This window comes from Neobacillus sp. DFD-2R, from assembly GCF_057747865.1.
Window position 1 is genome coordinate 2,303,163 of sequence record NZ_CM173228.1, and the last position, 115,343, is coordinate 2,418,505.

At 37.0% G+C, this 115,343-nt stretch carries 100 protein-coding genes and 4 pseudogenes (1 of these 104 only partly in view); 72 read left to right on the plus strand and 32 right to left on the minus strand.

Annotation, left to right across the window (positions count from 1 at the left end):
• Positions 1–863: 863 nt before the first annotated feature.
• The 5 genes from AC3ANV_RS11570 (at position 864) to AC3ANV_RS11590 (ending at position 11,278) form a co-directional block, all read left to right on the plus strand.
• Positions 864–2,660, plus strand: a complete 1,797-nt coding sequence (locus AC3ANV_RS11570) for a cache domain-containing sensor histidine kinase (RefSeq protein WP_488313730.1) — start codon at positions 864–866, stop codon at positions 2,658–2,660.
• Positions 2,635–4,224, plus strand: a complete 1,590-nt coding sequence (locus AC3ANV_RS11575; protein WP_488313731.1) for a response regulator transcription factor — start codon at positions 2,635–2,637, stop codon at positions 4,222–4,224. Before AC3ANV_RS11570 ends, AC3ANV_RS11575 begins: the two co-directional genes overlap by 26 nt.
• Before the next feature lie 37 nt (positions 4,225–4,261).
• Positions 4,262–5,596, plus strand: a complete 1,335-nt coding sequence (locus AC3ANV_RS11580) for an ABC transporter substrate-binding protein (protein ID WP_488313732.1) — start codon at positions 4,262–4,264, stop codon at positions 5,594–5,596.
• Between the two features lie 528 nt (positions 5,597–6,124).
• The gene (locus AC3ANV_RS11585) at positions 6,125–9,931 is read left to right on the plus strand and encodes a GH32 C-terminal domain-containing protein (RefSeq protein WP_488313733.1); all 3,807 of its coding nucleotides are present in this window, start codon (positions 6,125–6,127) and stop codon (positions 9,929–9,931) included.
• Positions 9,932–10,435: 504 nt separating this feature from the next.
• A complete protein-coding gene (locus AC3ANV_RS11590; RefSeq protein WP_488313734.1) occupies positions 10,436–11,278 on the plus strand; it encodes an aldo/keto reductase in 843 nt (280 codons plus the stop codon).
• A gap of 321 nt (positions 11,279–11,599) precedes the next feature.
• Here AC3ANV_RS11590 and AC3ANV_RS11595 read toward each other — a convergent pair whose 3' ends face one another.
• Both AC3ANV_RS11595 and AC3ANV_RS11600 read right to left on the minus strand, forming a co-directional pair.
• On the minus strand, positions 11,600–11,794 hold the full coding sequence (locus tag AC3ANV_RS11595) for an IDEAL domain-containing protein (protein WP_488313735.1): 195 nt from the start codon (positions 11,792–11,794) through the stop codon (positions 11,600–11,602).
• Positions 11,795–12,482: 688 nt separating this feature from the next.
• On the minus strand, positions 12,483–13,106 hold the full coding sequence (locus AC3ANV_RS11600; RefSeq protein ID WP_488313736.1) for a GerAB/ArcD/ProY family transporter: 624 nt from the start codon (positions 13,104–13,106) through the stop codon (positions 12,483–12,485).
• Between AC3ANV_RS11600 and AC3ANV_RS11605 the strand changes: the two genes are divergently transcribed.
• From AC3ANV_RS11605 to AC3ANV_RS11695, 19 genes and pseudogenes are all read left to right on the plus strand, one after another.
• Complete coding sequence (locus AC3ANV_RS11605) at positions 13,106–13,519, plus strand: glycoside hydrolase family 32 C-terminal domain-containing protein (protein ID WP_488313737.1); 414 nt, start codon at positions 13,106–13,108, stop codon at positions 13,517–13,519. The two genes, AC3ANV_RS11600 and AC3ANV_RS11605, sit on opposite strands and share 1 nt — an antisense overlap.
• A gap of 711 nt (positions 13,520–14,230) precedes the next feature.
• A complete protein-coding gene (locus tag AC3ANV_RS11610; protein ID WP_488314191.1) occupies positions 14,231–15,145 on the plus strand; it encodes an ABC transporter permease in 915 nt (304 codons plus the stop codon).
• Positions 15,146–15,168: 23 nt separating this feature from the next.
• The gene (locus AC3ANV_RS11615; protein ID WP_488313738.1) at positions 15,169–16,053 is read left to right on the plus strand and encodes a carbohydrate ABC transporter permease; all 885 of its coding nucleotides are present in this window, start codon (positions 15,169–15,171) and stop codon (positions 16,051–16,053) included.
• Between the two features lie 38 nt (positions 16,054–16,091).
• Positions 16,092–17,726: an ABC transporter substrate-binding protein gene (locus AC3ANV_RS11620; RefSeq protein WP_488313739.1), complete on the plus strand. Its 1,635-nt coding sequence runs from the start codon at positions 16,092–16,094 to the stop codon at positions 17,724–17,726.
• A 95-nt stretch (positions 17,727–17,821) separates the two neighbouring features.
• On the plus strand, positions 17,822–18,784 hold the full coding sequence (locus tag AC3ANV_RS11625) for a carbohydrate kinase family protein (RefSeq protein WP_488313740.1): 963 nt from the start codon (positions 17,822–17,824) through the stop codon (positions 18,782–18,784).
• Between the two features lie 25 nt (positions 18,785–18,809).
• Complete coding sequence (locus tag AC3ANV_RS11630) at positions 18,810–20,285, plus strand: glycoside hydrolase family 32 protein (RefSeq protein ID WP_488313741.1); 1,476 nt, start codon at positions 18,810–18,812, stop codon at positions 20,283–20,285.
• A 437-nt stretch (positions 20,286–20,722) separates the two neighbouring features.
• Positions 20,723–21,331, plus strand: coding sequence for a hypothetical protein (locus AC3ANV_RS11635; protein WP_488313742.1), 609 nt, complete (start codon positions 20,723–20,725; stop codon positions 21,329–21,331).
• A 291-nt stretch (positions 21,332–21,622) separates the two neighbouring features.
• A pseudogene (locus AC3ANV_RS11640) lies at positions 21,623–21,893 on the plus strand (HU family DNA-binding protein).
• A 275-nt stretch (positions 21,894–22,168) separates the two neighbouring features.
• Entirely contained in the window at positions 22,169–22,597 is a 429-nt protein-coding gene (locus AC3ANV_RS11645; RefSeq protein WP_488313743.1) for a MarR family winged helix-turn-helix transcriptional regulator, read from the plus strand.
• Positions 22,598–22,831: 234 nt separating this feature from the next.
• The gene (locus tag AC3ANV_RS11650) at positions 22,832–24,448 is read left to right on the plus strand and encodes an MFS transporter (RefSeq protein ID WP_488313744.1); all 1,617 of its coding nucleotides are present in this window, start codon (positions 22,832–22,834) and stop codon (positions 24,446–24,448) included.
• Positions 24,449–24,507: 59 nt separating this feature from the next.
• On the plus strand, positions 24,508–25,143 hold the full coding sequence (locus AC3ANV_RS11655; protein ID WP_488313745.1) for a biotin/lipoyl-containing protein: 636 nt from the start codon (positions 24,508–24,510) through the stop codon (positions 25,141–25,143).
• 133 nt (positions 25,144–25,276) lie between these two features.
• Positions 25,277–25,816 carry an NAD(P)H-dependent oxidoreductase gene (locus AC3ANV_RS11660; RefSeq protein ID WP_488313746.1) on the plus strand — a complete coding sequence of 180 codons (540 nt, stop codon included), beginning with the start codon at positions 25,277–25,279 and terminating at the stop codon, positions 25,814–25,816.
• Positions 25,816–26,199 carry a hypothetical protein gene (locus AC3ANV_RS11665; protein ID WP_488313747.1) on the plus strand — a complete coding sequence of 128 codons (384 nt, stop codon included), beginning with the start codon at positions 25,816–25,818 and terminating at the stop codon, positions 26,197–26,199. Before AC3ANV_RS11660 ends, AC3ANV_RS11665 begins: the two co-directional genes overlap by 1 nt.
• Positions 26,200–26,353: 154 nt before the next feature.
• A complete protein-coding gene (locus AC3ANV_RS11670) occupies positions 26,354–26,641 on the plus strand; it encodes a hypothetical protein (RefSeq protein ID WP_488313748.1) in 288 nt (95 codons plus the stop codon).
• Positions 26,642–26,799: 158 nt separating this feature from the next.
• Positions 26,800–27,360: a glycoside hydrolase family 3 C-terminal domain-containing protein gene (locus tag AC3ANV_RS11675; RefSeq protein WP_488313749.1), complete on the plus strand. Its 561-nt coding sequence runs from the start codon at positions 26,800–26,802 to the stop codon at positions 27,358–27,360.
• Between the two features lie 442 nt (positions 27,361–27,802).
• Positions 27,803–28,288, plus strand: coding sequence for a PaaI family thioesterase (locus tag AC3ANV_RS11680; protein ID WP_488313750.1), 486 nt, complete (start codon positions 27,803–27,805; stop codon positions 28,286–28,288).
• Positions 28,289–28,500: 212 nt separating this feature from the next.
• On the plus strand, positions 28,501–28,881 hold the full coding sequence (locus AC3ANV_RS11685) for a CidA/LrgA family protein (RefSeq protein ID WP_488313751.1): 381 nt from the start codon (positions 28,501–28,503) through the stop codon (positions 28,879–28,881).
• The gene (locus AC3ANV_RS11690) at positions 28,862–29,542 is read left to right on the plus strand and encodes an LrgB family protein (RefSeq protein WP_488313752.1); all 681 of its coding nucleotides are present in this window, start codon (positions 28,862–28,864) and stop codon (positions 29,540–29,542) included. The genes AC3ANV_RS11685 and AC3ANV_RS11690 overlap by 20 nt, the downstream gene beginning before the upstream one ends.
• A gap of 327 nt (positions 29,543–29,869) precedes the next feature.
• Positions 29,870–30,010 carry a hypothetical protein gene (locus tag AC3ANV_RS11695; RefSeq protein ID WP_488313753.1) on the plus strand — a complete coding sequence of 47 codons (141 nt, stop codon included), beginning with the start codon at positions 29,870–29,872 and terminating at the stop codon, positions 30,008–30,010.
• A gap of 151 nt (positions 30,011–30,161) precedes the next feature.
• Here the strand turns inward: AC3ANV_RS11695 and AC3ANV_RS11700 are convergent, their stop codons facing one another.
• The 4 genes from AC3ANV_RS11700 to AC3ANV_RS11715 form a co-directional block, all read right to left on the minus strand.
• On the minus strand, positions 30,162–31,205 hold the full coding sequence (locus tag AC3ANV_RS11700; protein ID WP_488313754.1) for a glycosyltransferase: 1,044 nt from the start codon (positions 31,203–31,205) through the stop codon (positions 30,162–30,164).
• 139 nt (positions 31,206–31,344) lie between these two features.
• Positions 31,345–31,968: a GTP cyclohydrolase I FolE gene (gene folE, locus AC3ANV_RS11705; RefSeq protein ID WP_488313755.1), complete on the minus strand. Its 624-nt coding sequence runs from the start codon at positions 31,966–31,968 to the stop codon at positions 31,345–31,347.
• A gap of 59 nt (positions 31,969–32,027) precedes the next feature.
• Positions 32,028–32,762 (minus strand): helix-turn-helix transcriptional regulator, encoded by a 735-nt coding sequence (locus AC3ANV_RS11710; protein ID WP_488313756.1) that lies wholly within the window; start codon positions 32,760–32,762, stop codon positions 32,028–32,030.
• Positions 32,763–32,955: 193 nt separating this feature from the next.
• The gene (locus tag AC3ANV_RS11715) at positions 32,956–33,192 is read right to left on the minus strand and encodes a hypothetical protein (protein WP_488313757.1); all 237 of its coding nucleotides are present in this window, start codon (positions 33,190–33,192) and stop codon (positions 32,956–32,958) included.
• A 242-nt stretch (positions 33,193–33,434) separates the two neighbouring features.
• On the opposite strand from AC3ANV_RS11715, the gene AC3ANV_RS11720 reads away from it, so the two are divergent.
• Positions 33,435–34,937, plus strand: coding sequence for a malate:quinone oxidoreductase (locus AC3ANV_RS11720; protein ID WP_488313758.1), 1,503 nt, complete (start codon positions 33,435–33,437; stop codon positions 34,935–34,937).
• 171 nt (positions 34,938–35,108) lie between these two features.
• On the opposite strand, the gene AC3ANV_RS11725 is transcribed toward AC3ANV_RS11720, so the two are convergent.
• The gene (locus tag AC3ANV_RS11725) at positions 35,109–36,011 is read right to left on the minus strand and encodes a TetR/AcrR family transcriptional regulator (RefSeq protein WP_488313759.1); all 903 of its coding nucleotides are present in this window, start codon (positions 36,009–36,011) and stop codon (positions 35,109–35,111) included.
• A 187-nt stretch (positions 36,012–36,198) separates the two neighbouring features.
• Here AC3ANV_RS11725 and AC3ANV_RS11730 point away from each other — a divergent pair, with 187 nt between their 5' ends.
• From AC3ANV_RS11730 to AC3ANV_RS11740, 3 genes are all read left to right on the plus strand, one after another.
• A complete protein-coding gene (locus AC3ANV_RS11730; protein WP_488313760.1) occupies positions 36,199–37,725 on the plus strand; it encodes a DHA2 family efflux MFS transporter permease subunit in 1,527 nt (508 codons plus the stop codon).
• Positions 37,726–37,837: 112 nt separating this feature from the next.
• Complete coding sequence (locus tag AC3ANV_RS11735; RefSeq protein ID WP_488313761.1) at positions 37,838–38,431, plus strand: branched-chain amino acid aminotransferase; 594 nt, start codon at positions 37,838–37,840, stop codon at positions 38,429–38,431.
• A 27-nt stretch (positions 38,432–38,458) separates the two neighbouring features.
• Positions 38,459–39,238 (plus strand): cobalamin-binding protein, encoded by a 780-nt coding sequence (locus AC3ANV_RS11740; protein ID WP_488313762.1) that lies wholly within the window; start codon positions 38,459–38,461, stop codon positions 39,236–39,238.
• 32 nt (positions 39,239–39,270) lie between these two features.
• Here the strand turns inward: AC3ANV_RS11740 and AC3ANV_RS11745 are convergent, their stop codons facing one another.
• Positions 39,271–39,570, minus strand: coding sequence for a hypothetical protein (locus tag AC3ANV_RS11745; RefSeq protein WP_488313763.1), 300 nt, complete (start codon positions 39,568–39,570; stop codon positions 39,271–39,273).
• A 251-nt stretch (positions 39,571–39,821) separates the two neighbouring features.
• On the opposite strand from AC3ANV_RS11745, the gene AC3ANV_RS11750 reads away from it, so the two are divergent.
• The 9 genes from AC3ANV_RS11750 to AC3ANV_RS11790 all read left to right on the plus strand — a co-directional run bounded on the left by AC3ANV_RS11750 (position 39,822) and on the right by AC3ANV_RS11790 (position 50,848).
• Positions 39,822–40,625, plus strand: coding sequence for a uroporphyrinogen-III synthase (locus AC3ANV_RS11750; RefSeq protein ID WP_488313764.1), 804 nt, complete (start codon positions 39,822–39,824; stop codon positions 40,623–40,625).
• A 667-nt stretch (positions 40,626–41,292) separates the two neighbouring features.
• Entirely contained in the window at positions 41,293–42,645 is a 1,353-nt protein-coding gene (locus AC3ANV_RS11755) for an NAD(P)-dependent oxidoreductase (protein WP_488314192.1), read from the plus strand.
• 37 nt (positions 42,646–42,682) lie between these two features.
• Entirely contained in the window at positions 42,683–43,969 is a 1,287-nt protein-coding gene (gene preA / locus AC3ANV_RS11760) for an NAD-dependent dihydropyrimidine dehydrogenase subunit PreA (protein WP_488313765.1), read from the plus strand.
• A gap of 19 nt (positions 43,970–43,988) precedes the next feature.
• Positions 43,989–45,407 carry a dihydropyrimidinase gene (gene hydA / locus AC3ANV_RS11765; RefSeq protein ID WP_488313766.1) on the plus strand — a complete coding sequence of 473 codons (1,419 nt, stop codon included), beginning with the start codon at positions 43,989–43,991 and terminating at the stop codon, positions 45,405–45,407.
• 175 nt (positions 45,408–45,582) lie between these two features.
• Positions 45,583–45,801, plus strand: coding sequence for a hypothetical protein (locus tag AC3ANV_RS11770; RefSeq protein WP_488313767.1), 219 nt, complete (start codon positions 45,583–45,585; stop codon positions 45,799–45,801).
• Between the two features lie 35 nt (positions 45,802–45,836).
• Positions 45,837–46,070: a hypothetical protein gene (locus AC3ANV_RS11775; protein WP_488313768.1), complete on the plus strand. Its 234-nt coding sequence runs from the start codon at positions 45,837–45,839 to the stop codon at positions 46,068–46,070.
• Positions 46,071–46,162: 92 nt separating this feature from the next.
• On the plus strand, positions 46,163–47,773 hold the full coding sequence (locus AC3ANV_RS11780; protein WP_488313769.1) for a PucR family transcriptional regulator: 1,611 nt from the start codon (positions 46,163–46,165) through the stop codon (positions 47,771–47,773).
• A 185-nt stretch (positions 47,774–47,958) separates the two neighbouring features.
• Positions 47,959–49,419 carry a CoA-acylating methylmalonate-semialdehyde dehydrogenase gene (locus tag AC3ANV_RS11785; protein WP_488313770.1) on the plus strand — a complete coding sequence of 487 codons (1,461 nt, stop codon included), beginning with the start codon at positions 47,959–47,961 and terminating at the stop codon, positions 49,417–49,419.
• A 73-nt stretch (positions 49,420–49,492) separates the two neighbouring features.
• Positions 49,493–50,848 (plus strand): aminotransferase, encoded by a 1,356-nt coding sequence (locus tag AC3ANV_RS11790; protein WP_488313771.1) that lies wholly within the window; start codon positions 49,493–49,495, stop codon positions 50,846–50,848.
• A gap of 182 nt (positions 50,849–51,030) precedes the next feature.
• Here AC3ANV_RS11790 and AC3ANV_RS11795 read toward each other — a convergent pair whose 3' ends face one another.
• Entirely contained in the window at positions 51,031–51,978 is a 948-nt protein-coding gene (locus tag AC3ANV_RS11795; RefSeq protein ID WP_488313772.1) for a hypothetical protein, read from the minus strand.
• 113 nt (positions 51,979–52,091) lie between these two features.
• On the opposite strand from AC3ANV_RS11795, the gene AC3ANV_RS11800 reads away from it, so the two are divergent.
• The 12 genes and pseudogenes from AC3ANV_RS11800 to AC3ANV_RS11855 all read left to right on the plus strand — a co-directional run bounded on the left by AC3ANV_RS11800 (position 52,092) and on the right by AC3ANV_RS11855 (position 66,790).
• Positions 52,092–54,335 (plus strand): AAA domain-containing protein, encoded by a 2,244-nt coding sequence (locus tag AC3ANV_RS11800; RefSeq protein WP_488313773.1) that lies wholly within the window; start codon positions 52,092–52,094, stop codon positions 54,333–54,335.
• A gap of 339 nt (positions 54,336–54,674) precedes the next feature.
• A complete protein-coding gene (locus tag AC3ANV_RS11805; protein WP_488313774.1) occupies positions 54,675–55,073 on the plus strand; it encodes a DoxX family protein in 399 nt (132 codons plus the stop codon).
• A 123-nt stretch (positions 55,074–55,196) separates the two neighbouring features.
• Entirely contained in the window at positions 55,197–56,132 is a 936-nt protein-coding gene (locus tag AC3ANV_RS11810) for a ring-cleaving dioxygenase (RefSeq protein WP_488313775.1), read from the plus strand.
• A gap of 24 nt (positions 56,133–56,156) precedes the next feature.
• Positions 56,157–56,771 (plus strand): alpha/beta hydrolase, encoded by a 615-nt coding sequence (locus AC3ANV_RS11815; protein ID WP_488313776.1) that lies wholly within the window; start codon positions 56,157–56,159, stop codon positions 56,769–56,771.
• Positions 56,772–57,163: 392 nt separating this feature from the next.
• Positions 57,164–58,276: a glutamate 5-kinase gene (gene proB / locus AC3ANV_RS11820; RefSeq protein WP_488313777.1), complete on the plus strand. Its 1,113-nt coding sequence runs from the start codon at positions 57,164–57,166 to the stop codon at positions 58,274–58,276.
• Positions 58,277–58,281: 5 nt separating this feature from the next.
• Positions 58,282–59,523, plus strand: coding sequence for a glutamate-5-semialdehyde dehydrogenase (locus tag AC3ANV_RS11825; RefSeq protein WP_488313778.1), 1,242 nt, complete (start codon positions 58,282–58,284; stop codon positions 59,521–59,523).
• A gap of 335 nt (positions 59,524–59,858) precedes the next feature.
• Positions 59,859–60,287: a MarR family winged helix-turn-helix transcriptional regulator gene (locus AC3ANV_RS11830; RefSeq protein WP_488313779.1), complete on the plus strand. Its 429-nt coding sequence runs from the start codon at positions 59,859–59,861 to the stop codon at positions 60,285–60,287.
• Between the two features lie 44 nt (positions 60,288–60,331).
• A pseudogene (locus AC3ANV_RS11835) lies at positions 60,332–60,418 on the plus strand (oxidoreductase); the annotation flags it as partial.
• Positions 60,419–60,693: 275 nt separating this feature from the next.
• Entirely contained in the window at positions 60,694–62,976 is a 2,283-nt protein-coding gene (locus tag AC3ANV_RS11840; protein WP_488313780.1) for an ATP-dependent DNA helicase, read from the plus strand.
• Positions 62,977–63,097: 121 nt separating this feature from the next.
• Positions 63,098–64,576, plus strand: coding sequence for a spore germination protein (locus tag AC3ANV_RS11845; protein WP_488313781.1), 1,479 nt, complete (start codon positions 63,098–63,100; stop codon positions 64,574–64,576).
• Positions 64,563–65,675 carry a GerAB/ArcD/ProY family transporter gene (locus AC3ANV_RS11850; RefSeq protein WP_488313782.1) on the plus strand — a complete coding sequence of 371 codons (1,113 nt, stop codon included), beginning with the start codon at positions 64,563–64,565 and terminating at the stop codon, positions 65,673–65,675. The genes AC3ANV_RS11845 and AC3ANV_RS11850 overlap by 14 nt, the downstream gene beginning before the upstream one ends.
• Positions 65,672–66,790, plus strand: coding sequence for a Ger(x)C family spore germination protein (locus AC3ANV_RS11855; RefSeq protein WP_488313783.1), 1,119 nt, complete (start codon positions 65,672–65,674; stop codon positions 66,788–66,790). Before AC3ANV_RS11850 ends, AC3ANV_RS11855 begins: the two co-directional genes overlap by 4 nt.
• Before the next feature lie 85 nt (positions 66,791–66,875).
• On the opposite strand, the gene AC3ANV_RS11860 is transcribed toward AC3ANV_RS11855, so the two are convergent.
• The 5 genes and pseudogenes from AC3ANV_RS11860 to AC3ANV_RS11880 all read right to left on the minus strand — a co-directional run bounded on the left by AC3ANV_RS11860 (position 66,876) and on the right by AC3ANV_RS11880 (position 70,169).
• Positions 66,876–67,712 (minus strand): Ger(x)C family spore germination protein, encoded by an 837-nt coding sequence (locus AC3ANV_RS11860; protein ID WP_488314193.1) that lies wholly within the window; start codon positions 67,710–67,712, stop codon positions 66,876–66,878.
• Positions 67,676–67,948 carry a GerAB/ArcD/ProY family transporter gene (locus tag AC3ANV_RS11865; protein WP_488314194.1) on the minus strand — a complete coding sequence of 91 codons (273 nt, stop codon included), beginning with the start codon at positions 67,946–67,948 and terminating at the stop codon, positions 67,676–67,678. Before AC3ANV_RS11865 ends, AC3ANV_RS11860 begins: the two co-directional genes overlap by 37 nt.
• 66 nt (positions 67,949–68,014) lie before the next feature.
• Positions 68,015–69,490, minus strand: coding sequence for a spore germination protein (locus AC3ANV_RS11870; protein ID WP_488313784.1), 1,476 nt, complete (start codon positions 69,488–69,490; stop codon positions 68,015–68,017).
• 244 nt (positions 69,491–69,734) lie between these two features.
• Positions 69,735–69,819: pseudogene (locus tag AC3ANV_RS11875) on the minus strand.
• A gap of 53 nt (positions 69,820–69,872) precedes the next feature.
• On the minus strand, positions 69,873–70,169 hold the full coding sequence (locus AC3ANV_RS11880; RefSeq protein ID WP_488313785.1) for a hypothetical protein: 297 nt from the start codon (positions 70,167–70,169) through the stop codon (positions 69,873–69,875).
• A 396-nt stretch (positions 70,170–70,565) separates the two neighbouring features.
• Between AC3ANV_RS11880 and AC3ANV_RS11885 the strand changes: the two genes are divergently transcribed.
• On the plus strand, positions 70,566–70,838 hold the full coding sequence (locus tag AC3ANV_RS11885) for a DUF1292 domain-containing protein (protein WP_488313786.1): 273 nt from the start codon (positions 70,566–70,568) through the stop codon (positions 70,836–70,838).
• Positions 70,839–70,896: 58 nt separating this feature from the next.
• Here the strand turns inward: AC3ANV_RS11885 and AC3ANV_RS11890 are convergent, their stop codons facing one another.
• Positions 70,897–72,318, minus strand: coding sequence for an amino acid permease (locus AC3ANV_RS11890; RefSeq protein ID WP_488313787.1), 1,422 nt, complete (start codon positions 72,316–72,318; stop codon positions 70,897–70,899).
• 233 nt (positions 72,319–72,551) lie between these two features.
• Positions 72,552–73,841: an NCS2 family permease gene (locus tag AC3ANV_RS11895; protein WP_488314195.1), complete on the minus strand. Its 1,290-nt coding sequence runs from the start codon at positions 73,839–73,841 to the stop codon at positions 72,552–72,554.
• A 204-nt stretch (positions 73,842–74,045) separates the two neighbouring features.
• Between AC3ANV_RS11895 and AC3ANV_RS11900 the strand changes: the two genes are divergently transcribed.
• The 6 genes from AC3ANV_RS11900 to AC3ANV_RS11925 all read left to right on the plus strand — a co-directional run bounded on the left by AC3ANV_RS11900 (position 74,046) and on the right by AC3ANV_RS11925 (position 79,169).
• On the plus strand, positions 74,046–74,294 hold the full coding sequence (locus AC3ANV_RS11900; protein ID WP_488313788.1) for a hypothetical protein: 249 nt from the start codon (positions 74,046–74,048) through the stop codon (positions 74,292–74,294).
• Between the two features lie 120 nt (positions 74,295–74,414).
• Positions 74,415–75,203, plus strand: coding sequence for an alpha/beta fold hydrolase (locus AC3ANV_RS11905; protein WP_488313789.1), 789 nt, complete (start codon positions 74,415–74,417; stop codon positions 75,201–75,203).
• Between the two features lie 20 nt (positions 75,204–75,223).
• The gene (gene rpiA / locus AC3ANV_RS11910) at positions 75,224–75,901 is read left to right on the plus strand and encodes a ribose-5-phosphate isomerase RpiA (protein WP_488314196.1); all 678 of its coding nucleotides are present in this window, start codon (positions 75,224–75,226) and stop codon (positions 75,899–75,901) included.
• Positions 75,902–76,294: 393 nt separating this feature from the next.
• The gene (locus AC3ANV_RS11915) at positions 76,295–76,594 is read left to right on the plus strand and encodes a 4a-hydroxytetrahydrobiopterin dehydratase (protein WP_488313790.1); all 300 of its coding nucleotides are present in this window, start codon (positions 76,295–76,297) and stop codon (positions 76,592–76,594) included.
• 12 nt (positions 76,595–76,606) lie between these two features.
• The gene (pepF, locus tag AC3ANV_RS11920; RefSeq protein ID WP_488313791.1) at positions 76,607–78,394 is read left to right on the plus strand and encodes an oligoendopeptidase F; all 1,788 of its coding nucleotides are present in this window, start codon (positions 76,607–76,609) and stop codon (positions 78,392–78,394) included.
• Between the two features lie 199 nt (positions 78,395–78,593).
• Positions 78,594–79,169, plus strand: a complete 576-nt coding sequence (locus tag AC3ANV_RS11925; RefSeq protein ID WP_488313792.1) for a GNAT family N-acetyltransferase — start codon at positions 78,594–78,596, stop codon at positions 79,167–79,169.
• 77 nt (positions 79,170–79,246) lie between these two features.
• On the opposite strand, the gene AC3ANV_RS11930 is transcribed toward AC3ANV_RS11925, so the two are convergent.
• Complete coding sequence (locus tag AC3ANV_RS11930; protein WP_488313793.1) at positions 79,247–80,173, minus strand: aldo/keto reductase; 927 nt, start codon at positions 80,171–80,173, stop codon at positions 79,247–79,249.
• Between the two features lie 255 nt (positions 80,174–80,428).
• Here AC3ANV_RS11930 and trhO point away from each other — a divergent pair, with 255 nt between their 5' ends.
• Positions 80,429–81,388 (plus strand): oxygen-dependent tRNA uridine(34) hydroxylase TrhO, encoded by a 960-nt coding sequence (gene trhO, locus AC3ANV_RS11935; protein WP_488313794.1) that lies wholly within the window; start codon positions 80,429–80,431, stop codon positions 81,386–81,388.
• 48 nt (positions 81,389–81,436) lie between these two features.
• Here trhO and AC3ANV_RS11940 read toward each other — a convergent pair whose 3' ends face one another.
• From AC3ANV_RS11940 to AC3ANV_RS11955, 4 genes are all read right to left on the minus strand, one after another.
• Entirely contained in the window at positions 81,437–82,600 is a 1,164-nt protein-coding gene (locus tag AC3ANV_RS11940) for a glycosyl hydrolase family 18 protein (RefSeq protein WP_488313795.1), read from the minus strand.
• Positions 82,601–82,790: 190 nt separating this feature from the next.
• On the minus strand, positions 82,791–83,180 hold the full coding sequence (locus AC3ANV_RS11945) for a hypothetical protein (protein WP_488313796.1): 390 nt from the start codon (positions 83,178–83,180) through the stop codon (positions 82,791–82,793).
• Between the two features lie 188 nt (positions 83,181–83,368).
• Positions 83,369–84,424: a phosphodiester glycosidase family protein gene (locus tag AC3ANV_RS11950; RefSeq protein WP_488313797.1), complete on the minus strand. Its 1,056-nt coding sequence runs from the start codon at positions 84,422–84,424 to the stop codon at positions 83,369–83,371.
• A 157-nt stretch (positions 84,425–84,581) separates the two neighbouring features.
• Positions 84,582–85,289 carry a DUF421 domain-containing protein gene (locus tag AC3ANV_RS11955; protein ID WP_488313798.1) on the minus strand — a complete coding sequence of 236 codons (708 nt, stop codon included), beginning with the start codon at positions 85,287–85,289 and terminating at the stop codon, positions 84,582–84,584.
• Between the two features lie 489 nt (positions 85,290–85,778).
• Here AC3ANV_RS11955 and AC3ANV_RS11960 point away from each other — a divergent pair, with 489 nt between their 5' ends.
• From AC3ANV_RS11960 to AC3ANV_RS11970, 3 genes are all read left to right on the plus strand, one after another.
• Positions 85,779–86,963: a sulfite reductase subunit alpha gene (locus AC3ANV_RS11960; protein ID WP_488313799.1), complete on the plus strand. Its 1,185-nt coding sequence runs from the start codon at positions 85,779–85,781 to the stop codon at positions 86,961–86,963.
• 685 nt (positions 86,964–87,648) lie between these two features.
• On the plus strand, positions 87,649–89,058 hold the full coding sequence (locus tag AC3ANV_RS11965) for a GH1 family beta-glucosidase (RefSeq protein ID WP_488313800.1): 1,410 nt from the start codon (positions 87,649–87,651) through the stop codon (positions 89,056–89,058).
• Between the two features lie 82 nt (positions 89,059–89,140).
• Positions 89,141–89,848 (plus strand): GntR family transcriptional regulator, encoded by a 708-nt coding sequence (locus AC3ANV_RS11970; RefSeq protein WP_488313801.1) that lies wholly within the window; start codon positions 89,141–89,143, stop codon positions 89,846–89,848.
• Between the two features lie 174 nt (positions 89,849–90,022).
• Here AC3ANV_RS11970 and AC3ANV_RS11975 read toward each other — a convergent pair whose 3' ends face one another.
• On the minus strand, positions 90,023–91,375 hold the full coding sequence (locus AC3ANV_RS11975) for a sensor histidine kinase (RefSeq protein ID WP_488313802.1): 1,353 nt from the start codon (positions 91,373–91,375) through the stop codon (positions 90,023–90,025).
• On the minus strand, positions 91,372–92,040 hold the full coding sequence (locus AC3ANV_RS11980; protein ID WP_488313803.1) for a response regulator transcription factor: 669 nt from the start codon (positions 92,038–92,040) through the stop codon (positions 91,372–91,374). Before AC3ANV_RS11980 ends, AC3ANV_RS11975 begins: the two co-directional genes overlap by 4 nt.
• A 256-nt stretch (positions 92,041–92,296) precedes the next feature.
• On the opposite strand from AC3ANV_RS11980, the gene AC3ANV_RS11985 reads away from it, so the two are divergent.
• Both AC3ANV_RS11985 and AC3ANV_RS11990 read left to right on the plus strand, forming a co-directional pair.
• A complete protein-coding gene (locus tag AC3ANV_RS11985; RefSeq protein WP_488313804.1) occupies positions 92,297–92,845 on the plus strand; it encodes a hypothetical protein in 549 nt (182 codons plus the stop codon).
• A gap of 173 nt (positions 92,846–93,018) precedes the next feature.
• Positions 93,019–93,822 carry a DUF4405 domain-containing protein gene (locus AC3ANV_RS11990; RefSeq protein ID WP_488313805.1) on the plus strand — a complete coding sequence of 268 codons (804 nt, stop codon included), beginning with the start codon at positions 93,019–93,021 and terminating at the stop codon, positions 93,820–93,822.
• A 250-nt stretch (positions 93,823–94,072) separates the two neighbouring features.
• Here the strand turns inward: AC3ANV_RS11990 and AC3ANV_RS11995 are convergent, their stop codons facing one another.
• Positions 94,073–94,552 (minus strand): MarR family winged helix-turn-helix transcriptional regulator, encoded by a 480-nt coding sequence (locus AC3ANV_RS11995; protein ID WP_488313806.1) that lies wholly within the window; start codon positions 94,550–94,552, stop codon positions 94,073–94,075.
• Positions 94,553–94,612: 60 nt separating this feature from the next.
• Here AC3ANV_RS11995 and AC3ANV_RS12000 point away from each other — a divergent pair, with 60 nt between their 5' ends.
• The 3 genes from AC3ANV_RS12000 to AC3ANV_RS12010 all read left to right on the plus strand — a co-directional run bounded on the left by AC3ANV_RS12000 (position 94,613) and on the right by AC3ANV_RS12010 (position 97,488).
• A complete protein-coding gene (locus tag AC3ANV_RS12000; protein WP_488313807.1) occupies positions 94,613–94,837 on the plus strand; it encodes a hypothetical protein in 225 nt (74 codons plus the stop codon).
• Between the two features lie 80 nt (positions 94,838–94,917).
• Positions 94,918–95,553, plus strand: coding sequence for an FMN-dependent NADH-azoreductase (locus tag AC3ANV_RS12005; RefSeq protein ID WP_488313808.1), 636 nt, complete (start codon positions 94,918–94,920; stop codon positions 95,551–95,553).
• A gap of 243 nt (positions 95,554–95,796) precedes the next feature.
• Positions 95,797–97,488 (plus strand): hypothetical protein, encoded by a 1,692-nt coding sequence (locus tag AC3ANV_RS12010; protein WP_488313809.1) that lies wholly within the window; start codon positions 95,797–95,799, stop codon positions 97,486–97,488.
• Between the two features lie 115 nt (positions 97,489–97,603).
• Here AC3ANV_RS12010 and AC3ANV_RS12015 read toward each other — a convergent pair whose 3' ends face one another.
• The 4 genes from AC3ANV_RS12015 to AC3ANV_RS12030 all read right to left on the minus strand — a co-directional run bounded on the left by AC3ANV_RS12015 (position 97,604) and on the right by AC3ANV_RS12030 (position 104,070).
• Positions 97,604–98,494 carry an esterase/lipase family protein gene (locus AC3ANV_RS12015; protein WP_488314197.1) on the minus strand — a complete coding sequence of 297 codons (891 nt, stop codon included), beginning with the start codon at positions 98,492–98,494 and terminating at the stop codon, positions 97,604–97,606.
• A 337-nt stretch (positions 98,495–98,831) separates the two neighbouring features.
• Positions 98,832–100,661 (minus strand): hypothetical protein, encoded by a 1,830-nt coding sequence (locus tag AC3ANV_RS12020; RefSeq protein ID WP_488313810.1) that lies wholly within the window; start codon positions 100,659–100,661, stop codon positions 98,832–98,834.
• Positions 100,662–100,845: 184 nt separating this feature from the next.
• Positions 100,846–102,834, minus strand: coding sequence for a hypothetical protein (locus tag AC3ANV_RS12025; protein ID WP_488313811.1), 1,989 nt, complete (start codon positions 102,832–102,834; stop codon positions 100,846–100,848).
• 15 nt (positions 102,835–102,849) lie between these two features.
• Entirely contained in the window at positions 102,850–104,070 is a 1,221-nt protein-coding gene (locus tag AC3ANV_RS12030) for an ATP-grasp domain-containing protein (RefSeq protein WP_488313812.1), read from the minus strand.
• Between the two features lie 202 nt (positions 104,071–104,272).
• On the opposite strand from AC3ANV_RS12030, the gene AC3ANV_RS12035 reads away from it, so the two are divergent.
• Both AC3ANV_RS12035 and AC3ANV_RS12040 read left to right on the plus strand, forming a co-directional pair.
• A complete protein-coding gene (locus tag AC3ANV_RS12035; RefSeq protein WP_488313813.1) occupies positions 104,273–104,833 on the plus strand; it encodes a GNAT family N-acetyltransferase in 561 nt (186 codons plus the stop codon).
• Between the two features lie 327 nt (positions 104,834–105,160).
• Positions 105,161–106,351, plus strand: coding sequence for a MalY/PatB family protein (locus AC3ANV_RS12040; protein WP_488313814.1), 1,191 nt, complete (start codon positions 105,161–105,163; stop codon positions 106,349–106,351).
• Positions 106,352–106,612: 261 nt separating this feature from the next.
• Here the strand turns inward: AC3ANV_RS12040 and AC3ANV_RS12045 are convergent.
• Both AC3ANV_RS12045 and AC3ANV_RS12050 read right to left on the minus strand, forming a co-directional pair.
• Positions 106,613–107,050 (minus strand): annotated as a pseudogene (locus tag AC3ANV_RS12045) (transposase); the annotation flags it as partial.
• Complete coding sequence (locus AC3ANV_RS12050) at positions 107,043–107,309, minus strand: transposase (RefSeq protein WP_488313815.1); 267 nt, start codon at positions 107,307–107,309, stop codon at positions 107,043–107,045. The gene AC3ANV_RS12050 and the pseudogene AC3ANV_RS12045, both read right to left, overlap by 8 nt.
• A gap of 505 nt (positions 107,310–107,814) precedes the next feature.
• Here AC3ANV_RS12050 and AC3ANV_RS12055 point away from each other — a divergent pair.
• From AC3ANV_RS12055 to AC3ANV_RS12070, 4 genes are all read left to right on the plus strand, one after another.
• Positions 107,815–108,195, plus strand: a complete 381-nt coding sequence (locus tag AC3ANV_RS12055) for a hypothetical protein (protein WP_488314198.1) — start codon at positions 107,815–107,817, stop codon at positions 108,193–108,195.
• Positions 108,185–108,667 carry an aminodeoxychorismate lyase gene (locus tag AC3ANV_RS12060; protein WP_488313816.1) on the plus strand — a complete coding sequence of 161 codons (483 nt, stop codon included), beginning with the start codon at positions 108,185–108,187 and terminating at the stop codon, positions 108,665–108,667. The genes AC3ANV_RS12055 and AC3ANV_RS12060 overlap by 11 nt, the downstream gene beginning before the upstream one ends.
• A 358-nt stretch (positions 108,668–109,025) precedes the next feature.
• On the plus strand, positions 109,026–111,806 hold the full coding sequence (locus AC3ANV_RS12065) for a bifunctional diguanylate cyclase/phosphodiesterase (RefSeq protein ID WP_488313817.1): 2,781 nt from the start codon (positions 109,026–109,028) through the stop codon (positions 111,804–111,806).
• A gap of 24 nt (positions 111,807–111,830) precedes the next feature.
• Positions 111,831–113,474: a thiamine pyrophosphate-binding protein gene (locus AC3ANV_RS12070; RefSeq protein ID WP_488313818.1), complete on the plus strand. Its 1,644-nt coding sequence runs from the start codon at positions 111,831–111,833 to the stop codon at positions 113,472–113,474.
• A gap of 112 nt (positions 113,475–113,586) precedes the next feature.
• Here AC3ANV_RS12070 and AC3ANV_RS12075 read toward each other — a convergent pair whose 3' ends face one another.
• Both AC3ANV_RS12075 and AC3ANV_RS12080 read right to left on the minus strand, forming a co-directional pair.
• Positions 113,587–114,213, minus strand: coding sequence for a hypothetical protein (locus AC3ANV_RS12075; protein WP_488313819.1), 627 nt, complete (start codon positions 114,211–114,213; stop codon positions 113,587–113,589).
• A gap of 180 nt (positions 114,214–114,393) precedes the next feature.
• Positions 114,394–114,588: an alpha/beta-type small acid-soluble spore protein gene (locus AC3ANV_RS12080; RefSeq protein ID WP_488313820.1), complete on the minus strand. Its 195-nt coding sequence runs from the start codon at positions 114,586–114,588 to the stop codon at positions 114,394–114,396.
• A 388-nt stretch (positions 114,589–114,976) separates the two neighbouring features.
• Between AC3ANV_RS12080 and AC3ANV_RS12085 the strand changes: the two genes are divergently transcribed.
• Positions 114,977–115,343, plus strand: partial view of an NAD(P)/FAD-dependent oxidoreductase gene (locus tag AC3ANV_RS12085; protein ID WP_488313821.1) — the 5' portion only. The gene runs 749 nt beyond the window's last position; the window shows 367 of its 1,116 coding nt (coding positions 1–367); the start codon lies at positions 114,977–114,979; its stop codon lies beyond the right edge, outside the window.

Genomic DNA, 115,343 nt, shown 5'->3' on the forward strand with positions numbered 1-115,343 from the left:
GACGAAGCATATCCGTCATTGAGAGAGTTAAGGTGACTGGTTAATTATGATTTTACTAACTAGTGGTGACAAATGGAAGAAGAGTAGGTTTGCATAAACCTCCTTAATTATTTGTTTAATCTCATTAATAAAACAAGAAAACAGATTACATCTTTGGTCACAACTTGGTCACAGATTAGATGTTTTTATATTTATTAGATTAAATTAAATGATAAATGACTTGTTAAAATGTGCATTAAATCAATACTTTACGGCATTTTATAAATCTTAATGGAATCAAATAGGATATCTTTCCTCTAACTTCAAAACTGCTTGAGACCTGCGTGCCAGGTCTGGTGGGTTCGATTCTCACGCAGCCCCGCCAAAATTGTTGTAATAAATCAACGGTTTTACCGTTTATGGTATTCTGGATTGTAGAATCGTTTTACCGATAGACTGCGTAAGGAACAAATAGATTGTAGAACCTCTTTCCTTGAAGGGAAATCCATAAGCAAAGGGGCCTTTTTATAGCTAAGGAAACCAATAGATATTTAAATGGCTAGTTGATAGCAATAGTTCGTTCCTCTGATTCAGTTTTTAGAAGGGCAATTTTTATTTATTAGTGGTAACCAACATATTTCAATACCTCATGATAAGATTATAAAGGAAATGCTAAAATAAATAATAGTTTTCTTAAAAATAATAACTATTAAAATATAAGTATTAAAAACACTGTAAAATGGTTCTGTATTACCAGTACTTGTAAACAGTAGAAAATATATCGGTCTTCTAATATGTATTGTAATAACTAAAAAGTTAGTTTAAAATTATTCAATCTTTATTGCTAAAAAAATGTAAGGGCTTTCTTGATCTAGGAGGGTTACATGTTTTTTTCCCTACGTAATCGTTTATTTATTATTTTTACTTGTTTGTTAACCATTCCATTTATTATCTTGTCTCTTATTATCCCAAACTGGTTTACCTCTATTATTGAAATGCAGACCAAGGATTTAACGGTAGAGGCAATGGACCAATACTCTCTCTATATTAATTCGATTACAACACAGGCAGAAGACTTGGGGAAACAGGTGCTTGTTAATCAAACAACCCAACAGTGGTTAAAGTTAGAAAAAGAGTATTCTAATATACCAAAAGAACAACGTTTGTTAATGAAAAATCAACTGAAAATGCTGTTATCTTCCATGATGGCTAACAATTCTAATGCAATGTCGGTTTCGGTATTTCTAAATGATGGAACTGGAACCTGGGGAAATAATCCTTCCCTTAATAAAATGGATTGGTATAAAGATTATGCTGAAAAGGACGAGCGGTTTGTAAAATCCCACCAAGATCCTTACCAACAGACACCAGGGACTATCAATAGCTATATTTTGCCACTATTTGATATGAATACATTTATTTCATATGGGATTATTAAAGTTAATTTTCCCTCATCATTGTTTGAAACTGCTTTAAATAAAATCAAAAATGGAAAAAATGGTCATGCCTATTTGCTAGATAAACAGGGAGCGAACGTTTTACAAGGGAAAATTCAGATTCCTAAAAAGGTCTTAACCCAAACTTTAGCAAAAATAAAATATGGTAAAGCGCAAAAAGGTTTACTGGAAATGGATTATAACCAAGTGAAGCATCTTGTTTTTTATCAAAAACTATCAGTTGGTGATTGGATTCTTATTAGTGAAGTAAATAAGGCTGAATTGTTCGCAAAAGTTAACCGTTTACAACATAATCTGTTCCTGATTAGCGTTCTCGTTTTCTTATTAACGATTGTGGCCTCTTACATGTTTTCATCCAATATCGTCAGTCCTTTAGGAAAGCTTGCTAAGGCCATGGGGTTTCTTGAATATGGTGACTTTTCTGGCGCCAAACGCTTCATGCCAACAATTAAATCTTCCAAGCACGAAGTGGGTTATGTAATCAAAGTCTTTGGTCATACGATTGATCGATTAAAGAGCCTAATAGAAAACGAGTATGAAGCAAATATACGACGGAAGGATGCAGAATATAAAGCCTTATTATTACAGATTAATCCACATTTTTTGAACAATACGCTTGAAATCATCGGGGGATTAGCGGCTCAAGGCAAAAATAAAGAGGTTATGAATGTAAGTATTTACTTAGGCCGAATGATGAGATATTCCTTGAACACACAAAGCGATGTGGTGAAATTAGGTGAAGAATTAAATTATATCCGCAGTTACACAGACATATTAAAAGTGAGGCATGAAGATTCCATCTCTATAACTATTGAAGAAGACCCGGAAACGAAAACCCTTCCAATTATAAAATTCATTTTACAGCCACTCGTGGAAAATTCAGTTAAATATAGTTTTATAGAAAAGAAATTTGCGGAAATTGATATTAAAACTGCAAAGGTTAGAAATCATGTATATATTATCGTAGAAGATAAGGGTATTGGAATTTCTGATGAAATAATCACAGATTTACTAAACCAAGAAAAGAATAATGAAACAATTAGCGTATTAGAGAGTAAAGGAAACAGTATTGGACTAAGGAATGTTCTTGGCAGATTGAAGCTTTACTATGGACAAAACTTTTCCTATCAGATTGATTCTGAAAAGAATGTAGGTACAAAGATTACATTATGTATAAATATTTATGGGGGAGATATACATGATGAAGGTGATCATCACAGATGATGAGATACAAATTCGTAAGGGCTTACGAATGAAAGTGGATTGGGTAGAGGAAGGATATCAAATTGCAGGCGAGGCTTCCAATGGTCAAGAAGCACTGGAACTGATCCAAACCATGGATATTGATGTGGTCCTTACGGATATGAGGATGCCAATTATGGACGGGATTGAATTGGCAAAACTTTGTCATCAACAATTTCCCAACGTAAAAGTAATCGTTTTATCGGGATACTCCGATTTTGAATATGTACGAGGTTCGTTAAAGGAAGGGGTTAAAGATTATCTGTTAAAACCGGTTGCCCCTGATGAATTAATAGAAGTGTTAAGGAAAATTCGTAAAGAAGTTGAGGAAGAGAAAAGAAATCAAGTCGAAAAAGATCGGATGCGCCGGCTTGTTCAAACCCAGCTGCAGGAGGTTCAAGAACAATATTTGCTTTATTTGGTAAAAGAGGAATGGATGCACCCTATAATGGTGGCTGAAAGGCTGCGTCAGCTTCAGCTGGGAAAAATTGCGAGTGAGAATAATGAGGTACAATTTGTAACAGTGGAAATTAGAGAGTACGATGACGATCCCAATAGAGTAAAGAATCTGTGGCATCCTTTTCAGATGCTTTCTAAGGAAATTGCGAAAGAGCATGGCGGGACTTATTCGTTTTACGACCCAGGCTATTCAAATATGATTCATTTTTTACATTTGCTGGATGCAGAAAAAGTAAATAGTACTGCCAGCTTAGTTAACAAAATTCAAAAGAACGTAAAAACATTCTTGGATTTAGAAACAGTCATTGGAATCGGAAATATCGTAAAAGGTCTTGCCGAGTTTAAAACTGGGTATATTTCTAGTTTACTTTCCTGGAGCCAAAGTCAGTTGGGGCCACAGTCTCAAGTCATAGATGGGACAGAATCTAAAGAAGAAATGCTTGATTTATCACCTGATTTTGAAAGAAGATTAACAAATTCGATTGAAAATGTAAATTTTGAAGCATTTAAAGAAAATATTCACACGGTTTTGGGAGGAAGTGAAAACCAGTCCATTTTGTCCTTTTCATTTGTCGCCAATCGAGTGTTATTTTTGCTAGGTTCACTTGCTCAAAGATATGATTTTGAAACAAAGGACATTCAGAAAATGATGTGGCATTGCCAGCAAAGTATTTGGAAGCTCAATTCTCAAAGTAAAGTATTGGAACAACTGGTTCAATTAGCACAGTTAATTATTGAAAAGGTTCGTATGGCCAGGTTTTCAAATGGAAAATTAATCGTTGATAGTGTTCGGCATTATCTGGATAAGCACTATGGAAATGAAATTTCACTTACCTCCTTATCCGAATTATTTCGTATTAATAGTACTTATTTATCTGAAATCTTTAAAAATAATATAGGGAACAATTTAAGCGACTATCTTGTTAACTTACGAATGGAAAAAGCACAGAATTTCTTAAAAGATAAACAGCTCAAAATTATTGATGTATCACACCTGGTAGGTTTTTCTAATTCAGGGTATTTTAGTACTGTTTTTAAAAAGCACTTTGGTCTAACACCTGTTGAATACCGTAATTCTTTAGAGTAAACCATTCCAGTAAAGCACGAAAGAGAGGGGAATGCAGATGAAAAAATGGTTAACCATCAGTGTTTTTGCAATCATTCTATTAAGTATTGCAGGATTTGCATTGCCCTTCTTTTATCCATTCTCTAGCGATCAAAAAGATTACGCTGATGAAAGCGGCACTGGAGATCAAATCCATTTGACGTTCTGGCGAAACTCTGGAAATCTAGCAGAAAATAAAGCATATAAAGAATTAGTTTCTTCTTTTGAAGCAACTCATCCTAATATTGTCATTAATATGATATCGATCCCTTATAGTGACTATGAAATAAAATTAAGAACACAAATTGCTGGTGGAAATCCACCTGATATTATGGCCATAGATAGTCCTAACTTAGCTCTTTATGCCAATGCAGGTTCACTTTTGTCCATTGATCAAAATATGCGAAAAGAGGGAAAGATTGAGGATATCCCTAAATCAACATTACAGGGATTAACGTTTAAAGGTAAAATCTACCTTGCTCCCATTGTAGAGTCAAGTATTGCCCTTTTTTACAATAAGCATCTATTCAAAGAGGCTGGAATCTCTTTTCCGTCTTCAGATCCCGCCAAACCTTTAACATGGGATCAGGTTCTGGAGATGGCTATAAAATTAAATAAACCGGAAAAGGGGATTTATGGGATTGACCCGGCACAAGGATTTAACGATGGTGAAACTCCAGCCTATTTTAAAATGCCTCTTCTTTGGCAGTTCGGAGGTGGAGTTTTAAGTGATAATGGAACTACGGCAAGCGGGTATTTGGATTCGAAGGAATCGTTGGCGGCACTGCAATTTTACCAAGACTTATATCATTTATATAGAGTAGCTGCTGTTGAAATGCCACCAGATTCTTTTGTTAAGGGTAAGCTTGCGATGATGGTGCTTGGCTCTTGGTCATTAGCTGATCTGGAAAATAATTATCCAAATTTTAAATTGGGAAAGGATTTTGGAGTTGCTCCAATGCCAAAGGAAGAGTATCAGGTTGTTCCAAACGGTGGATGGGCACTTGGAATCTCTTCAAAAACAGGGTATCCAAAGGAAGCTTGGGAGTTTATCAAATATGTTACAAGTTATGAAGGGATTAAAAAATATGTAAAAGAAACTGGTGATATACCTGTAAGATACTCTGTAGCAAAAGAACTCCCTGAATTTAGCACATATCCTAAAAATATATTTTGGCTGCAAGTACAAAATTATTCCAGAAACCGCCCAGTTACCACAGCTTATCCTGTTGTAAGCGATGCAATTAAGACGTTATTTGAAGAAGTTGGAATTGGTGGGAAGGATGTAAAGTCTTCAGTGGAGAAAGCGGTGGAGACAATCAATACAGGACTTAATCAAATACAACATCCTTAATTAGTTAATCCTCTAGTTAAACTAGGGGGTTTTTTTTTAGTCATTTTTTGAATTCCTTTTTGATGTAAACGGTTCCATTTGCCGAAAATTTTAAATTGCCATAACCAAAGATATTGAAATCTTACGTAAAGTCAATTTGATATAGTTAAAATAAGTTAAAAAGAAAGTGAGAGAAAGAGATAACGAAATGTAAACAAAAATGTAACCGATTTCCAATGGCTTAAAAAGGGGGAACCGATGTGGAGCAAGCGTACCAGAAGCAAAGCACATTAATAAAAGACATAAGAACAAGATGAGATAAAAAGGTAAGTATGTTGTCTTAGTATTTTTCCTATTTTTTATTTTGGGGGGGCGGATTGACTTCGAGTAAGGATATAAGAATCTTTCCAAGAAATTATGAAAAAACAGCCATCGGGAATTTTCTCTGTTGATAGTAAGTAAGTTTTTTTGATATGCGTATCAGTGATTAGACTGATTTAGCTGATTCTGCTTTTTAGATAAATCTTATTCTGAAAGAGAGGACAAAATTTGAAAACAAATTTGATAGAATGGGCATCTATATTTTTATCACTTGCACTTATCATTGCCTCTGTGGGAACGATTTTTGTCCATCCCACAACAGGCTTGGCATCCGAATCGAATGAGACGATAAGTAAAGAATCGGGGGAGGGTTCAGCCATTAAAGAAAGTGTAACAAAGGCGACTACGAATCTAGCAGGCTGGAAAATTAAAGGGAAAGGAAAGCTGGAAGATACAGAACAGGGACTTTTACTTACTTCTGAACCTAAAGAGAATGTAATGGCTATATCAAGTGTCATATCTGAAGATTTTATTTATGAAGCAGATGTAAAAGTAATGGACAAGAATGAAGACGCCACCTTAGTATTCCGTTCCAGTGAAGATGGCCGGGACTCCTACATGCTGCAAATCGTTCCAAATGCGGGAATCATTCGTCTGCGTGATGCACGTGATGAAAGTAAATTAAAAGAGGAACGCCAAGTTATGCTACAAGAGGGAGGAATCTATCATTTAAAGGTGAAAGTGGTAGATGACAATATCAAGGTTTATTGGGAGAATAAGTATGCTCCTATTATTGATGTTAAAAATACTACATACAAGAATGGGTTTCTAGGCCTTCATGTATGGGATGGAGCGGCGTTGTTTCAAAATGTAAAAGTTAGTGAACTTTCAACAAATCTTGGCCCATCTCTATATAAGGAAGGAAGTTGGGAACCAGCTATCAGTGGTCTGAAGGGAATGGCTGTTGATGGTGTAAAAGCCAAGCAAATTTACAATACGAGTGCAAATGACTTTGTATTTGAAGGAAATGTTTCTTTTGATCAAAATCCATCGGAAGCCGCACTTTCATTTCGTACCAATGGTCAAGGAACAACAGGTTATCAGGCTGCACTTATTAAAGAAGGGGATACTGTCAAAGCGCAATTAAAGAAGGCGGATGGTACTGTGCTTAAAACATCTAACCGCACCTATAAAACCCAAGAAGGTACGAAACACCATCTTGAAATTATAACAAACGGCAATCAAATTGAATTTTATGTTGATGGATTTTCTGACGCTGCAATAAAGGTACAGGATATGAGTTACAGAACTGGATTTGCCGGGTTTACCGTAACAGCGGGTTCTGCTTACTTCCAGGATATTTATCTTGTTCCAACATCCAGCTATTACAAAGAAAAATATAGACCAGATTATCATTATACTCCAGCTCGGGGCTCTGTGAGCGATCCGAATGGACTAGTCTATTACGATGGAGAGTATCATTTATTCCATCAAGATGGCGGGACTTGGTCTCATGCAGTAAGTAAAGATATGGTGAATTGGAAACGGCTCCCCATTGCTTTGCCGTGGAATGATAACGGGAATGTATGGTCTGGTTCTGCTGTTGCCGATCTGAATAACGCTTCCGGTTTATTCACTAATTCTGGAGGTAAAGGGCTTATTGCGTACTATACTTCCTTTAATCCCGATAGTCCTAATGGTAATCAGCGCATTGGTCTTGCTTTCAGTTCTGATCAGGGACGTACATGGAAATATTCGACGGAGCACCCAATAGTCATTGAGAATCCTGGCAAGAATGGAGAAGATCCTGGGGGGTGGGACTTCCGTGATCCCAAAGTTGTACGAGATGACGAGAACAATCGGTGGATAATGGTTGTATCTGGAGGAGACCATATTCGCTTCTTTACTTCTACAAACCTAATTAATTGGAAACTAACAGATAATTTTGGTTATGGAAATTATGTTCGTGGTGGTGTATGGGAATGCCCTGATCTTTTCGAACTTCAGGTAGACGGTACAGGAGAGAAAAAATGGGTTCTGATGATCAGTACAGGGGCAAATCCGAAGACGCAAGGATCGGATGCAGAATACTTTATTGGGCATTTGACGGAGGATGGTAAATTTGTCAATGAAAATCCAGCAGGGAAAGTGCTGAAAACGGATTATGGGAAGGAGTTCTACGCATCAACGTCCTTTTCCAATATGCCGGATAACCGCCGTGTGGTGATGGCGTGGATGACCAACTGGGATTATCCATTCGCTTTCCCAACGACTGGCTGGAAGGGAGAACTGACAATTCCGAGAGAAGTAAGATTGGTGAAAACAGATGATGGGATAAGGCTTGCACAGGCACCCATTAAGGAACTACAGTCGATTCGCAGTACCATTTTCCAGACACAGAACAAGGTAGTAAATCCGGCGAATTCCTCAAATCTGTTGAAGGGAATCTCTTCAGGAGCCTTTGAAATTGAAGCAGAGATTGAAATTCCATCTGCCAGTAAAATAAACGAATTTGGTTTTAATGTTCGTGAAGGTGCTGACCAAAAAACGGTGGTTGGATACAAAACAGCAGAAAATCAATTATTTGTTGATCGTTCTAAGTCAGGAGAAAATGATTTCTCCAGCCTTTTTTCGACACTGCATGAAGCGCCTTTAAAGCCGGATAATAAACGTATCAAAATGAATATATTTGTAGATGATTCGTCAATTGAGGTATTTGCTAATGATGGAAAAGTTGTTTTTTCTGATGTTATTTTCCCTGATCCTTCAAGCCGGAGCATGAACTTCTACACTAAGGGCGGTGAAGTGAGGGTTGTATCATTAAAAGTACATTCTTTAGCCAATACTTGGAATCAATACGCGACTAAGGATACTGGTATTGCAATGGATACTACTCAAAGAGAGATGAATATTGGAGATACTCTCGCTTTATATGCTTCCGTGGCGAATAGTAATGGAAAGGGAACTCAGCCAATTAAATGGACATCTAGTGATTCGAATATTGTAAAAGTAGACTCTTCTAATGAATCCAAAGGAGTAATTAAAGCAGTAAGCGAAGGAGAAGCGGTTATTACAGCCTCTGCAGCAAATGGAAAGGCTGCTGCAAGTGTAGTTGTAAGAGTGTATGATGGGAAATTCTATACAAATCTGACTGGTTGGAAATCAGATCTTTCTACTTCCCATTGGATCAATACCGATAATGGAATCCGTGGAACGTATACAAGTGATGCGAACTATATGGCCAAGGAAACTGCAGGAGATTTTACGTATGAAGCAGATATGACCCTGGGACAATCAGGTGGGGCAGGTTCCATCCTGTTCCGTGCAAGTGAAGATGGAAGAACCGGCTATTATTTCAATCTTGATCCAAATATGAAGGCTTTTCGTCTTTTTTACAAGATTGACGGTGGCTTTGAGGATCGTATGGTAATTGGGAAAGTGCCTGCCTTTATTCTGCCAGGAAAAACATATAAGGTGAAAATCGAGGCAAAAGGCCCCCACATCCAGATTTTTGTGGATGGTCAGAAAATCATGGATTTACAGGATGGGACTTTTGCGGAAGGCCACTTTGGTTTAAATGTATTTGGTGGCCAAGCTACCTATCAAAATGTTAATGTCAGTAATGTGTCAGAAGCAAACTTAACTACAACAAGCTTTACGAATATGGCAACTGGCAAAGCAATTTATACAGCTAATTCCCAGAACGGAGAGCCTGTGACTGTATCTGATGCAGAAAAGGCAACAAAATGGACTTTGATTCCAACTGGTGATGAGTATGGTTCTTATTCCATACGTACAGAGGAAGACAAAGCGCTAGATCTTGATACAGGGCAAAATAAAATACAATTGTACACATATCTTGGCTATAATAATCAGCGATGGATTATAACCAAACATGATAATGGAACAGTAACAATCACTTCTGTTCAAAATGGTAAGGCGCTCGAAATATCGGAAGAGGGAATTTTGACACTTTATGATGTAAATTCGGATCTGGAAAGTCAGCAGTGGAAAATTTCGTCAGAAATAAAATAAAGAAGTAAAAAAGCACAAATTCGGAAGAGCACTAGTCGAAGGTTAAAAGTTTGAAAACAGGTAGGCGGAGCCCCTGCTAATATGTGCAGTATTGTCAGTAAAATCATATTTTTATATGAGTTCAATTAAACTAGTTTTATAGGTTAGGGTGTTATTTCAATTGCACATGTTGAAGGCTTATAAAAGAGATATGGATATGGGTTAAAAACATTTAATTGTTATAAGCTTGTGACATTCAGTGTGAAAAGGCTGAACATTTTGCTTCGAAGGAACAAAAAAGATTAAAAGCGCCAAAATCCTGATTGAAGACTAGTATTTAGTTCATAACAACCCTCTCAATGATAAGAGAAAAGAAGTGTAGTTTTTATTGTAATCCTTTTGTAATTTTTCAGCTACAAAATTAGAGTAACTTGATTAAAATAAAAAAAATCGAGGTATGTTATTGTGAAAGTAAATTTACAGAATAATTTTTCAATTTCAAAATTGGTTATTGGATGTATGCGAATGAATGAATGGAATCTTAGTATTGAACAAAGAATTGAATTTGTTGAATGGTGTTTAGAACATGGAATTACGACCTTTGACCATGCTGACATTTATGGCGGTAATAATCATAACGAAGCATTATTCGGAGAGGTTCTCCAAAGGAAACCGCAGTTGAGAGAAAAAATGGAAATCATAACAAAATGTTCAATATGCGTTCCAAATGGTGAAAATCCGAATATTAAAACAAGGTATTTCAATACCGATAGCGAGTATATCATCAAAAAGGTAAATAAATCATTAGAAAAACTAAAGTGTGATTACATTGATTTACTCCTAATTCATATGCATGACTTGTTGGTTAATCCGAAAGAACTAAATGATACCCTTAATCGATTGCTGGATGAAGGAAAGGTTAAATACTTCGGACTCTCAAACCACAATCCCTTAGAATTCGATACACTGCAAAAACATACAGATGTAAAATTTGTTACTCATCAATTTATGTTGAATCCTTTAGGAATTCAAAATTATAAAAATGGCACAATGACCCACTGCTTAAAGGAAGGAATTCATCCGATGTTTTGGTCACCGTTAGCAGGAGGTAGGATTATAAATCCTAATAATGCTTTAGAAGAAAAAATGAAGAATGAATTAGAATGTATTAGACAAGAACTTCAACTAGAAGAGATTGATGAAGTGGTATATAAATGGCTTTTTATGCATTCATCAGATCCGGTTATTGTCTTAGGGACTGGAAATAGAGAGCGCATAAAGCGAGCATTGCATTCGCTTGAGGGTGTGCAGATGACTAGAGAACAATGGTACAAAATCCTTATAGAAGCTGGGTATGAATTATGGTAGAAATGTGTTCAGATAGCCTGTAAAATGGACCCATGATCGCACTAAGTCACAACAGGTATATCAGAAAGTGTTGATTGAAATGCCTGCGTAAGTCAAGCTATTCCCTTGATTATTAATTTTGTGAGTCGGATGTTAATTAGATTAATTTTTGCTGTAGTACTAGATGTTTTATTTAGTATTATATTTAACCCAAAATAAATCTAGCTTTTTCACATTTGCTTATTCAGCCATGGATTTTCTTTAGTTCAACAAGCAGTATAAAAGGATCTTCACTGGAAGATCCTTTTATACTGCTTATAACTACGATTACATATAACTTTTTTAAGAAACTTTCTTTAATTCCTCTGTTAATCGTAGGAGTTCAGTTTTATTTTTGTCACGTAAGGTCAGGTCGATTTTCTTTTGAATTTTCTCTTTTCGGAAATCAAGTAGGGCTTTGTCTAATACCATTTCAGCAAATAGAGAATCCATGACATTAACTTCAGGTTGAGGTGAATTAATCAAATTCTTTTCCATAAGAAATCAACTCCTTGACCTTTTTTCTATTATACTAATCGTTTTCGGACTATTCAAATATTTGAAATTGGTAATTTAAAAGAGCAACAAAATGAAACATACTTTATCTATATATTGGGTTACGAATGAATTCATGAGTAGGGAGGAACAATTTGCACTCTTTCTAATGAGGTCAAGTTGTGAAAGAAGACGATTGAAATAAAATGATTTTGATTTCTTTTTGTGCCTAAAGGTGTCATAAGTAGAAAAGAAATGTTTGATATTATTTAGCAAGGTGATGCAGCAGGGTTACCCCTGCTTTGCTAATTTATAAAAGATTATGTGTTTTTTTATAGGATTGTATTTTTTACTCGTCCGTAAATGTGTACACTTTTGCGAACGAAATATAATAGAAAAGGAGCTATCGCATCAAAGATTTGGCACGGTTTGGCGGTTATGGATATTTGGAGCGATATAGAGGTTTATATTCCTCTTTTATTTGGTTATTTTTTGTTGTTTTTGCGTAGTTGTTTCCCACTTTTTCAAATTGTGTGCAACACAAATAAGACCCCATTCCACCGTTGTTTTGGTGTCATAACTTAGAGTTGTGGAACGAAAATTGAGAGGATGAACTAAGGGGGAACAACAGAACTTGATTAGATTTTTAATATGTACATCAATACTGGTTCGCCCCTGCTTTCCCAAATATTCACGGGAGTAGAACTGAACGGCCTTTTGCATATTTTTTGGCATAACTAATAAGGAGCAGAATTAAAGGGATTCCAAAAGTAAAAGTTACGTCATAAAACATTTGGGATTTCCCAAATTCCTTCAGTTCGACGATGCTTGGGAACAGAAGCAAAGACAAAATCAAACAGATCAATCCAATTGGTAAAATGAGCGTTTTTTGCTCCTTCAATCCGAACAATTGAGTTGAGCCCAATACAGCAGCATAATAAAATATGCTGATTTTTAGAAAGGCGCCGAACACCCAAATCCCCAACACGACAGCGTCGATTCGTTCAAAAAATTGCCCGATCGAAATCATTTCAACCAAAGAATATGTAGGGAAAACTGTAATTTTAGTGAGTTCCATACCAAAAATGGCTACAATAGGCACCATAATAATCAAAAAATAAATGTTAACAAGTACAACCCCACCGAAAATCGCTTTTGTAAACTTTTGTTTGTTCATGATGTACGGAACAATCATGGCCATCCAGGCCATTTCGCTCCACCTGCTTGTGGTCGGTATACCGCCAAGCAACATCGGACCTATCCCTTTCTCAAGAAAAGGCGTTAGGCTTTTCCATACCGATTGATTGATAACCAATGCAACGATCACCACGATGCAAAGCAGAAATAAATGCGACCTTCGGATCGGGTTCTGCCAAGACATATGGCCTGAAATTGCAGACTGGAAACGGTCAAGAGACAGTTGTAGGCTACGACAGCACCACTGGAGAGGTATACATTGACAGAACTCAATCTGGTAATGTTAACTTTAGTTCTGACTTTGCAGGAATTCAACGGGCCCCACTCGCAATAAACAATGGTAAGCTGAAGCTTAAGATTCTTGTCGATTGGTCTTCTATTGAGGTGTTCGCTGAGGACGGTAAGGTAGTATTAACCGACCAGATTTTCCCGGATCCTAGCAGCGCCGGAATGTCCATGTTTGCGTCTGGGGGAACAGCTCATCTCGAATCGTTAACTGTGAATCATTTGCGTTCAGCCTGGAATGATTAGGGTATAACAATATAAGTGTGTTTTGCAAGATCTTTTAAAAATCGAGGGTTGCAGAAAGTAGATTCTGCAGCCCTTTTTACATACTAATATATTTTATTTAAAGTAAACTTTTGAAACGTTGCTTACGCCTTTTAGGAAAAAATTGATCTGTTGAAAATTTCATAGATATGTTAAAAAGAACGAGCAAGGACAAAAGTACTCTATGAACTGCTCGTCTACCCAAGCCTATCCTATTGTATGAGTATCATTAACACGTTTAAAATAACACCCAAAATAAGAAATCCTCTAGTTAAAATAGGGGATTTCTTTATTTATCTGAACAATTAAAAGAAAATAGGAACCTTCTATGCTTTTTTATTTGAAAACGATTTCAAATGCCGAAATTTTTAAAAGGCATCATCCAAAGATATTAAAATCTTTAATTTAGTCCTTTTGTTATAGTTAAACCAGTAAAACAACTTGGGAAGGAGAGACGATATGTTAATAAAATGTAAACGATTTATTTTAACTGCTCGATCCTAGATTTAAATATTAAAAGGATTCTTAATTTATATATAAGTACCTTTTGAATTGAAATTAGTTCGGATAATAAAAACTCACTGTTAAACGGTCATTAAATCAAGCTTTATTTGGTTTTGTAAAGGAGGAACTAATGTGGAGCAAGCGTATCAAAAGTTGAAAAATAATCAAAGCGAGTTAAGAAAAGAGGCATTGGGTACTAAGACTTCAAAAAAATTAAGATATATAAGAGAGAATTATCAATTATATCTTTTTGTTTTGCCGGCACTAGTGCTTATTATCATTTTTAAATACGTACCTATGTATGGTGCGATCATTGCTTTCAAAGATTTTAATCCATTACAAGGGATTATGAATAGTCCATGGATTGGATTTGAAAATTTTAAAAAGTTTATTAGTACTCCTGATTTTATAAATCTTTTAGGCAATACCTTGAAATTAAGTGTATTCGGGTTGATATTTGGCTTTCCGGTACCTATCATTATGGCACTTATGCTTAATAGAATTCGAAACGTTGTTATTAAGAAAAACATTCAATTAATTTTGTATGCACCTAATTTTATCTCCGTTGTCGTTGTTGTCGGGATTGTCTTTATTTTCTTATCTCCGGTTGGACCGATCAATCACATTTTAACCTTTTTTGGTGTTAAAAGTATTGATTTTATGACAGAACCTAGTTATTTCAGAACCATCTATATCATTAGTGATATATGGCAATTTGCCGGATGGGCATCGGTAGTCTATTTGGCCGCACTTTCAAACGTCAGCCAAGACCTTATTGATGCAGCAAAAATAGATGGTGCAAATATTTTCAGACAAATAATTACGATTGATTTGCCAACGATAAAACCCATTATGGTCATTCAATTTATTTTAGCTGCTGGAAATATCATGAGCATGGGATTTGAAAAAGCATATTTACTACAAACTTCGATGAATATTCCAACATCAGAAATTTTACCAACATATGTTTATAAAATTGGTTTGCAAATGGGTGATTATGGATATTCAACGACAATTGGACTATTTAATTCTGTTATTAATGTCATCTTACTTGTAAGCGTTAACCAAATTGTAAAAAGGTTAAACGAAGGAGAAGGTCTTTAAATTCAAGAAACGGGGTGAGGATAATGTTTAAGAACCAAACTAAGATAGATAAATTGATCTTAACTACTAACGGTATTGTAATGACACTAATTGTTCTTGCTATTTTGGGACCATTAGTCTATGTGGTTATGGCATCGTTTACAGATCCTACTACTCTATTAAGCAAGGGATTAACGTTAAATCCTTTAAAGTTTACCTTACAAGGATATATACGAATTTTTAAGGACGGGTCCATCTTAACAGGGTTTAGAAATTCATTGTTTTATTCTACTGCATTTTCGATTATTTCAGTTACTTTAACTTTGTTTGCTGCGTACCCTTTATCCCGGAAGGATTTTGTCGGCAGAAAAGTGATTATGACGATTTTCATCATTACCATGTTCTTCGGTGGTGGATTAATTCCAACCTATTTATTAGTAAAAAATTTAAATATGTTGGATACGATTTGGGCGATTTTAATCCCCGGCGCTGTCAATGTTTGGAACATTATTTTAGCAAGGGCTTATTTTCAGGGAATACCCAGTGAATTAAGGGAAGCAGCCATCGTGGATGGAACATCTGAGGTTCAGTATTTCTTTAAGATATTGCTGCCTCTAAGTAAACCGATTATAGCCGTTTTAATATTATATCAATTTGTTGGTCAATGGAACTCTTATTTTGATGCCATGATCTATCTAAAAAGTGATAGTTTACAGCCATTACAGATTATTCTCAGATCCATTCTTGTTCAAATGCAGCCTCGACCTGGAATGATGCAAGATGCTCAAAATACCGCGCAGCTTCAACAAATCGCTGAGATGGTTAAGTATTCTAGTATTGTTATTTCAAGTTTGCCATTAATTATAATCTATCCATTCTTCCAAAAATACTTTGAAAAAGGAGTAATGGTAGGTTCTATTAAAGGATAAAAAAAGAGTAAAAAAAAATTTTTAAGGGGTGTTAAGAAATGAAAAAAACGAAAAGAATAAGTTATTTAGTAACGACCGCACTGGCGGCAAGTTTACTGGTTGCAGGATGCTCTCATTCATCTTCGACCTCAGCTAGTGGTGCAAAAGGTGCCAATTCATCACCTAATTACGAGTTGAAAAATGTGAAATTCCCTTTACAAAAGAAGGTAACATTAAAATTTCTTACTCAAAGCTCACCCATTGCACCTAAAAATCCTAATGATAAATTAATTTGGCAAAGGTATGAAAAGGATACAAATATTCATATTGATTGGACTAATTATACTTGGGATCAATTTGGAGATAAAAGAAATTTGGAGCTTGCAAGCGGAGACCTTCCAGATGCCATCTTTCAAGCAGGGTTAAGTGATAATGATATCCTGAGGTATGCAAAACAAGGAGTGGTTGTTCCTGTAGAGAACCTTATCGATAAAGATATGCCAAATTTGAAAAAAATCTTGGATTCGCATCCTGAATATAAGAAGTTGATTACGGCATCGGATGGACATATCTATTCATTCCCATGGATTGAAGAACTTGGAACAGGAAAAGAAGCCATTCAAGCTCTGGATGATATTCCTTGGATCAATAAAAAGTGGTTGGATCAGTTAGGATTGAAGATGCCTACCACTACTGATGAGTTGGAAAAAGTGCTGCTTGCCTTTAAAGAAAAGGCTCCAGCTGGAACTGATACGATTCCAATGTCCTTCATGATTAACCATGGCGGAGAAGATCCAGCCATGCTGCTAGGGGCTTTTGGAATGGGAGATAATAATGACCACTATATGGTGAATGAAGATCAAAAAGTTGTCTATACGGCCAACCAACCAGGATATGAAAAAGGAATCGAATGGCTTCACAAACTGCAGACAGAAGGTTTAATTGATAAAGAAGCCTTTACACAAGATTGGAATAGCTTTGTTGCAAAGGGTAAAAACGAGCGTTACGGATTATACTTTACCTGGGACAGAGCCAATATTACTGGAAATAACGAAGATTATGTGCCGCTGCCTCCTTTAAAGGGGCCAGATGGTCAGATCAATGTACCTCGAACAAATGGTTATGGATTTGACAGAGGCAGAATGGTCATTACAAGTTCAAACCAGAATCTTGAATTAACTGCAAAGTGGATAGATAAAGCTTATAAACCTGTTCAATCTGTTCAAAATAACTGGGGGACTTATGGAGACAAAAAGCAACAAAATATTTTCGAACTTACAAGCAATGGGACTTTAGAACATTTACCACTTGGAAACACATCCCCTTGGGATTTAAGACAAAAAACAAACGTAGATGGACCATTAGCAGTACTGAATGAATACTACGGGACCGTAACGACTAAGCCGGAGGATGCTGCTTGGAGACTAAATATTTTGCAAAGTAACTATGTACCTTATATGAAAGCTACCTATAATTATCCGCCACTTTTCTTAGATAAGGATAATCAAGATCAAATAACACAGCTAGAGTCTGTGGTGAAACCGTATGTTGAAAGAAAGAAAGCGGAATGGATTTTAAAAGGCGGGATTGAATCACAATGGGATGACTACGTAAAAACATTGGAAAAAGACGGTCTTTCAAAAATCCTTTCTATTAAACAACAAGCTTATGATAAATTCAATTCCGGAAAATAACTAGATTAAATTTTTAAATGATAAAACAAGTCGGTCAGAAGGATTTTCTGTTCGGCTTGTTTTTGAAAATTGTAAAAAAGTGGGTGTTGGAGAGGATGTATGATGTTATAGCACTGGGTGAAGTGTTGATTGATTTTACACCAGCGGGAAAATCAGAAGCCGGGGAAGTTCAATTTGAACGAAATCCTGGAGGAGCACCTGCAAATGTGCTTTCGTCACTGGCTAAGTTAGGAAAGAAAACGGCCTTATTTGGTAAGGTAGGAAATGATCAGTTTGGTTATTATCTACATTCGGTATTACAAAGAAATAACATCAATACCGATGGTTTAGTTTTTGATACTGATACAAATACAACGTTAGCTTTTGTTCACTTAGATGATCAGGGAGACCGATCTTTCAGTTTTTACCGCAACCCTGGAGCAGATATGATGTTAAATGAAAGAGAAATAGATTTAAAAATGATAGACAATTCTCGTATCTTTCATTTTGGTTCGATTTCCATGACACATGAGCCGTCAGCTTCGGCTACATTAAAGGCAGTAGCGTATGCCAAAGAAAATGGTCTTCTAATCTCTTTTGATCCTAATTTGAGAATAAATCTTTGGAGCGATTTGAATCATGCCAGGGACATGATTGATGTTGGTTTAAAATATGCAGATGTATTAAAAATATCGGAGGAAGAACTAGAATTTATTTCAGGGATCAAAGACCTATATAGGGGTTCTGAATATATATATGCCCAATATCATACAAAAATAATTTTAGTAACGTTAGGATCCAAAGGGTGTTTTTATCGGTTAGCTCATCATACGGGAATATCTAATGGATATGATGTGGAGGCAATCGATACAACCGGAGCGGGAGATGCCTTTTTAGCAGGGTTTTTATACCAATTGATGGAAAACAACAGGAGGCTTTTGGATTTGACTTTAAAGGATGTCGAAAAAATGGTGTCTTTTGCAAACTCGGTTGGCGCCCTAGCTACAACCAAAAAAGGTGCCACTCCTGCCATGCCAACTCTCGAAGAAATTCTAGGTCTATATACAAGGTCGATATAATAGAAGAAAAGGGGAATTAAATTAAATGACTAATATTATTATGAAAGAAAAGTATCGTCCACAGTTTCATTTTTCACCAGAAGCGAATTGGATGAATGATCCAAATGGAATGGTCTATTATGAGGGAGAATACCATCTGTTCTATCAATATCATCCCTTCGGCACGACATGGGGGCCCATGCATTGGGGACATGCTATAAGCAAAGATTTGATCCATTGGGACCACCTTCCTATTGCATTGGCTCCCGATGAGAATGGAGCAATATTTTCTGGTAGTGCTGTTGTTGATTGGAACGATTCAACTGGATTTTTTAATGGTGGCTCAGGACTTGTTGTTATTTTTACACATGCTGATCAATATCCAGATTCAGACCGCCCTAGACAAAGACAAAGTCTTGCTTATAGTATTGACCGAGGACGAACTTGGATTAAGTATGAAGGAAATCCTGTGTTAGTAGAAGAAAGTATTACAGATTTCCGCGATCCGAAAGTATTTTGGCATGAAGAAACGAATAAGTGGGCCATGATTCTTGCGGCAGGTGACCATGTCAGGATTTATACTTCCCCGGATCTCAAAACCTGGTCGTTTGCAAGTGAATTTGGGATTGATGCCGGTTCCCATGCCGGTGTTTGGGAATGTCCCGATTTGTTTAAATTGCCGGTAGATGGAAATGCCGACAATAACAAGTGGGTAATGATTGTTAGTATTGGGAATGAATCAGCTTATGCAGAGGGTTCAAGGACGCAGTATTTTATCGGGGATTTTGATGGTTCAACGTTTATCAATCAGAACTCAGATGAAACAGTGTTCTGGGTTGACTATGGTAGAGATAATTATGCAGGCGTTACATGGTCTGATATCCCTACTCAGGATGGACGTCGAATCTTTATAGGTTGGATGAGTAATTGGAAATATGCAAATGAAACTCCAACAAAAGCTTGGAGGAGTGCTATGACCCTTCCTCGGGAATTAACCTTAAAGGAAACATCTGAAGGAATAAGACTCATTCAAACCCCAGTTGCGGAGGTTAAAGAGCTTAGACAAGAAAAATTATCATGGGATGATCTCATCCTTAAACCGTATGAAAATATATTATCTCATATTTCAGGTGACCAATTAGAAATTATTGCCGAATTTGAACTTGATTCAGCTACCGAATTTGGCTTTAAAGTTCGAAAATCTGATTCTGAGGAAACGATTATCGGATATGATGCTGCTGAGAAATCATTATTTGTTAATCGTATTAAATCTGGCTTGACGGGTTTTAATAAGTATTTCCCTTGTACACACGTTGCACCCTTGTCTATAAAGAATCATTGCGTAAAACTGAGAATTTTTGTAGATTGGTCTTCTGTGGAAATATTTGGGAATGACGGGGAAGTGGTGATCACTGATCAAATTTTCCCAGACCCTGCAAGTAAAGGGTTAGAGTTGTATACAATAGGGGGAAATGTAAAATTAGTATCCTTATTGATTTTTCAATTAGAATCAACTATATAATTTTAAAATTTTAATTTTCAACATCTCTTTAAACATTTATATTTTTTTTGGGTAAAAAAATTTCAAAAATTCGTATTGATTTCAACCGAAGTGAAGCAGTCTTGAAATATAAGACTGCTTTACTCATCTTTAACGAATTTTATCAGCCTCGCCGGCTGGTCGATGGACACCAATAACCTAAGACATACTTATGCTACTAACTTGGCAGAGCAAACAAATGGAGATATTCCTTTAATTATGTCTCAGCTCGGACATAAAACTTCTGATTAACTACGAAAAAACTAATTATTATTGATTATTATAAAAATGGTATCTTACAAAAAATTAAAGGGCGTGTATATAGTCTTAATCTAAATGAACAAATCCTATCTTTAAAGGATGAAAAACAAAAGCTATTCTCAATCCGTTTATCTGGAATTAAACATATTTATTAATTATTGTCTTTACGTATAAATGTTTTACCGGCACTACCCCAAGATAAGCATAAAGATCCGTATCCAGTTATTGAAAAACCAACAACCGATAATAAAGCTGATATATTCAATTGGATATATAAGGAAAGCAGGAATATTCATAGTCTATTATGTGATAAGTTATGGGAATTAACAGGATTATCAGCAGAATATCCCAACATTTGGTTTCGTGTTAAAAAAAATAAGGATAAGCTATTCTTTTCAGTAAATCATTTATCAGAGTGGAAACAGTTTGAGGGCCGTCTTTTACTTGAAACGTTTTCTTTAGAGCCGAGGTTAGAAAAACTTAATAAATATGAATTCGATGAAGAAGATATGAAAAGAATTAATAAATCAATAGAACGGAATAATGGTTTAAATGAACCTAAATCAAATTTGGAGATGGCTCATTATTTTGATGGAACTGATAAATTACTGGCAGCTTATTATTATAGAGAGTTTTTAAATATTTTCTTATTTAAATTTTTAAGAACCAAAACTTTGGATGAAATGACACCAGAAGAGAGGGAGGCAGAAAGGGAAAGGAGAGAAAAATATTTTAACGAAACCTTAAAAAGCTTACGAAATCTGTGAACGTAAAACAAGATGGTCAATGGTTAGTTTATAATACCACTGGAGTTTGGATGAATGGTAGTCAAAAATAATTAACTAATTAAGTTTTTGAAATAATACATCAAAACCTTCCCGTTCTTTCAACTTCTGTTCTTCATTTTTACAGTTTCGAATTTTCCACTATTCAGCAAACGGGCGCATTAATTGAATAAAAAAGATTTAACGCCATCTTAAAGTTAGTGGATAAAAAGGGCTTTTTTGCAAATATGGGAGAATAATTACAAGAAAGCCAATTAAAGGGGAGACTTGAATATGAATAAGACGGAATTAGTAAATGCTGTTGCAACACAAGCAGAACTAACAAAGAAAGATGCCACAGCAGCTGTGGATGCATTATTTGAAACCATCTCAAATACACTTGCAAAGGAAGAAAAAATCCAGTTAATTGGATTTGGAACATTTGAAGTACGTGAACGTGCAGCTCGAACCGGTCGTAACCCACAAACAGGGGGAAATTCAGATCCAAGCTTCTAAAATTCCAGCTTTTAAACCAGGAAAGGAATTAAAGGAAGCTGTTAAATAATAGGTCTCATATCTATAAACGGCTCTAGGGAACATTCCTTAGGGCCTTTTATAATTGGTTAAGTAGGAAGGCTATCAACCATATTCTGAACAAGTCTGTTTGAACAAATTTAAACATTGATTTTACTACATTTCTACTTGTTCTGGCAGAGTGTACTTATTTTGAACAAATATAATGGAATCGTAATATCAAAAACCATCGATTATGATATACTTACACAATAAAAATTCTCGTTTAAAGTTCAAATGTTGTGTAGTGTAAGAGGGGGAATAAATTTGAATCAGGATTCACTCCAATCGATTGAATATGAAATCGCCCTGCTGGTTCGGCTTACAACTTCCCATAGTCCTAAGCTAGGGGACTTGGATCGATCCGAATATCTTTTATTAAGTGAATTAGATGAAAATGGTCCTTTGGGAATTAACGTACTTGCTGAAAAATTATTGTTAAACATTTCCACAGCCAGCAGGCAGGTAGGTACTTTGGAAACAAAGAATTACATCATTCGCTATCCCGATCCAAAAAATGGACGAATTAGCCTTGTAGAAATTACTCAAGAAGGACAAAATATCCTAAATAAAGTTCAAAAGGCACGGTACGCTGTGTATGCAGAAGTACTCCATGATTGGACACAGGAAGAATTAAAAGAGCTGGATGCAAACCTTACACGTCTAAATCGTGATTTTAAAAGATGGAGGAAATAACCATTAAAAATTAAAGAACTTACCAAAAAGACTGCTGACAAATTGTCATCTGTCTTTTTTGTTACTGCCAAATTTTTTCCTTGTGTTTTTTGTTTGTATGTTGCATAATACAACTTGTATTGTGCAACATACAAAACGTGACAATACAAATTTGCTTCTTTTATAATAAACACCTTATTTGAGTATGTTGCTATTCGATAAATAAAATGATTACTTAATGAAAGGAGGAAGAAGATGAGTCAACAGATAAATACATCTTCATCAGAGACAGAGAAGGTGCCTGTCCCCCAATATTTGATTATCTCGATCTTAACGATATTCGGTATAGGATCTCAGTACTTTTCAAATCTTTCCTATATTTTAAATCAGGGTATTATCCAAAATGGGCTTCATCTGGATTCTAGTAACCTGCTTATGCCATCAACTCTATCCAATTTAGCATTTGCATTGGGAGTTCCACTTGGGCCGGTACTGACAAGACGATTCGGTTTAAAAAGAAATTACTTAACATTTGTCTTTATCTTTTTGTGCGGCTCCATTATCAGTGTCATTTCACCGGGATTAATCATCTTTATCATCGGGAGAATCATACAGGGCTTAAGTGCCGGGATGATCTTTTTAACCATTCTGCCGGCCAGCCTAAGGTCATTTCCAAACAAAATCAGGAACACTTTTTTGTTTATGGTTATTACTGGTCTGTTTGGCGCAAGTGCAATCGGCGCTTTATTTGGTTCCATCTCATTGCGAACTGATGCCTGGCGCTGGCTATTCTTACTAAATGTGATTTCATCTTTATTATGCTTAATCATTGGTTTTTTTGGGTTGCCAAAAGACGAAAAGGAAAAACATGAGCATAAACCAGTCGACAAAACGGGGGTATTTTTGTTAACCCTCACGATGATTGTCCTCGCTTATCCTTTATGTAATTTATATCAAAAAGGGTTTTCCTCCCAGTATGTGTGGCCTTTTTTTGTGATCGCATTTATTTTGCTCCTGTTGTTTGTTTATGTTGATCTTAAGGCAGAGACGCCATTGGTACCTTTTGCCACATTAAAAGCACCTAAACCCATTTCCGGAACCATCATGGCTGTCGCTTCCCATATTTCGTTAATCGTTGCGATTGCCGGGATAAACGGATTTTTAAGGAATAATATGAATCTTCCATTCTTGTATTTATCTCATTTTTATTTTTGGTTCTTTGTCGGAATTGTCGTGACTGCCATTCTAAAAACGATTCTTTATGATAAATTAGGCGCTGGGGTTCTTGGCTTAATTGGCTCGCTGGTAGTTATTTATGTCAGTATTCAGTGGAGAGTCATTGGAGCGGAGACATCTTTATCATCACTTTATTTCCAAGTAGCCTGCCTAGGCGGGGGAATAAGTATGACACTTGTATCAGGAGCCTTAGGAACAGCACTTGCTGGTGATCTCCATCAGGCATCAATGAGATCTGTTACGTTGCATTCGATTCGAAACTTTTTAGGTGCGATTATTTCACCGATGATTGGCTGGTTTTTAACAACACAAAATGCCAATAATTACGAAGGAATAAGAGGACATTTAGATTTAAATGACCCAGAATTCAAATGGGAAATGACAAAGTTAATTAAACATTTTATCGAGAACGGCCTATCTTTAACAAAGGCTAAGAATATGGCTTCATTTGAACTTGTAGCCAACGCAAAAAAATCAGCCATTTTGGGAGCCTATCATAATTTGTTTACTTTATTGCTAGTCTTAGCTGTAATCATGATGATTGCTTCCATTGGAAAAATTGCTACGGGAAAAGGCAGATCACTTGTTCAAAAGTCAAAAAGGATGTTTTTGCCTGCCCCACAAGAGAAAAAATAGAAGACGCTTCTGCGTGATGGAATAAAAAAATAGCTAAATTGAACAGGGGAGAGATAAACGTGAGTAAAGGACGCCTTATCTTAATTAACATTATAGGGCTTGTGGTCATTGTTGGATTAATTGCTGGTGGAGCATTTTTCTTCTATGAAAACAATAATTTTGTGCAAACAGATGATGCGGTCGTATCTGCTGATATAATGCAGGTAGTCGCACCAGCTTCCGGCGTATTAACGAACTGGAATATAAAAGAGGGTAATAATGTTACCGAAACGGAAGCTGTGGGCAATGTATCAGATGGTAAACAAGCTCTTCCAGTTAACACAATGGAAGCAGGGACCGTCATTAAAAATGAAGCTAAAATGAATGAAATGGTTCAAGCAGGCCAGGTTTTAGCGGAGACGGCTGATATGAAGAATCTATATATTACTGCGAACATTAAGGAAACAGATATAAAAAATATTGAGGTTGGAGATAGCGTCGATATTACTGTTGACGGAGATTCTGGAACTACTTTTAATGGTACGATTCAAGAAATTGGTTATGCTACAAATTCTGTGTTCTCAGCACTTCCTTCTGAAAATTCAAGTGGAAATTACACAAAAGTAACTCAAAAAGTCCCAGTAAAAATCTCTATTCAAAATCCATCCTCTAAAGTATTGCCTGGTATGAATGCAGAGATTAAAATTTCAATTTAATCATGGTCATACTAGCTTCATTAAATGATCTCCCCTATTTGATTCCAATTAGGGGATTCATTTTTTAATTAAAGTTTGTTGAAATGATTTTTTCTGGAATAAAATACAATACAATATGGGGTGAAAATACACGATGAAAATCTATGTCGTTTATGATAGCGAAGGAGAACATACAAAAGCCCTTGCGGAGTCCGTCGCAGAAGGTGCAAAAAAAATCGATAGTGCGGAAGTATATCTTGATCACGTGGAGCATGCTGATGTATATAAACTTGCTGAAATGGATGCAATTATATGGGGATGCCCGGTCCATTTTGGAACGATCAGTTCTGGATTGAAGAATTGGATTGATCGACTTGGTTATTTATGGGCTGAAGGAAAGCTTATTAACAAGGTTGGTGATGTTTTTTGCACAACTGCAACCACCCACGGCGGATTAGAAGCTACCTTGCTTAATCTGATTACACCGATGCTTCACCAAGGAATGATCATTGTAGGATTGCCAGGAAATATTCCCGAAAATGCCCTTTATGGATCTTATTATGGGGTTGGAATAACATGTCCCATTGAAGGCTCAGAGCTTATTCCTCATGAAGGAATAGAACTTGGAAAAGCCCTGGGAGAAAGGGTTGCCATGGTTTCAAAAACGTTTTCGAAAGAAAGAGATGATCAATAATGGCAGCAATCATCTCTTTTATTGTCATTGCTATTATTGCGATAGTGGTGTTAACCATGATCAACGTAAATGCTGTGTCATCGGAAAAGACTATAAAAGGAGCTCGGGAAAGCATCGAAGTGGATAGTCAGAATAATAATAAAGTTAAAACATTGGAACCTGCTGACCCCATTAAACTTGAAGAGAAAAAATCAGAAAACGCCGAGAATGAAACATCCGATAAAATGAATGATCAAGCATATCGAAAAGCCCTTCAATCGTTTACAGAAACAAATAAAAATAACAATGTAAACCAAGTGGAGAAAAAAATAAATGATGATGAATTTCGAAAAGCATTACAGTCAATGTCGGGAAAAAACAATCATTTAGATAAAAAAGATTAGAATCAAAGAAATGGAGCTTGTTCTCTGAACCTTAATAGAGCAGGCTCTATTTTTTTATGTTAATTTGGGGATAAAAGGAATGATTAGTGCGGATTGTTAGCATTTTGTAAATAAGATGTAAACTTATATTTATCATTATTTAGTAAGTGAAACTATGAATACTGCAGAAAAACGATGTAAAGTCGTGATCTTGGAAACGAGTGATATTCCCGGAAATGTCTTTCCGATCAACTTTAGAAATAATAAAGAAACAAATTCAGGCTTCGGAAAGATCGCAAACATTTTAAAACAAGAGAAACAAAAGGTTAATTACACCTTACCGATTGATAATGGTGATGTTATTCAAGGGACATCTTTAACCTATTACTATGCTAAGTTCCTTCAAAAAAATCCAATGACATCTACTTTGGAGTTAAATAATAAGGCTACCTTCAACTTGTAAGGAATAATCCTGATCTAAGGTGCTCGCCCTCGCGTATCCAACAAGTTCACCCATCTTTGATTACTCCCGTCTAAAAGATATATAACTTTCTGTACATTGATTATAGATTAACTTTTAGATAGAAAACAAGAAAGAAAAGAAGGAAAAAATTTATATTTTTGCAGTGTACAAAACTTGTTTTAACAAACGGACGTCCGCTGATTCTAGAATGGTTTGAAAAAAATGTGGATGCCATTGTTGAAACGTGGTTTTTAGGTTCTGAAGCCGGTCATGCTATTGCTGATGTGCTTTTTGGCGATTATAATCCTTCAGGAAAGCTAACGATGAGCTTCCCATACAAAACGGGGCAGGTACCTGTTTATTACAACCATTTCAAAACCGGCAGACCATTAACAGAGAAAAATCAAAATGAAAAATATATATCAAAGTACCTTGATGGTCCGAATGAACCTCTTTATCCTTTCGGTTACGGTTTAAGCTATACGTCCATTTCTTATTCCGAAATTGAACTGGATAAGCATCAAATGACAAATGCTGATGAAATTAAAGCAAGTGTTATTGTGACCAATGCCGGGAACAAGTCCGGTGGGGAAGTCGTACAGCTTTATATTCAGGATCTGTACGGGAGTGTTGTACGTCCTGTAAAAGAACTTAAAGGTTTTAAAAAAATATATTTGAATCCCGGTGAATCTACGAAAGTAACATTCACAATAACATAAGAGGATTTAAGATTTTATACTGCTGACATGAGCTTTAAATCAGAGGAAGGGGAGTTCAAAGTTTATATAGGTACCAATTCGAATACAGTAAAAGAGGCAGCTTTTGAATTAGTAGGATAATATCGGAAGCAGCATAGTCCAAAGAGGGATTTTTAGAGTTAAATATAAACACCAAGAGTTCCCTATTAATTATAAAATTGGGAGCATCTCTAAAATCCAAAATCAATGTCATAGAATATCAAAAATCCCTACATATGTAAAGAAAAAGTAGGGCTTTTTTAATTTTTAGGTCGTAAATATTTAATCAAGCTTCATACATAAAAAGGAAAATGTAGTCTTTTATACTGGTTTTCCAACTCACTAACTATCCGGTTAACTAGTTTTTAGAAGAAGCACATTTTCGAGCCAATATGTTATACTATTCAGAAAAGGGGGAGAGACGATGGAAGAAATGGTACATAAAGCAATTCAAGATGAGTATCCGGATGATTTTGCCTGGTGCTACGGCTGCGGCCGTTTAAATGAAGAAGGACATCATTTTCGAACCGGTTGGCATGGGGAGCAGACAGTAACGATTTTTTCACCTGATCAAAGGCATATGGCGCTCCCGGGTTTTGTTTATGGGGGAATTATTGCTTCTCTAATTGATTGTCATGGTACAGGATCGGCTTCACTTGCACTGCACCGAAAGAATGGACACGAAGTAGGTGATGGTGCGGAGCCGCCTCGTTTTGTAACCGCTTCATTAAAGGTTGAATTTGTTAAACCAACCCCGTCTGGTGTCGCATTAAAGGCAATCGGAGCCGTAACCGAGATTCATCCAAAAAAGTTTAAAGTGGAAACTGAGGTATTTGCTAATGAGGTGCTTTGTGCCCGAGGTGAAGTTGTAGCGGTTGTCATGCCGGGTACTTTTTTAAGAACCGAATAAGTGTTCTGGTATCTCCTTTGCCATTCCGGCAGAGGAGATATTTTTATTGCTAATGATTTTTTCTCCATTGAAATTCAAGTTAGATATCCTTACAAGTTTACAGAAAATTATTTTCTGGTATGCCATACTTACTTTAAAGAATATCGATGTCTACTTGGTTGCTAGGAAAAGAGAACAGGTGAGGGCAATTCATTAAAGGAGGTGAGAGCCGGTTGGTTCGTATTATTGCTCAGTTTTTCACAATCCTATTTGTTTATTTTATCGGTAATCAACTCGTGATATGGTTGAAACTGCCTGTCCCTGGGAGCATCGTCGGTATGGCTATATTATTTATTGCCTTGTTGTCGGGAGTGTGTAAATTAAAGTGGGTGGAAAGGATAGCACAGTTGCATATCAAACATATTACGCTTCTCTTTATTCCTTTTGCAGTAGGAGTATGGCATTATGCCGGAATTTTTCGGATTGAAGGAATAAAACTAGCGATTATTTTGGCAACAAGCAGTTTGTTTGTCCTTTTTGTAACGGCTTATAGTGCGGAGTTTTTTGAAACCAAAAGAAAAAGGAGGCATCAAAATGGAGACATTAATAAATAATGTCCTTTTATGTACAGTAGTTACTTTTTTGAGCTATTTGATCGGATTAAGGGTCTTTCAGAGATTTAACAAGGCTTGGCTTAATCCATTATATTCTGTTACAGTATTCATTATTTGTCTGCTTCTTCTCTTTCATTTAGACTTTGCCCGTTATTCCTCCGGCACTGGAATTTTCTCACTGCTTTTGGGAACAGCGACTGTTTCATTAGCTGTTCCCTTATATAAACAGATAAGAATTATTAAAAAATACTTTTTCCTCATTGTTTGGGCAGTTATTCCAGGTACTTTAGCGGGTGTCGCATCTATAGTGCTGTTGAACAAGGCGCTGCACTTGAATCAAGAAATGATGTTTTCTCTTATACCAAAATCGGTCACCGCTCCTATTGCCTTGAGCATTTCTCAGTCAATGGGAGGAATTCCATCTCTTACAGTCATGTTTGTCTTCATTTCCGCTATATTTTCTCTTCTTTCCGGACCATTTCTTTTTAAATTCATTCGGATCAAAAGCGGGATTGCCAAAGGTCTTGCATTAGGAACATCTGCCCAAGCAATCGGGGCAAACCGCGCATTTGAGTGGGGTGAACTGGAGGGAGCTATGGGAAGCATCGCCATGATTACATCTGCACTGTTCATGTCATTGATTAGTATATTAATGCGTTAAATTACTGGGAGGTGATTTATGTACGGTGGGAAATCAATAAGAAACTTATATATGTTTAAGAAATTGTGCGTTCCTTCTAATATGGGAACGTTTTTTTGTTTTTACAAAATTAATTATTTTGAAAAAAGCATTTCTGTTAATTCAAAAGTTAACACTGTGAGAATAATGTTAATTAAATAAAGGAAAATCTTTATAAAGAACATATTGGTTCTTTAAAAGAAATATATTATAATATTAATTGTAATGAATCCCTATTTTACATATTTGAACCAACTGCTCATCAAACGGTTCATTATAAAAAATATACGGGAGAGATGCTGATGCGTTATGGTTAAGTTTAAGAAAATGAAAAAAGCCGGTAGGAAAATTCAAATGGGTATGATTGCGGGACTTTTGGTTGCTGCAGCAATTCCTTTTACAGGAAACACAAATGTACCTGGATATGGGGAATTAATGATTGTCCAATAAATTAAATGAAGTGCGGATTCATTTCCGCACTTTTTTCTATTGGGTAGCGTCAGTTTTTAATACTGGAATATCCTTAACGTTGTAAATCCGCGTTTAGTTGGTGGGCTGCTGTTCCTTGACCACCTTGTCTAGTTCTGTCGCCGACTCCCATTTAACGACTATAGGATACCGACAATTCTGCTTCTGGCTTACCACTATTACTAAACCATTGATCAAAGAAATCCCTATAGCCTTGCTTCATGACTTTACTAGAAAAATTCTCAAAAGCATATTGCCGATTTTCAAAAGAAAACCTTTTTGATGAAGCTGCAGCCATGTTTACAAGCTCAAACCAGTTCTTATCATTACCGGAAAAAGTGTGTTTTGAACTTATATGATCGTAACAGGGATGTTCAGGTTTAACGACAATTTTCCCCATTGCTAAAGCTTCTGATAGGGGCATGGAAAAAGTATCGAATTTTGAACTACTCCAATATACTTTTGCAGTGTTCATAAGAGAAAATATTTCGTCTTGTGTTAAAGCAAATTGCAAATTGACATTTCCGGGTATTTTATACCTTTTTATACTTTCTTTATAACGTAAACCGCCAAAAACCATAAACACTTCTTTATCCGGATTTTGATGCGCATACTCAAAAACAAGATCAGGACGTCTATTTTCTTCATCCCTTCCAATCCAAAGTACACGATTATCTACGATTTGTGAAGGATCAAAATACTTCTCTGCTAAACTTTCATTAAAACCAATGGGAATAACTGTTACGTCTTTTACGCCAAATTTTGTGTCTAATTCACGTTTAAGAAATTCTGTTTGTACAATCGCCTTATCAACTATTTGATAAAACGGCTTCATCATTTCATAACCGGTTAAGGCTGGATCCGGAAAGCTATGTGGGAATAGAACGCTATTTTTAATGAACATTTTTAAATAGGTAAATCCTGAAACAGTATAGATAACATGATCAATGTTTTCCGAGTTGATCTTATCCAAAACAATATCATAGTTTACTAAATCACCTTTTTCATGCTCATAGCCCGGAATCCAATCATATCCGCTAACATGGCGATCGGGTGATATAAAAACAATGTCCACACCGAATTCTTTGCAGATTTGCTTTAATCGATCCGCAAAGACCCGAGGTCCTTGGGACTCGGTATATTGTATTTTTCTCATGACTAATCCAACTTTTTTCATTGTTAACCACCTTCATGTTGTACTGGATTAAATTAATAGAACTTCATCTGAAAAATGCATTTTTAAAAAAAAATAAAATCTATCAGCTATTCAAATTCTTCATTTTTGGATATTTACAATTGCATTTCAAAAATCCATTTTATCTATGAAGTAAGGACAAAAACTCTGCTCGTGCGTCCGATTGATTCGCAAATACCCCCCGAACAGAAGAAGTAGTTGTGGATGCACTGGTTTTTTTAATGCCTCTTCCACACATACACATATGTTTTGCATCGATAACGACCATCGTTCCTTTTGGCTTAAGAGTATCTTCAATTGCATCAGAGATTTGCGTTGTGAGTCGTTCTTGGACCTGAAATCTTTTCGCATATCCTTCAACCATCCGTGCAATTTTGGACAGACCTGTTATTTTCTTATTTGGAATATACCCAACGTGGGCCACACCGAAAAATGGTGCAAAATGATGCTCACATACGGAATGAAACTCTATATCTTTTACAAGAACAAGTTCCTGGTGGGAAACATCAAATGTTTTTTCAAGGTGTGTTGAGGGATCTTCACGATATCCTTCCGTATATTCAAGGAATGCCTTGAATACCCGAAAAGGCGTTTCTAGTAAACCGTCACGGTCAGGATCATCCCCACATAATTCGATTAAGTCTTTAACTCCGTCCATGAAACGCTCTGCCTGGGTATTTTTTTTATCTAGATCTTTTAAATTGGGAAATTCCTTTGTAATTAAAATTCGTGTATCAATAGCCATTTTGTTTACCTCTCCGTCTTTTTAGATATAAATTGTACCTATGAAATTCTGACTCAAAACTAAGATTCTAACGTGAAATTAAAAGAGCCTTCCTCAATGGGCTCGTTCAGCAATACCCGAAAGACACAACGTCCATCCCCATTTTGTAAACGTTCTTCACGTAGGACTTTATAGCCTAGTAAACGAGTAAGGGCCGACACAGTCACACTACAAAGTACTGGACGGCGTTTGGCAACATTAAGGAACGGACAATTTCGTTCAATCAAGGTAAGTCGGTCTCCCGAATGATCCACCTCCATAAAGGCGTCATCCTCCAAATAAATTTCCTTAAGAGCTTCTACACGTTTGGCTAAGCTCAATCCTTGCAGACGTGTTTCCCACTCTTCTACTCGTGCATCCGTCATTCTAGATAGCACCTGTGTTAAAGCTTCGGGTCCGAGCTGACCAGCAACGGTGTCAAGGACTTCTAAGGTAAGAGAATCATAGTGCTTTGGAAATAAGTGATCCCCTTCAGATGTGAGACAATAACACGTCGAAGGACGACCTCCGCCGTTACCTGAATCTCTTTTCAAATACCGCCCAATCCACCCTTCATTTTCAAGCTGTATAAGGTGTTGTCGGATGGCTTCGCGCGTCATCTCCAGTCGAGAAGAAAGCTCCGCAATCGTAGTTGGTCCATCAAGTTTAAGGGTACGAAGGATCATTTGACGAGTTTCTGATAGTTGTTCAATACTTAAACCCACATTAAATTCCTCCAAAAGAAAATTTTGTTGGTTATTTCTCAAGATGTACATTTTAAAGTATTACCTGTATTTGTAAGCCTTGAATATCCTCCGAAGATATGTATTGTGTTCATAAATTATAAAATAATATCACAAGTTATACAATATATATATTGCATAACTTGTTTAATAATACATGTTGTATGGTCTCCTCATAACCTTTTAATTTCCAATTGTCAGTAAATTTTAAAGTCGATACACAGCATTATAGAAATATATATAAACACTTACCCTTGAATCTTAACCGAAGATACAGTTTACTATAGATTAATTTCATTATTTGCTTCATTAACTCTTTATTCCGGTCTTGAAAAACTTCATTATCTGAAGAGACTGACGCAATTTTAGGTGCATCCGGCTGGATAAATTGCTTTTCTTTTTTGACCGCATTAGCAGCATCTTGGAATGAACCTGCTTTTAAATTAAATTTTCCCTCGTCCATAAGGATATCCCTGGAATAGTAAATAAATATTTTAATCTATAAATAATAGTTATATACTATTATTAAATTATAACTGAATAGTGATATACTATTAATGAGTTATAATTGAATAGTGATATACTATTAATGAGGTATAATTGATGCAGAAAAGGTGTGTGACTAGGTCGCTCCCTGGCTTGCTGTGACGCCTAAGCGGGAGCGCCTATATCCTTGCTGCAAACTAGGGGATAAGGATGGGAAAAATGAGCAACAGACAAACTAAAACAGACGTTATCTTAATTGGTGCCGGAATCATGAGTGCGACTTTGGGGTCACTGCTGAAAGAATTAGTTCCGAACTGGAAAATTACAGTGTTTGAGAAGCTCGCAAACGCAGGAGAGGAAAGCTCTAACGAATGGAATAATGCGGGAACGGGGCATGCGGCACTGTGCGAGCTTAACTACACCGTCGAAAAAACGGACGGATCCATAGATATTAGCAAAGCTATAAAAATTAATGAACAGTTTCAGGTTTCAAGGCAGTTTTGGTCTTATCTTGTAAACAGAAATCTGATACGTAATCCGCAGAACTTTATCATGCCATTACCTCATATGAGTTTAGTTCAAGGGGAACAAAATGTCACTTTTTTAAAGAAACGTTTTGAAGCGCTCTCAAACAATCCCTTATTCAAAGGGATGGAATTTTCCGACGACCATGATAAACTGACGGAATGGATTCCGCTTATAATGGAAGGCCGTACATTGAATGAACCAATTGCGGCTACAAAGATCGACTCTGGAACGGATGTCAACTTTGGTGCTTTAACACGCATGTTGTTTGACCACTTAAAGTGTAAAAACGTCGAGATAAAATACCAGCATAGTGTTATGAATATGAAACGTACTAGCGAGGGCTTGTGGGAATTGATAGTGCGAAATCACGATAGCGGTACTGTCGAACGCCATACTGCAAAATTCGTCTTTATCGGAGGCGGGGGAGGTAGCCTGCATTTACTGCAAAAATCAGGTATTCCTGAAGGAAAACATATTGGAGGATTCCCGGTAAGCGGAATATTTATGGTGTGTAATAATCCGGATGTTGTAGCGCAGCATCATGCAAAAGTATACGGTAAAGCTAAGGTTGGTGCTCCGCCGATGTCTGTTCCGCATCTTGACACAAGATTTATTGACAATAAAAAATCGTTGCTATTTGGACCATTTGCCGGCTTCTCACCAAAGTTCTTAAAAACTGGTTCCATGTTCGATTTAGTAACTTCCGTAAAACCGAATAATGTCTTAACGATGTTGGCGGCAGGCGCAAAAGAGATGTCATTGACAAAATACCTGATTCAGCAAGTGATGTTATCGAAAGAACAGCGCATGGAAGAGTTACGTGAGTTTATCCCGAACGCCAAAAGCGAGGATTGGGATATAGTAGTAGCGGGCCAACGTGTGCAGGTTATCAAAGATACGGAAGCTGGCGGCAAAGGAACGCTTCAATTTGGTACGGAAGTGATTACTGCAGCTGATGGCTCGATTGCAGCATTACTAGGCGCTTCTCCGGGTGCTTCTACTGCCGTTCACGTTATGCTTGAAGTAATCAAAAAATGCTTCCCGCAACAAATGAAAGAGTGGGAAAAGAAAATCAAAGAAATGATTCCTTCTTATGGCGTATCACTAATGGAAAACCCTGAGCTTCTGCACGAAATTCATACTTCAACAGCACTGACGCTTGGTTTAAGCGAAAAAGAGCCGGTCTTTAGTTAATACTTTGGGTGTAGAAACCAAGGTATCTAAAAGAGGAACGAGATAAAGCCCAATTTTCTCTATTTAAATACTGAGGAATTGGGCTTTTTAATATTGGACTATCCTAAACGTTGTAACGCGTTTTCCTGACGCTGCCCCTTTTGTAAAAAAACCTAATCCGCAATACATTGATTAGGCATTTGTTTCATCTAATTGTTTGAAATAAGATTCAATTATTTTTTCAAGTATTTGAAGTTCTTTTTTCCACAGTTCTGCTTGATTGGCTTTTAAAGATAATAGGGAACTATTAATTAAAAATTTTCTTGGTGTTTTGGAGTGCTGAAGCTCTTCTTGAATAAAATCAAGCAGCTCTATATATTTTGCTTGCTCTTCGTCATTGGTAAGAGTCTTTTTCAATGATAGAACGGTGTTAATTAATTTCAGTTGAAACTCTTGATTGTTTTTCCGGCAATCCGGCAGCCAAATATCTAAAAGCTCCGGTTCTACCAATTGCTCCCCTGCTTCCGTTACCTCGTCAACGATTTTTATGATCCGATCAACACTATAACGGACCACCTGGATAATTTTAACGCCTGAACCATTCGCCATATATTTGAAATGAAGGTTTTGATGTAAGATTCCCATAAACATAATGGCACAATCTAATAAAAATGGTTTTTTACTTTCCCCGAAAATGTCAATAAATCGGTTGTATAACCAGCGGAGCATCATAAAATGTCCACGTTTAATGAATTGTTTAAGGTCCTCGTCATTCGAAAACATTACTTCTTCAAAAAGGGTAAATAATTTATTTTTTTTGTTCGACTTCATTTGCAATTCCATTTGTTTAACAAAAATCTCGATATCTGATTTGTCTTTTCCTATTAGTAATTCATCCCGCTCTTTATCCATTTTTTTGAAAATTGTTTTAAAAATGGCTATTAATAATTCGTTCTTAGATGAAAAATAATTATAAAAGGTTCCTTTAGAAATCCCGCTATATTCTAAAATATCCTGAATGGACGTGGCTTGAAATCCTTTTTCGATAAATAATTGATGGGCCATACCTATTACATGCTGTTTCCGGTCGTTCATCACATTCACCTTTACTTATTATTAGACTAACTGTATAAAATTATAGTACCCTATTTAATAATTTAATTCAAATCCAGTAAATAACAGGCTTTTTTTGATTGCAAAAATTGAACCCCTGGTATATGATATTGTCTGTATGAAATATCAGTACAAAAAAATGAACTGAGAGTTTATAGGGGGAATTATAATGGATCATTCTATTTCGAAAACTGATCGTCCGCCATACGGGATTATTGCGATCCTGTTAATCGGGGCCTTTATATCAATGTTAAACGAAACACTTCTGAACGTTGCTCTTCCAACGATTATGAAGGATTTGAATATTTCAGCATCGACCGCTCAATGGCTGTCAACAGGCTATATGCTGGTGAATGGGGTTATGATTCCATCAACCGCATTTTTGATTCAAAAATATTCGGTTCGACGATTATTTTTAACGGCCATTAGTCTGTTTACTGTGGGAACCATTCTTGCCGGTTTTGCACCTCACTTTTCTGTATTATTAGTGGCTAGGATGATTCAGGCATCTGGATCAGCTATCATGATGCCGTTATTAATGAATGTGATGTTAACTGGATTCCCGGTTGAAAAACGCGGCGGAGTAATGGGACTTTTCGGTTTGGTGTTTATTTTTGCACCGGCAATTGGACCGACATTATCCGGCTGGCTTCTTGAACATTATGACTGGAGAATGTTATTCCATTTAGTGGCGCCGATTGCTGTTATTGTCTTATTAATTGGTTTATTCTTGCTTAAAGATAAAAAGGATAAAGTCGATATTCGTCTTGATTTATTTTCACTTTTATTATCAAGCGTAGGCTTTGGCGGTTTGCTATATGGATTTAGTTCTGCAGGAAGTAAGGGCTGGGATAGCCCTCAAGTATATGTCACCATTATTGTAGGGGCTATTTCTTTGGTTTCATTTATTATCCGTCAATCAAAGCTTGAAAAACCAATGCTTAATTTCAAGGTTTATAAATACCCGATGTTTGCTTTATCATCAGCCATTTCGATTGTTATTTCTATGGCCTTATTTTCCGGAATGCTGTTATTGCCAATTTATGTACAAACAATTCGCGGGATTTCAACACTCCATTCCGGATTATTGATGTTGCCGGGTTCACTTTTAATGGGCATCATGTCCCCAATTACAGGAAAATTATTTGATAAGTTTGGCGGTCGTGTATTAGCGATTATTGGCTTATCAATTACTACGATTACAACTTATTTTTTCAGTAAATTATCTCTTGATACCTCATACACACAATTAATAATTTTATACTCAGCCCGGATGTTTGGGATGTCGATGGTCATGATGCCTGTGATGACAAATGGGTTAAACCAATTGCCGGCCCGTTATTATCCACATGGTACAGCAATGAACAATACGTTGCAGCAGGTTTCCGGAGCTATTGGATCAGCCTTATTGATAACGATTATGTCGAATCGTACGAAAACACATGCAACCGATATAGCTGCATCAGCAATGAAGCATTTAACGGGGAAACCAACACCGGCCGTTCTTGCTGAGATGAAGCATCAAATTACGATGAAAGCGATGCTCGAAGGGATAAACGATTCATTCCTAGTGGCAGTTGGAATTTCCAGTGTTGCCTTAATCCTTGCTTTCTTTATTAAGCGCTCGAAGCAAGCTGAAGACCCAATGGAAAAACAAGCAGGTAATAAAGTTACGCCTAAATTGGCGGAAAATTAGAAGGTGTCGGGAACCATCCGCTTTTGGATGGTTCCTGTTTAATTTGTGTAGAAAACTTGAATTTTTTTAGAAAAACGGTGAAAATGAACTGATATAAAGGAGGAATTCTGTAATGTTCCATAAACAAATGCAACAATTTATTTCAAATACTTATCTAAAAGGGGAGAAGGTTGAAATTTTTAAAGAGGAAAAAGAGTATGCCGTAAAACATGGGTTAATCCCAAATGATACAGAACTTGTAACCGAAAAAGATCCAGGTTCCCGTTTTGCAGACGCTTATATAGAGCGATGTGATAAGGAATCAGAAAATTTGCTTGCAAATGAGACTGCTTCGTTTTTAAATCACCCTATTACATACTTAAAAAAACATAAGAATGAATTTATTTACGTAGAATCTAATTGGTTTGAATTGCTTGGTGTGGAGGCTGTGTCATTAGAAGTTGATGATGTTTTCGGGACCTATGATGTGATGTTAGGCTTGAGGATGCAGAAGAAATATGGTGAATCGTTAAAAGGATATCTTAATACTGCTTTAGCCGGAGACAGCGGAAATTTTGAATTAATGTTTAGTTCTGAGGATGGTTTGTGGAATGTGAACTTTGATCTAAATTTTGTTCAGGGGTTTAATGAAGAAATATCATTAAATGAGGCTTACCAGTTAATTTATCGGTTTTTATTTCAGCTTGTTGAGGCAATGGAAGCGTAAAAATCCATATTGGAAATAGGTGAGATAATGAGAGTTTTATCCTTATGCCCCAGCAATACGGAAATGATTGAATATTTAGGATTAACCGGGCTTTTGGTAGGGGTTGATGATTTTTCGGATTGGCCGGAGTCCATTACCGGCCTGCCGAGATTAGGTCCGGATTTATCGATTAATATGGATTTAGTAGAGCAATTAAAACCGGACATGGTTCTTGCCTCATTAAGTGTTCCAGGTATGGAGAAAAATGTCTTAGCCTTGAAGGAACGAGGAATTCCGCATATCGTCTTAAATCCGCAATCACTTCTTGATATTGAGCAGGATTTGATAAAAATAGCTGAAATACTTGGTGTGGCGGATCGTGGTTTACAAGCGGCAAAGGAGTTTCGTATACGGCTCAATGCTATAAAACAACAAGGTGAAAATAGTGGAAGGAGGCCCCGTCTTTATTGGGAGTGGTGGCCAAAGCCGATTTTTACACCTGGTAAAACCAACTGGTTGACGGAAGTATCCGAGGCGGCAGGAGGAATCAATGTTTTTGCAGATGTTGAGTTGGCGAGTGTACAAACGGATTGGGAAAATGTGTTGAATCGGAAGCCGGATTATATTTGCCTGGCATGGGTAGGTGTTAAAAAAGAAAAAGTTCTGAAAGGAATTATTACGAAGAGACCTGGTTATGAAAGGTTAAACTTTACAAATGATAACCGGATTCTCATTCTTGAAGAGGAATTATTCTGCCGACCATCACCGAGACTCCTTGATGGTTTAGAAAAGCTTTTTAAGTTAATTCAATCACAGCTTGTTTTGTAAATTTTAAAAGGAGAGCTATTGGCTCTCCACGGTTAACTCAACTCATCTTCTGTAATCGAAATCGCCGAACCTGTTGAAGTATGTTGATTTACCCATCCAAGTGAGGTATGAGATACGGCCTGCCAGTTAGGAATTTGATCCTGATGCTTTTCAACCCAGCTCATGCAGAATTGTGGATCGATATTATATTCCAGGCATTGTGCTAAAAATGATTGAATGTTAGTCTCGTTGCAATTCTGCCATGATCCACAGGTGTTACTCCAGATATTTTCCATTTTTGTTTGAATGGAAAGTTCATTTATAAAGTTACTGAATTGGTTTTCATAAGTCATAATAGTTCCTCCTTGTCATAAATTACATATCCTAACAAAAGATGACATAATCAGTATGTCCAAGGAAAATGAATTCATTCCATGAAGATTTAACTAGAGGATGCACATTTAGCACCTATTTTATTTATATTCATTCAGATGCAATTTTGCGATTTTTATTTTATTGTCGAAATATTGTTTTTTATCTTTTATCTTCAAAGATTAGATTATATGATAGTAGGATAAATCATATTTGATAGAGAGGTATTGTGATGGAAAAAGGGTTGGCAGGGAAACGAATTGTAATTGGCGGTTCACGAAAAATTGAAGAAATAAGTACGTTAATTGAAAAACAAGGCGGAGTTCCACTTGTTCGTCCTCTTCAAGGGACAGTTTTTTTAGCCGATTCGGAAGTTGAACCCGATCTAGTTAAATTTGTCGAAGAGGGAGCAGATTGGGTCATTTTTACAACCGGAGTTGGAATTGAAACATTGGTAAATATAGCGGTAAAGTTGGGAATTGAAGAGCAGTTTTTGCAAGTTATTCGTAAAGCTAACGTAGCATCAAGAGGTTATAAATCCCTTGCTGTACTTAAGAAATTAGAGATTAGTCCGGTTGCAGTAGATGAGGACGGGACAACAAAAGGATTAATGCATTCACTTGAAAATGTTGATTTTGCAGGGAAAAAAATCATGATTCAGCTACATGGCGAATCAGCTCCTTTATTGACCAAATACCTAGAGGACCAGGGAGCATCTGTACAAAAGATTCTCCCTTATCAGCATATTGCTCCTGAAACAGCTACAGTTTGTAAATTATGTGAAGAACTTTTATCGAATGAATGTGATGCTGTATGTTTTACTACAGCTACACAAGTTCGTTCCCTTTTTGAATATGCAAGGGAACAAGGATTTATTTCTGAAATTGTCAAATCTTTTAAGGAAAACGTCTTAGCAGTAGCTGTAGGGAAAGTGACTGCAGAAGCACTAAAAGAAGAGGGCATTGAAAGAGTACTGGCTCCGGAAAATGAAAGAATGGGAGCTATGATCATTGAGTTAGCTAAATATTATAAATGATCTGATTTATTAAAGAAAACATCAAAAACAGTGTACCTAAAAGGTATGCTGTTTTTTTACTATTCTATTGTCTGTTTGTTGGATTATGTCGAGAAGTTCTAAAATTTGTTTCATTATTTGTGAGTGGAGTTGTAGGTTTTCTTTAAACAGAACCACTGCTATTTAAAGATTATTAATAAAGTTTAAAAAAGGATGTAAGAAAAATTAACCATTCGATATAATTTTACAATTTTTTTTGTATCATTGTGTTAAATTAAAAAAGGATTCAGAAAATTGTACAAGAAAGCTTTTCTCCTCACTGATCATGAAATTTTTTACCTTCCGAATAGTAATAAAAATAATTTATTCCACCATTACGACTTTAATTTCTTTATTTAAGTAATTATAAATCCACTTTACATACCGGATAATCAAACGCTCGCATCATTTTACAGGTTGTATAATGTATTGACTATATTTGACCTGTAAAATTTAAATTAGATGCAGAATTTTCTGTAAAATACATAAATTTCCTAAAGGAGGACTGGTACCCATTCTATTATAGCATTTTTTCGTCACCATTTTTTAGTTAAGCGCTTACATCTTTGTTTATAACTATATTTATGGGAATTCATTAAACCTAACTATCATTCAATAAAAGGAGGGTTTCTTTTTGGCTAATGAAAAAATGCCGCGTATTTCCTTATCCAATCTTGAAAAGAACTTTCAAGAGGTGGAACAGGGTCTAACCAAACAGGAAGCAGTTGAAGAATCCAATCGATGCCTTTATTGTTATGACGCCCCATGTATCAAGGCCTGTCCAACAGGAATTGATATCCCAACATTTATTAAAAAGATTGCCTCAGGAAATTTACTTGGATCTGCCAAAACAATTATGTCTTCAAATCCAGTCGGTGCCAGCTGTTCGAGAGTTTGCCCGACAGAGGAGCTATGTGAAGGAGCATGTGTCTTAAATCATTCAACAAAGCCAATTATGATTGGCAACCTGCAACGGTATGCCACAGACTGGGCGATAAAAAATGAACAAAATTTGTTTCAACCAGGGGAATCCAATGGAAGGAAAGTGGCAGTCATTGGCGGCGGTCCTGCAGGATTATCAGCTGCGAGAGAGCTTGCAAGATTAGGATATGAGGTAACGATTTTCGAAGCAGCTGAAAAGTGCGGTGGGTTAAACACATATGGTATTGTTTCTTTCAGATTGCCGCAGGCCATTTCCTTCTGGGAAGTTGCACAAGTTGAAAATCTGAATGTAAAGATTAAGACAAACACGTTGGTCGGAAGAGATGTATCAACTGATTCCTTACTGGAAAACTTCGATCATATTGTCTTGGCTGCGGGTATGGCCCATGTTCCGAGCCTTGGTATCGAGGGTGAAAATTTAGATGGTGTTTATGATGCGATCGAATTTGTAAAAGCAACAAAAAGCGGGCAGCTATCAGAGGCTTTTGTTGGTAAGCATGTTGTCGTAATTGGTGCCGGAAATACGGCTATTGATGGTGCTACCTGTTCGGTTCGCTTAGGAGCCGAAAATGTAAAAATCCTATATCGAAGAACGGAAGAGGAAATGACAGCCTATGACTTTGAATATGAATTTGCTAAGCAGGATGGTGTCGAATTCCGCTGGTTAACAGTACCAAAAAGAATTATCGGTGATTCATCAGGTAAAGTCACCGGTATTGAGTGCATCAAAATGAAACTCGGTGAACCTGAAAAGGATGGACGCAGGAGTCCTGTAGCAATAGAGGGATCCGAGTACGTAATTCCTGCTGATGCTGTTGTCAAAGCCATAGGACAAACTAGACATTTGGAATTAATCGAGTCATTAGGTCTTTCACATACTTACGGAGTGGTTCAAGTGGACCGGGAGACCTTGCAATCCTCTAACCCGAAAATCTTTGCTTGCGGTGACATAGTTTTCGGCAAGGGCAAAGGAGACGCCATGGTCGTCACGGCAGCACATCAAGGGAAAAAAGCTGCCTATGCGATTCATCGGCAGTACAGTGCGGTGGGAACTGTTTAAAAATCTATCAATCTTCTAACAAAGGAGAGAAAAAGAGATGGCTGATTTAAGGATTAATCTTGCAGGTATTAAATCTCCTAATCCGTTTTGGCTTGCCTCAGCACCTCCGACCAATTCAGGCTATCAAGTGCAAAGAGCTTTTGAAGCCGGCTGGGGAGGAGCGGTTTGGAAAACATTAGGGGACCCAATTTTGAATGTATCCTCAAGGTTTGCCGCTGTGAGCTTTAACGGTCAAAGAGTTGCCGGTTTCAATAATATCGAACTCATCACCGACCGGCCATTAGATGTCAATTTAAAAGAAATCTATGAAACAAAAAAGCGTTTTCCAAACCATGTGATCATCGCTTCGTTAATGGTTGAACCAAAGGAAGAAAAATGGCATGAAATTGTTAAACGGGTCGAAGATGTCGGTGTTGACGGACTCGAATTAAATTTTGGCTGTCCACACGGTATGGCTGAGCGGGGAATGGGTTCAGCTTCCGGTCAAGTGCCGGCACTTGTAGAACGGCAAACCTTCTGGGTTAAAGAAGTTGCCAAAACACCTGTAATTGTCAAATTAACACCGAATATTACCGATATTACAGCAACTGCTGAAGCAGCCGTCAAGGGCGGTGCAGATGCTATCAGTATGATTAATACAATCAATAGTTTAGCAGGTGTAGATCTTGATTCCTGGAATACGATTCCACATGTCGCCGGAAAGGGTGCTCACGGTGGCTATTGTGGACCGGCAGTTAAACCAATTGCCTTAAATATGGTGGCTGAATGTGCAAGGAACGCCAGAATCAATGTTCCAATCTCGGGTATCGGCGGAATTTCCAATTGGCAGGATGCGGTTGAATTTTTATTGATGGGTGCAACCGGTGTTCAGATCTGTACGGCGGCGATGCATCACGGTTTTCGCATTGTCGAAGACATGATTGAAGGACTTAGTAATTATTTAGATAGTAAGGGAATTGCTTCAGTTTCGGAAATTATCGGGAAGTCTGTCTCCAGATACTCTGATTGGGGTAATTTGGACCTTAACTATAATATTGTTGCCAAAATCAATACCGATGTTTGTATTAACTGTAATAAGTGCCATATTGCCTGTGAAGATACATCACATCAATGTATTGACATGCTGACAGATGCTAATGGAAAGAGCTATTTGAAGGTTCGTGAAGAAGATTGCGTCGGCTGTAACTTGTGTTCGATCGTCTGTCCTGTTGACGGAGCAATCGACATGATTGAAGTGCCAAGTGAGCTGCCTCCGATGACGTGGAATCAGCGTCAGGCTGCACTGAAAATGGGAGCAGAATGTAAGATAGATATAAAAAGATAATTTGAGGAGGGTATAAACGATGAAGAAGCTAATTAAGAACGGTACGATTGTAACGGCTGCAGATACATTCCAGGCAGAAATATTAATTGAAGATGGAAAGGTTACTCAGATAGGAACGACCCTATCAGCTATTGGTGCTGAAGTGATCGATGCAAAGGGCTGTCTTGTTCTCCCCGGAGGAATTGATCCCCATACTCACTTAGATATGCCATTTGGCGGAACAGTGACAAAGGATGATTTTGAATCAGGAACCATCGGAGCGGCTTTTGGAGGAACAACAACTGTCATTGACTTTTGCTTAACCAATAAAGGAGAACCTTTAAAAAATGCTATCCAAACTTGGCATGAAAAATCACGTGAAAAATCAGTAATTGATTATGGCTTCCACCTAATGATTTCGGAAATCAACGAGGATGTTCTTAAGGAACTTCCACAGGTCATTAATGAAGAAGGAATTACTTCCTTTAAAGTATTTATGGCCTACAAACATGTCTTCCAAGCTGATGATGAAACATTATTCAAAACACTTGTCTCTGCAAAAGAACACGGTGCTTTAGTCATGGTGCATGCAGAGAATGGTGATGTTATCGATTATTTAACGAAAAAAGCCATTGAAGAGGGAAAAACTGAACCTATATATCATGCACTGACAAGACCACCTGAATTAGAAGGTGAAGCAACAGGTCGTGCTGCCAGTCTGACAGGGCTCGCAAACTCTCAATTATACGTGGTTCACGTATCCTGTGCAGATGCCGTTGAAAGGATTGCCGAAGCACGTAGTAAAGGTTTTGATATTTGGGGTGAAACATGTCCGCAATATTTGGTCCTAGATCAAAGCTATTTGGAAAAACCAAATTTTGAAGGTGCCAAATATGTTTGGTCTCCTCCATTGAGAGAAAAATGGAATCAAGATGTCCTTTGGAATGCGTTGAAAAGCGGACAGCTCCAAACCCTCGGGTCTGATCAATGCTCCTTTGATTTTAAAGGACAAAAGGATTTAGGACGCGATGATTTTACGAAAATACCAAACGGCGGGCCGATTATTGAAGATCGCCTATCTATTCTGTTTTCTGAAGGTGTTAAGAAGGGGCGGATTAGTTTAAATCAGTTTGTCGACATTACCTCGACCCGTGCTGCGAAGTTGTTTGGTTTATTCCCGAAAAAAGGGACCATTTCAGTTGGATCAGATGCAGACATTGTTATTTTTGATCCGAATTCAGAACGGGTAATTTCGGCAGAAACCCATCATATGGCAGTTGATTATAATGCGTTTGAAGGTATGAAGGTGATTGGAGAACCGGTTTCTGTTTTATCTCGCGGTGAATTTGTGGTACGTGAAAAGCAGTTTGTCGGCAAACCAGGTTCAGGGCAATATTTGAAAAGAGCAAAATACAGTGTCAATACCCCAATCAATCAAAATGAAACATTATCAATCTAAAGAAAACAATTTACATCAATCTAATGTCGATTGAACAACTCTTGCAATTGCTTGTCCGACTAAGCAATTGCTCTTTTTGAATTATTTGAAAATTCAGAGGGGATAATGTGTACATTATTGAATTTAATAAATGAATATGGATTGTGTTTTCTGCCATTTGAGTAGGAGGGATAAGATGTCAGAGTATCAACAATTTCTAGATGAAAGAGACAAAATCGATTTTTTCATTCAAAAGGGATATCTTATTAACGGGGTTAAAGAACACTTAAATGGGGATTCGGTCGGATTTTTACATCCTAATGGAAATATTACCGAAACAATTCTGATAAAAAATCCGAATGCAAGGAAATATTTTTCAAGTCTCCTCATTCAGCAGAATCAAGGGACAAAGTAATGTTGAAGAAAAGATTACGAAATGAGGGGAAGTAGATGGAATTCTTTTTAAAATCTAAAGATAATGCGTATCCATGTGTTGTGACAATTGATGAGGATAATGGCCGTTACATGATTCGAAAATCAGACTCAAGCGGTGAGGTTTTCAATTCACCAGCAGATTTAGTGGCATGGATTCTGGAAAATTGGGAGGTAGATGATTTTATTGATAAAGAGGAATATGTAACGATGCTTAATGAAATCAAAGAATACTTCCCAATCATTCAATAATTTACTTCAGGCTTGAGCAAAGGGGATTGGATAATAGGTGCCAATCCTTTTTTGTTTATTTATTAAATATATACTTCAAGGAGACCAAAAGGATGAAGGAACATTTACAACTTACCGTTGCCGATATTTTGGGGAGAAAGCACTTTGAAAATGCAGTTTTGATTGCCGGGGAAGAGGGCATACACAGAATTGTAAAATGGGTTCATGTAGTGGAAGTAACTAGTATACGAAAACTATTAAATGGTGATGAACTAATTTTATCCACAGGGGTAGCATGGAAGGAAAATGCCGATTTGTTTGTCTCAATGGTCAAACAACTAATTGAATTCAATGCAGCAGGGCTTTGTATTGAGATGGGGACCTATGTCTCGGAGATTCCTGCAGAAGTTATCGATATAGCCAATCAGCATCAATTCCCACTTATTGTTTTTCAACAAGAAGTTCCGTTTGTGGAAATCACTCAGGATATCCATTCCCGTATTATCAATCAGCAATATCAGATGATTTCCGATTTAGAAAATTATTCACAAAACCTAAATAAACGGCTATTATCGATTGAAACGTATGAGGATATTCTTCAGTTTATTTTTGCTACTTTAGATGTCCAAATCATATTTCGTATAAAAGACAGGGAATATGAATTTGTTCCCGAAATTAAATCATCAGATCAGATTCCGATCATTCATCAGCTTGAGGAGACAAAAAAGCAACCTAATGATCATTTTGCTTTTTCACCAATTTATCTCTTCGGTCAGGAATATGCGGAATTGGTCATTTTTTCGAGTGAAATTCCCATCGGTGAATTTGATTTATTAATTTTGGATCGAACTGCAATTGCTTTAGCTCAGCATCTATTAAGAGATTTGTATGTAGAAGAAAAGAAAAGAGTAGAAGAGTTTGAATGGTTACAGGGCTGGCTTGAAGGTGAGCAGCCGCTCGAGAGCATTAACGATTATTTGCTCGAGCACGGAATCAAAACAACAACGAGTGATGCAGTGGTTTTAATCACAAAATTCTTTTCCATTAAAGGTAAATCTGATGTTACGTATTTAAAATTATTATTTCGTTCTGTTTTTGAACAAAATGGTTTTGCAGTTTTTGCGGTGGAAAAAAGAAACGAAATTATTTTTATTCTACTGAATAATCGGACGAAAACAAATTTGAAGGAACGGATAAAAAAAGCAATTGAATTAATTAAAGACTCAGAGTTTATCAGAAAACAAAGCTCGGCAAAAATGTTTATTGCTGCAGGAAGGTTTATTGGAACTCTAAGTGATGTACATAAGAGCTATTATTCCGCTAAGGAAACCATTCGGATTCAACACAAAATGACAAAGAAAGAAATTTATTATTTTTATGAAGATTTACATTTGTATCGCCTTATTTCAAAAATGAGCAAGCATATGGATTTACAAGAGCTTGCCATGGAATACTTACAACCCGTAATCCAGTATGATGAAAAATATAACGGTAAACTTCTTGAGACGTTAAAAACCTATTTAGAGTGCAATGGTTCAAAGCAGGAAACATCGAGTAAGCTGTTTATTGTTAGGCAGACACTTTATCATCGAATTCAAAAACTGGAAAGCCTTCTTGGAAATGACTTTATGGAGCATGAAAAAAGGATTGCAATTGAATTTATGCTGCTGGTAAACGATTATGCTGCGCCATTTACCCATAAGAAGGAATTTAAAACCCGTTGATTTATTTTTTTACAAATGAAATAGACAGAAGGTAGAAGAAGTGTTCATTTTGTCGATAAAACGAAGGAACTAATTTTACATTCTGTCTAATGAAAGAATTTTCAAATTACGAGATAATTACATTATAAAGTTTTCATATTATGTACAATCCCATTAAATTTTTTAAGAAATAAGGAGGGCGAAATATGAGCGTAATAAAAAATGATACAGCGGTTCTAAAGAATTTTATTAATGGTGTGTGGGTAAATTCAACCAGTGAACAAACACTAGATGTACCAAATCCCGCAACCAATGAACTTTTGACAAAAGTGCCGGTCTCAAGCAAGGAAGATGTAGATCTAGCAGTTGCAGCTGCAAAAGAAGCGTTTAAAACATGGAAAAATGTTCCTGTTCCAAAACGTGCAAGGATCTTATTTAAGTTTCACCATTTGTTAACAGAAAACCATGAAGAACTAGCAAGATTAATTGTTTTGGAGAATGGAAAGGCTTACAAGGAAGCGTATGGAGAAGTTCAGCGGGGAATTGAGTGTGTCGAATTTGCCGCAGGTGCTCCTACATTAATGATGGGTGAAACCCTTTCCGGAATTGCTGAAGACATTGATTCCGAAATGTTCCGTTTTCCATTAGGAGTTGTGGGAGGCATTACACCATTTAACTTTCCAATGATGGTGCCGCTTTGGATGTTTCCAATGGCAATTGCCTGCGGAAATACTTTTATCTTAAAACCATCTGAGCGTACACCTATTTTAGCCAATAGATTAGCAGAGTTATTCCTTGAAGCCGGAGCCCCGGCTGGGGTTTTAAACGTGGTTCACGGCGCTCATGATGTTGTTAATGGCTTGCTCGACCATAAGGATATTGCTGCCATCTCATTCGTTGGCTCCCAGCCTGTTGCCAAGTATGTATATGAGCGTGCCGCAGCCGAAGGAAAAAGAGTTCAGGCCCTTTCCGGTGCGAAAAATCATCATATTGTCATGCCTGATGCCGATTTGGATAAAGCCGTTCAAAATATTATAAGTTCTACATTTGGAAGTGCCGGACAACGCTGTATGGCATGCAGTGCTGTTGTAGTTGTTGGTGACAATGCTCCATTTATAGCTGCCCTAAAGAAAAGTGCGGATGAATTAACGATTGGAAATGGGATGGATGAAGAAGTTTTATTAACACCGATAATTCGAAAAGAACATCGAGATAAGGTTCTTGGCTATATTGAAAAAGGAGTAGAGGAAGGTGCGGATCTTATTAGGGATGGACGTAGAGAAATGGATGAACTTCCAGAAGGGAATTTCTTAGGACCCACTATTTTTGATCAGGTAACTACCGATATGACGATTGCGAAGGAAGAAATCTTTGCACCTGTATTGAGCTTGCTTCGTGCGAAAGACCTTGATGAAGGCTTGGAATATATCCGGAAATCCCGATTCGGGAACGGTGCCACCATCTATACGAATAGTGCCAAAGCTGTCCGTCAATTCCGTGAAGAAGCAGATGCGGGTATGCTGGGAATAAATGTTGGGGTACCGGCAACAATGGCCTTCTTCCCATTCTCGGGATGGAAGGATTCCTTCTACGGTGATCTTCATGTTAACGGTAAGGATGGCTTAAACTTCTATACTCGTAAAAAAATGATCACTTCAAGATTCTAAATAGAAAATTGTGAGTAAGCAAACTATTAGGGGGTCTAATCAATATAAAGAAATAGGAGCAGGAGGAAAAGGAATGGTTCAAACGAGTAATTCTCAAGATACGTTACTGGAGCAGGATGAAAAATATGTATGGCATGCGATGAAGCCTTATAATCCAAAGGCGACGATTGTTGCAACAAAGGCTGAAGGTTCTTGGGTCACAGATGCGGATGGAAATCGTTATTTAGATGCTATGGCTGGCTTATTTTGTGTCAATGTTGGCCACGGAAGGACAGAGCTGGCGGAAGCTGCATACGAACAGCTGAAGGAAATGGCTTATTTTCCACTTTCACAAAGTCATGTACCTGCTATTAAACTAGCTGAAAAGTTAAATGAACTGCTTGGTGATGAGTATGTCATCTTTTTCTCAAATAGTGGTTCAGAGGCTAACGAAACAGCCTTTAAAATCGTTCGTCAATACCATCAGCAAAAAGGCGAGCATAGCCGATACAAAATCATATCACGCTACAGGGCCTACCACGGTAATTCAATGGGAGCCCTAGCTGCAACGGGGCAGGCACAAAGAAAATACAAGTATGAGCCGCTTGCACCAGGGTTTATTCATGTTTCACCGCCGGATTCCTACCGGGATGATTGTAATGTTTCAGAGCCTAGTGAATTATCATCAGTAAAAGAAATTGATCGAACGATGACCTGGGAATTAAGTGAAACCATTGCTGCTATGATTATGGAACCAATCATTACAGGTGGCGGAATCCTTGTTCCACCGGATGGATATATGAAAGCAGTAAAAGAGGTCTGTGAAAAACATGGCGCACTTTTAATTGTTGACGAAGTTATTTGCGGTTTCGGCCGTACCGGTAAGCCATTTGGCTTTATGAATTATGGAGTGAAACCGGACATCATTACGATGGCAAAAGGAATAACCAGCGCCTATTTGCCACTTTCCGCAACAGCTGTTAGAAAAGAAATTTACGAAGCGTTTAAAGGTTCGGAGGAATATGACTTTTTCCGTCATGTTAATACATTTGGCGGAAACCCCGCTGCATGTGCTCTGGCTTTGAAAAACCTTGAAATTATGGAAACGGAAAAATTATTTGATCGCTCACATGATTTAGGTGCGCAGACATTAAATGATTTATCGAATCTGTTGCAGGACCACCCTTATGTGGGGGATGTCCGTGGAAAAGGGCTTCTGATGGGAATTGAGCTGGTAAAGGATAAAAAGACTAAAGAACCTTTGGATAATGGACTCGTTAATCAGGTGATTGCCAATTGCAAGAAGAAGGGTTTATTAATTGGTAGAAACGGAACCACAGTTGCCGGATTTAATAATGTTTTAATCTTATCACCGCCTCTAAACATTCCACAGGAAGATTTGGATTTTATCGTCCAAACCCTAACCGACTCGTTAAATAAAATTCTTTAATTTTTATCGATATGAACACTCGTCATTTTCATTATTGGAAATAACGGGTGTTTTTTTAGGTGAATAATTCACAAATCGACGAATACTAAATGAACAGCTTTGCATATTTATAAAAAATGTCGGACTTTTTCCGTATAATTCCGTAATAAAAAAAGACCAATTCGGTCTTTTCATTATTATTTTTATCTATATCTTCTTCTTTTTGGCCGATAATGGTAAATACTTTCACTTTCATACTCACTCGCATCTTCAGGCTCACTACTTACCTCATTAGGCTCACTGCTTTCATCTTCAACATACACACTCTCAACATCAACATCAACATCATCATCATTAACATTCAAACTCACATCGTCATCATCATCGTCATCATCATTAACATTCAAACTAACATCGTCATCATCGTCATCATCATTAACATTCAAACTCACATCGTCATCATCATCATTATCATTATCATAATCATCATCATCATCATCATCATCATCATAATCATATTCATCAACAACTTCATTATCACTCACATCATCATCATCATTCAAATCTTCAACATCATCATCCACATCTTCGGCTGCCACACTTACATTTTCATCTTCAACATTCACATCACTAACATCAACACTCGTATGTCTAAAATTAACGCCTACACCTTCAACATCATCACTTACTTCTTTAGCTTCTTCATTGTTCATATCATTATTGTCTAAATCCACTAAACCGTTGTTTTCCTCACTAACATCCTCTTCATTAACGGTTATTTCTTCTTGCTTTGTTCTTTTGATTTTGCGAAGTGCATCTGTTCTTTGGTGCGCTATTCCAATTAATTCATCAAGTAGTGCTGTGAAATTATCGAAATCAACATCATTTTCACCGCTATTTTGTATTATACTAAGAAAATCATCTTGAAAAATAAGAATTTCTTTTTCATATTGTTCGCGGTTCATCTCTCTTAATGGTGTTCCATTAATACGAATAAACCCATAAATTAATTGCGTTAAGACTTCGGAAGCAGTTTGTAATTTATTTATTTCAGAATCATAATTACTAGTAAGATAATAATTCACATCACGAAGTGTTCTATAATAACTTTTAAAATTCCGGTCTATTTCTAAATATTCCAATTCACTCATTTTGAAATATTCCTCCTCTTAGGGATTAAAAATAAAAATTTTCGTAAAAAGAACCAATACTCCATTTGTATTAAGAATATGCAGAGAACGTTCATATAGAAGGGATTTATTTAATGAAGGTCATAACATATATTAAAGAATGGCAGCAAGCACTTCAAAATGAAATTATTCATTTGAAAAAATACGGAAGTAACAAATTTCTTTTATTTAATGGCAGGCTTCTCTCGAGTGAAGGTACTTTTACCTACTATTTTGATACTGTTGCTCCGCTTCGGGTTCCCGTTGGGTCTTCTATCAGACTTGAGTGGGGGAGCAGCAAGCAGAACGGACGTGTGCTTTCATCAGAAGGTAAGGGCGTGATACTTGCAATGGAGCAATCATTTGGGGATTTAATCCAGGATGCATATTTATATCACGATCCCTGGGAGCTGCTCGAACACCTTATCCAAAGGCTGGATGAAATAAAGAAAAATAAACAAAAACGATTACGAGTAAAAAAATTAATGGATCCCTCGATGCCATCAAAGCACCCAATAGATAAAATTAAAAGCAATGTCCATGAGCTCGTTTTAAGATCGAAATACAATTCCGTAACCTTTGTCTGGGGTCCGCCCGGTACAGGAAAAACCTATACACTTGCGCGAGTTGCCGCAAATAAATATTTTCACGAAAATCGGGTACTGATTTTATCTCATAGTAATCAAGCAGTCGATGTCATTTTAAGTGAAATTTCCTCCTTTATTAAAAAGAAAAACCGTTTCCATGAAGGAGATGTGCTTCGATACGGTTTTAATACCGGGTCCGCTCTCACGATTTCAGATGCTGTAACGACGGGTCAGTTACTACAAAAGCAGGACCCGCATCTTGCTGAAGACAGGGAATTTTTAATAGAAGAAAGAAGAAAACTGAAACAAGATTTAGCGCGTTCTTTTAGCAAAAGGGATTCTAACCATTTATTAGAGATTGAGACCAAGATTGCAAGAGTTCTAGAAAAAATACGGCAAAAAGAAATCGAGTTTGTAAAAGATGCATTTGTCGTTGGGACCACACTGGCAAAAGCTGCCGGTGACCCGGCAATTTACGAAAAGGAATTTGATGTTGTCATCGTTGATGAAGCAAGTATGGCTTATGTCCCGCAGGCAGCATTTGCTGCAACGCTTGGAAAAAGAGTGATCATTTGCGGTGACTTTAAACAATTACCACCGATTGCATCGTCAAGGGATCCGTTAGTCACGAAGTGGCTTAAAGAGGACATTTTTCACAGAGCAGGTGTCGTTGAGTGGGTAAAGGCTGGGAAACTGCATCCCCATTTATTTTTATTAAAAGAACAACGGAGAATGCATCCGGATATATCTGCTTTCACCAATCATTACATCTATCATTCTCTTGTTGGTGATCATGAAAGTGTTCAAAAAAGCAGAAATAAAATTGTCATAAAAACACCGTTTCCAAAGCAGGCAGCAGTACTTGTGGATACAAGCTATACAGGGGCACATTGTATGAATGAGAGAACATCTAATTCACGATTGAATCTATGGCAATTGCTGTTGTCTTTTCAAGTCATTCATGAATCATACCTGGGCGGGGCAAGATCAATTGGCTATGTGTCACCATACCGTGCACAAGCGAATTTAATGGAATTATTATTAGAGGACTTATATGAAAAAGAACGTTTATCAGCAGATATCATTGCTGCAACAGTACATAGACTGCAGGGCAGTGAGCGGGATGTGATGATCTTTGACACAACCGACAGTGAACCGCAGGAACGTGCAGGTATGCTTTTAACGGGAAAAGATAGCGAACGATTGATTAATGTTGCCATAACGAGAACTAAAGGAAAATTCGTTCATGTCAGTAATCAATCCTTTATTCGAAAACATGTCTACAATGGAAAAACTTTAAGGCAGCTTATCGAACACCAGGAGAGGTATCAACAAGCCATCAGGACAAAAGAAATTGGTACGTGGATTAAGAATCAACACCCACGATTACAATGGATGCATGCACGTAAACTGGAAAAAGTGTTCCAAGATATTAATTCTGCACGGGCCTCTATTGTTATCTCATTGCCGGTGAAAACAGCTTTGTCGGAGCAATGGAAGGAAAAACTGAAAAATCGCGGAAAAGGTATTAAACTAACTATTTTTTCAGAGGAACATTGGACGGAGTTATTACCGGATGAATGGCTTAAAGAAAGTTTGCCGTTTCCGTTTATCATTATAGACCGGCAGCTTTTCTGGCTTGGTTTACCATTGGAAGGTGTAAAATGTGCAAAACCGCCTTTTGTCGCTGCAAGACTAGATTCACTGAAGGTTTCGGATTATTTTTTAGGACAGTTCCAGGTAGGGGAATAATAACGATATAACAAATTAACGTGGCGAATTGTTAAAGAAAATGAAATAAAAGGCTATCGAGAGTTTTTCGACAACCTGAGCATCTAAACGATGCTTTTTTCTTTTTCCTGAGTCATTTTTTAAGAGATATTTTAATAAAAAAATGGTTGACGTAATTAAATTTATGTTTTATTATTATCTCATATTCAAGATATTTTAATTCGAGATAAAATTCATTGGAGGCGGTGAGATGGAAAAGGAACTAAGAGGAGAAGCAGCAAATTATCAGAGTCCTTAAAAGAGTGGGTCATAAACCTAGCTTGGGCGTTTTAAACAAAAACTATTTTGGAGGAAGAGAAAATGTTGAATATTGGATTATTATTAATACGTTTAGTGATTGGATTATTATTTATTGGTCATGGTGCACAAAAACTATTTGGTTGGTTTGGCGGTTATGGTCTAAAAGGTACAGGCGGCTGGATGGAATCGATCGGAATGAAACCTGGGTTTACAATGGCTCTTATGGCTGGATTAACAGAATTCTTTGGAGGAATATTATTCACAGCAGGATTACTTACACCGCTTGCCGGCTTAATGATTGCTATAACAATGGTAATGGCAATTGTAAAGGTGCATGGTCCAAATGGTCTATGGGTTACACAAAATGGCTATGAGTATAATTTGACATTATTAGTAGTAGCGATTGCTGTAGCCATTGCAGGTCCTGGTCAATACTCAATTGATGCAATTTTATTCTAAAATATCTCGAACTAGAGAATCTTGAATAAAGGATGATTAGGTCGTGACCAAGTTTCAAATAATAGCGGTATGGATACTTGGTCTTCCTATATACTTTAAAGGAAGATAAGGAGGAGAGATGTTATGAAAAAAACAATTGGAATCCACCATATTACTGCAATCGTGGGACACCCGCAAGATAATGTTGATTTTTATGCTGGTATTTTGGGATTGCGATTAGTTAAACAAACGGTTAATTTTGATGATCCTGGAACATATCATTTATATTTCGGTAATGAAGGAGGTAAACCCGGAACGATCATTACCTTCTTTCCATGGCCGGGGGCATACCAAGGGACGATAGGCGACGGTCAAGTTGGAGTTACTTCTTACGTTGTTCCAAAAGGTTCTTTTGGATTTTGGGAAAAAAGATTAGAAAAGTTTAACGTCCCTTATTCAATAATTGAACGATTTGGAGAGCACTACTTAGAATTTAACGATCCTCATGGATTGCATTTGGAAATTGTTGAGCGAGAAGAGGGAGAAGTAAATACGTGGAATTTTGGCGGTATTACAGCAGATGTTGCGATTAAAGGATTTGGTGGTGCAACATTGTTATCTGCCCGTCCTGATAAAACGGCGGAATTATTGGAGAATGTTCTCGGTCTTGAAAAAATCGGAACAGAAGGAGATTTCATTCGTTTTCGATCTTTAGGTGATATTGGTAATGTGATTGACCTAAAATTAACTCCGATTGGCCGCGGAAAAATGGGCGTTGGGACTGTACACCATATTGCTTGGCGTGCTAAAGATGATGAGGATCAATTAGATTGGAAAAAATATGTTCAAAGCAATGGATTTGGAGTTACTCCCGTTCAAGACAGAAATTACTTTAATGCGATTTACTTTAGAGAACACGGGGAAATCTTATTTGAAATTGCCACTGATCCTCCGGGATTTGCTCATGATGAATCCCATGAAACCATGGGTGAAAAATTAATGCTGCCTCCGCAATACGAATCACATCGAGGGAAAATCGAAGCAGGTTTGGCACCTTTTAAATTAAGAGAATTAGATTGATTTAAGTGTGGAAGGAGAGAAACGATGAAACATATTTTTCAAAAAGGAAAAGACGAAACGAAGCCAACATTTCTATTGCTCCATGGGACAGGTGGAAATGAACTGGACCTTTTGCCTTTGGCTGGAAAAATTGATGAGGATGCCTCTTTTCTTAGTGTTAGAGGAAACGTATTGGAAAATGGGATGCCGCGTTTTTTCCGAAGATTAGCTGAGGGTGTTTTTGACGAAGAAGATCTTGTGTTTCGTACAAAGGAATTAAATGAATTCCTTGATGAAGCAGCTCAAAAATATGATTTTGATCGAAAAAATATAATCGCGATCGGCTATTCCAACGGAGCTAATATTGCAGCCAGCCTGCTGTTTCATTTTCAGGATTCATTAAAAGGCGCTATTCTGCATCATCCGATGGTTCCTTTAAGGGGAATTGATTTACCGGACTTAACTGGCATTTCTGTGTTTATTGGTGCTGGAACCAATGATCTAATTTGTTCTCCGTTGGAATCCGGTGAACTTGAGTCATTATTGGTAAATGCAAATGCTAAAGTCCATCTTCATTGGGAAAATAGAGGTCACCAATTAACTTTTGAAGAAGTGGAAGCTGCAGCTAAATGGTATAAGGAAAGCTCGTTTTCGAAATAATATAAATTTTTGAGAGGAATGAAGTTCCGAAATGGAAAAGATAATTTTTGGGAAAATTTAATTTTCAAAAAACTATCTTGACAAGCAGCCATTTTCTTAGGATAATATCAGATAAATCTTAAAATCGAAAATGGTACGGGACTAGTAAATCTTTGGAACGTGATAGAGAGTGAAACTCATTGGCTGAAAGGTTTCTCACGGAAAAAAGCTTGAACCTGCCCACAATGCGCTGCTTATGCAAACATAAGCCGTCTTCCCTCGTTACGGGTTAAAGTGGGTGCGAGCGCTCTGCTCGGCATCAATGAAGGTGGTACCGCGGAAACGACTTTTCCGTCCTTTTTTTAAGGACGGAAGAGTCGTTTTTTTATTTTATAAAGAAGGGTACGAACAAAATGAAGAAACAACTGGTGGTAGTAAAAATAGGAAGCAGTTCCCTAACAAATGCTTCAGGGACCATTTCGGAACAGAAAATCAATGACCATGTAAAGGCACTCGCTTATTTAAAAGAACAGGGTCATGATGTCATTCTTATTTCATCCGGTGCTGTTGCCGCAGGATTTGGCTCTCTTGGATATCCAACGCGTCCGAAAACGGTAGCGGGGAAACAGGCAGCTGCAGCTGTCGGCCAGGGGCTTTTAATGCAAAACTATATTTTACTATTCAAAGAGTTAAAAATTGTACCAGCCCAAATATTATTAACGCGCGAGGATTTTTATAGTCAGGAACGATTTCACAACTTATTTTCAACTATGAATGAGTTACTTCAGAGAGGTGTAATCCCGATCATTAATGAAAATGACTCGGTCTCCATTGAAGAATTAACCTTTGGCGACAACGATATGCTGTCTGCACTTGTGAGTGGCTTTCTTCATGCAAATGCACTGATTATTCTTACCGATGTAAACGGTCTGTATGATGGCAATCCAAAGGTATCGAAAGAGGCGAAAAAATATCATTTTATCCCGGAAGTGTCGGATGAACTCCTGGGGATAGCTGGAGATAGCGGCTCTTCTGTTGGTACCGGGGGGATGAGATCGAAGCTTTTGGCAGCGAAAAAGGCACTATCACTTGGGGTTAGCGTATTTGTTGGAACTGGATACGGCAGGGAGAAACTTGCCGATATTTTAGCGGGAAAAGGGGATGGGACGTATATCGGAGGGCCATTCCAAACGCAAATGCAAATGAGAAAACAATGGATAGCGTATCACTCTCATGTTGGCGGGATTATTGAGATTGATGAAGGGGCCGAAAAAGCAATTGTGCAAAAAGGCAAAAGCTTGCTTCCGGTAGGGGTTACAAATGTAATCGGAGAGTTTAACGCATTAGATGTCGTTGTCGTTCGTAACCAAAAAGGCCAGGTTGTGGGGAAAGGGCAAAGTTATTATTCCTCTCTTGATTTACAAAAAGTAAAAGGTTTACCAAGCGAGCAATCAAAAGGTTATTCAATAAACAAAAAAGCAGAAGTGATCCACCGGGATAATTGGGTCACCATGCCGAAGGAGTGAATGTAATGACTGAGTTGTTAGAAAAAGCGATCAAATTACAAAAAGCATCCAAAGCCTTAGGAATGTTAAGCACCCAGGAAAAAAACGATGCCTTAGCTAGGATGGCCGATTATATTTTAAATGAAAAAGAATGGATAATCGCAGAGAATGAGAAGGATATTCAAGAAGGAAAAGAAAAAGGGCTATCTGATTCCCTTTTGGATCGATTGCTCCTTTCAGGAGAAAGAATCGACCAAATAGTGGATGGGATACGTCAGCTAATCAAAATAGAGGATCCAATAGGTGAAACAATTGAATCGTGGGAACGTCCCAATGGTTTACGCATTCAAACGGTTCGCGTACCACTCGGAGTCGTTGGAATGGTGTATGAGGCAAGGCCGAATGTTACCGTTGACGCCGCCAGTCTTTGTTTAAAAGCTGGTAATGCTGTATTGTTGAGAGGCAGTTCTTCTGCCCTTCACTCCAATAAAGCACTTGTTCAAGTTATGAAGCGGGCGCTTTCAGGTTCTGCCATTCCTGAAGATGCCGTTCAACTTTTAGAAGATACGAGCCGCGAAACAGCTGCACAAATGTTTAAGCTAAATCAATATCTTGATGTCTTGATTCCTCGCGGAGGAGCAGGCTTAATACAATCCGTGATTCAAAATGCTACAGTTCCTGTCCTGGAAACAGGTGTTGGCAACTGTCATGTATTTATTGATGAATCAGCAAATGAGAAAATGGCTGCAGATATTACAATCAATGCGAAATTGCACCGTCCATCTGTTTGTAACGCAGCGGAAACGTTACTCATTCATGAAAAATGGCCATATATTTCAGAAGTATTAAGTACACTGAGAGAAAAAGGTGTCGAGCTGCGAGGTGATGAATCATTATCATCAACCTATTCCTTTGTAAAACAGGCAACAGAGGAGGATTGGAAAAATGAGTTTCTCGAGCCGATTTTAGCAGTAAAATTAGTCAGTGATGTAAAAGAAGCAATTGACCATATTGATCAATATGGGACAAAGCATTCTGAGGCTATTATCAGTGAAAATGATCAAAACGTAAGGCTCTTTTTCCAGGCAATTGATGCAGCTGTGTTGTATCATAATGCCTCAACCCGTTTTACCGATGGGGAGCAATTTGGCTATGGTGCGGAAATCGGGATAAGTACCCAAAAGCTTCATGCACGTGGTCCTATGGGATTGAGGGCAATTACTACCACAAAAGCCATTGTGCACGGAACAGGGCAAATACGGGTTTAATAATGATCAGGATGCTTTAAGATTAAGAACTGGCTATCTTCTTGTATAAAGATGTAATTGCATCAAATGGGAGAAAACTATAAATTAGAAGACACAGGGCTGCTCTATATGAGTAGTCCTTTTATAATTGGTTTAGGCTGGGAATTAATTTGTAGATTGTTAATAGTGCAGAGGTTAAAGAAGAAACAGAGGCACTCATTTCAATTCTTCCGGAAATGTATTTGTAATTACATTTAAAATATAAAAAAGAGTATTGACACAAATGATTTTAAGTATTATCATTATCTCGTATTCAAGATATTTTAATTTAAAATAAATTTCAGGGGGTGAAATTAATGGAGAGAAAATGCACTAATTTGCCTTATCTTGTATTAATGCAAACAGCCAAAGAAGTCCAGGAGCGAATGAGGTTAGAATTAACAAAATATAACCTGAGTATTACTGAATTCTCGGTTTTAGAAGTGCTTTACAATAAGGGAAAACAAACGATACAACAAATTGGGAATAGCATACTAATATCAAGTGGATCAATGACATATGTAATCGATAAATTAGAACAAAGAGGTTTATTAAATCGTAATGCATGTCCTGATGATCGCAGAGTAATCCATGTTACATTAACAGATGATGGAAACGACTTAATGGAGAATATCATGCCAAAGCATCAGGAATTGGTTGATTATATGCTTGGCTCTTTAAATAATGATGAGGAAAAGATATTTGTCAAACTGTTGAAAAAGGTAAGGAAAAGAGTAGAAAGTTAATTTTTTTGTTCTAATATCTCGAATCCAAGATAAAGTGTAATTTAGAATATAACCTAACATTGCTCGCAGTTGCAATTGGTTTAGCTTTAATAGGTCCTGGTCAATATGCATTAGATGCTTTTTTATTCTAATATATTTTGAATTTGATATTCTCAAATTGATACTAATAGTACAAGATTTAAATAAAATTTAAAAAAGGATCCTTTTTAGAAAAAAGAGGATTCAATAACAAGAGAGCTAATCGGAAAAAATCTTCCGATTAGTTTTTTTATGCAAATTAGATACTATTGAGTGGAAAGGTGACCATGAAAATAGCCAACCTACTTTTTTGATATACCTGTATGGTGAAATTTTGTTATACTTGTAAATGCAAACGTATATTCTCTAACAATAAGCGGGTGATCTCATGTCTAATAATGTTCAAATATCCGTAAGAGCGCTTGTGGAACATGTGTTTCGATCAGGGAGTATTGATAATCGCTTCCGTTCGCAAACAACTCTACTAGATGGGACAAGGGCTCACCAAAAAATCCAAAAAACCTATCAAGACGGAGATCAAAAAGAAGCGTACGTTAGTATTGAAATCCCATTTGAGGGTTTAACGTTTATCATTGATGGCAGATGTGATGGGCTTTTGTTTCGGGACGGAGAGGTGACGGTGGACGAAATCAAGTCTTCCTCTCAACCAATCGAACAAATTGAAGGTAACGGTTACCCTGTTCACTGGGCTCAAGCAAAAATGTATGCATACATATATGCAAAGGACCATGATTTGCAAAACATTTCTGTCCAACTGACCTATATTCATGTGGAAACTGAAGAAAAAAGATATTTTAAAAAGAGCTATCCTTTTTCTGAACTTGAAAAATTTATTTTGGATGTCATTAAAGTCTATGCCAAATATGCCAAGCTTCAACACGAGCATCGGAACAAACGAAATAAAAGTAGCAATGAGTTACCCTTCCCATTTGATTCCTATCGGGAAGGGCAGCGGAAATTAGCAGGAGTTGTTTATAAGACAATTTCAGATGGAAAAAACCTTTTTGTTAAAGCTCCAACAGGAATTGGCAAAACAATTTCTACACTTTTTCCTTCAGTAAAGGCAATGGGTGAAGGTCACCTAAATCGAGTTTTCTATCTTACAGCTAAAACGATTACCCGAACGACGGCAGAAGAGGCATTTAAACGTATGCAGTCCTGTGGACTATGTATGAAATCTGTAACGATTACGGCCAAGGACAAAGTTTGTTTTAAGGATGAAACGAAATGCCAGAAGGATTATTGTGAGTTTGCAAATGGGTATTATGATCGAATCAATGGTGCAATACTTGATATATTTTCGAATGAAAATGGAATAACCCGTGACGTACTTGAAGCCTATGCACGAAAGCATAGTATCTGTCCATTTGAATTTTCGATTGACCTTGCCTATGCTGTTGATGTGGTTATTTGCGATTATAATTATATTTTCGACCCACGAGTTTCGTTAAAGCGGCTGATTGAAGAGCAAAAGAAATCTACAGCTATACTCATAGACGAAGCGCATAATCTAGTGGATCGTGGTCGGGAGATGTTTTCCGCCTCATTAAACAAGGAAATGTTCCTTCAATTGAAAAAAGAGTTTAAAGATGCAAATAAAATAGTTTATGAAGTGGCAAGTAAGCTCAATTCATTGTTTATTTCTTTAAAAAGAGAAAATGGTGATAAGAGCGAGTTTATTATAGAACAACTGGATGGAGAGTTCTTGGTCGAGCTTCATAAATTTGTGAATGCTGCAGAAGAGGTGCTGATGCTGGGTAAGGAAACCGGCCAAAGTCTATTAGATGCCTTCTTCATGGTTCAGCAATTCTTAAAAATAACGGAATTGTTGGATGATCATTATATTATTTATGGTGAGAAAAATAGAAATGATATTATCTTAAAACTGTTTTGTATTGATCCCTCTGAGCTTTTGAGACAAATGGGGAAAGGGTATCGTACAAAGGTTTTTTTCTCGGCAACCCTTTCGCCGCTTCCATATTATCAGGATATCCTTGGCGGGGATGACGAAGATTATGTACTATCCGTTCCATCTCCTTTTTCAGAAGAGCAGGTTGACGTTTTCATCAAACCACTGTCGACCCGTTACCATGACCGAGATCGTACGAAAGATGACGTAATTACAATGTTACAATCCTTGTTTAAAAACAGACCTGGCAATTATTTTGTCTTTTTTCCGTCCTATCAATATTTACTTGCGGTTTATGATGATTTCAAACAAGTTGATGAAATGACAAATACACTTATTCAAGAAGCCGGGATGACAGATGCAGAAAGAGAAGCGTTTTTGGAGGCGTTCAAGCCCGAACAAAAAGAGACATTAGTAGGCTTCGCGGTTCTTGGCGGTGTTTTTTCCGAGGGAGTAGATTTAATCGGAGATCGATTAAACGGGGTGGTTGTTGTTGGTGTAGGGTTGCCTCAGCTTTGCTTTGAGAGAAATCTTATCAAGGATTATTTTTATAAAAAGGAAAAAAACGGATATGATTATGCCTATGTCTATCCCGGCATGAATAAGGTATTACAGGCAGGCGGGAGATTGATTCGCTCGGAAGAGGATCATGGTACGATTGTGTTGGTAGATGATCGATTTTTACACAAGCAGTATCAAACCCTCCTTCCTCAGGAGTGGCGGCCTTATACGGTCATCTGAAAAAAATTTAACGTTAGAAAAAAAGAGTGTTAATCTCCCGGGATGTAACACTCTTTTTTCTATTTACGAATAGGAACCTTCTTATTGAAGAAACCTATAACTACCATGTATATGGAGGATTATGATGGTAGAAGATACACTAGGATCGATTCATTCTGATTTTAACTTGAATATTCAAACTTTAAGTCAAACTTTTTCTAAAATGCATGATTTTAAGATAAAAGTTATTGAGACAAAAGGACGAAGGATAGGAATTGTTTTTATTGATTCAATCACAAACAAGGATATTGTGAACGGCAAAATAGTAAACGAAATTTCCAAGTTAGATCACGGTAATTCCGTACTTGATTTACCCATAGCAGATATCAAACCAACAGATAACTTTAAGACAATCTATTCCTGTCTTTTGGATGGGCATGTTGCTATTTTTGAAGGGAATTCTAAAATCGCCTTTTTGCTGGATACCGTTTTTTTTGAATCGCGTGCTGTCATGGAACCTGATGCAGAAAAAATTATCAACGGCTCCCATGACGGGTTTGTTGAGAATTTAAATAAAAATGTGAATCTACTGCGTAATCGAATAAGAACACCAAATTTAAAAAGTGAAATAATGACTGTGGGTGAAGGTGAAATAACCACCAATGTTTCCATTCTTTACGTGGAAAATATCGCGAGTCCTGATGTAATCGAAAATGTAAAATATCGGATTTCAACCATAAAACTTGAAAATCATCTTACCCCAGGCAAATTAGAAGAATTCATTGAAGATAGTTCCTACTCACCGTTCCCGCAAATTTTGGAAACCGAGAGACCGGATCGTGTTGCCGCCAATTTATTGGATGGTCGAATTGCGGTTCTGGTTGAAGGAAGTGCAACAACTTCAATCATGCCTGTGACATTTTTTTCTTTTTATCAATCGCCCGATGATTATAATTCCAGATATATTTTGGGTTCGTTTATACGCTGGCTACGATTTATCGGATTTTTTATTAGTATTAGTTTACCATCTATTTATATTGCAATCGTTTCCTTTCATTATGAAGTGCTTCCATTTGAACTAGTCACAAATATTAAAGGCAGCTTGGAATATGTTCCCTATCCACCTGTTATTGAAGCTTTGATAATGCAGCTTACTTTGGAATTATTGCGAGAGGCAGCCATTCGGCTGCCAACTGCTATGTCACAAACAGTGGCCGTTGTAGGAGGGTTGGTGATAGGGACAGCTATTGTAGAAGCAAATTTAGTTTCTAACACCATGATCATTGTAATCGCCATCACCGCCATCGCTTCTTTTACAGTACCTATTCATGAAATGAGCTCATCAATTCGATTAGTAAGTTTTCCGATGATTATTGGAGCGTCCTTGTTAGGATTAGTGGGAATTATAGTCGGCTTCATGTTTTTAATGATCCACTTAGTTAAATTGGAGTCTTTTGGTGTTCCTTACTTTTCACCATTAGGGCCAATACGAGTGACAGATCTAAAAGACAGTCTAATAAGAATGCCGATTTGGAAAATGAAGACCAGACCAAGTTCAGCTGATCCAATCGATAAAAGACAATCCACTGGGAAAAAGGGGTGGGCTGATGATGGAGAATAAGAAAGTGACAATTTCCTCTTTTCAGATGTTCTTTTTCATTGTGTTAACCACTATTGGAGATGGTATATTAACATTTCCAAATTTAGTCTATAAAAATGCACGTCAAGCATCCTGGATTTCTATTATAATTACAGGTTTAATCTGTGGATTTCTTATTTTAACGTTTGTTTATTTAAACAAACGATTTCCTGAGCTAACGATTTATGATATTTGTATAAATATTTTCGGAATATGGGTTGGAAAATTGATCATAGTGGGGTATCTATTGTATTTTTTCCTCATCTGCGTCAATATTAATCAGATGTACTTGGCAACCATAACCAACTGGATTTTAATATCTACCCCTCCATGGATCATTTTGCTGCTCATGCTGATGCTTGGAGTTTACTTAGGTAAAGAAAATTTAAGAATTATCGTGCGCTTTTTTCAACTAAGCTTCTGGATCATTATCTTGCTTATGTTAATGAATCTTAGAGCGATTCCACTTCTTCATTGGAAATATTTACTTCCTATTAATGAAATTCGTTTTTACCATATTTTAAAAGGAAGCTTCAGCAGCATTCCTTCATTTTTAGGTTTTGACAGCATATTAATCATTTTGCCGTTTGTAAAAGGAAAATTAAAAAGTAAACTTACATCCTCAGTACTTTCTATTGGTTTTATTACTGCTACCTATCTATTTGTAATCCTAACCTGTATTTTGTTTTTTAGTTCAAAAGAAATGTTGTTAATTCCTCAACCGATTCTATATTTATTTAAATCGCTGACGGTTTTTGGAATCATTGAGAGATTGGATCTAATTGTTGTTGCGTTATGGATTGTCATGATTATGACTAGTTATATTTCATATCTATTTCTATCAAATATTGGAATCTGTACTTTATTTCATTTAAATAGTAGAACTATTCCAACGATAGTTCTCGCAGTTATCGTTTATATTCTTGCACTTGCTTTACCGATATCAAAAGAATCTATTATGACTCAATTTAAAATCATAACCTTTCTAAGCTATATTTTTTCGGCTGGTATACCGCTTTTGGCCATCGTTGCATCCTTCTTTTTACATAAAAATAAAATGAAGGAAGTGGAGGAGCTGTGAAAACAGGAAAAGTGGTCTTAATTATCATTCTCTTGATATTTCAAACAGGATGTTGGGACGAAAATCTTTTAAAAGATAACGCACTTGTTTTGAGTATTGGATTTGATTTAGCTGAAAACACCCAAGTAAAAACAACTTCCTCGATTCGGACGAGCAAAATCATCTCGGGCGGACAAGCCGAATCAGTTAACTATATCGTTGAAGAAAAAGGACCTACCTTAAGGGATACGAGATTGGAAGTAGATAAGCAAATACCAGGTGTTTATGCACCGAATAAATTACGTGTGATCTTGCTTGGGGAAGACATAGCAAAAAAGGATCTTTATCCTTATTTTGATGTGTTTTTCCGTGATCCCAGAAGCTCATTGACAGCAAAAGTGGCCGTTGTAAAAGGACATGCTGTAGATATTATTAAAATGAAAAAATTAAAAGAGAATTTAATTAGTGAGGCGCTGATTGAACTCATTAAAAGTGCCGAGAATCATACCATTGTACCTGTAGAAAATCAACAAACTATTCTCACTAGTATGCTGGACGATGGCGAGGATTTTACCCTTCCCTATCTTGAAAAAATCGATAAGGAAACGGTTAAGGTTACCGGCATTGCCCTTTTTCACAAAAAAAGCTTTACGGGTAAAACGCTAAAGGGAAACCAGCCGATCATTCTTTTAATGGCAAAAGGTGATACAAACAAGGACATTAAGTTAACAGAAAATCTAAATAACGGAAAAAATCATAATGTAAAAGATTTTGTATCATTTTCAGTAAGTAAAACGAATAGAAAAGTAAAAATAAAAATGGTTAAAGGAAGGCCGGAAGTGAATTTAAACTTGAAATTGCTGATTAATATTAATGAATATCCATATGGTTCCTTATTGGGTGAGAAAAAGGAAACTGAGCTAAATCAAAAACTCGAACGCAGATTAGGAAAGGAAGCAAATGAAATGGTTTCGACACTCAAAAGTGCTAACTGTGACGCCTTTGGGATCGCACGTTATTTAATTGCTTATCATAACAAAGAATGGGAGAAGTTAAATTGGAAGAAAGTATATCCGAACATGCCTTTTACTATACACGTGAAGGTCGAGACAATGAATAGAGGGATTATCTACTAATTTCATATCTTTGTACATGTATTTCAAATTTAAAGACCCATCTGTCCTTATTTAAAGGGTGATGGGTCTTTAAAAATATAAGGTTTTAATCTACTAGTCCAGTTTGTTTGATATCAACCTTCAGATGTACATGTACTTTAGCTGAGGGATAAATGGCATTCCATTGCTTTTCGTTGAAATCGCGATTATGCTCTTTATATTTTGCACCTAAACCTAACGGGTCCACCTCATTGTCTTTAAATTGTTGGATGATTTTTAAAGCGTTTTGTTCTAGTTGCTTATTAATTTGTTTTTGAAGCTTTTTTTTATCTATTGGGACTCTTTCTTTCTTTGGAGAAGAAAATTCCTGAAGTCTCGTTTTCATCTTTAGATTAATGGTAAAGTCTGGCCTCCCATTGATTGTTTTTACTTTATATGTTGCTTTTGAATTTAGATTATCAAGCACGATCTTTTCACCTTTTTCTAAGGTGAATTGGTGTAATCCATACTTGTATTTATCAACCAAACATTTAAAAATAAATAGGTCTTCCGTTAAAAGAGACGTGACAATACGATCATCTTTTAATATGGCGATGCCAATGATTTTGATGTTATCTTTTTCCTGTTTGATTAAGGGCAAATAAGGATCCTGCCCTTTTTGATATAATTGAAATAGAAAAGTTTGTAAATTAGTTCGAGGAAGATTGCCTGATTTCATGATTTGGTCAAGCATTTCTTGAACATACAATGAAACATTTTCTGTTTTGAATTTTGCTATCTTGAATAATTCATTAGAATCGCCATCAACAATCGCCATTTGAACAAGACTTCCAATGGAAGGATCGCGGTCTAAGGTGTCAACAATATCATAAATCCCTTTTTTTGCAAGCGATTTGCCGTAAAGTGCTAATCGAAGACTAAGACGGATAGGCTTGCCAACCAGAAATAAATCATGATGATAAAGTTGAAAAAATTCCCGAGAATATTTCCAAAAATTTTTGAATGAACATCGACAATATCGCCATTGGCTTTACCCAGCAGTTTATACATAATCCACATAAACACTTGAACAATGCATCCTGCTACTAGAACACCAATCCACGCATCATGACCTGCTTTTGCAGAGATTGTTCGTTGGAATCCTAAAATGCCAACACCAACCTGCGAATTGTAGATAATAAAAAAACTAAATAGGGAGAAACTTGATGCCTAATATTCGCTTGCAAGTGAATTCCCCTTTACGATTTATTCATAAAAATCGTTCAATGGCTCTGGTTTTTTTCCATTCCGAGTTGATTTTTTCTTCTTTTGCGGTCTTAAATTTGTTGGGTTATCTTTTTGCATGGAAAAAGGAAGTCTAACCCATAAATCTTGTAATGAAGTTAAGCGTAATGGAAAACTGCTAAGATAAGGACGTCCGAGTGAGGTTAACCGGAGTAAATGAATTATCGTATATTGAAAACCAAAAAACACCCCAAACAACCCAAACCATTGGGTAAGGAAAATTAACGGAAATTTTATAAAGCGAACAGTATTGCTAAATTTATAGACGGGGGACGTATACGAAGATAATGTTCCGAGTCCCACTAATATTAGCAATACATTGCTTGTTAACCCTGCTTCAACCACTGCTTGTCCAATCACAATACCACCTACAACGCCAAGAGACTGGCCGATTTTTAAGGGTAAGCGGATTCCTGCCTCTTTTACCATTTCTATCATTAATTCTAAAAAAAGTGCCTCTAAAAAAGGGGGAAAGGGAACGGATGCCCGGGAACCCACCAGCGTTTCGATTAAACGGGCAGGAATCAATTCATAATGATAAGTCATGATTGCGACGTACATTGGCGTAACCAGTGTGGAAATGAACAAAGCAATCAATCGTATAAGACGAAAGAAATTTCCAATGATCCAGGAATAACTATAATCTTCCATTGCAATAAAAGATTCAATTATCGTAACAGGAAGAATGACTAAATTTGGTGATCCATCGACAGTAATGATAATTTTTCCTTCTGTAAGGCCTGCCGCAACACGGTCCGCTCTTTCAGTTGAAATTGATTGTGGAAACAATGAATTGGAATTATCTTCAATCATCGAAGATATATAAGAACTGTCCTGAATCTGAACATATTGGATATCTTTTATTCTTTGGGTGACCGTATTTACATTTTCCGGATTGGCAATCCCATCAAGATAGAAAACCGCAACTCTAGTTTTTGACAATTTACCGACTTTCATTTCCTTTACAATCAGCTCTGGTACCGGAATTCTTTTTCGAATTAGATTAATATTGGTGTCTAATTCTTCGATAAAGCCCACTTGAGGACCAACAGCAGAGGATTCCATTGTCGGCATTCCAACATCTAGAAATTTGCTGTTGGCAATATTGATTAATAGGCAAGCTTTATCGTGTTGATCATGTTGAATAGCCAAATATCCATTCATGATGTTCTGGATGATTTCGCACTCATCTTTTGTATATAATATCTGTTGAACAGGGATTTTGCTTTTTAATTCCTCCAATGAAAGATGCTCATGTAAATAAGGTAAAACGTCTTTATGGAGAATGTCTGATGAAATAAGTGTCCGATAATAGGAAAGCCAAAAAGGATGCTCTGCTATTAAAGACGTGTGTTCATGCACAAAGTCATTTGATTTCGATAAACGTTCAACCCAATTTTGATCTTGTTCTACATTGTTTGTTGATTTTTCCTTCATTGGTAGCCCTCAAAAAAACTTTTTTTAAAGTATGTACAGAATGATAATTTTTATACAAATGAGCAAATGTTTTCCTTTTATAATACTGTTATACCAACTAAAAAAGGGCAACAAAATCTTTACGATTTGATACCCTTTATTAACTGTTATTTTAATTTTTGTATTCGAAAACAGAACCTGTTAAACAAAGTATTATCTTTTTTTATTTCGCTTTTGGTAGAACTCGAACTCGTTAAATAAAAGGGGGACTTGGCGGGATTTGAACCCGCAAGATACACAACAGTTAACATGAATAACTGTAGGTTGCTCTACCATTGAGCTACAAGTCCTATTTATAGTGTAAACATAAACCGGTTGATTATTCATGATAAAAAAATTAATTTCATTTCAATTTGTGAATTTCCTCTGTAACAACAAATGCTAGATCCTCGTTACCGAACAATGATAAAACACCAAGCAGCGTTTCGTCAGCAATTTCCCCGGCTTCTTCTTTGGGCACAGTTAAATCAATAGCTTCCTTTAACGCAAGATTAGTGTGCTGGTCCGGATATGCCCTTAAATATAACTCAACAGGGTCAAGATCATGATTGATGCACCATTGTGCAAATATGAGGATCATCATTTTTTCATCACGTTGATAACTCTGGATTATTCTTTCTTGTGCATCATTTTGTTTCATTTTTGCATTCCCCTTTTATATTGCAACATTTTTAGTACCTTTTATAAAGTGAGCTGATACTTACTATTCTACCTTCTTCAATGAGACTACTTCCACTGGATTATGAAGAAATGAACAACATTTTTTTATTAAAAGGCTGTGTTAAACTTGCCTGTTGATTTGCGCTCCAGGAGCTTCGCTTTCCGCGGGCGGTCAGGGGGAGCCTCCTCGGCGCTTAAAGCGCCTGTGGCTCCCCTGACCCGTTCTCCCGCAGGAGTCTCGCGCCTTCCGCTCCAATCAACAATGGCCTTTAACACAGCCTAAAAAAAAACAATGTTATTTGTTAGATTATTTCTCTTCATTTTAGAGATACTGTTTGAATGAAGGAAATTTCGTAAAATGAGAGGAGAATGTTCAATGAGTAAGATTGAAGTCGGAGAAATTTTTAGCATTAGTGATGAGAATGACGAAGAGCAAGAGGTTGAAGTTCTTGCATCGATTAATATTGAAGGAACCGATTATGTGGCTGTAGGATTTGTTGAAGATATTCAGGAAGAAAGTGAAGAGGATATTGATATTTACTTCTTAAAGGTCGACCAAGAAGGGGATTTAACAGCGATTGAAAGCGACGAGGAGTTTGATAAAGTTTCTGTTGCGTTTGATGAAATTATGGACGAGGAAGTAGAATAAAAGAGCATCTTGGTTTCAGCATATAAAAAAAGAGTGGCCAATTTTGGCCACCCGATTTTTATGCAGCTTTTTGTTTTTGTTTTGCTTTTGATGCCTTAGAAGGCATGATAAGAGGATACAGGACAATTCCGACAGCATACAACGCAATTCCTAAAAGGAATGTTTTCATGTTGGAAGTTCCAGCAATAATGACGTAAATGGCATAAACAGTCGCAAGAATGGAAATAGCACCATCAGCGAATCGACCTTTTGTCTTTTTATAGGTATCACCCGAGAACACCAATTTAACCTGATAGATAGCAGTTGCCGCATAAGGTAACAGGTAGGCGAGTGTTGCTACCTGAACCACAAAGTTAAAGGCATTGCTAAGCGTATCCGATATCGTCAAGATAAGGAAAACCTGAGAAAATGCGTTTGTAATAACTAGAGATGCTACTGGTACGCCATTTTTGTTTTCTTTTCTAAAGATAGGTGGAAAAAGTCCTTGCTTCGCTGCTTGGTAAGGAGCTTCCGCACTTAAGAAAATCCAACCGATCGTCGTACCTGTCAATGAGATCAAGTCAAAAATAGCCATTACATAACTAACATTATGACCCACTACTTTTTGTAATGCATCGACAAGCGGCTTGTCCGCATGTATTAATTCCGTTTGAGTCAAACTTCCCATAACTAACATGGTGATTCCTACATAAATCACTAACGAAATAACTAGACCAAGAACGGTAGCTTTTTTAATGTCCGACTGCTTTCTGGCACGTTTTGAAAACATAACAGCTGATTCAATCCCTACAAACGCCCAAAGAGTTGTGACTGCAGCGTTGTTGACCTGTCCAAGAAGGCCAAGGGATGCTCCGTTATCGCCTGTTCGAGGCTGCACTAGTGGCAAGAGATTTGTTTTTTGAAACGCAAAAAGTGTAAAACATATGAAAATCAGAAATCCAATCACTTTTGTGGCGGTTGCAATAAAATTAATCTGTCCTGTTTTTTCGATTCCGCGAAGAATAATCGCATTCATGATCCAAAGTACGATGGTACAAATGATAAACGTGATGAACCCTCCGACTTTGACCGTAAGGGAACCAATTGTAAACAGGTTGGCGCTGCTAGTCATAATCGGAAAAAATGTAGAAAGATATCCAATAAAGGTTGTTAAAACGGCGACATTACCAGATACGTTAGCAACCCAATATCCCCAAGAGACAACATATCCTGACATTACCCCGGCACGTGATCCTTCCGGAAAAAGAGCTTTGGCATACATTTGCACACCGCCATTTAAAGCGGGTTTACGAAGGGATAAATTCCCAAATACCAGTGAAAGCATCAAAACACCTACACCTGTTAAAACCCATGCAAGCAATACGCCGGCGGGACTTGCTGCTTTTGCAAGGGATTGTGGCAGCATAAAGATTCCCGATCCTACCATGTTCCCTACAACTAGAGCAGTAAGAAGCCAAAGACCCAGTTTGTTGTTTTTCATATATAAATCCTCCTAATTATTTATCCGGTTAGGTGTATGTTCATACAACAAGGAACATTTTACTCTGTCACACTAAAGGATTCAATGATTTTCACGGAATTGTCGAAAGTTACTTCCTTAGGAAAAATGAACCAGGAAGGAAGTTTGACTTGGGAGCAACTAAAATGCTTAGAACAGCAAATAAAAAAGCAATGCGAATTTAAATTATCGCATTGCATTATTGATGCTTAAAATTAACCAATAGAATGTAATAGAAAATTAGTTAAAAACAAAAAGGAAATAATAAATATTGATAGTGACAGCTGTTTGTGCTTGTTTGTAAAAAGCTTTACTAACGGATAAGCAATAAATCCGAAAGCAATACCATCAACGATACTGTAGGTTAATGGAATCATGATCATGATCAAAAAAGCAGGAAACGCTTCTGTGAAATCGGTAAAATCGATATTGACGATATTTGTTAACATTAAACCGCCCAAAATGATAAGAATTGGTGCAATGGCGGTATTGGGAACCAATTTTATAAAAGGCAGGAAGAAAAGGGACAATAAAATAAATAGACCTGTTACCACAGATGTTAAACCTGTTCTTCCACCGGCAGTGATACCTGCAGCCGTTTCTACAGTAGAAACCGTTGGACTTGTACCTAATAATCCGCAGACAATCGCAGAAATGGAAATCGCTCTTAAAGATTTGCTGTTTTTTTCCGGTGCTTGTAGCATTCCATCTACTTGGGAATGTAATAATCCGATATTCTCAAAAACCAAAACTAAAGTCAGAGAGAAAGTCGCTGTCCAAAATGGTATGGTCGTAAATTTCCTTAAGTCAAAGCTTAGAAATACATGTTTATAATTCTCAAAAGAAATGAAACTAGTATCCATATGGGAAAAATTAATCACACCTAAAAAATAGGATGTTATTGTACCTAGAATGATACTGATTAAAAAATTCCCCGGTACTTTTTTCAAAAATAAAAACAGCGTAATGATAAGATTGATTATCGAAGCTAAGACGATTGGTGAAGATAAATTTCCAAGCCCGACAAAGTTATGAGGATTACCTACAACAATTCCACTTTTCTGCAGCCCAATAAAAGCGATAAATATACCAATACCAACCGTTATTGCTTCCTTTAAAGAGGTTGGTATCGATCTTGAAATAATCACTGATAATTTTGTAAAGGCCACAATAGCGAATAATACACCGGATAGAACGACTGCTCCTAAGGCTTCCATGTAATTTAACCCTAAGGAACCTACTAACGTATAGGTAAATAAAGCATTAATTCCCATTCCCGGTACAATGATCAATGGTGCATTCGCGATGAAGGCAACCAACAAACAGCCAACCAGTGATGAAAATACCGTAGCGATAATACCCGCCTCAAGCGGTATTCCCGCATCTTGAAGAATATGGCCATTCACTGCAATAATATAGATGATGGAAAAAAATGATGTTAAACCTGCAGTAACCTCCTTTTTCAAATTTGTCTTGTTCTCTTTAAGCTTAAAAACTCCTTTCATATTTATCACACTTTCGTATTCTCCCTCTCCCACCCGCATTTAGTATTCATATATACTTATGCCGAAAATCATTATAACACAGAATTGAAAGTGGAAAAGATATTTGTAGCTTGTTGGAACCATCATTCTATTGGAAAAATTATGTATGTCTATATTTTATTATGGGATACTAATAGGGAGTATTTTTTACAAAGGAGCGACAAGATGTCAATTACCGAAGGAACGAAATATCAAATTTCTCAAGGGATTAAAGAATTTTTCAATTCTGCTGAGACTATGACTGTATTGAGTAATAATGGAATCACTGTCCAATTCATGCTTGGGGATAGTAAAGGCAGAGGTTCAATGCCACTTGAACATTTAAACTATTTATTAAAAAAAGATAATCTAACTCTTATTCCTAACAAAAGATTATTTTTGAACACTGAGAATAGTGAAGAACAAATAGGATAACCCTTTAGAACTTAGAGCATTACGTCTATTAGATGTTATGCTTTTTTATTTTGGAGATTTTTTTCAAAATCTAAAAAGTATACAATATAAGAAAATGAATTGGAATGGAGAGAAAACAAAATGGAAGTGAAAAATCTAAACATGAAGGATTCAACAGTATACTACGTAGATCAGGGGAACGGAAAGCCTATTGTCCTCCTTCACGGATTTTGCGGCAGCGTTGGTTATTGGGATAAGGTAATACCCGGGCTGGCAGAAAACAATCGGGTTATCGCTCCGGATCTTCCGGGTCATGGGGGAACAGGTTTATTTAAGGATAGCTTTACGATTGAAGATCTTGCTGATTTTATTAAGAAGTTTTTAGATGAATTAAATCTGCAAAAAGTAACCTTGTTTGGCCACTCTTTAGGTGGGTATATTACACTTGCCTTCGCAGAAAAATACAGTGACCGATTAAATGGGTTCGCACTCGTTCATTCAACCGCTTTTCCTGATTCAGAAGAGGCGAAACAGGGAAGGGCTGCCAATGTTGAAAAAGTGAAAGAAAATGGAATTCAGTCGCTTATCGACGGTTTGGTTCCCAAGCTTTTTTCCCCGAATAATTTGGATATGGAATATGTTGAGACAGCTAAAACCATCGGGTATGCAACTTCCCCTCAAGGTGCAATGAGTACTTTGGTTGCTATGAAGGACCGTCCGAATCGTAATCGTGTAATTGAGGGAACTGATTTGCCTGTATTATTAGTTGCAGGGGAAAAGGATCAGATTATTCCTATAGAAAAAACCTTTTCGGTTGCAAAAGCCAATGTTAAACAGTCATTAATAAAAGATTCGGGGCATATGAGCATGTATGAGAATCCTGATGGCCTACTTAATGTGATACAGGAGTATTTATTAAAAATTGATTAACCATTAGGAGAGGAAAAATGATAAACGAAAAACGTATCGTTGGAGAAAAAGCTGCAGAGTTTATAAAAGATGGAATGGTAGTGGGACTTGGTACCGGTTCAACCGTTTTTTACACTATTACTAAACTCGGAGAACTGGTTCGTGAGGGACTTTCAATTAGAGGAATCTCTACTTCCTTACATACTGAACATTTAGCAAAACAATGGGGAATTTCACTAGTAAGCTTTGATGAAATTGATCACATTGATGTTGCGATTGATGGTGCGGATGAAGTAAATCCTGATTTGGAGTTGATAAAGGGTGGAGGAGGAGCGCTCCTTAGAGAGAAAATTATTGCAAAGGCAGCAAGTACCTTTATTGTGGTTGCAGATACTTCAAAAATGGTCAATATGTTGGGGGCCTTTCGTCTACCAATAGAAGTTCAACCATTTGGGTTTCAAATGACAGAAAAACATATCCGTGCACTTGGCTGTTTACCTGAACTTCGTTTATTAGATGGGAATCCTTATACTACAGATAACGGCAATTACATATTTGATTGTAAATTTCCTGGAATCCCGAACCCTCAAGACTTAGAACAAAAGCTAAATATGATCCCGGGAGTAGTTGAAAACGGCCTATTTGTGGGAATGGCGGATATTGTAATTACACTGGACCAAGAAAAAAATATATTAAAAAAAGTAAGGGAAAAGGAATGATAGCAACTGTAAAGTGGGATGAAAAAAATGCATTTTCAAGTTTCATTCCATCCGGTCCGGTAAGCTACTCAATAAATGGCAGGCCAGCCAAAATACTTTAAAGGGAGTAGGTAGAATATGCCTATTCCTTTTTGTTTTCTGTTGCAGACGATATACTATAAAAAATTGGACTAGTGGATAAATACCTATTACCATTAAATCAAGAATATATTGTAAATATCTAACTGAAGTTACCGGGTTGGTGGATTATGTTCAAAGGCTCAGCTTTATATGTGAAAATTATAATCTGCAAAACCAGAAATCTGAGCCGATTCCTGATAGGATTAAATATGAATTAGAGAAACATTTATTTAATAGGATTGAAGAAAGAGCTTAATTAGAAAGGAGACGCTTATGGATAAATTAACTGAGCAAGTGATTCAGGAAAAATTAGCATCAGTTCCAAATTGGAAGTTGACAGAAGAAAAATGGATTGAAAGAAAGTATCGTTTTCAAGAATATTTAAATGGTATTGAGTTTGTACAAAGCGTAGCGAATTTGTCTGAAAAGGCTAATCATCACCCATTTATTTCAATCGATTATAAATTAGTTACGTTAAAGATAACCTCCTGGCATGCAAAAGGTTTAACGGAATTAGATTTTGAATTGGCAAAAAAGTATGATGATTTGTTTTTACAGGTTAAAAAGGGATAAGGAGGGATTTAATTGAAAACCTACACTTCCAGAACTGAAGTGCCAATCCATGAAAAATGGAATTTAGCAGATATTTATTCTGAACAAAGTAAATGGGAAGAAGATTATCAGGCTATTGAAAAGCTAACCGGAAAGCTAAAAGCTTTTGATGGTGGTATTCACAATGGTCATACCTTATACAGATACCTTAAACAAAGCGAGGAGTTATCCTATATTTTTAGCAAAGTATATGCCTATGCCATGTTGAAAGTTGATGAAGATACCAGGGATACAAAGGCTCAAGATTTGTTAGAACGTGCCAAGCAACTTAGTGTGAAAGTCAGCTCATCCACTTCCTTCTTTATGCCCTTTTTATTAAGCTTGGAGGAAGAGACCTTAAAAGGATACCTTTCAGAAGAACATGGGTTAGCATACTTTGAAGAGGACGTTTGGGAGTCGTTCCGCTACAAAGAACATGTGTTAAGTAAGGAACAAGAAGAAATACTATCTCAATTAGGCGAAGCACTCTCCGTTCCCAGTCATACCTTTGGCATGATGAATAATGCTGATATTAAGTTTGGGGAAATTACCGATGAAACAGGAGAACGTGTGGAACTGACGCGGGGAATGTATTCAAAATTGATCGAAGATGAAGACCGCGACAAGCGTAGAGAAGCCTATAAGGCATATTACAAGCCCTACGTACAATTAAAAAATTCCATTGCTTCCACACTTTCAGCGGCAATTAAAAATAATGTTACCTTGTCCAGAATTCGTCATTATCCTTCCGTGTTAGAAAAAGCTTTATTCGGTGACAAGGTACCGAATGAGGTATATGAGAATCTTATTCAAACGACGAAAAATAATATCGCTCCGCTCCATCGATATACACAGATTCGAAAAGAAAAATTAAAGCTTGCTGAACTCCGTCAATATGATATGAGCGTCCCGCTTGTTAACGGTGTAAAGCAGATGATTCCTTATGAAAAAGCATTTGAAATTATGTGCGAGGCTTTGTCACCTCTAGGAGAAAACTATATAGGGATTCTGAAAGAATTTAAAGACGGCTGTTATATTGATGTACGCGAAACACCCGGCAAGCGTTCAGGTGCCTACAATCTCGGAATATATGGGGTTCATCCGTTCATTCTCTTAAATCATCAGGATGATTTGGACAGTTTATTCACGTTAGTCCATGAGTGCGGGCACGGCGTTCACAGCAGACTGAGTTCTGACCACCAGCCGCAAATCACCGCACGTTACAGTATTTTTGTTGCAGAAGTAGCATCTACCGTTAATGAAGTACTTTTAATTAACTATTTATTAAACAATGAAAAGGATGCAGCAGTTCGTAAACACCTAATCAATCATTTTATTGACCAATTTAAGGGAACATTTTTTACGCAAGTGATGTTTGCAGAATTTGAGAAAAAGACACATGAAATGGCTGAAAAGGGATTGCCGTTGAATGTAGAGGTGTTTAATCAAACCTATGAAACATTATTTAGGGAATACAATGGAGATGAAATCGTATTCGATGACGAAGTGAAGTTTGGCTGGTCAAGAATTCCTCATTTCTATCGTCCTTTTTACGTTTATAAATATGCAACAGGATTTGCTTCAGCGATTCATTTGGCAACACAGATTCTTGATGGCGATCAGGAAACACTCCATTCTTATTTGGAATTTCTAAAAAGCGGCAGTTCGGATTATCCTTTAGAATTATTGAAAAAGACAGGAGTAGACCTTACCACACCTTATCCGATTGAAAATTCCTTAAGAAAGTTTGGAGACCTAGTTGAAGAGTTTTCAAAACTTTAAGTGATATTTAATTTTACTTGGATGTTAATATATAAGCGGTCCTGCCTTGGCTCTTTTGGATAAAGACTAAGGTAGGTCTTTTTATTGGGAATAAACCTAAACTTGGTATTAAATGTATGATTGGGTGAATACTTCCCTTATAGGATTTTCGGTATGAGTGATTTATTATTCATAAAAATCGTTAAAAAGGAGATAACCCATGCATTGGTATGAAAAGTTAAATCAATATTTTCCGGTCGAAGAAATGAAATCAAAAGAGCATATGGAAACCTTACTGAAAGAGCGTTCAGATATTTATCATAAAGATGAGGGTCCCAATCATGTTTTGATGTATGCGGAATTTAAGACTTTCGTATTTATTGATTATCTGTTTGTTTCAAAAAATGCCCGAGGACAAGGACTTGGCCATAAGCTTATGGAAAAAATGAAACAAAAGGGTAAACCGATTTTACTTGAAGTAGAACCGGTGAACTATGATGACAGTGATACCGAAAAAAGGTTACATTTTTATAAGCGGGAAGGATTTGAACATGCTGTATCAATCGGGTATCAAAGAAAGTCATTGGCAACAAGAGAAATTAATGAGATGGAAATCCTTTATTGGGCACCAAATCATGAATCAGAAGAAAAGATTTTTAACGCCATGAAAAAAACATATGATTTGATTCACACCTATAGGGATCAACATTTTTATGGAGAAGCATACGAGCCGGTGGAAGAAGTTCTGACCTTCGAAAAAGAAAACGATAATGAAAATTTATTAGACAATCTGTAAATTTTTTTGTGTTTAAATGACTCAAAAAAGATACACTAATCAAAAAACACTTGGAGCTCCAAGTGTTTTACATGTCTTTATGGGATCATATGTCCAGCCAAACGGTAAAGGTCATACCATTCTTTTCGTGTTAAATGTAAGTCTGAACCCTTACATGCATCCGCTAACCGTTCTTTATTTGTCGTTCCAAGGACTACTTGAATATTAGCGGGATGGCGGGTGATCCAGGCAGTAGCTATAGCGGTATCTGTGACTTCATACTTAATTGCAAGTTCTTCGATTAAGTCATTCAATTCAGCATAGTTTTCATAATCTCCAAGGAAAGGACCGTCAAAAAATCCTTTTTGATAAGGGGACCATGCTTGAACGGTAATATCGTGAAGACGGCAATAATCTAAAACATTGCTGTCACGGTTTATGGATTGGTCTATGCCCATATTCAATGCAATTCCTGAGTCGATTATAGGTGTATGTACAATACTCAACTGCAGCTGATTTACAACTAGCTTTTGCGGAATGTATTTTTGCAAAAGTTCAATTTGCATGGGGGTATGATTAGATACACCAAAATATTTCACTTTACCACTACGGTGTAGTTCTTCAAATGCTTCTGCTACTTCGGTCGGCTCCACTAATGTATCCGGACGATGGAGAAGGAGAATATCTAAATAATCTGTTTGTAACCGTTTTAATATTGCCTCTGTGGAAGATATTATATGCTCTTTTGAAAAATCGTACATTTTTTCTTTCGGCCTTATACCACATTTGCTTTGTAAAATCATCTTTTCACGGATTGATGGATTCATTTTAATGGCATCTGCAAATAGTGATTCACATTCCCCTGCACCATAAATATCCGCATGATCAAAGAAATTAATGCCTTCTTCCAACGCTGTACGAATTAACACTTCAATTTCCGGTTTTACCAGCTGTGTCAAACGCATATTGCCCATAACAACATTGGAAACATTTAAATCAGTATTAGCAATCTTGAAATATTTCAAATTCATTCCCTCCTTTTTTTTCCTTCTTAAATGTACCTTATTTTTAATTTCAACAGCAAGTTTAAACCAATGATTAATTGAAAAAAAGAATCCTCTTTATTCCAGTACAGTTAACAAAACAAACAATAATACATTACCTCGTTGGTCCCGCTAATTTGATTGCCAAGGGAATTTTTTGTATATATAATAGAAAGGTTGTTATTTTAAAATTGAGTAAAAGGTACTTCAATATATAAAAGGTGTAAGGTGGTAATTATGGATCAAGAATATAGAGTATTGTTGTATTATAAATATGTAACGATTGAGAATCCTGAAGAGGTTTCAAAAAACCATCTTGATTTTTGTAATGAAATAGGCCTTAAAGGTCGAATCATTATTGCGGCAGAAGGGATAAATGGGACAGTATCCGGGACGGTTGAACAGACTGAAGCCTACATGAAATACATGGATGAACATCCTCTTTTTTCAGGAATTACGTTTAAAATTGATGAAGCATCAGAGCATGCATTCAAAAAAATGCGTGTCCGTTTTCGACCTGAGCTAGTTACTTTACGATTAGAAGATGATGTTGATCCGCATGTGCAGACAGGAAAGCATTTAAAACCGAAGGAATTTTTTGAGGCCATGCAAGAAGAAGACACAGTGGTTATTGATGCCCGAAATGATTATGAATATGATTTAGGACATTTTAGAGGTGCTGTTCGCCCGGATATCCTTAATTTCCGCGATTTGCCACAATGGATAAGAGAAAATAAACAGGATTTTGAAGGAAAAAAAATTCTTACGTATTGTACTGGCGGAATTCGATGTGAAAAGTTTTCGGGATGGCTTCTCAAAGAAGGTTTTGAAGATGTGTCACAATTAGAAGGAGGGATTGTCACATATGGTAAGGATCCTGAAGTTCAGGGTGAATTATGGGACGGACAACTTTATGTTTTTGATGAACGCATCAGTGTACCTGTAAATCGAAAAGAGAGTGTTGTAGTAGGGAAAGATTATTTCTCCGGGGAGCCGTGTGAACGTTATGTAAACTGTGCAAATCCCGAATGTAATAAAAAAATTCTTTGCTCTGAGGAAAACGAACATAAGCATTTACGCAGTTGTTCCCATGAGTGCAGGGTGCATCCTCGGAACCGCTATGTTGCTCAACATGGTTTAAGTGATGAAGAGGTAAAGGAAAAATTATTGGCAATTGGCGAAAAAACAACGGTATAAGAAAAAGGCTGTACACTCTAAACTACCAAGAGAGTACAGCCTTTTCTTTTATTTTGCGGCTTTTACTGCATATTGATTTGCTGAATCTTTAAGTGCTTCTGCTATAGCTCCCGTTATACTGTAGGGTCCTTTGGCATCTTGTCCTGCTTCCCACATCATCATTCCGCCGAAGCCATTATCAAGTGCTAATTTTGTTTTCCTTCTCATAGTGGCTTCACCATTATAATGGTAGATGGTACCATTCATGTTTACTGTATCGCTTTGGGCATTAGCTGGGTTTTTATTGATAATTGCCCCATATGATGCCTGCTTAATGGCTTGATTTTCAGGCTGGGCATAAAGGGGAACACCCAAAACAAGTTTATCTTTTGGTAGATTGTGAGTCTCAAACAGGTGAGACCAATAGTTTACGATTTTCTCAGCAAATGGATACGGAGATAAATTAGCAGCATTATATTGACCATCCCATTGACCATCATATGCCATGATATTCACATGATCGACAAGCTGAAATAGTGAGGGCTCATACTTTACAGCAGCCATTTCCGTTCCTGTTGCGGCATTTATTTTAGAATAGACAGCAATGGAAAGCTCCTTACCTTTAGGGTGAAGCATATTGCTTAACTCTTTAGTGAATACAGTTAAATTTTGAGCATCAGCAGTATTCCGCGGATATTCAAAATCAATGTCAATTCCGTCCAGTTTTTCACGATCTGCTATACCTGCAAGTTCTTTGGTAAGCTTTGTTCTAGATACAGGATTTGAAATCGCTGTTTTGAAATATTTATACGATTCCCCGCCCTGGATGTTATACCAGCCACCCACGGCCAATATCACTTTGGTGTTATATTTTTTAGCTTTTAAAACGACAGTTCGCAGGTTTTTTAAAGGGGTGTCTCCATTTAACAAAATTCCACCGTCCATCTTCGGATGGGCGAAGGAAAAAATAACATGTGTTAATTTGGAATAATCAACAACATTTGGATCACGATAATCCTGAACATAACCGATTAGAACTTTGGGTGTTACTTGTTTCATCTTCGGTAGTGCCTTTTGTTCAGGCTTAATTGCTGACGAAGGTTGTTGTTTTATTTTAAATGTGTTTGATTGACCCTGTTGTGTATGGTTAGTAGAGTATAGAACTCCTGTAAAAAATCCTCCAATGAAGGTAATCGCAATTACCAGTATAAGGAGGAGATTACGTTTATTCATAGGTTGTTTTCCTCCCCGATTTTTATCCACTTAAGAAGTGTAACAGAAAAAAAGGGGAGTGGGGCTGGTAATATAAGCCTATGGAGATTGTTTAATAACAGAAAACAAAAAGCTGGCATCAGCCAGCTTAAACAGTTTTGAGGGTCTGGAAAATTAATCATTGTGTCGAAACAGCATCAAAAAATATATATTATCTAGGGGCATGTCCAGTATAAACGCCATTTATAAACACGAACATTTCTACAGTTCCTTCTTCTGTAATAAAAGGCACAGCTGCACCTATAAAACCATTTTCAATAAATTTAACTACTTCTATGTCATTTGCTCCGTGATATGAAAATCCTTCTTTAGTCAATTCTTTTTTTAATTCCTTAAACTCATCACTTTTTAACAAATCAGAAACAATTTTATTCCTTTCAGCACCTAAAATATGTGTTACATTACAGCCGCATTCATTTGTCGATGCATTTACAGTCTTTGATGCTGAATTACTTGCTGCTTTAACTGGATTCCCCTGAGTGCCAAACATTACAAAAACGAACGTGCTTACACATAATACCGATAGAAATTTCTTCATCATTTTTCCTCCTTTTTTTTAACTTCATTACTTAATTCCTCTAAAATCGACAAATTCCTTTTTTTGTTTTGGGAAATTTTGTGACAGATTCCAAAATTTTTTACCAAAAGTGAGAAAGGAGGAGGAAAATAATTTTGTCAGCAAAAACTAACAAAAAAAAACACACCTGCCAGATGGAGGTGTGTTAGCATTTAGTTCGGAATGACAACCCAGGCATTTGGCAAGTAACGCATGCCAACAGAGGTGCTTGTTGCTGGTTTTAAGAGCAGTTCTCCATCCTTAATCATCGTAGTGGAGCCGCCGCCATCCATCGCTATTGCATTTGTAACATTGTATTTTTCAAACATATGAGCCATATCCGACATAGATGCACCACGGTGGGTTTTATCCCAATAAAAACGGCCATCGGTTATAATCATCACGATGCTTCCGTTTTTCTCTTGTCCAATAGCTGTACGCGGTGCCCAACCCCAAGCACCATCAACCGTAGATGTTACCCGATTCTCGCCGTTAACGATAAGTTGTGGCCCAAAACTTACAGCATCTGTTACACCAAGCTTTAATAATTGCCTTGCCGAATAATTGCCGGTAATAAATTGACCATCCTTTAGAAATCCGCCAACTAATGATGTCACATTTTTACCGCCGGTTGGAACGGACAAGACATTTCCGTTACTTATGACAATACCAGTCATTTCACCGCCAGAGCCTCTACCGCTTGGATCAATAAAGCCTCCCGCGTTAATACCGGCAACTCCATTATTATCTTTGATTAAATCGGAAAGAGGTTGCCCTTTGGTTGCAAACTTTGTACCAACAATGTGAACAGTCGTTGGGTCAGGAATAACCATAACTTTCGCAGTAAAATTGGCAGTATTAATCGTATCCACTTGAATGTTTTCTGTTGAACCGTTTTTAAAAGTAGATTGATTATCCGGTTGTACCCGAGAAATTGTTGTTTGCACTGTTTGCGGGTGATTCCTTGCATTATACAATGCATCAATTTCCGATTGTGGAAGTATAAGTCTCATGAATTTTTCGTATTGGGGATGGTAAGTAGAAAAAACGGTCCCCAATAGCATTCTCCGCATTTGCAGTCCTTGATTTGTACCATATAAAAACCCGCCTCCACCTAAGACGAGGATTAAACAGATCGTTAAAAATATACGCCAAAAACGTTTCCGTTTTGGTTTTGGATTTCGGTTAAGGCGCGAAACGTATGCAGTATCAGTTGTTTGTAGTTCCATGCCACATCTCCTTTAATATTCATAGTAAATACGACTTACTTAATAGTAAAATCGACTTAATTCTACATGGAAACTACTAAACTGACAAGTTAATTTTTTATTAAAAATCTTAAATCCAAATTAATTATTAGCCTAATAGGTGTAACGAATTTCTTATTCAATATCTGTCAATTGGGGAAGACTGATTATCTTTAAATCGGTCCACATATAATTGTCCGTCAGTCCCGATAACAGCATAAAGGATTTGATTAATAGTTAAATTTCTTTTTATTAACTCCTGTTCAATCCACTTATTGTTGTATTCAACTGTTAAATTAGTATCAATTAGTTTTCCATCCATAATGAGTTCTACAGGTAGCATTGGTTGTTTAAAGTCGGTTTTGTTTATGTCACTTTTTACTGTATTTTGATGTTGTTTTTTCTTTAAAACCGATAAATTACCACTAACCTCTAATAGTGCATATTCCACTTCCTGAATATCAAATATTCCTAATTCCCGAAGTTGCTGATTTAAATCATCTAATGAATATTTTAATTTTTTCATGTTTGTCTCTAATATGGTCCCTTTATTAATAATTACGGTCGGTTTTCCCGACAGCCATTTTCGAAGGGGCCTACTTTTAAAGGAGATCAAAGAAACTAAATAATAAACAAGGATGAGCGCAAAAAGGGAAGCTAAGAAGGGTAAAAATTTTATACTCAAATTAAATCCCATATTTGCTACTAATGAACCCAAAATGATTGATAAAGCGAAACTAAAATAGTTTTTGTGCGGGTTTACTTGCTTACCGATTAAAAAGGTTATGAACATTAATAAGATGAAGGAAATAACAGTTCTAATTACAGTGTACAAAACATTTTCCATATTTAATTGGTCTCCTTAAATACGTTTGGTTATGTAGTTTAAGTTCTTTTTTAACAAATAAAGTGGATTTTATACTTTTTCTACGTACAGTAATTTTTCACAAAAACATTTTATGATTTGTTTATATTATGTTAATAACTTAGATGTAATATAAATTTTGTAGCTAGGACAAACTGCATGCTTTTTCAAATTCCCCCCTTATTTGATCCGAAACATAGTCGGATCTTTCTTATTTAAAATGAACATTGTATTATTTTAGGAGTTTCAATAGAACTAAGTTTCCAATTAACTATCGAGTGTAAGAGCCGAAGATTGAAATGAGTTCCTCCGGCAGATCTTTTTCAATTTTTTCTTCAACTGAAGGGTAGTGTAATAAGACAGTTAACTTTAATTAACAAAGACGCATTATTGGGAATTGTGTGTAAAAAAGTATCTGATTTTCTCATCTTGTGTTATCCTAGTTTTATACAAATTTTTGAGGTGAAAATTATGCAACTTACTGTAGTAAACACTGAAAATACAAAAGAAGACAAAAAGCTGCAACCAACATTTTCAAGGACAAATCCATTTCAAGCGAAAATTAAAAAAAATATAAATTTAAATAGAGCTGGCTCTAGTAAAGAAACGAGACATATCGAGTTATCATTAAAAGGATCTGACCTTTCATATGTCCCTGGTGATTGCCTTGGTGTTATCCCTGAAAATGATCCTGAACTAGTAGCTTCCCTTCTTGAGGAAATGAAATGGGATGCAGAAATGGCTGTTACAATTAATAAACAAGGTGATTCACTCCCATTAATGGATGCACTAATAACTCACTTTGAAATTACGTTATTGACGAAAAAAATTATACAGCAGGCAGCTAATTTAACAGAAAACCAAGAGTTACAAAAGCTTGTATCGGTTGATAACATAAATGAACTGAAAGAATATATCAACGGTCGTGATTTGCTTGATTTGTTAAGTGATTTTGGTCCATGGAAAGCTTCTGCACAAGAGATTGTCTCTTTATTAAGAAAAATGCCGCCACGGTTATATTCAATTGCAAGTAGCATAACCGCTAATCCTGAGGAAGTGCATCTAACCATTGGTACTGTGCGCTACACGGCTCACGGACGCGAACGAAAAGGAGTTTGTTCTGTTTTATGTGCTGAACGTCTTCAAGAAGGAGATACGCTTCCGGTATTTATTCAACAAAATAAACATTTTAATCTGCCAAATTCTCAAGATAAAGATATCATTATGGTTGGTCCAGGGACAGGCATTGCACCATTCCGTTCCTTTATTCAGGAACGTGCAGTGAATAAAGCAACAGGTAGATCATGGCTATTTTTTGGAGACCAGCATTCAGCTACGGATTTCCTTTATCAAAACGAGTTAGAAAAATATCAAAAAGATGGGGCTCTGACAAGATTAGATGCTGCGTTCTCCCGTGATACGGCGCAAAAAGTATATGTACAGCATAAAATGCTTGAAAATAGCAAAGAATTGTTTGAATGGCTGGAAAATGGAGCATACTTTTACGTATGTGGAGATAAGCAATATATGGCGAAAGACGTCCACAACACGCTTATTAGCGTTATAGAAAAAGAAGGTGCGATGACCCGTGAAGCAGCTGAAGCGTACCTAAATAATATGCAAGAACAAAGTCGTTACCAACGTGATGTGTATTAAAATTAATAGATGTTAGTGGCACTGTTTAATTATTTTCAAAAAGAGTGACTCCTTATGACCGCAATTAGCGGTCATAAGGAGTCACTCTTTTTTTTGACAACTTTTTTGGAGAAACTTCAAAAAGATTAATTTCATTTGTATATTGGGAATATAAAGGAATCTAAATTTGAGGAGATACTATAAATTAATATTTACATACTCAGTATCATCCTCTATAAATTTATGCATTTAAACAGATTCTACTAGCTCACTACAGTGGATCGTTAATGCGTACATTTGTCTAGTAAAAGAGGAGCATGCCATTTTGTAAAGTGTTATTTTACACTTTAAAATGACTCTTTTTTGAGTTATAAACAACAATTTGAACGAAAACAGCCTTTATTAATAAGAGCAAAGTACGGTTTTTCCCCTTAAAGTAGGAAAAACCGTTTTTTTCTTCCATTAAATTACTCTGGGACGTTGATTCAGCAGGATTAACGTCTTTTATTTTTGTTTTTTAAAAGGCACTTCGATTTAATGATTCTATTACAGTAGATACTATCTTTTATACTTATGTTTTAGTGTTTTACGAAGTTTATGTAGTCAAATTTTTAAAAAAAGTATATAATCGCATTATTATTTGTACCTATAAATATAATATATAGTTATAAATTTAATAAGTTGGTATAAAAACGGAGGGTTTATAATGAAGTTTCCACATGATTTCCTATTCGGAGCAGCTTCTGCTTCTTATCAAATAGAAGGAGCATGGAATGAAGATGGTAAAGGTAAAACGAATTGGGATGTCTTTTCAAAGATTCCTGGGAAAACGTATCAGGGCACAAATGGAGATGTAGCCATAGACCATTATCATCGATACAAAGAAGATATTAAGTTAATGGCAGAGATGGGACTTGAATCATACCGATTTTCTATTTCATGGGCACGAATTTTGCCAACAGGAGATGGAGAAGTCAATGAAAAAGGCTTGGAATTTTATAATAATGTTATAAATGAATGTTTAAAATATGGGATTGTTCCATTTGTTACGCTGTATCATTGGGATTTGCCTCTGACGCTTGAAGAAGAAGGAGGATGGACGAATAAGCGAACAGCTGAAGCCTTCGTCAAGTATGCAGAAATTTGTTTTCGGGCATTCGGAGACCGCGTCAAACATTGGATTACGTTTAATGAAACGGTTATGTTTTGCGGATTAGGCTATTTAAAAGGAGCGCATCCGCCTGGAATCCAAAACGATGAGTATAAATATTTTCAAGCGACACATTACGTGTTTTATGCGCATGCAAAAGCTGTAGAAGTCTATAAGGAACTAAAATCTTACGGCGAAATTGGTATTACCCATGTTTTCTTACCAGCTTACAGTGTAGATGATAAACATGAAAATGTATTAGCTGCCCGGCATGCCAATGAATATGAAACATTTTGGTATTATGACCCAATTCTAAAAGGTGAATATCCGGCTTATGTGGTTGAGCAATTAGAGGAGAAAGGCTGGACGCCAAGTTGGACAAAAGAAGAACTGGATACGTTAAAAAGGAATGCGGAAAAAAATGATTTTATTGGGCTTAATTATTACCAGCCCATTCGAGTAAAAAAAAATCACGAAGCAGTTTCATCCAAGGAACATTCAAGAGAAACATCTACTCTAGCTCCCGGCAACCCTTCTTTTGACGGCTTTTATCGAACCGTAAAAATGGAAGATAAAACCTATACAAAATGGGGCTGGGAAATCTCACCTCAAGGATTTTTAGATGGGCTGCATATGTTAAAAGAGCGTTATGGCGATATTAAAATGTATGTAACAGAAAACGGACTTGGCGATGAGGATCCGATTATTGATGGTGAAATAGTAGATGTTCCACGTATTAAATATATTGAAGAACATTTAAAAGTGATTAAGCGTGCAATCAAAGAAGGCATTCATTTAAAAGGGTATTACGCATGGTCTGTCATTGATCTTTTAAGTTGGTTAAACGGGTATAAAAAGCAATACGGATTTATTTACGTGGATCACCAGGATCATTTAAACCGAAAGAAAAAGCTGTCGTTTCATTGGTATAAGCATATTATAGAGACGAGAGGAAAAGAGCTATAAAAAGAAAACCACTTGATTTTAATCAAGTGGTTTTGTGTATAATAGAGGCATTAAATGATTGAACGGAAAAAAGGGAGATTATATGGCTGTAAAATATAAAGAAATAGCTGATTGTTTAGAACGGGAAATTCAAGATGGGAAATTTGATAAAACGAAAAAGTTACCGACAGAAGAAGAACTGTTAAAAAAATTTGAAGTGAGCCGTAATACGATCCGAAAAGCAATTAATCAGCTGGTCAATCTCGGGCTTATTTATCAGGTGCAAGGAAGTGGAATGTTTTTACGGGAAAAATCTGTAACAGATTATATAAATTTAGGCAGTCTTAGAGGATTAACAAAAGATTTGACTTCAAAAACAATTGAGACGAAAATTCTAGCTTTACATGTAATCGAAGCTGATGAAGTAATAGCAAAACAATTGCGTTGTGAAGTCGGAACAAAGCTTTATTATATTAAGCGGTTGCGAATTGTAGATAAAGAACCCTTCTCTATTGAAATAAGTTACTTTAAAAAAGATATTGTGCCATATTTAAATGAAGATATTGCATCGAGTTCTATTTATAGTTACCTTATAGAGGACTTAAAATTAAACATTGGTTTTGCTGACAAAGTAATCAACTGCGAAAAAATCGATGAAGAAAGTGCGGGATTACTGCATGTTAATCCGCTTGACCCAGCATTGAATATTGAAAATACGGTATGCTTAACGAACGGAAGTATCTTTGAATTATCTAAATCTATTTTTCATTATCAAAAAGCAAAAATCTTAAATCGAATCAATTTTAAATAAAAAAGATTGAACCGGTTTTGACCACTGTTCTTATTTAAAATTGCACAATACATCTTTTAAAGGTAAGGTCAGTTTAGTGAATCAAGGCATGTGGTTCCAAAAAAAATCCCCTCGATGAAAAAGGGGATTTTAACTTTAAAGGTTATCAGGTTAACAATAAACACTTATTATTCATTATTTTTTAGGGTAATTAATTGTAAAGCAGACCTGACCATCGCGATTTTCAACCTTAATAGTTCCATGATAAAAATTAACAATTTTATGAGAGATACTTAAACCTAGCCCGAAATTTCCCTTGTCCCCTTTATAAAGGGATTTAAAGATTTGATTTAAATCTTTTTCAGAAATTAAAGGACCATCATTCCTTATTTCAATCATCCAGGACGAACCGGAATCCTTTAATGAAACCTGGATTGTATTCTCCGCATACCTAAGTTGATTTTCTAAAATATTTTCAATCGAGACTCGGATACGATCCGGGTTACCTAACATAACGGCTGGTTTTGTTTTAATATTCAAATTCCAAGATAAATCTGCATTCACCGCCTGAAAATTAGCAATAAGGTAGGTTAATAACTTATCGAGATATACATCCTCTTTTTCTTTGTCATTGTCTAAAACATAATCAAGTGTATTTAAATACAAAACTTGTTTGATTTTTTTCTCTAGACGGATGGCTTCTTTTTTTATTATTGCAGCAGATTCTTCGGCAGAATCTTCATACATTCCATCAATAATCGCTTGAGCATAGCTCATGATAACCATTACGGGTGTTTTTAAATCATGCGAAATGCTTTGCAGGAACTTTTTTTCTTCTTCATCCGCTAATTTTAACGCTTCTTTCATTTCCTTCATGGCTTTTGCTAATCTGCCGATTTCATCCTCACTTTTTAAATCAAGGTCATGATCCCACTCTTTATTAGCTATTCGTTTTGTGTAGCCTTCTAATTGTTTTAGCGGTTTAGCAATATTGTTTGCAATGACCTTTGATAGAGGTAAACTTAATAGAATAACTAAGAAACCAATCAAGATAATTTCCGGCAAATTTTGCGTGTCATCGAGAGATTGATAGGAAATTAAAAACGATTGGTCTTTTACATGATTAATTTCAATCAGATAAGTTTGATGATCAATGGTTTTCTTAAGACTTTGATGATCATTATTTGTTATAAAATTACTCATCTTTACAGCTAAAGGCTTATCAGTTAAAGGAGGTTTATCTGATTTATGCTTTTCATCATTTTCATCGTGACCAGTAATAAAATTAATTTGCCCATTATTTTTATCAAAAACAAAATGATACGTACCTTGGTGAGTAACAAATCCGATTATGTCCCTATTGAACTGGTTTTCTGCCACTGAAGTCAATACAAGTTGATGAGAAAGATGCAACATATGCATTGCTTTACCTTCATCGCTGCCTTTCATAATAAAAGTAAATGCAAGCGAAATAACCAACACAATCGTAAAAATAATGACCGATATAATAAACCAAATTCTCATCGTAAGTGATTTGAATTTCATCATTTTACTACCAATTTGTAGCCAAACCCGTAGATGGTTTCTATGTTCATTCTGGCTAATTTCTTTCTTAATCTTCTTATCGTATCATCTACCACACGGTCAGATCCGAAATAATTATCGCCCCATACTTTTTCGAGTATTTGTTCCCTCGACACCACCGTATTGCTGTTTTCAATAAAATAAAGCAACAGGGTAAATTCTTTATTGGTCAATATGATTTCCTGACCCTCATCAAAGATCGTCCGCTGTTTTCGGTCAACTAGGTAGCCTTCTAATTGGAAATCAGCGGAATGTTCTTCTTTATTACTGTACAATCGTTCTATTAATTTATTCGTTCTGATCACTAACTCCCTTGGCAAAAAGGGCTTTGATAAATAATCGTCACTGCCTAATTCTAACCCGACTACTCGATCTAGTTCCTGATTCCTTGCCGACATAAAGATGACGGGCGTTAGAGGATTATATTCCTTTATTGCTTTTATCAGTTGGTACCCATCAATATCCGGCAGCATTATATCTAGAATCCAGAGTTCGGGCAGGTCCTGAACTTTTTGAAGTGCTGAGTCACCGTCAAAGAAGGATACCACTTTGTATCCTTCTTTTTCTAAGTATTTTTTAAGTAAATGATTGAGATGTTCTTCATCTTCAACCAAATAGATTGTCGCCATTTGCACAACCACCTCTGACCATCTAGTGTAAATAAAGACAAGTCCCAACAATCAGTATAATACGTGATACTAATTTTTGGAAAGGCTGAGGAAAGGAAAGCCGTTTTGCCTAAAACCTTGTTACTTTCTATTCGTGAGTATAGAGAAGAATTTCCATGGAATTATCGTAGAAATATGTGAAAAATATGTGATAATATGTCGTTGTTTTTTTATCTAAAGGTAGTCTATACTATCCTTAATTAAAGGGGGAAAAGAAATGAATACACGGGAAATCAGGGCCCCGAAACATGGATGGATTCCCAAAAAGGAACGTATATGGGTAATCGTGGCATTTGTTATAGCTGCCACGTTTATGCTTTGGGAGCTTATAAGGCTATTGCAGCTTTCATCAGCCACTTTGCACAGCAGGCAGTTCGAACATACTTTTAAAGATTTTGGCTCCAATGCAAGAATTGGCTTATTTTTTGTACTTGCTTATTATGTGCTTATCCGTGTTATAAGGCTTCGTAAATTGAATGGTCTAGGCAATGTGAAAAAATGGTTGGCCACTTTGCTGCGATTTGCCCGAAGATGGCATACCCCGATAGCGATTATCGCGATTGCTTTTATTATCTTACATACGGTAGCTGTCTTTATGCATGGCTTTAAATTTGATTTTAACAATTTAAGTGGGCTGCTTGCCTTGCTAGTCCTGCTTCCAGTTCCCATTTCGGGACTATTTCGATATCAAAGGATGGATCGGAAGTGGCATTTGCGGTCCGGCGTTGCATTTGCCATTCTATTTTTAATCCATTCTTTTTTATAAACCAATTATGTTTAATCCATTCTTTATGATTTCAGGGCATCCGAAATGGGTGCCTTTATTTTTTAGCAGGTTATAATTTAACACATATTTTTCACATATTTCTACGATAATTCCTCGAAAATTCCTTTCTATACTCATGAATAGAAAGAAACAAGGTTTTAGGAGGAATTAATTTGAAAAAGAATTATACAAAAATTGTACTGGATTTACTGATGGCAGTTACTTTTGTGTTGCTAATGAATCCAAGGGTATTAAACGGTTTACCGTTTCATGAAATTGCCGGTCTGGTCATAGGGGTAGCTATTCTGACACACATTGGATTGAACTACAGCTGGGTGATTAATACAACCAAAAAGATTTTTGATCCCAAACTCCCGAAAAAAACACGATTCAGTTTTCTGTTAAATATCCTGCTATTAATTTCGATGGCGACCGTTATTATAACGGGTATATTCATTTCGAGAGTCGTTTTTCCAAGTCTTGCAATTCAAGGAGGTCACTCGATTCGTGGTATCCATAGTTTCTCTGCTGATGCAACACTTGCATTAGTTGGTCTGCATGTTGGGGTACATTGGCAATGGGTAATGAGTATTTGCAAAAAGGCGTTTAAATCGAAAGAAGGAAAGCTTAGGAAGGGTGTTATTGCATCATTGGTCCTATCACTGGCCATTTTGGCAGGAGGAATTCAATGGTTTTCTTCAACAGCTTCTTCAAGCAATGGTGATTTCAAACAAATGCAACAAAGTGTTCAGCCATCAATTAACGGAAACACAGGGGATACAACGAATACACTTCAAGGACCACCTAACGGAGATTTTCATGGGAAAGATGGACATGGCGGTGGCGGTAGGCCATTCCTGGTTGTGCTTAACTATTTTGCGATTTGGGCAGTCATTATCATTCCTACTTATTATCTGGAAAAGCGAATCTTAAGGAATAAAAGAAAATCAAGAAAAGCCCATCCTCAGAATGCATGATAACTTTAAATTACTTGAAGAAGGCTGATTTCAGTAAGAAAAAGTTAACAGAAGCACATTAAACTAAACATTTTATTTTCACCTGCTCTCTGAATAATTATTAAAAGTATGTCCAATTTGGGGCTGTTTACAAAATTTAGGATCCCTTTTTTAGTTGTATCAATGCTCGAATGAATAATAATTCTTTGTATTTTAATGGAAAAAAACCGATTTCCCTTTCCTTAAGGCAAGGGAAATCAGTTTTTTACATTCATTCATCTAATGGGCATGGGCATTGAACTTCATTATAATTTGTAAGTGTTGATAGAAGTTCAGTAAGATGGTATCGCTGTTCCTTTGTCAGATTTTTTAATATTGTTTCTGCTGCTTCTTCTTCAAGCAATTGTACTTTTTTAATTTGCATTTGGGCCGTATCTGTCAGCTGTAGCAAAGTCGCACGTCGGTCTTGTGGATCAGGCAGTCGGACCAGAAGCTTATCCTTTTCCAATGCGTCCACAAAATCAGTAACCGTTCGGGCCTTAATCCCTAATTTGGCTGCTAACTCGCTCATTCGTATTTTCCCCATTTCTGAAACGGTAAGAAGAACGCGAAGTCTCGGTCCTGATATTTGAAACGGCATATCGGGATTACAAATATGTGCTTCATATTCTCTCTGAATTTTATGAGAAGTTTTAATTAGGGCATGGATAACCTCTACAGCGGATGCTTTAGAAAAATATTGATTTGTCATAAGAAATCCTCCTTGACACTTTAAAAAATATCACATAAACTCATATTGAGGAAACGTATATTGAGTAACCTCACTAATTTTCACATCAATATTCCTATTACTATTTTACCTTATAAGGAGTTTGAAAAATATAGAGGAGGTGATATTAAGGTAAATTATATCCATCGATCTTCAAATTATGAAGACGGGATTCATGATGATAGCCGATCCTATCAGCAAGTTGAAAGCAAAAGAACTTTAACGTACCCTAATGGTTCGATGTGGTTACCGGTTGGGTACAACTAGTTGGGGTAGCTGGTTTAGGATATTTATAGTCTATATTAAATTATTAATAAAAACTTAACAAGAAAAGGTGGAGAAACAAAATGGCAAAAGTATTGTATATTACAGCAAACCCACTCAATGAAACTCAGTCTTATAGTATGGCTGTTGGAAAAGCGTTTATTGATACTTACAAAGAAGAAAATAAGAATGATGAAATTGTGCATATTGATCTTTTTAATGAAACTATTCCACAAATTGATGCGGATGTTTTGAGCGGGTGGGGGAAGCTTCGTTCTGGAAAAGGATTCGAGGAACTTACTAACGTTGAAAAAGCAAAAGTTGGTCGTCTTTCTGAGTTAAGTGAACAATTCACTGCTGCAGATAAATATGTATTTGTAACTCCTTTATGGAATTTTTCCTTCCCACCTGTAATGAAAGCATACCTTGATTCTGTTGCTGTAGCAGGAAAGACATTTAAATACACTGAAAAAGGACCAATTGGTCTGTTGACTGATAAAAAAGCATTACACATTCAAGCTCGCGGCGGTTTTTACTCAGAGGGACCTGCAGCTGATATTGAAATGGGTCACCGTTATTTAAATATTATCATGAATTTCTTTGGTGTTCCTTCTTTTGAAGGATTATTTGTTGAAGGGCATGCTGCAATGCCTGATAAAGCTCAGGAAATCAAAGCAATTGCAATCACACGTGCAAAAGAATTAGCTCAAACATTTTAATTGATATAGAACAGTAAAAGGCGGATCTATTTAAAGATCGGCCTTTATTATTTTTATCCGTATTCTAAATCCTCTTGGCGGCGATAGTTTAATAAGGTTTTTAGTGTCCTAAGGTATGTGGGGTTAAAGAAGGAATTTTTAAATTGAATAACGAATTTAGAATGAAAATTATTGAAGTCAACAAAATTCCTGTTGGCTTTTTTGCCGCAGTCGGAGGAACCTACCTAAAAAGGAGTTGAATTCGTGAGTTTTATAGATGCAAGAATGGTATACGATACGAATGGGCAAAACGTTAGTGCACAGTTAGCGAATATCACCTCAAAGCTAGATACGGTCGTTTATTTAGAGAGCTTCCCCAGATTGCCGGGTGAAACCGATGATACAGGTCCATTGCAAAGGGCTATCGACTCTTTTTCCGGTAATACAGCAGGAACGATTCTTATATCTAAAACCATTCGAATTTCTGATAAAGTAACCTGTAATAAAACTGGATTACGTTTAATCGGTATAAGCAACAAAAAATCAAAAATTATTTCCACATATGGAGGAGTAGCGCTAGAAATTAAACCACTATATAACGGAAACCCATATGCACTTGCGGGATATTGCAAATTTTTCATGGAGAATATAGCCCTTCAAGCGGAAGGAGATGCCGTTGCAACCGGTACTGGGTTATGGTTGCAATGGATATATGCCTCTAGTTTTATTAATCTTTATACAAGTGGATTTGCCAGGCACATAGTCTTAAAAGGGGCACACTTGAATACCTTTTTCAACCTGTATCAGGAAAACGCTGATACGAGTGAAAAAGGTGTGGAAATTTTTAATCGCGGGGTGGGGTTAAGTGCTGAGGGAACCTTGGATGAAGCAGGACAAACTACCTCGAATAACAACCATATTATCGGTGGATGGTTGAATAATACCTCTTGGGATTTGACGAACTTATCCGGAACCGTAACAGAAAAGATTGATATCGAACCGGCAAGTAATTCCATTATTACAGGGGACGGTTCAACCTTTAAAGAGTGTCGCTTTGAACGTTTAGACTATTACGTTGTAAACGGAGCCAAGTATCCGGCTTTTCCTTGGTTTATAGTTGGTTCTAATTGCCGTTTCTATGACAATCAAATTCATCAGGCCGGCAATAGCCAAACTGATACGAACCCGATGTTTCTAATCAAGGGGGACTTGAATAAAATTGAAATCCCCGATCATATTCCCTATAACGCGGGTTTGATTAGCTTTAACTCTACAGCAAAAGGGAATATTATTGAGTACAATGGGTTGTATGAGGACTATCAAAACTCAGTAAACAATCCGAATTATAAATCCGAATTAACCTCGATCCTTTACAATTCTCAACAAAACCGATTTATTTATAAAGATAATCTACAAGGAACGATTACCGATGTGATTGGCTCCCATACGAGAGCTCAGGGAGAATTTATTTGCCGAAGCAGTAAAAACACCCAAATTGTGAATAGCATATATTATAGTTATCAAGGGTGTACAAGTGAATCTGCAGATATTGCTTTACCGGTTGGAAGGACACCGGGAAGCCCCTCCTTCACAAAAATAATCCTCAACACTAGTGAAGGTAATAGACGGATGCTTTTGGCGCCACTAAATGGCCAAGCAGTACCAACTACAGGCGTTTACACCTTAACTGCTGCCGTTTATATTCCAAGTGCCACCAGCACCGATTTATACGTAGGTGCAACACAAGCTGCAAATACCAAAGTATCAGCTAGAAATAAATGGTTGACCGTTCGAAGTCGTGTATGGTTGAATGAAGGGGAAAAAATATTCCCTACCTTCGAATTAGCCGGTGTGACCGGTGATATTTTCTATGTTGGTGAAATTAGTGTATGTGATGGAAATACAGCTGTATATATTGCGAACAACACGTTTTGTTGTGTTTCAGATTCATTTTAATCTTACTAAAAATTGATATTCTTAAGCTAAACAGACTTTTAATAGATTTAGCTCATTAATTAGATAATGCCAATTCATTAAGGTCGGGGACAATCTTCAGCGAAAAGAACGATGCCTAATCAAGTTTTTTTCTTAAAATCCATTCACTTTTATACAATACATCGATATGATTTCCTTGTATGATATATTTGTCCCCATCTATACAAAAGGCGCTTTTTAATACGACATCCTTATCACCTGCCATTGTATCGAAGGCACCAATGACCTTTCCGTCCACCCACTTGATAGAGGATTTAGACGGGATGACTTCTAAGGATAAAATCGTTTCTTCTCCATTTCCTGCGATTAAGGTTACCTCGATGTTCCTCTTCATTAAAACTGCCTGATAGCTATTTAACTGATCAAGAAACGCATTTTTTGTTTTCATCTCCTTATAAGGGATGCATTCGCTTGAGTATCCTTTTTTCAAGATCAAGTAATTCCCATAATCTTCACAAGGCACGATGTCTTTCAAGCCTTTAAAGTAGGTGTGAATTGCTTGGATTTCCCCCATTTTATAACGCTGGGATAAATACGTAATATACATGCTCATAAAAGTATGGATAAAGTCCACTTTTGATGGTGTGTTAACCGGTAATCTTCCGCCTGTCCAAAAACTATAATTTGGGGCTGATCCGGCATTAGGGGTACACAAAATAATTAATTTATTAACATCGTATTGATAATAATCACTTTGTACATAGGCTCTAGCAACTAGTCCGCCCATACTATGGCAAACTAAATTTGCTATATAAGAACCTGTTTTCCATTTTGTCTCTTTTATCTTTTCAGCTAAGTAATTGCTGGCAGAAAGGTCAATTCTTTGACTCCAATCATAAAAGCAAATAAAAAGGTTTTGATTTAACTGATAGCCCATACTTTCTAATATCCGAATGAAGGGATCATACACTATTCCGGCCATTCCAAAGCTCCAGCTGCCGGTACCCGGAATTATATTGTCACTCATAGAACCAAATAACCCCGGTACAAAGACAATAGGAGTTTTTCTGTTTATAAAATTTTGCACAATATTCCTCCGAATCATTAGATTATATGTAATAGTCATATATGCATTTTAGAATCATTTAAGAATACTAAAGCTTATTCAAATAAAAAGCTTAGTGAAGGTTATTTGGCTGTACACTGGTATGACTCTCTTTATTTTTTGAAAATTTGAAAGTTTAATTTTTACAGCGAAAAAGCACACGAGATTTTGATATGTAAAATCTCGTGTGCTTTGCTCGGTTATTTTATTCCTTATACTTCCTGAGTAAATGCCCATAAATTTGTTTTTCTTGAGGAGATTACTCTGGTTTTTGATAGTGAAAAGCATATAAACAGTATAGGAAATCATCAAACGGAAGGGATGACTCACCCTCCAGCTCGCCATTTCCAGAAACGCTTGTTTTGATGGAGTTTCCCCAAATCTGAAGGCTGTCATTATTTGGATTGTAAAAGTAAACGCGAAAGCTGCCTCCAGGATCTAGATCTACTCTTTGAATAAGTACTGCATGAGCTCCGAGTATCTTGCCGGACTGGTTATAAATGGTGATGCCGGCAGGCTGGGGAAGCCCTTTATTAACGTTTGGATTTAAAGAAGGGTGATAATGTCGGTAGAATCGGGTAGTAAAATCTGAATCACTATAGATATCTGAAAACCCGCTCCAAATTCCTTTTAAATGAAAAAACCGATTGATCCATTTATGGACATCCTGTCCGCGTCCACTTGCAGCATTCAACATTTCGGAGTAGATCGAATGAAGAGGGGGAAGCAAGAGTAGGGATACGATATCAATATTAATTTCGTCGTCCAGTTCGACATGTGGAAGCGTATCAGAGGAAATGGATCTTCCTTCAAAATCAATGGTGATCCTTCCATGTTGCAGGCAATAATTAAACATTCTTATCAGAATGACAGGTTCCTTTTGTGACCAATAACTGAGCGCTCTTGTCGACTGGCATGTGGGGTTAAATCCCTGTCCAATTCCTAATGGCTGCCCTAAAACGCTGATCATTCCCGAGACAAGGAGAGAACGTAGTGAATCTTCTCCATTTAATTTATGAACTTCTGAAAGACGGCTTGTAATCTTATCATGAATGGGAACCACCAAGAGCTTTTCAATTTCCTTAATGAGTTCTCCCGTAAATACATCCCGCTGCAGAAAGCGCATGAAACCATAAATACTTTTCCTTGTTTTTACGGTAATTGCCGAAGTGATTAAAGAAGAAACGAAAGGTTGATGCAGCCTCAGGTTTTCCTTTGCTGTTTCGTCCAAGGCTAGCAGGCTCTGTAGCAAGGCCGGCTTTTCTTTATTTATATAACTCAAAAATAATGCATGGTATGGTGAAACAAGCCCTGTACGCTCCATTGAAATACGAAGCTTTCGGGCCTCACGTATTAATAGTAAATCATTACAGGCTTTTAGGTTGTTTTCATAATTAGCCAGGGGAACAGCAGACAGATTCGATGGAGAATACACTGCTTTTTCATAGTGGCTCCAACTTGAATCAGCCGTTTCCGAGCTTTTGGCTAATTTTCTTACACTATCAATCATTTTCAGAATTTTGTCCGTTACAATTGGTCTTTGGACGGCGAGATTATCTATTTCCTGAAACAGTCTTTGAAATACACGCGGCGAAAAACAATAGTCTGAGATAAATCCCAAAATCTCTGCTGGCAGTTTGTCTTTAAAAAGCTGATTTACCCGATTTTCTTCCGTTTCTTTTAATAACAGAAGATCCAGGTTTAAAGCCATAACCCTTTCCATAAATGTTTTTGCTTCATCCGCTGACATATCGGGATGTTCATACGTACCTATGGCAATGGCGAGAATTCTCAAATCGCTCAATGTTTCAGCAGCTGTAATGATGCCTCCCGCCTGGAGTGTGCCCCTAACAAGAACAGGATTTAGCTTTGAAACGTTCTCCCATACCTGCCCCGTAAAAACCCCGGCTTGATCAAAGACATTTGCATAGTGAAATAGCTTTGCTAATCCATGCTTCTCCTTTAGAAGGTTAGCAGCCTCCTCAAAAACCGCCCGCTGAAAAAACCTTTTATTTGGTGCGGAAGTTCCCCATAACTGATTTAAGGCACTTTGAAACGAGTCATCTGACGAAAATTGAAATAGCCCCATAGGTCACTTCCTTTCCATGCATTTGTTTTACTTTATTTTATTGGTCAAATCAAAAGAGAATTACTACTAAAAAAGAAAAAAGCTCCCGCACCTCAAGTGGAGGAGAGGGAGTAAAGGATTATCTAACTAAGCTACTATTTTATTTTATAAAATATGACCCCAAATAACTATGGAATTTCTATTGTTATCCCCATACATAATCTTTGCCCCAGCTGACCTTTGCCAGTGCTTCCACTACTTCCACAAGGCTGTCTTCGACCATATAGATGTCACCTTGTTCGTATGGATTAAAGTGAAAGGCATACATTCTTGATATAAACTCATGAAACGGCAGGGACGATTCACCTTTAAGTTCACCGAAACCTGAAACGCTTGGCTCTATACCATGGCCCCAATTCTGGCTGCTGTCATTGTTTGGATTGTAAAAATAAATCCGGTAATCCCCGTTCTGATCTTTTTTAATCCTTTGAATCGATACGGCGTGAAGACCGAGTAGCGCCCCGTGTACGTTTGTCGTAAAAATGCCAACAGGGTTTGGGTAAATAAGTTCGTACTCTTCATTATAATCCGGATGGTGGGTGGCATAGAATAGCTTGACGAAGGTCGAATAATTTGCGACTTTCAGTGTATATGGATCGATTACATTAATAAAGCCTTTCGGTATCCACTTACCGTAAAATTCCGGGTTTACCCACTTATGACCGTCCTCACCAAGAAGGAGCGTTCGTTTCATCATTTCGTTATAAATTTTATCGAGGTGGGGGACAAGAACAATGGATACCGGATCCAAATCCTGGTGGATTTCACCGGCAACTCCGCCCACAAGTAAGCTTGAGTGGATGGTCTCACCTTCAAATGTCATGTCTAAATCATGATCACGGGCGGCACGTGCAATGTATTCGAGAAGCTGGCCGATTCCGTGCTGGGCCCAAAGGGATATAGCTCTCGCTGACTGGCAGGTTGGATTCAGACCCTGCCCTACACCAAGAGGCTGTCCGAGAACACAAACCACTCCGGCAAGGAGCACACCGTTTAGACTAATCCCGCACTGTTCATATTCAGGTTTTGAAAGGATTTGTTTCACCTGAGAATGGATAGGAAGCTCAAACAAACGGCGAATGGCAGGAACCAGAGGCTCCTGTGTTAAAACTCCGCGGTCCAACATTCGCCCAAGACCGTATACGGCCTGTCGTGTTTCAGGAAAAAAAGCCAGCTGAATCATGTCGTGAATCAGATCTCTATTAGCATTATAGCTTGCAGTTCCTGTTTCCGATAATTCAAGGGCAGCAGGAATCAAATCAGGATTCTTGCGGTTAAGGAACCGCAGCAGCACGGCATGATAGGGTGAAACAAGCCCGGTATCCTTCATGGCTCTTGCAAATATCTTAGCCTCAGCCTCAAGTTCATCCGAATAGGCATTTTCTAATCTGAACCTGTATTCCCTTTGATTGGATGCATCCTTGCTTAGTGGTGTTGGGGCATTGGCGGCACGAGCGTACTTTTTAAGAGCCTCCGCCGTTTTTTCATCCATTACATTTTCAATTAATTGTTCAGACATGCTGATCATGTTTAAAATCCGTTCGGTCATAATCGGGCGCTGAACGGTCAGGCGGTCGATCTCTTGTACAATTTTATCGGCGATCGCCCTGAAGGAAAGCTTCTGACCCAGGTAGTTGAACAAACGCCGGGCCCGGGTCATATGATCTTCTACTTGAATACGGTTTTCATCAATTTCCGAAGGAAAAAGAAGGTCAAGATTAAGAGCCAGGATTTCATTTAAAGATGCTTCTGCTTCATCCTTACTCAGGCCCTCATGTATATAATCTCCCTTGGCAATAGCAAGCAATCTTAATTCACTTAACAATTCAATAATGGAATAGACACCTTTAAGCTTTAATGAACCGCCGACCAAAGGAGGCTGTATTTTCGCAGGGTCCTCCCATGGACCGCCATGGAAGACGCCAGCTTTGTCAAACCGAGGGGCATTTTCATAGAGAATAGCCATTCCGTCATCTGAACCAGCAAGCTCGATCGCCAGTTGGAAGACGTCTGTCTGGTACATACTTTTCGCGAATGGCTTTGCTTCTTCAACCCTGTCCAGTGCAGATTCAAATCTATTTTTTAAGAGTACAGTTAGTTTACTTATCCTTTTCTTCTTCGTTTGAATCGTCATTCTTCTCTTCCCCCCTTAAAGGTAAAAATCATATTTTTCATATTTTTTCATGAGGGTCCTCATAACCTCGCTGTCACTCCCGGAAAAGAAAATTGTCCCGTAATGGTTCCCAAAGCCCACTCGTTCTGCCACTTTAGAGGTGACAGGTATGAACATGTCATGTCTTTCAAAATAAGGATGGCTTTTAAGATCCTCAGGTATATTCAGTCTTTCAATGATTTTTACGTTTGGATATACCATTAGGCTGCCGGCATATCCCTTTGAAGATACCACTTCCTCAGGGAAAAACGCCTTAAGTTCTTCTTCGGTTGTATCAGGGTCGCTGCAAAGCACTTGGGCCTGAAACGCACTGAAGCCGTATGCCTTTTCAATCAATTCAAAAATATGCCCACCGGGAACACGAGCCGCTACCTCACCGAAATTCAAGGTTCCATCCGGGGCGATGAAATATTCAGGGTGTATGACGCCATATTTGACTTCAAAGGCATCCACAAGCTTCTCAATCGCTTCCTTGATTTGCGGACGCCATTCTTCAAGTGAAGGGGAAGCAGGAACGAAGTTGGAGTGACCAAGCTTTACATACTCGGTAATATTCAGGAACCTGACTTTGCCGTCATGGATAAATGCTTCGCAGGAGAATTCCTGACCATCTAAGTGGCTTTCCATTAGAAGAGGAAATTCCAAATCAGAAATTTGCTCAATGTCTTGTTTGTCACGAATCACCCGATGACCGACTGTACCGGCTTTATTCAATGGCTTAACATGAATAGGGTCATTCAGATCGCCATCCAGCTTGATTAATGCTTCATTTACTCTATTTAGGAAACGATAGATATCATCCTTGTTTTGTGCTTCCGCGAATACTCCAACACGGATGCCTGCCATTTGTGCTTTACGTTTCATCAGCCCTTTGTCTCTCAATAGCATGGATTGATGGAAAATGCGCGGGTTATTCCGGAGCCTTGCATTCATGGCTCCGGCCCATTCAACTGTTTCCTCGTAGATCGGTACAGCCATTTTTGTATTAAGATCCTTTAATTTTTCATAGAGTTCATCCGACCGCTGCTCTAAATGGTCGAATTCCCATGGAACAAACCGGATACCATGGGTGTCAGCAAAACCTTGATATTCAGGTGGACCCACAACCGCAAATGGTCGATTCATTTTGTCAATCGCTTCGATTGCGTGCAGGCTCCAGCCCAGTAATGCTGTTAATTTTTCCTTGTTCTCTTTCATCTGCATAACTCTCCCTATTTATGAAATATGTAAAAGATCCTAACACGCCCTATTTTAGCAAAAAGATAATGTTGCAATATTCAGATTTACATAAAAAGAACAAATATTTCAAACTGTCTTAACAATCAATTTACGTTCATTTTCTAAAATAGGGGAAACAGCAGAATCGTTGTTGTTATTCAAAATCGGGCAAAGGGGTAGTATGATGAGCGACTGGTATACGAGATTGACTGATTATTTTCCAGAAAAAGAAATGAAATCCAAAAAGCATTTTGAAATCCTTTTTCACGAAAAACAAGGTATCTATCAATTAGAGGAAAGCCAAGATCATCAACTTGTCTATTTCGAAAAGTCTGATTATATCTTCGTAGATTATATACTAGTAGCGGGAAGCAGCCGTGGAAAAGGTAGAGGGAGTACGATCCTTGAACAGCTAAAACGAAAGGGGAAAGCGATTATCCTGGAAGTTGAACCGGCTAATCTTTTTGATCCCGACTCGGAAAAAAGGATCCACTTTTATGAAAAAAATGGGTTCTTTAAGATGAATTCCATTAAGTATGAAAGAATCCATATTGTTAGCAATGAGCTGAATAGGATGGATGTTTATTGCTGGGCGCCAATCCATAGAACGGAAGAGTGGGTGTTTGACAGAATGCAGGATATATATAAAGAGGTGCATGCTTTTCATACCAAGGAAGTATATGGACGTACCGCCCAGCCGGTATCAGATGTTCTTTGGCTGAGAAAGTTACAGTATAGTTAAAGATTTTGAAACTGTTTGCAAAAGCTTTCTAATAAGTCGGAAAAGGTAAGTGATCCATGTAAACGAAAAGTAAAGTTTGAAATACATAAAGAATATAATAGGACTTTGATAGGGCGGATCACGAAATAAAGTGAATCCGTTTTTTTGTACGCAGGGATGAGTCGGCTCTTACCAAAAGGTAAGAAAGCCCACTCCCAAGGAGTTTCAAAGCATTGCAAGAATATGGAAAAGTTCTCCGCAATGGGTTACTATTGTGATAAAGAAGGTATTCTTTTTTAAGACAAAGAGCAGCAAGTAATCGGTGAATAAAGGAAGGTGTGAATTTTTATGAAATATAACTTTGATGAGATTGTAAATCGCAGAGGGACCTATTCTGTAAAATGGGATGGCGGACAGTTAATAAAAAATATGGGCCTTACAGAAAGATATGATGAAGACACCATCCCATTGTTCACAGCGGACATGGATTTACCCGTACCCCAGCCTTTACTGGATGCTTTACATAAAACCGTTGATCATCGAATTTTTGGTTATTCTATCTTTCCCGATGAGTATTTTGAAGCTATACAGCATTGGTTTAAAAAGAGACATGATTGGGAGATCAAAAAGGAAGAACTCCTCTTTAGCCCGGGAACGGTTCATGCTTTAAGCATAGCTGTTAGAGCTTTAACTAATCCGGGAGATGGGATCATCATTCAACGGCCGGTTTATCCGCCTTTTACATCGGTGATTACAGCTAACGACAGAGAAGTCATGAATAATACGCTAAAATGTGATGATGAAGGTTATTATCATATTGATTTTGAGGATTTTGAAGCGAAGGCAAAAGAAGAAAAGACGAAAATGTTTATTTTATGTAACCCCCATAATCCAACAGGCAGAGTCTTTACTAAGGACGAACTTAAAAGATTATCCAATATTTGTAGAAATAATGATGTACTCATCGTTGCTGATGAAATTCACGGAGATCTAATAAGACGGAATCAAACCTTTATTCCCATCGCTAAAGCTGCGGACATTGTTGATCATATTATCACATTTACAGCCATCAACAAAACATTTAATGTTGCAGGATTGCATTGTACAAATGTGGTCATTTCGAACTCTGAGCTTAGGAATAAATTTAGCAGTGTTATGGGCATGCATTTACCATCTCCATTTATGGTTTCTGCCCTCATAGCTGTCTATACTGAGGGGGAAGATTGGTTAGAACAATTGAAAGAATATATCGACGGCACCATGGAATGGGTAGTTGAGTTCTTAACGGAAAGGATGCCGAAAGTAAAGGTTAGAATCCCTGAGGGAACCTATATCATGTGGATGGATTTTAGTGGTTTTGGCCTACCGCCTGAAGAAGTACATGATCGTATCTATAATAAAGCGAATGTTTTACTGGAAGACGGAAAAATGTTTGGAGAAGAAGGGTTAGCCTATCAAAGAATTTGTATCCCCTCCCCCAGACCAATGATAAAGGAAGCCTTTAAAAGAATCGCGAGAGAATTTGAAGATCTTAATTAAATCCTCTAAAGCACTCTAAAGAGTGCTTTAGATTGTCGAGAAAGGGTATTTTTCTCGGCAATTTTTTATTTTGTCAGAATCTAAATACCAAATTTATTGATTCTCCCTGCTAATGTGCCTGTTAATTTCCGCTCCGGACACTCGCTTTCCGCGGGGAGGTCCTGGAGCCTCCTCGGCGCTTTTGGCGCCTGCGGGGTCTCCAGTGACCTCTCTATCCCGCAGGAGTCGAGTGCCCTCCGCTCCAATCAACAGGGAGGCAAATCAACCTAAAGAATTGCAACACACTTTTTCTAACCTTGCTAAGTGTATTGCAATCTTTTTTATATTTTGGCAGGCTGCAGTTAGAAGAGCCTGTTCACGTGTATTCTTCAATCCCCGTAACCGGCAGTAGCGAAGCCCGTGCAGCTCTTTTGAGTCTGCGAAGCTTCGCTCAATTTTTTCCTTTCTAAATTTATAAAGCATTTTTCCTGATTTAGATAAGCGATTTAACCTTACCTTTTCCTTGTGCTCCTCCAATACATGTCGTTTACCACTTTTACCTTATTTTTTGTTCTGACATTTCTTCGAATCAGACTTGTATTCACTATAACCTTCACGGGTTGTTGTTCAGTAAGTTAATTCTTGATTATTTGGGCAAATGTATATATCTCGTTCTTTATCATATGTAAATTTCCATTTAGGGAATAAGCCATTAGTAGGAAACGTTTGTTCTAATTTCCCTTTCTAGTTGACGTTCAGAACGAATGCCGTAAATATAACCAATAAACATCATTTTAAAAAGAATAAGAGGATCAGTAGGACGCCCATTATCATCGCTGTAATAAGGACGGACCTTTTCAAGAAGTAACGAAAAATTAATATATTTATCAATCAAACGAAGAAGATGGCCATCAGGTACCAATTCATCAATAGAAACAAATTCATATTCACTATGGCTAGACTCTTTTGGCTTAAACATTGAATTCTCCACTTATTTTAATTATTTATTATTTTAGTTGTAGGTCTTTATTGAAAACACTCTGTTGATTGGCGCGGAAGGCACGAAGACTCCTGCGGGAGTACGGGGCAGGGGAGACCCCGCAGGAGCGATGCGACGAGGAGGCTTCCCGTCACGCCCGCGGAAAGCGAAGTGCCTGGAGCGCCAATCAACAGACATGTTGAAACCGATATACTATTAATATTATAACAAGTTAACGCGGTGAATCGTTAAAGTAATTGAATAAAATAAGAGGCTGCCGAGGGTTTTTCGACAGCCTGAAGCACTCTAAAGAGTGCTTTTTCATATTTTTTTCTCCCGAATTCAGTAACTAACTTATGGAAGCAAATGAATCCCTATTTCCCCGCAATTTGTCAAATCCCTCCGACTTTTGGCGTATTTTTAAGAATCAAATCGAAAAATTTATATTTTGGATGTATAATAAAGACTTGCAAGTTGCTATTCATAAGAAGGAGGAATTATTTTGATGGAATGGACGTTAGGTGGATTGTTTGGGGTATCCGCTATATTACTAGTCATTTCAATTTTAAAGTCTTCGCATGCATTAAAAGTTGAACATAAGCAGATTGATATGGTTCATATAGACATTATGAAAGAAATCAATGCCGTTCAAGAGTCAATACGGAGTATTGAGCTTGACATAGAAGTGGTAATGAACGAAGCGGGGATTTCACTTTCTACTGAAGAAAAACTTTTTATGCGTGAAATACTAGACTTATATAAACGAAATTACTCACTTGAGAGCATTGCTGAAATAAAACAGGTAACAGTAAATGAAATCGAACAGATGCTTGCTCCTTTTCAGAAATTAAAGGATGAAAGGAGAAAAGTTGCAAATGAGAATTAACTTATTGAGCAGCTTTGCAGCAGGAATACTTATTTCTACAACTATTTGTGGCGCTGTTTACTTCTCTGATAAAAAGGATGTACAAAAAGCATCTGCCAATACATCTGAAAACCAGACAACAGTTAAAATTCAGCCCTCTGAAAAAGAGATGAAAAATAAACTTGAGTCTTCAGGCTATGTCATTCAAACCAAAGCTGAATATGACAAGAATATGAAAGCTGCACAAAAACCGGCTTCACCTGCAGACAATAAGTCTAATAAAAGCGTAACACGAGTGGTACTTAATGTATCAAATGGTATGACCAGCATCGATGTCGGCAACATGCTGGTAAGGGCTAATTTAGTCCCGAATGCTTTTACCTTCTCTAAAGATATCGAGAAAAAAGGGCTAGAAAACAAATTGCGTCCCGGTGTATTTGTAGTGGATAGTCAAATGTCCTATGACCAAGTTATCTCAACCATTTTTAAGTAATATACTAGGTGGGTTTAAAACAGTATAAAAAAGCGATGAGAATTTATTTCTCATCGCTTTTTATTTTATTATCAGGATTTTTAATAGGAATTTGGAATCTTGCAAGATTACTATCATTTATGTGTGAAGAGCTGTAATCTGAGTTAAGATTGTTTAAAATTTATGTATTTTTGTCATTCCATATATTAAAAATATTACAGTCTGTTGTAAAATAAGAAACATAAGTGGTTTTTGTCGAAAATTTTGGGAAAAAGAAGAAAAAAGGAGGGGGTCTTTCGACATATATTAAAAACATCCATTAGCAGTAATTCTTAAAATGATACCAAACTGAAAAGCCGAGGGAATGGAGATTGCATAAATGTTAAAGGAACAAACGAGATATTCTCGACTTGCGAATATTACTAAAATGATAAATACAAAGCTGGAATTACGAGAAGTATTGGAGCATGTAACAACAGCAATATCCGAAGAAATCGTCCGCTGTGATTCTGTTGGTATTTATTTGCCGCAGAAGGATGGGACATTTAGAGGATATGTAGGAAAACCGGACAACATTAATGGTTGGACACTGGATATGCATGTCATTGATACGGAATACGATTTACTGGCAAAAGAAGTGATCGAAACAAAAAAAACAATCTACATACCCGATACCTCAAAGGATAATCGACCGGATCCAAGAGCTGTTGAAGGATTTCAGATTAAATCTTTATTAGTTCTTCCTATCTCGTTTGAGCAAGAGTTATTTGGTCTTGTTTTTTTATTTGATTATGGAATTCCCATGAACTTGACAGAGTCAGAAATTCAAACGGTTGAGGCTTATGTGAATATGGCTGCTGTTGCTATTCAAAATGCGAACAATTTAACTCATAAGGAGAACCTCATAGCAGAAAAGCAAATGTTATTAGATGTCACCCGTAATCTTTCTATGTGTTCTTCGATGCAAGAGAGCCTGGATAAATGTTTTTTCTACTTAGGAAAGGTTTTAGAAAACTATAATATTGGTGTTCACTTACTGGATCCATTAGCCGAGAGACGAATTCGACCGGCGAAGTTAAGTAAGGATAGTGACTGGACAGAAGAAGACTGGATTGAAACACATAAAAAGATAACGATTGACCAAAGCAATGATGCAGTGATTCAAGAGGTTATCAAGACAAAAAAAGCAATTCTCATCCCGGATGTATTTGCAGATGAAAGACCAAACCATGATGTTTGCCGGAATTTTGGTATTAAAGGCCTCTCTATGCTTCCATTGGTTTCCCTGGGAGAGGTTTTAGGAGTAATAGCCGTTGTCAATCTTGAGGAGAAGAGCCTCATTTATACGGAAGCTCAAATCCAACTGGCACAATCGATCGTTGACGCCACGGCCTCAACCTTATCCAACCTCTTATACATGGAAAAGCAAGAGGTCATAATCGAGGAAAGAACCTCTGAAATTACAGTAAAAAATAAAGAGCTTGAAAGAGTTGTGACAGAATTACAGCAAATGAGCCGTGAGAAGGAATTAATTCTCAACTCTGCCGGGGAAGGTATCTTTGGTTTGGACCTTAATAGGAATATTACCTTTTGTAATCCAGCCGGTGCATCTATGTTAGGCTATGACACGAAAGGCGAATTAATAGGATTGCCATCTGATATCATTTTTAATGGAAGTTTAGGTTTCCAAGATAATGCTTCTTCTTCTTTCGATGGAAATTGGGATCATTATTACAAGGATGATAAATTTTTTAGAAAAGACCATACAAGCTTTCCGGTTGAATATGTAATCTCCTCCATAATGGAAGGTGAGGAGATTGTAGGGGAAGTGGTGACGTTTAAAGATATCACCCAAAGGAAACAATTGGAGGAAAAAATTAAATACCATGCGTATTTTGATAGTTTAACTGATTTACCTAACAGAGTTCTGTTAAAAGACAGGTTAAATCAAGGGTTGACCTATGCACAAATGCATGGAGAAAAATTAGCCGTACTGTACCTGGATCTAGACCGTTTTAAGTTCATAAATGATAGTCTGGGGCATAGCTTCGGGGATCTTTTGCTGCGGGATGTTGCGAAACGTTTATGCGAATGTGTTCCAAAGAGTGCCACGGTATCCAGGCAGGGTGGAGACGAATTTACTATCTATTTACCCAATATCAAAAGTGAAAATGAAGTTTTAAAGGTTGTGAATCTTGTTATTAATTCTTTTTCTAAACCTTTTAACTTAATAGACAATGAAATCTATATTAAAACGAGTATTGGTATCAGTCTATTTCCTGATAACGGCGATACTGTAGAAACGTTAATCAAAAATGCAGATACTGCTATGTACAAATCAAAAGAAATCTCCGGAAACAGTTACCATTTCTTTAGTGAAGGGATGGATACAAGAACCTTTGAAAGTATTAAACTGGAAAATGCTTTATATAAAACTTTAGAACAAGAAGAGCTTATTGTCTATTATCAGCCGCAAATAAACTATAAAACAAATAAGATTGTGGGAGTAGAAGCTTTACTGCGATGGAATCATCCACAGCATGGCATGATCTCACCGGAAAAATTTATTCCGATTGCGGAAGAAACAGGATTAATCGTTCCTATCGGTGAATGGGTTCTAAAAGAAGCATGTAAACAATTAAAGGAATGGCATGATCAAGGATATCCTTTCATTAGCATGTCGGTAAATTTATCAGTTCGTCAGTTTGAACAGAAAAATTTATTTTCTATGGTAAAAAACGTCTTAAAGAAAGCAGAACTATCGCCTGAGTATTTGCATTTAGAACTAACTGAAAATCTAATTGTTAAAAATACTGAATTAACCTTAAAAACAATGAAAAAATTAAAAGGCCTAGGAATTAATATTGCCATTGATGATTTCGGCACGGGCTATTCGTCTTTGGGTTATTTAAAAAACTTGCCAATTAAGACATTAAAAATCGATAAATCCTTTGTACAGGATATGACAAAGGATGATGCGGCCATTACAAATACCATTATTACGTTGGCTCAAAATCTGAACCTCAGCGTCATTGCTGAAGGTGTCGAAACGAAAGAACAAGCAGCCTTTCTATCTGCACGAAATTGCTATTTGATGCAAGGATATTTCTTCAGCCGCCCGATGGAAGCTGAGGAGATTGCTAAAAAATACCTAATTTAAAGAGAGAGAAAATGAGGGATTGTCATGAGAGCAGCTCGTACACTATTAGAATATTTAAAAGGTAATGGAGTTAAGCATATATTTGGTATTCCGGCAGGTTCTGTAAATGCATTTTTTGATGAGCTAAATGATATACCTGAAATCACACCGATTGTAACAAAACATGAAGGTGCAGCCTCATACATGGCTGCTGCCTATGCAAAATATACAAATCAGCTTAGTGTCTGTATAGGCTGCAGTGGTCCCGGCGGAACAAACCTGGTAACAGGTGCTGCAAATGCCATGCGTGAGCATTTGCCTGTTTTATTTCTAACCGGTGCGGTTCCTGTTAATACAATAGGATTAAATGCTTCTCAAGAATTAGACGTTGAACCAATCTACAGATCCGTGACAAAATATAGTGTAACGGTTAAAGAATCCAAGGATTTGCTATCCGAAGTAGTCAAAGCTGTTGAAATCGCGATATCCGGAGTTCCGGGTCCTGTACATATAGCAGTACCCATTGATATTCAACATGAACAGGTGCAAAATCTTGAGATACCGAATCCCCCGATAAGAAAACCGCTTGTTCCTAATCTGGACACCATTAAAAATGTAGCTAAAGAGCTAATAAAAAGAGAAAATGGTTATATTTTTGCAGGGCAGGGAGTAAGGAATTCGGTTGAGCAATTAATAGAGTTAGCAGAAATGTTAAATTGGAAGATTGTTACAACTCCGCAAGCAAAAGGATATATCCCGGAGACTCACCATCTTCTTGCAGGGGTGTTCGGGTTTGCCGGCCATGAAGCTGCATCAGCATTGATAAATGAAGGGGATGGACAAGCCTTATTGATCGTGGGCTCCAGCTTAGGTGAAACGGCAACAAATAATTATAATCTAAACCTTACGAAAGATCGCTTTACCATCCAAATGGACTTTGATCAGTCGGTGTTTAATCGAAAATATCAGATTGATATACCTGTTCTGGGTGATATTAATCTAAGTTTATTATTTCTAATAGAAGAATTAAGGGCTCTTGGGTTATCGAGGAAAAGTACAAACCTTGCGGTTGAAAAGAATAGAGATATAGCTTTGGATAGGGAAGAATATAACACGAAAAATGTCCTCTTAACGATTCAAAAATATTTACCTTCATCCACTAGGTATACCATTGATATTGGTGAATTTATGTCCTATGTCATTCATCATATGAAGGTGTTAGAGTCTGATACCTTTAACATTAATGTACATTTTGGGGCAATGGGAACCGGGATAGGGTCAGCGATAGGATCAATACTGGCTGAACCGGAACGGCCTGTTGTATGTATTACAGGTGACGGCTGCTTTTTCATGCATGGGATGGAAATCGTGACTGCAAAGGAATACAATTTGCCAATTTTGTTTGTTGTGATGAATAATGCCCGATTAGGTATGGTCTATCACGGACATTCGTTACAATTTAAACGCACTCATCCATCTTTTGAGCAGGAAGCAATCAATATTAGTGCGATGGCTGCGGCTATGAATATACCAAGTTATCGGATATCTGACCTGGGAGATATCAACCAGGACGTTTTGAGCAGCTTAATGGATTTAAATGGGCCTGCTGTTCTCGAGGTAGCATTAGTAGATAATAATGTACCTCCTATGGGAGATCGCGTTAAGTTTTTATCGTCTTTTGGGAAATAAAGGCTTGTACAGGATAATGACTATGTTGAAAGTTTCTTTATAGCAAAAAACCATATAGGGTGGAAAATTCCCACTCTATATGGTTTTTCGACATGCAAAGCTGGTATTTCCTTTATAAATGACAGTATGATTTATGAATGACTTCCAAAATTGCTCCGATTGTTCGCCCCTTAAAGGCATCCGGGACTGCTTCACCGGTCGAGCTTTTGTAATAGTAGCTTCCAATTTCCTCATTGTTACAGAACCCGATAGCTGATAATGAAAGTTGTAAAGCATTCGGCAGCTCTTTTAGTCCTGTTTGTTCAGTAAAATAGGTTGTTGGAAAGATCTTTACATCGACATCCCCAGTTCCAGTTATGACAGCAAATAGGTCATTTTCTTGTTGAACAACCCATTGATCCTTTGAATATAAAGAAATTCTTGCACCTTCTAATGAAGATATCGCATCTAAATTAATACCCAAAAATTGATTTATCATTCTGCGAATGTCAGAACCCGTTATTTCTTTTTCGTATTGATCCAAGTATGAATCCATAACCAATTTAGCTTTTGATCGTTGTGCTGTGCCTTCAGTTGACGGAATGGCTTTTAAATGTTCCTCTGCCTCTTTAGACAAAACAGTTATTGCATCTAAATCGATTCTGAAAATTGATTTAACAACATTACAAATTTCAGAACCTCTAATTGTTTTTCCATAAGAATCAAAGTATTTGTCCATCATTTCTTCCTTCGATATCACTTCAATCCGCCCCTCTATGATTCCTTCGATTCTATTATTAAAAGAATAGGATAAAAATACAATACTCTTGGTAAAATTTTATCCGTTAAAAAAACAAGAAATTCTTTCTTCTTACACCTAAAACGGTAAAACAAAAAAGAGTGTCCCTTTTTTGGGACACTCTCTTTTTGAAATCACAGGCTATTGCCCCTGTTGATTTCTTAATGATTGTTCAGCGTAAGAGACAAGACGTTTTGTCATTTCGCCTCCAACTGAACCGTTTGCCCGTGCGGTCGTATCAGCACCAAGTTGAACTCCAAACTCATTGGCGATTTCTTCTTTCATTTGATCCAGAGCATTGTCTGCACCGGGTACCAAAAGTTTGTTTCTAGCCATGATACATCACTCCCGACGATGTATTGAGCAATAAAAATATTGCTCGAATATAATTTATCCAATTAAACACTTCTTATTCTAGTTTGTTTAGACAATTAATTAGAAAAAAGACTTAACAATATCTTCTTGTTTGTTGCATTCTTGACATATATAGGCAATTTCTAATGCATCTTCACTCACAATGTGCTCGGTTTCTTTTTTACAGTGTTCACAATATAGAATTCTTGGTATTTCGATCATTTCTTCAACACCACACTTTTCTGGACTTTACGTACTACCCATCTTGGAATAATATCCCCGATAATAGGAAAAAAATTAAAGGAAATTATATTATTTAGTTCATTCAGCTCAGAGATAAAACGAACTAAATCAAAAGAAAAGGTGTTTTATGCAAAAAATAATTGTAATTGGAGCAGGGATTCTTGGCGCCTCTACCGCTTATCACCTTGCGAAATTAGGTACTGAAGTTACTTTGGTTGATCGGGAGGATCGAGGACAGGCTACAGACGCCGCTGCAGGGATTGTTTGTCCTTGGCTTTCACAGCGGCGGAATAAAGCATGGTACAGACTCGCAAAAAATGGTGCCCAATATTATCCTGAATTAATTGCTCAATTGGAAGCAGATGGTGAAAAGGAAACTGGTTATAAACGTGTAGGGGCCATTAGTATTCATACAGACGCTAATAAACTCGAACAGATGGCAGAACGAGCACGAAAACACTTTTTGGACGCACCGGAAATCGGCGAAATTACGA

Coding starts and splice junctions, on each gene's coding strand:
- AC3ANV_RS11575 (WP_488313731.1), top strand. CDS start 2,635: ATGATGAAGGTGATCATCACAGATGATGAGATACAAATTCGTAAGGGC.
- AC3ANV_RS11715 (WP_488313757.1), bottom strand. CDS start 33,192: ATGGACGAGGGAAAATTTAATTTAAAAGCAGGTTCATTCCAAGATGCT.
- AC3ANV_RS11795 (WP_488313772.1), bottom strand. CDS start 51,978: ATGAGTGAATTGGAATATTTAGAAATAGACCGGAATTTTAAAAGTTAT.
- AC3ANV_RS11905 (WP_488313789.1), top strand. CDS start 74,415: ATGGAAGTGAAAAATCTAAACATGAAGGATTCAACAGTATACTACGTA.
- AC3ANV_RS11680 (WP_488313750.1), top strand. CDS start 27,803: ATGGAAGAAATGGTACATAAAGCAATTCAAGATGAGTATCCGGATGAT.
- AC3ANV_RS11630 (WP_488313741.1), top strand. CDS start 18,810: ATGACTAATATTATTATGAAAGAAAAGTATCGTCCACAGTTTCATTTT.
- AC3ANV_RS12035 (WP_488313813.1), top strand. CDS start 104,273: ATGATGAGCGACTGGTATACGAGATTGACTGATTATTTTCCAGAAAAA.
- AC3ANV_RS11980 (WP_488313803.1), bottom strand. CDS start 92,040: ATGGCGACAATCTATTTGGTTGAAGATGAAGAACATCTCAATCATTTA.
- AC3ANV_RS11570 (WP_488313730.1), top strand. CDS start 864: ATGTTTTTTTCCCTACGTAATCGTTTATTTATTATTTTTACTTGTTTG.
- AC3ANV_RS11700 (WP_488313754.1), bottom strand. CDS start 31,205: ATGAAAAAAGTTGGATTAGTCATGAGAAAAATACAATATACCGAGTCC.
- AC3ANV_RS12060 (WP_488313816.1), top strand. CDS start 108,185: ATGAGAATTAACTTATTGAGCAGCTTTGCAGCAGGAATACTTATTTCT.
- AC3ANV_RS11590 (WP_488313734.1), top strand. CDS start 10,436: ATGAATGAATGGAATCTTAGTATTGAACAAAGAATTGAATTTGTTGAA.
- AC3ANV_RS11770 (WP_488313767.1), top strand. CDS start 45,583: ATGTCAGAGTATCAACAATTTCTAGATGAAAGAGACAAAATCGATTTT.
- AC3ANV_RS11670 (WP_488313748.1), top strand. CDS start 26,354: ATGAATACTGCAGAAAAACGATGTAAAGTCGTGATCTTGGAAACGAGT.
- AC3ANV_RS11970 (WP_488313801.1), top strand. CDS start 89,141: ATGGCTGTAAAATATAAAGAAATAGCTGATTGTTTAGAACGGGAAATT.
- AC3ANV_RS11805 (WP_488313774.1), top strand. CDS start 54,675: ATGTTGAATATTGGATTATTATTAATACGTTTAGTGATTGGATTATTA.
- AC3ANV_RS11605 (WP_488313737.1), top strand. CDS start 13,106: ATGCAACGATCACCACGATGCAAAGCAGAAATAAATGCGACCTTCGGA.
- AC3ANV_RS11955 (WP_488313798.1), bottom strand. CDS start 85,289: ATGGAAAATGTTTTGTACACTGTAATTAGAACTGTTATTTCCTTCATC.
- folE (WP_488313755.1), bottom strand. CDS start 31,968: ATGGCTATTGATACACGAATTTTAATTACAAAGGAATTTCCCAATTTA.
- AC3ANV_RS11690 (WP_488313752.1), top strand. CDS start 28,862: ATGGAGACATTAATAAATAATGTCCTTTTATGTACAGTAGTTACTTTT.
- AC3ANV_RS11885 (WP_488313786.1), top strand. CDS start 70,566: ATGAGTAAGATTGAAGTCGGAGAAATTTTTAGCATTAGTGATGAGAAT.
- AC3ANV_RS11950 (WP_488313797.1), bottom strand. CDS start 84,424: ATGGAACTACAAACAACTGATACTGCATACGTTTCGCGCCTTAACCGA.
- AC3ANV_RS12015 (WP_488314197.1), bottom strand. CDS start 98,494: ATGAGTGACAATATAATTCCGGGTACCGGCAGCTGGAGCTTTGGAATG.
- AC3ANV_RS12005 (WP_488313808.1), top strand. CDS start 94,918: ATGGCAAAAGTATTGTATATTACAGCAAACCCACTCAATGAAACTCAG.
- AC3ANV_RS11825 (WP_488313778.1), top strand. CDS start 58,282: ATGACTGAGTTGTTAGAAAAAGCGATCAAATTACAAAAAGCATCCAAA.
- AC3ANV_RS12025 (WP_488313811.1), bottom strand. CDS start 102,834: ATGACGATTCAAACGAAGAAGAAAAGGATAAGTAAACTAACTGTACTC.
- AC3ANV_RS11815 (WP_488313776.1), top strand. CDS start 56,157: ATGAAACATATTTTTCAAAAAGGAAAAGACGAAACGAAGCCAACATTT.
- AC3ANV_RS12050 (WP_488313815.1), bottom strand. CDS start 107,309: ATGTTTAAGCCAAAAGAGTCTAGCCATAGTGAATATGAATTTGTTTCT.
- AC3ANV_RS11830 (WP_488313779.1), top strand. CDS start 59,859: ATGGAGAGAAAATGCACTAATTTGCCTTATCTTGTATTAATGCAAACA.
- AC3ANV_RS12055 (WP_488314198.1), top strand. CDS start 107,815: ATGGAATGGACGTTAGGTGGATTGTTTGGGGTATCCGCTATATTACTA.
- AC3ANV_RS12080 (WP_488313820.1), bottom strand. CDS start 114,588: ATGGCTAGAAACAAACTTTTGGTACCCGGTGCAGACAATGCTCTGGAT.
- AC3ANV_RS11750 (WP_488313764.1), top strand. CDS start 39,822: ATGGAAAAAGGGTTGGCAGGGAAACGAATTGTAATTGGCGGTTCACGA.
- AC3ANV_RS11845 (WP_488313781.1), top strand. CDS start 63,098: ATGATGGTAGAAGATACACTAGGATCGATTCATTCTGATTTTAACTTG.
- AC3ANV_RS11665 (WP_488313747.1), top strand. CDS start 25,816: ATGGCAGCAATCATCTCTTTTATTGTCATTGCTATTATTGCGATAGTG.
- AC3ANV_RS12020 (WP_488313810.1), bottom strand. CDS start 100,661: ATGGGGCTATTTCAATTTTCGTCAGATGACTCGTTTCAAAGTGCCTTA.
- AC3ANV_RS11880 (WP_488313785.1), bottom strand. CDS start 70,169: ATGAAACAAAATGATGCACAAGAAAGAATAATCCAGAGTTATCAACGT.
- AC3ANV_RS11695 (WP_488313753.1), top strand. CDS start 29,870: ATGGTTAAGTTTAAGAAAATGAAAAAAGCCGGTAGGAAAATTCAAATG.
- AC3ANV_RS11710 (WP_488313756.1), bottom strand. CDS start 32,762: ATGTACATCTTGAGAAATAACCAACAAAATTTTCTTTTGGAGGAATTT.
- AC3ANV_RS11735 (WP_488313761.1), top strand. CDS start 37,838: ATGTTCCATAAACAAATGCAACAATTTATTTCAAATACTTATCTAAAA.
- AC3ANV_RS11890 (WP_488313787.1), bottom strand. CDS start 72,318: ATGAAAAACAACAAACTGGGTCTTTGGCTTCTTACTGCTCTAGTTGTA.
- AC3ANV_RS11925 (WP_488313792.1), top strand. CDS start 78,594: ATGCATTGGTATGAAAAGTTAAATCAATATTTTCCGGTCGAAGAAATG.
- AC3ANV_RS11800 (WP_488313773.1), top strand. CDS start 52,092: ATGAAGGTCATAACATATATTAAAGAATGGCAGCAAGCACTTCAAAAT.
- AC3ANV_RS12065 (WP_488313817.1), top strand. CDS start 109,026: ATGTTAAAGGAACAAACGAGATATTCTCGACTTGCGAATATTACTAAA.
- AC3ANV_RS12030 (WP_488313812.1), bottom strand. CDS start 104,070: ATGAAAGAGAACAAGGAAAAATTAACAGCATTACTGGGCTGGAGCCTG.
- AC3ANV_RS11755 (WP_488314192.1), top strand. CDS start 41,293: ATGCCGCGTATTTCCTTATCCAATCTTGAAAAGAACTTTCAAGAGGTG.
- AC3ANV_RS11915 (WP_488313790.1), top strand. CDS start 76,295: ATGGATAAATTAACTGAGCAAGTGATTCAGGAAAAATTAGCATCAGTT.
- AC3ANV_RS11595 (WP_488313735.1), bottom strand. CDS start 11,794: ATGGAAAAGAATTTGATTAATTCACCTCAACCTGAAGTTAATGTCATG.
- AC3ANV_RS11745 (WP_488313763.1), bottom strand. CDS start 39,570: ATGACTTATGAAAACCAATTCAGTAACTTTATAAATGAACTTTCCATT.
- proB (WP_488313777.1), top strand. CDS start 57,164: ATGAAGAAACAACTGGTGGTAGTAAAAATAGGAAGCAGTTCCCTAACA.
- AC3ANV_RS11650 (WP_488313744.1), top strand. CDS start 22,832: ATGAGTCAACAGATAAATACATCTTCATCAGAGACAGAGAAGGTGCCT.
- AC3ANV_RS11615 (WP_488313738.1), top strand. CDS start 15,169: ATGTTTAAGAACCAAACTAAGATAGATAAATTGATCTTAACTACTAAC.
- AC3ANV_RS11660 (WP_488313746.1), top strand. CDS start 25,277: ATGAAAATCTATGTCGTTTATGATAGCGAAGGAGAACATACAAAAGCC.
- AC3ANV_RS11945 (WP_488313796.1), bottom strand. CDS start 83,180: ATGATGAAGAAATTTCTATCGGTATTATGTGTAAGCACGTTCGTTTTT.
- AC3ANV_RS11940 (WP_488313795.1), bottom strand. CDS start 82,600: ATGAATAAACGTAATCTCCTCCTTATACTGGTAATTGCGATTACCTTC.
- AC3ANV_RS11975 (WP_488313802.1), bottom strand. CDS start 91,375: ATGATGAAATTCAAATCACTTACGATGAGAATTTGGTTTATTATATCG.
- preA (WP_488313765.1), top strand. CDS start 42,683: ATGGCTGATTTAAGGATTAATCTTGCAGGTATTAAATCTCCTAATCCG.
- AC3ANV_RS12070 (WP_488313818.1), top strand. CDS start 111,831: ATGAGAGCAGCTCGTACACTATTAGAATATTTAAAAGGTAATGGAGTT.
- AC3ANV_RS11840 (WP_488313780.1), top strand. CDS start 60,694: ATGTCTAATAATGTTCAAATATCCGTAAGAGCGCTTGTGGAACATGTG.
- AC3ANV_RS11725 (WP_488313759.1), bottom strand. CDS start 36,011: ATGAACGACCGGAAACAGCATGTAATAGGTATGGCCCATCAATTATTT.
- AC3ANV_RS11580 (WP_488313732.1), top strand. CDS start 4,262: ATGAAAAAATGGTTAACCATCAGTGTTTTTGCAATCATTCTATTAAGT.
- trhO (WP_488313794.1), top strand. CDS start 80,429: ATGGATCAAGAATATAGAGTATTGTTGTATTATAAATATGTAACGATT.
- AC3ANV_RS12040 (WP_488313814.1), top strand. CDS start 105,161: ATGAAATATAACTTTGATGAGATTGTAAATCGCAGAGGGACCTATTCT.
- AC3ANV_RS11985 (WP_488313804.1), top strand. CDS start 92,297: ATGAATACACGGGAAATCAGGGCCCCGAAACATGGATGGATTCCCAAA.
- AC3ANV_RS11810 (WP_488313775.1), top strand. CDS start 55,197: ATGAAAAAAACAATTGGAATCCACCATATTACTGCAATCGTGGGACAC.
- AC3ANV_RS11850 (WP_488313782.1), top strand. CDS start 64,563: ATGATGGAGAATAAGAAAGTGACAATTTCCTCTTTTCAGATGTTCTTT.
- AC3ANV_RS11870 (WP_488313784.1), bottom strand. CDS start 69,490: ATGAAGGAAAAATCAACAAACAATGTAGAACAAGATCAAAATTGGGTT.
- AC3ANV_RS11720 (WP_488313758.1), top strand. CDS start 33,435: ATGAGCAACAGACAAACTAAAACAGACGTTATCTTAATTGGTGCCGGA.
- AC3ANV_RS11790 (WP_488313771.1), top strand. CDS start 49,493: ATGGTTCAAACGAGTAATTCTCAAGATACGTTACTGGAGCAGGATGAA.
- AC3ANV_RS11740 (WP_488313762.1), top strand. CDS start 38,459: ATGAGAGTTTTATCCTTATGCCCCAGCAATACGGAAATGATTGAATAT.
- AC3ANV_RS11780 (WP_488313769.1), top strand. CDS start 46,163: ATGAAGGAACATTTACAACTTACCGTTGCCGATATTTTGGGGAGAAAG.
- AC3ANV_RS11960 (WP_488313799.1), top strand. CDS start 85,779: ATGCAACTTACTGTAGTAAACACTGAAAATACAAAAGAAGACAAAAAG.
- AC3ANV_RS11965 (WP_488313800.1), top strand. CDS start 87,649: ATGAAGTTTCCACATGATTTCCTATTCGGAGCAGCTTCTGCTTCTTAT.
- AC3ANV_RS11995 (WP_488313806.1), bottom strand. CDS start 94,552: ATGACAAATCAATATTTTTCTAAAGCATCCGCTGTAGAGGTTATCCAT.
- AC3ANV_RS11625 (WP_488313740.1), top strand. CDS start 17,822: ATGTATGATGTTATAGCACTGGGTGAAGTGTTGATTGATTTTACACCA.
- hydA (WP_488313766.1), top strand. CDS start 43,989: ATGAAGAAGCTAATTAAGAACGGTACGATTGTAACGGCTGCAGATACA.
- AC3ANV_RS11895 (WP_488314195.1), bottom strand. CDS start 73,841: ATGAAAGGAGTTTTTAAGCTTAAAGAGAACAAGACAAATTTGAAAAAG.
- AC3ANV_RS11730 (WP_488313760.1), top strand. CDS start 36,199: ATGGATCATTCTATTTCGAAAACTGATCGTCCGCCATACGGGATTATT.
- AC3ANV_RS11900 (WP_488313788.1), top strand. CDS start 74,046: ATGTCAATTACCGAAGGAACGAAATATCAAATTTCTCAAGGGATTAAA.
- AC3ANV_RS11785 (WP_488313770.1), top strand. CDS start 47,959: ATGAGCGTAATAAAAAATGATACAGCGGTTCTAAAGAATTTTATTAAT.
- AC3ANV_RS11620 (WP_488313739.1), top strand. CDS start 16,092: ATGAAAAAAACGAAAAGAATAAGTTATTTAGTAACGACCGCACTGGCG.
- AC3ANV_RS11775 (WP_488313768.1), top strand. CDS start 45,837: ATGGAATTCTTTTTAAAATCTAAAGATAATGCGTATCCATGTGTTGTG.